The sequence below is a fragment of the Paraburkholderia tagetis genome (genome assembly GCF_022213065.1).
Taxonomy (GTDB): Bacteria; Pseudomonadota; Gammaproteobacteria; order Burkholderiales; family Burkholderiaceae; genus Paraburkholderia; species Paraburkholderia tagetis.
Window position 1 is genome coordinate 288,358 of record NZ_JAKLJA010000001.1, and the last position, 115,343, is coordinate 403,700.

At 65.1% G+C, this 115,343-nt stretch carries 97 protein-coding genes (2 of these 97 only partly in view); 52 read left to right on the forward strand and 45 right to left on the reverse strand.

Annotated elements, in window-relative coordinates; translation table 11 throughout:
- Positions 1 to 354, forward strand: partial view of a LysR family transcriptional regulator gene (locus tag L5014_RS01225; protein ID WP_274389178.1) — the 3' end only. It extends 576 nt beyond the left edge of the window; only the last 354 of its 930 coding nucleotides appear in the window; its start codon lies beyond the left edge, outside the window; its stop codon occupies positions 352 to 354.
- Between the two features lie 63 nt (positions 355 to 417).
- On the opposite strand, the gene L5014_RS01230 is transcribed toward L5014_RS01225, so the two are convergent.
- Positions 418 to 1,815, reverse strand: a complete 1,398-nt coding sequence (locus L5014_RS01230; protein WP_238461763.1) for an FAD-binding oxidoreductase — start codon at positions 1,813 to 1,815, stop codon at positions 418 to 420.
- A 133-nt stretch (positions 1,816 to 1,948) separates the two neighbouring features.
- On the opposite strand from L5014_RS01230, the gene L5014_RS01235 reads away from it, so the two are divergent.
- The 3 genes from L5014_RS01235 to L5014_RS01245 all read left to right on the forward strand — a co-directional run bounded on the left by L5014_RS01235 (position 1,949) and on the right by L5014_RS01245 (position 4,164).
- A complete protein-coding gene (locus tag L5014_RS01235; protein WP_238461764.1) occupies positions 1,949 to 2,857 on the forward strand; it encodes a LysR substrate-binding domain-containing protein in 909 nt (302 codons plus the stop codon).
- A gap of 114 nt (positions 2,858 to 2,971) precedes the next feature.
- Positions 2,972 to 3,310, forward strand: a complete 339-nt coding sequence (locus tag L5014_RS01240; protein WP_238461765.1) for a cupredoxin domain-containing protein — start codon at positions 2,972 to 2,974, stop codon at positions 3,308 to 3,310.
- Positions 3,311 to 3,324: 14 nt separating this feature from the next.
- A complete protein-coding gene (locus L5014_RS01245; protein ID WP_238461766.1) occupies positions 3,325 to 4,164 on the forward strand; it encodes an FTR1 family iron permease in 840 nt (279 codons plus the stop codon).
- Between the two features lie 32 nt (positions 4,165 to 4,196).
- Here the strand turns inward: L5014_RS01245 and L5014_RS01250 are convergent, their stop codons facing one another.
- Positions 4,197 to 4,559, reverse strand: coding sequence for a COG4315 family predicted lipoprotein (locus L5014_RS01250; RefSeq protein WP_238461767.1), 363 nt, complete (start codon positions 4,557 to 4,559; stop codon positions 4,197 to 4,199).
- Positions 4,560 to 4,887: 328 nt separating this feature from the next.
- Between L5014_RS01250 and L5014_RS01255 the strand changes: the two genes are divergently transcribed.
- A complete protein-coding gene (locus tag L5014_RS01255) occupies positions 4,888 to 6,345 on the forward strand; it encodes an NCS1 family nucleobase:cation symporter-1 (RefSeq protein ID WP_238461768.1) in 1,458 nt (485 codons plus the stop codon).
- A gap of 43 nt (positions 6,346 to 6,388) precedes the next feature.
- On the opposite strand, the gene L5014_RS01260 is transcribed toward L5014_RS01255, so the two are convergent.
- The 4 genes from L5014_RS01260 to L5014_RS01275 all read right to left on the reverse strand — a co-directional run bounded on the left by L5014_RS01260 (position 6,389) and on the right by L5014_RS01275 (position 9,227).
- Positions 6,389 to 6,895 (reverse strand): GAF domain-containing protein, encoded by a 507-nt coding sequence (locus L5014_RS01260; RefSeq protein ID WP_238461769.1) that lies wholly within the window; start codon positions 6,893 to 6,895, stop codon positions 6,389 to 6,391.
- A gap of 112 nt (positions 6,896 to 7,007) precedes the next feature.
- A complete protein-coding gene (qhpG, locus tag L5014_RS01265) occupies positions 7,008 to 8,372 on the reverse strand; it encodes a flavin-dependent monooxygenase QhpG (protein WP_238461770.1) in 1,365 nt (454 codons plus the stop codon).
- Positions 8,369 to 8,596 (reverse strand): hypothetical protein, encoded by a 228-nt coding sequence (locus tag L5014_RS01270; RefSeq protein ID WP_238461771.1) that lies wholly within the window; start codon positions 8,594 to 8,596, stop codon positions 8,369 to 8,371. Before L5014_RS01270 ends, qhpG begins: the two co-directional genes overlap by 4 nt.
- Positions 8,597 to 8,948: 352 nt before the next feature.
- A complete protein-coding gene (locus L5014_RS01275) occupies positions 8,949 to 9,227 on the reverse strand; it encodes a hypothetical protein (protein ID WP_238462116.1) in 279 nt (92 codons plus the stop codon).
- Positions 9,228 to 9,439: 212 nt separating this feature from the next.
- Here L5014_RS01275 and L5014_RS01280 point away from each other — a divergent pair, with 212 nt between their 5' ends.
- The gene (locus L5014_RS01280; RefSeq protein ID WP_238461772.1) at positions 9,440 to 10,075 is read left to right on the forward strand and encodes an HAD family hydrolase; all 636 of its coding nucleotides are present in this window, start codon (positions 9,440 to 9,442) and stop codon (positions 10,073 to 10,075) included.
- A gap of 30 nt (positions 10,076 to 10,105) precedes the next feature.
- Here L5014_RS01280 and L5014_RS01285 read toward each other — a convergent pair whose 3' ends face one another.
- The 3 genes from L5014_RS01285 to L5014_RS01295 all read right to left on the reverse strand — a co-directional run bounded on the left by L5014_RS01285 (position 10,106) and on the right by L5014_RS01295 (position 12,291).
- Positions 10,106 to 10,810 carry a glutathione S-transferase N-terminal domain-containing protein gene (locus tag L5014_RS01285; RefSeq protein WP_238461773.1) on the reverse strand — a complete coding sequence of 235 codons (705 nt, stop codon included), beginning with the start codon at positions 10,808 to 10,810 and terminating at the stop codon, positions 10,106 to 10,108.
- A gap of 51 nt (positions 10,811 to 10,861) precedes the next feature.
- Entirely contained in the window at positions 10,862 to 11,575 is a 714-nt protein-coding gene (locus L5014_RS01290) for a dienelactone hydrolase family protein (RefSeq protein ID WP_238461774.1), read from the reverse strand.
- Positions 11,576 to 11,871: 296 nt separating this feature from the next.
- Positions 11,872 to 12,291: a secondary thiamine-phosphate synthase enzyme YjbQ gene (locus tag L5014_RS01295; RefSeq protein ID WP_238461775.1), complete on the reverse strand. Its 420-nt coding sequence runs from the start codon at positions 12,289 to 12,291 to the stop codon at positions 11,872 to 11,874.
- Positions 12,292 to 12,425: 134 nt separating this feature from the next.
- On the opposite strand from L5014_RS01295, the gene nfsB reads away from it, so the two are divergent.
- The gene (gene nfsB / locus L5014_RS01300) at positions 12,426 to 13,079 is read left to right on the forward strand and encodes an oxygen-insensitive NAD(P)H nitroreductase (RefSeq protein ID WP_238461776.1); all 654 of its coding nucleotides are present in this window, start codon (positions 12,426 to 12,428) and stop codon (positions 13,077 to 13,079) included.
- A gap of 31 nt (positions 13,080 to 13,110) precedes the next feature.
- Here the strand turns inward: nfsB and L5014_RS01305 are convergent, their stop codons facing one another.
- The 5 genes from L5014_RS01305 to L5014_RS01325 form a co-directional block, all read right to left on the reverse strand.
- Positions 13,111 to 14,754, reverse strand: coding sequence for an efflux transporter outer membrane subunit (locus tag L5014_RS01305; RefSeq protein ID WP_274389179.1), 1,644 nt, complete (start codon positions 14,752 to 14,754; stop codon positions 13,111 to 13,113).
- Positions 14,751 to 18,065, reverse strand: coding sequence for an efflux RND transporter permease subunit (locus tag L5014_RS01310; protein ID WP_238461777.1), 3,315 nt, complete (start codon positions 18,063 to 18,065; stop codon positions 14,751 to 14,753). The genes L5014_RS01305 and L5014_RS01310 overlap by 4 nt, the downstream gene beginning before the upstream one ends.
- Positions 18,062 to 21,250, reverse strand: coding sequence for an efflux RND transporter permease subunit (locus L5014_RS01315; protein ID WP_238461778.1), 3,189 nt, complete (start codon positions 21,248 to 21,250; stop codon positions 18,062 to 18,064). Before L5014_RS01315 ends, L5014_RS01310 begins: the two co-directional genes overlap by 4 nt.
- A gap of 18 nt (positions 21,251 to 21,268) precedes the next feature.
- Positions 21,269 to 22,642: an efflux RND transporter periplasmic adaptor subunit gene (locus L5014_RS01320; RefSeq protein ID WP_238461779.1), complete on the reverse strand. Its 1,374-nt coding sequence runs from the start codon at positions 22,640 to 22,642 to the stop codon at positions 21,269 to 21,271.
- A gap of 362 nt (positions 22,643 to 23,004) precedes the next feature.
- Positions 23,005 to 23,478 carry a VOC family protein gene (locus L5014_RS01325; protein ID WP_238461780.1) on the reverse strand — a complete coding sequence of 158 codons (474 nt, stop codon included), beginning with the start codon at positions 23,476 to 23,478 and terminating at the stop codon, positions 23,005 to 23,007.
- Between the two features lie 308 nt (positions 23,479 to 23,786).
- On the opposite strand from L5014_RS01325, the gene L5014_RS01330 reads away from it, so the two are divergent.
- Positions 23,787 to 24,257 carry a polymorphic toxin type 4 domain-containing protein gene (locus L5014_RS01330; RefSeq protein ID WP_238461781.1) on the forward strand — a complete coding sequence of 157 codons (471 nt, stop codon included), beginning with the start codon at positions 23,787 to 23,789 and terminating at the stop codon, positions 24,255 to 24,257.
- Between the two features lie 36 nt (positions 24,258 to 24,293).
- On the opposite strand, the gene ilvD is transcribed toward L5014_RS01330, so the two are convergent.
- Together ilvD and L5014_RS01340 are read right to left on the reverse strand one after the other, a co-directional pair.
- Entirely contained in the window at positions 24,294 to 26,153 is a 1,860-nt protein-coding gene (gene ilvD / locus L5014_RS01335) for a dihydroxy-acid dehydratase (RefSeq protein WP_238461782.1), read from the reverse strand.
- A gap of 319 nt (positions 26,154 to 26,472) precedes the next feature.
- Positions 26,473 to 27,570, reverse strand: a complete 1,098-nt coding sequence (locus L5014_RS01340) for a porin (RefSeq protein WP_238461783.1) — start codon at positions 27,568 to 27,570, stop codon at positions 26,473 to 26,475.
- Positions 27,571 to 27,904: 334 nt separating this feature from the next.
- Between L5014_RS01340 and L5014_RS01345 the strand changes: the two genes are divergently transcribed.
- Positions 27,905 to 29,101 carry a J domain-containing protein gene (locus L5014_RS01345; RefSeq protein WP_238461784.1) on the forward strand — a complete coding sequence of 399 codons (1,197 nt, stop codon included), beginning with the start codon at positions 27,905 to 27,907 and terminating at the stop codon, positions 29,099 to 29,101.
- 658 nt (positions 29,102 to 29,759) lie between these two features.
- Here L5014_RS01345 and L5014_RS01350 read toward each other — a convergent pair.
- Positions 29,760 to 30,938, reverse strand: a complete 1,179-nt coding sequence (locus L5014_RS01350) for a porin (RefSeq protein ID WP_238461785.1) — start codon at positions 30,936 to 30,938, stop codon at positions 29,760 to 29,762.
- 187 nt (positions 30,939 to 31,125) lie between these two features.
- Positions 31,126 to 33,042 (reverse strand): bifunctional sugar phosphate isomerase/epimerase/4-hydroxyphenylpyruvate dioxygenase family protein, encoded by a 1,917-nt coding sequence (locus L5014_RS01355; RefSeq protein ID WP_238462118.1) that lies wholly within the window; start codon positions 33,040 to 33,042, stop codon positions 31,126 to 31,128.
- Between the two features lie 425 nt (positions 33,043 to 33,467).
- Here L5014_RS01355 and aroQ point away from each other — a divergent pair, with 425 nt between their 5' ends.
- From aroQ to L5014_RS01410, 11 genes are all read left to right on the forward strand, one after another.
- Positions 33,468 to 33,923 carry a type II 3-dehydroquinate dehydratase gene (gene aroQ / locus L5014_RS01360; RefSeq protein ID WP_238461786.1) on the forward strand — a complete coding sequence of 152 codons (456 nt, stop codon included), beginning with the start codon at positions 33,468 to 33,470 and terminating at the stop codon, positions 33,921 to 33,923.
- Positions 33,920 to 34,831: a shikimate dehydrogenase gene (locus L5014_RS01365; protein ID WP_238461787.1), complete on the forward strand. Its 912-nt coding sequence runs from the start codon at positions 33,920 to 33,922 to the stop codon at positions 34,829 to 34,831. The genes aroQ and L5014_RS01365 overlap by 4 nt, the downstream gene beginning before the upstream one ends.
- Positions 34,832 to 34,904: 73 nt before the next feature.
- Entirely contained in the window at positions 34,905 to 36,281 is a 1,377-nt protein-coding gene (locus tag L5014_RS01370) for an MFS transporter (protein ID WP_238461788.1), read from the forward strand.
- A gap of 132 nt (positions 36,282 to 36,413) precedes the next feature.
- A complete protein-coding gene (locus L5014_RS01375; RefSeq protein ID WP_238461789.1) occupies positions 36,414 to 37,088 on the forward strand; it encodes a TetR/AcrR family transcriptional regulator in 675 nt (224 codons plus the stop codon).
- A 271-nt stretch (positions 37,089 to 37,359) separates the two neighbouring features.
- Entirely contained in the window at positions 37,360 to 39,033 is a 1,674-nt protein-coding gene (locus L5014_RS01380) for a methyl-accepting chemotaxis protein (protein WP_238461790.1), read from the forward strand.
- A gap of 139 nt (positions 39,034 to 39,172) precedes the next feature.
- A complete protein-coding gene (locus tag L5014_RS01385; protein ID WP_238461791.1) occupies positions 39,173 to 39,781 on the forward strand; it encodes a chemotaxis protein CheW in 609 nt (202 codons plus the stop codon).
- The gene (locus L5014_RS01390; protein ID WP_238461792.1) at positions 39,778 to 41,343 is read left to right on the forward strand and encodes a CheR family methyltransferase; all 1,566 of its coding nucleotides are present in this window, start codon (positions 39,778 to 39,780) and stop codon (positions 41,341 to 41,343) included. The genes L5014_RS01385 and L5014_RS01390 overlap by 4 nt, the downstream gene beginning before the upstream one ends.
- A complete protein-coding gene (locus tag L5014_RS01395; protein WP_420799993.1) occupies positions 41,336 to 42,151 on the forward strand; it encodes a chemotaxis protein CheW in 816 nt (271 codons plus the stop codon). Before L5014_RS01390 ends, L5014_RS01395 begins: the two co-directional genes overlap by 8 nt.
- On the forward strand, positions 42,148 to 44,478 hold the full coding sequence (locus L5014_RS01400) for a hybrid sensor histidine kinase/response regulator (RefSeq protein WP_238461793.1): 2,331 nt from the start codon (positions 42,148 to 42,150) through the stop codon (positions 44,476 to 44,478). The genes L5014_RS01395 and L5014_RS01400 overlap by 4 nt, the downstream gene beginning before the upstream one ends.
- Entirely contained in the window at positions 44,478 to 45,512 is a 1,035-nt protein-coding gene (gene cheB / locus L5014_RS01405; protein WP_238461794.1) for a chemotaxis response regulator protein-glutamate methylesterase, read from the forward strand. Before L5014_RS01400 ends, cheB begins: the two co-directional genes overlap by 1 nt.
- Before the next feature lie 127 nt (positions 45,513 to 45,639).
- Positions 45,640 to 46,755: a diguanylate cyclase gene (locus L5014_RS01410; protein WP_420799994.1), complete on the forward strand. Its 1,116-nt coding sequence runs from the start codon at positions 45,640 to 45,642 to the stop codon at positions 46,753 to 46,755.
- A gap of 93 nt (positions 46,756 to 46,848) precedes the next feature.
- Here the strand turns inward: L5014_RS01410 and pdxR are convergent, their stop codons facing one another.
- Entirely contained in the window at positions 46,849 to 48,369 is a 1,521-nt protein-coding gene (pdxR, locus tag L5014_RS01415; protein WP_238461795.1) for a MocR-like pyridoxine biosynthesis transcription factor PdxR, read from the reverse strand.
- Between the two features lie 192 nt (positions 48,370 to 48,561).
- Between pdxR and L5014_RS01420 the strand changes: the two genes are divergently transcribed.
- From L5014_RS01420 to L5014_RS01435, 4 genes are all read left to right on the forward strand, one after another.
- On the forward strand, positions 48,562 to 49,299 hold the full coding sequence (locus tag L5014_RS01420) for an SDR family oxidoreductase (RefSeq protein WP_238461796.1): 738 nt from the start codon (positions 48,562 to 48,564) through the stop codon (positions 49,297 to 49,299).
- A gap of 98 nt (positions 49,300 to 49,397) precedes the next feature.
- Positions 49,398 to 50,294, forward strand: coding sequence for an anti-sigma factor (locus tag L5014_RS01425; protein WP_238461797.1), 897 nt, complete (start codon positions 49,398 to 49,400; stop codon positions 50,292 to 50,294).
- A gap of 134 nt (positions 50,295 to 50,428) precedes the next feature.
- Positions 50,429 to 50,947, forward strand: coding sequence for a sigma-70 family RNA polymerase sigma factor (locus L5014_RS01430; RefSeq protein WP_238461798.1), 519 nt, complete (start codon positions 50,429 to 50,431; stop codon positions 50,945 to 50,947).
- The gene (locus L5014_RS01435; protein ID WP_238461799.1) at positions 50,944 to 51,855 is read left to right on the forward strand and encodes an anti-sigma factor family protein; all 912 of its coding nucleotides are present in this window, start codon (positions 50,944 to 50,946) and stop codon (positions 51,853 to 51,855) included. The genes L5014_RS01430 and L5014_RS01435 overlap by 4 nt, the downstream gene beginning before the upstream one ends.
- 211 nt (positions 51,856 to 52,066) lie before the next feature.
- Here L5014_RS01435 and L5014_RS01440 read toward each other — a convergent pair whose 3' ends face one another.
- Positions 52,067 to 54,094, reverse strand: a complete 2,028-nt coding sequence (locus L5014_RS01440) for a trypsin-like peptidase domain-containing protein (protein WP_238461800.1) — start codon at positions 54,092 to 54,094, stop codon at positions 52,067 to 52,069.
- Between the two features lie 22 nt (positions 54,095 to 54,116).
- On the opposite strand from L5014_RS01440, the gene L5014_RS01445 reads away from it, so the two are divergent.
- Positions 54,117 to 54,431, forward strand: coding sequence for a diguanylate cyclase domain-containing protein (locus L5014_RS01445; protein ID WP_238461801.1), 315 nt, complete (start codon positions 54,117 to 54,119; stop codon positions 54,429 to 54,431).
- A 142-nt stretch (positions 54,432 to 54,573) separates the two neighbouring features.
- Positions 54,574 to 55,548: a sulfonate ABC transporter substrate-binding protein gene (locus tag L5014_RS01450; protein ID WP_238461802.1), complete on the forward strand. Its 975-nt coding sequence runs from the start codon at positions 54,574 to 54,576 to the stop codon at positions 55,546 to 55,548.
- 99 nt (positions 55,549 to 55,647) lie between these two features.
- On the opposite strand, the gene L5014_RS01455 is transcribed toward L5014_RS01450, so the two are convergent.
- From L5014_RS01455 to L5014_RS01470, 4 genes are all read right to left on the reverse strand, one after another.
- Positions 55,648 to 56,601: an ABC transporter substrate-binding protein gene (locus tag L5014_RS01455; protein ID WP_238461803.1), complete on the reverse strand. Its 954-nt coding sequence runs from the start codon at positions 56,599 to 56,601 to the stop codon at positions 55,648 to 55,650.
- Positions 56,602 to 56,722: 121 nt separating this feature from the next.
- Entirely contained in the window at positions 56,723 to 57,682 is a 960-nt protein-coding gene (locus tag L5014_RS01460) for an ABC transporter permease subunit (RefSeq protein ID WP_238462121.1), read from the reverse strand.
- Between the two features lie 165 nt (positions 57,683 to 57,847).
- The gene (locus L5014_RS01465; protein ID WP_238461804.1) at positions 57,848 to 59,401 is read right to left on the reverse strand and encodes a sugar ABC transporter ATP-binding protein; all 1,554 of its coding nucleotides are present in this window, start codon (positions 59,399 to 59,401) and stop codon (positions 57,848 to 57,850) included.
- The gene (locus tag L5014_RS01470) at positions 59,388 to 60,650 is read right to left on the reverse strand and encodes an ROK family transcriptional regulator (protein ID WP_238461805.1); all 1,263 of its coding nucleotides are present in this window, start codon (positions 60,648 to 60,650) and stop codon (positions 59,388 to 59,390) included. Before L5014_RS01470 ends, L5014_RS01465 begins: the two co-directional genes overlap by 14 nt.
- Positions 60,651 to 60,953: 303 nt before the next feature.
- Between L5014_RS01470 and L5014_RS01475 the strand changes: the two genes are divergently transcribed.
- The 4 genes from L5014_RS01475 to L5014_RS01490 all read left to right on the forward strand — a co-directional run bounded on the left by L5014_RS01475 (position 60,954) and on the right by L5014_RS01490 (position 63,727).
- The gene (locus tag L5014_RS01475; RefSeq protein WP_238461806.1) at positions 60,954 to 61,307 is read left to right on the forward strand and encodes a YciI family protein; all 354 of its coding nucleotides are present in this window, start codon (positions 60,954 to 60,956) and stop codon (positions 61,305 to 61,307) included.
- Between the two features lie 165 nt (positions 61,308 to 61,472).
- Entirely contained in the window at positions 61,473 to 61,895 is a 423-nt protein-coding gene (locus tag L5014_RS01480) for a YciI family protein (protein ID WP_238461807.1), read from the forward strand.
- Positions 61,896 to 61,952: 57 nt separating this feature from the next.
- Positions 61,953 to 62,375, forward strand: a complete 423-nt coding sequence (locus L5014_RS01485) for a VOC family protein (RefSeq protein WP_238461808.1) — start codon at positions 61,953 to 61,955, stop codon at positions 62,373 to 62,375.
- Positions 62,375 to 63,727 carry an RNA polymerase sigma factor gene (locus L5014_RS01490; RefSeq protein WP_238461809.1) on the forward strand — a complete coding sequence of 451 codons (1,353 nt, stop codon included), beginning with the start codon at positions 62,375 to 62,377 and terminating at the stop codon, positions 63,725 to 63,727. The genes L5014_RS01485 and L5014_RS01490 overlap by 1 nt, the downstream gene beginning before the upstream one ends.
- On the opposite strand, the gene L5014_RS01495 is transcribed toward L5014_RS01490, so the two are convergent.
- Both L5014_RS01495 and L5014_RS01500 read right to left on the reverse strand, forming a co-directional pair.
- Positions 63,724 to 64,377, reverse strand: coding sequence for a glutathione S-transferase family protein (locus L5014_RS01495; RefSeq protein ID WP_238461810.1), 654 nt, complete (start codon positions 64,375 to 64,377; stop codon positions 63,724 to 63,726). The genes L5014_RS01490 and L5014_RS01495 overlap by 4 nt on opposite strands.
- A 193-nt stretch (positions 64,378 to 64,570) precedes the next feature.
- Positions 64,571 to 65,932: an MFS transporter gene (locus L5014_RS01500; protein ID WP_238461811.1), complete on the reverse strand. Its 1,362-nt coding sequence runs from the start codon at positions 65,930 to 65,932 to the stop codon at positions 64,571 to 64,573.
- Positions 65,933 to 66,182: 250 nt separating this feature from the next.
- Here L5014_RS01500 and L5014_RS01505 point away from each other — a divergent pair, with 250 nt between their 5' ends.
- The gene (locus L5014_RS01505) at positions 66,183 to 67,256 is read left to right on the forward strand and encodes a lactonase family protein (protein WP_238461812.1); all 1,074 of its coding nucleotides are present in this window, start codon (positions 66,183 to 66,185) and stop codon (positions 67,254 to 67,256) included.
- Positions 67,257 to 67,299: 43 nt separating this feature from the next.
- Here L5014_RS01505 and L5014_RS01510 read toward each other — a convergent pair whose 3' ends face one another.
- Complete coding sequence (locus L5014_RS01510) at positions 67,300 to 67,452, reverse strand: hypothetical protein (protein ID WP_238461813.1); 153 nt, start codon at positions 67,450 to 67,452, stop codon at positions 67,300 to 67,302.
- Between the two features lie 124 nt (positions 67,453 to 67,576).
- Between L5014_RS01510 and denD the strand changes: the two genes are divergently transcribed.
- From denD to L5014_RS01550, 8 genes are all read left to right on the forward strand, one after another.
- The gene (denD, locus tag L5014_RS01515; protein ID WP_238461814.1) at positions 67,577 to 68,578 is read left to right on the forward strand and encodes a D-erythronate dehydrogenase; all 1,002 of its coding nucleotides are present in this window, start codon (positions 67,577 to 67,579) and stop codon (positions 68,576 to 68,578) included.
- A gap of 235 nt (positions 68,579 to 68,813) precedes the next feature.
- Entirely contained in the window at positions 68,814 to 69,818 is a 1,005-nt protein-coding gene (locus tag L5014_RS01520; RefSeq protein WP_238461815.1) for an AraC family transcriptional regulator, read from the forward strand.
- Between the two features lie 249 nt (positions 69,819 to 70,067).
- Positions 70,068 to 71,858, forward strand: coding sequence for an acyl-CoA dehydrogenase (locus L5014_RS01525; RefSeq protein WP_238461816.1), 1,791 nt, complete (start codon positions 70,068 to 70,070; stop codon positions 71,856 to 71,858).
- A 46-nt stretch (positions 71,859 to 71,904) separates the two neighbouring features.
- Entirely contained in the window at positions 71,905 to 73,578 is a 1,674-nt protein-coding gene (locus L5014_RS01530) for an electron transfer flavoprotein-ubiquinone oxidoreductase (RefSeq protein WP_238461817.1), read from the forward strand.
- A 46-nt stretch (positions 73,579 to 73,624) separates the two neighbouring features.
- On the forward strand, positions 73,625 to 74,812 hold the full coding sequence (gene bktB / locus L5014_RS01535) for a beta-ketothiolase BktB (protein ID WP_238461818.1): 1,188 nt from the start codon (positions 73,625 to 73,627) through the stop codon (positions 74,810 to 74,812).
- Positions 74,813 to 75,016: 204 nt separating this feature from the next.
- Entirely contained in the window at positions 75,017 to 76,666 is a 1,650-nt protein-coding gene (locus L5014_RS01540; RefSeq protein ID WP_238461819.1) for a fatty acid--CoA ligase, read from the forward strand.
- 178 nt (positions 76,667 to 76,844) lie between these two features.
- Complete coding sequence (locus L5014_RS01545) at positions 76,845 to 77,189, forward strand: hypothetical protein (protein WP_338019256.1); 345 nt, start codon at positions 76,845 to 76,847, stop codon at positions 77,187 to 77,189.
- A 135-nt stretch (positions 77,190 to 77,324) separates the two neighbouring features.
- On the forward strand, positions 77,325 to 78,365 hold the full coding sequence (locus L5014_RS01550) for a DNA-binding protein (RefSeq protein ID WP_238461821.1): 1,041 nt from the start codon (positions 77,325 to 77,327) through the stop codon (positions 78,363 to 78,365).
- A gap of 105 nt (positions 78,366 to 78,470) precedes the next feature.
- Here the strand turns inward: L5014_RS01550 and L5014_RS01555 are convergent, their stop codons facing one another.
- From L5014_RS01555 to L5014_RS01620, 14 genes are all read right to left on the reverse strand, one after another.
- Positions 78,471 to 79,607, reverse strand: coding sequence for a hypothetical protein (locus L5014_RS01555; protein WP_238461822.1), 1,137 nt, complete (start codon positions 79,605 to 79,607; stop codon positions 78,471 to 78,473).
- Positions 79,608 to 79,616: 9 nt separating this feature from the next.
- The gene (locus L5014_RS01560) at positions 79,617 to 81,983 is read right to left on the reverse strand and encodes a hypothetical protein (RefSeq protein WP_238461823.1); all 2,367 of its coding nucleotides are present in this window, start codon (positions 81,981 to 81,983) and stop codon (positions 79,617 to 79,619) included.
- Positions 81,984 to 82,013: 30 nt separating this feature from the next.
- On the reverse strand, positions 82,014 to 83,462 hold the full coding sequence (locus tag L5014_RS01565; protein WP_238461824.1) for a baseplate J/gp47 family protein: 1,449 nt from the start codon (positions 83,460 to 83,462) through the stop codon (positions 82,014 to 82,016).
- Positions 83,455 to 83,949: a GPW/gp25 family protein gene (locus L5014_RS01570; protein ID WP_238461825.1), complete on the reverse strand. Its 495-nt coding sequence runs from the start codon at positions 83,947 to 83,949 to the stop codon at positions 83,455 to 83,457. Before L5014_RS01570 ends, L5014_RS01565 begins: the two co-directional genes overlap by 8 nt.
- Positions 83,950 to 84,018: 69 nt before the next feature.
- The gene (locus L5014_RS01575) at positions 84,019 to 84,378 is read right to left on the reverse strand and encodes a superantigen-like protein SSL4 (protein ID WP_238461826.1); all 360 of its coding nucleotides are present in this window, start codon (positions 84,376 to 84,378) and stop codon (positions 84,019 to 84,021) included.
- An 11-nt stretch (positions 84,379 to 84,389) separates the two neighbouring features.
- Positions 84,390 to 86,546 (reverse strand): hypothetical protein, encoded by a 2,157-nt coding sequence (locus L5014_RS01580; RefSeq protein WP_238461827.1) that lies wholly within the window; start codon positions 86,544 to 86,546, stop codon positions 84,390 to 84,392.
- The gene (locus L5014_RS01585) at positions 86,543 to 87,202 is read right to left on the reverse strand and encodes a hypothetical protein (protein ID WP_238461828.1); all 660 of its coding nucleotides are present in this window, start codon (positions 87,200 to 87,202) and stop codon (positions 86,543 to 86,545) included. Before L5014_RS01585 ends, L5014_RS01580 begins: the two co-directional genes overlap by 4 nt.
- 2 nt (positions 87,203 to 87,204) lie before the next feature.
- Positions 87,205 to 87,699, reverse strand: a complete 495-nt coding sequence (locus L5014_RS01590; RefSeq protein ID WP_238461829.1) for a hypothetical protein — start codon at positions 87,697 to 87,699, stop codon at positions 87,205 to 87,207.
- Positions 87,700 to 88,434, reverse strand: coding sequence for a hypothetical protein (locus L5014_RS01595; RefSeq protein ID WP_238461830.1), 735 nt, complete (start codon positions 88,432 to 88,434; stop codon positions 87,700 to 87,702).
- Positions 88,435 to 88,445: 11 nt separating this feature from the next.
- Positions 88,446 to 93,206: a hypothetical protein gene (locus L5014_RS01600; protein WP_238461831.1), complete on the reverse strand. Its 4,761-nt coding sequence runs from the start codon at positions 93,204 to 93,206 to the stop codon at positions 88,446 to 88,448.
- A gap of 19 nt (positions 93,207 to 93,225) precedes the next feature.
- Positions 93,226 to 93,468, reverse strand: a complete 243-nt coding sequence (locus L5014_RS01605; protein ID WP_238461832.1) for a hypothetical protein — start codon at positions 93,466 to 93,468, stop codon at positions 93,226 to 93,228.
- 22 nt (positions 93,469 to 93,490) lie between these two features.
- Entirely contained in the window at positions 93,491 to 93,925 is a 435-nt protein-coding gene (locus L5014_RS01610) for a hypothetical protein (RefSeq protein WP_238461833.1), read from the reverse strand.
- Between the two features lie 75 nt (positions 93,926 to 94,000).
- Positions 94,001 to 95,185, reverse strand: coding sequence for a hypothetical protein (locus L5014_RS01615; protein WP_238461834.1), 1,185 nt, complete (start codon positions 95,183 to 95,185; stop codon positions 94,001 to 94,003).
- A gap of 142 nt (positions 95,186 to 95,327) precedes the next feature.
- The gene (locus L5014_RS01620) at positions 95,328 to 96,269 is read right to left on the reverse strand and encodes a hypothetical protein (RefSeq protein ID WP_238461835.1); all 942 of its coding nucleotides are present in this window, start codon (positions 96,267 to 96,269) and stop codon (positions 95,328 to 95,330) included.
- 249 nt (positions 96,270 to 96,518) lie between these two features.
- Here L5014_RS01620 and L5014_RS01625 point away from each other — a divergent pair, with 249 nt between their 5' ends.
- The gene (locus L5014_RS01625; protein ID WP_238461836.1) at positions 96,519 to 97,574 is read left to right on the forward strand and encodes a hypothetical protein; all 1,056 of its coding nucleotides are present in this window, start codon (positions 96,519 to 96,521) and stop codon (positions 97,572 to 97,574) included.
- 188 nt (positions 97,575 to 97,762) lie between these two features.
- Here the strand turns inward: L5014_RS01625 and L5014_RS01630 are convergent, their stop codons facing one another.
- A complete protein-coding gene (locus tag L5014_RS01630) occupies positions 97,763 to 98,674 on the reverse strand; it encodes a LysR family transcriptional regulator (RefSeq protein ID WP_238461837.1) in 912 nt (303 codons plus the stop codon).
- 131 nt (positions 98,675 to 98,805) lie between these two features.
- Positions 98,806 to 99,999: a CaiB/BaiF CoA transferase family protein gene (locus tag L5014_RS01635; protein WP_238461838.1), complete on the reverse strand. Its 1,194-nt coding sequence runs from the start codon at positions 99,997 to 99,999 to the stop codon at positions 98,806 to 98,808.
- A 247-nt stretch (positions 100,000 to 100,246) separates the two neighbouring features.
- Between L5014_RS01635 and L5014_RS01640 the strand changes: the two genes are divergently transcribed.
- Positions 100,247 to 101,026 (forward strand): enoyl-CoA hydratase-related protein, encoded by a 780-nt coding sequence (locus tag L5014_RS01640; RefSeq protein WP_238461839.1) that lies wholly within the window; start codon positions 100,247 to 100,249, stop codon positions 101,024 to 101,026.
- On the opposite strand, the gene gcvA is transcribed toward L5014_RS01640, so the two are convergent.
- Positions 101,013 to 102,119, reverse strand: coding sequence for a transcriptional regulator GcvA (gcvA, locus tag L5014_RS01645; RefSeq protein ID WP_238461840.1), 1,107 nt, complete (start codon positions 102,117 to 102,119; stop codon positions 101,013 to 101,015). The genes L5014_RS01640 and gcvA overlap by 14 nt on opposite strands.
- Here gcvA and L5014_RS01650 point away from each other — a divergent pair.
- From L5014_RS01650 to L5014_RS01665, 4 genes are all read left to right on the forward strand, one after another.
- Complete coding sequence (locus L5014_RS01650) at positions 102,109 to 103,350, forward strand: alpha-hydroxy acid oxidase (protein WP_274389180.1); 1,242 nt, start codon at positions 102,109 to 102,111, stop codon at positions 103,348 to 103,350. The genes gcvA and L5014_RS01650 overlap by 11 nt on opposite strands.
- Positions 103,351 to 103,402: 52 nt before the next feature.
- Positions 103,403 to 104,326 (forward strand): NAD(P)-dependent oxidoreductase, encoded by a 924-nt coding sequence (locus tag L5014_RS01655; RefSeq protein WP_238461841.1) that lies wholly within the window; start codon positions 103,403 to 103,405, stop codon positions 104,324 to 104,326.
- Positions 104,327 to 104,409: 83 nt separating this feature from the next.
- On the forward strand, positions 104,410 to 105,456 hold the full coding sequence (locus L5014_RS01660; RefSeq protein WP_238461842.1) for a TRAP transporter substrate-binding protein: 1,047 nt from the start codon (positions 104,410 to 104,412) through the stop codon (positions 105,454 to 105,456).
- A 35-nt stretch (positions 105,457 to 105,491) separates the two neighbouring features.
- Positions 105,492 to 107,381, forward strand: coding sequence for a TRAP transporter large permease (locus L5014_RS01665; RefSeq protein WP_420799995.1), 1,890 nt, complete (start codon positions 105,492 to 105,494; stop codon positions 107,379 to 107,381).
- Between the two features lie 115 nt (positions 107,382 to 107,496).
- On the opposite strand, the gene L5014_RS01675 is transcribed toward L5014_RS01665, so the two are convergent.
- Positions 107,497 to 108,075: a PPC domain-containing DNA-binding protein gene (locus L5014_RS01675; RefSeq protein WP_238461843.1), complete on the reverse strand. Its 579-nt coding sequence runs from the start codon at positions 108,073 to 108,075 to the stop codon at positions 107,497 to 107,499.
- A gap of 454 nt (positions 108,076 to 108,529) precedes the next feature.
- On the opposite strand from L5014_RS01675, the gene L5014_RS01680 reads away from it, so the two are divergent.
- From L5014_RS01680 to L5014_RS01710, 7 genes are all read left to right on the forward strand, one after another.
- The gene (locus L5014_RS01680) at positions 108,530 to 109,309 is read left to right on the forward strand and encodes an enoyl-CoA hydratase-related protein (RefSeq protein ID WP_238461844.1); all 780 of its coding nucleotides are present in this window, start codon (positions 108,530 to 108,532) and stop codon (positions 109,307 to 109,309) included.
- A gap of 1 nt (position 109,310) precedes the next feature.
- A complete protein-coding gene (locus L5014_RS01685) occupies positions 109,311 to 110,510 on the forward strand; it encodes a CaiB/BaiF CoA transferase family protein (RefSeq protein ID WP_238461845.1) in 1,200 nt (399 codons plus the stop codon).
- Positions 110,511 to 110,588: 78 nt separating this feature from the next.
- Complete coding sequence (locus tag L5014_RS01690) at positions 110,589 to 111,620, forward strand: TRAP transporter substrate-binding protein (protein ID WP_238461846.1); 1,032 nt, start codon at positions 110,589 to 110,591, stop codon at positions 111,618 to 111,620.
- Positions 111,621 to 111,633: 13 nt separating this feature from the next.
- Positions 111,634 to 113,526: a TRAP transporter large permease gene (locus L5014_RS01695; RefSeq protein WP_238461847.1), complete on the forward strand. Its 1,893-nt coding sequence runs from the start codon at positions 111,634 to 111,636 to the stop codon at positions 113,524 to 113,526.
- 72 nt (positions 113,527 to 113,598) lie between these two features.
- The gene (locus tag L5014_RS01700) at positions 113,599 to 114,012 is read left to right on the forward strand and encodes a thioesterase family protein (protein ID WP_238461848.1); all 414 of its coding nucleotides are present in this window, start codon (positions 113,599 to 113,601) and stop codon (positions 114,010 to 114,012) included.
- Between the two features lie 32 nt (positions 114,013 to 114,044).
- Positions 114,045 to 114,989, forward strand: a complete 945-nt coding sequence (locus L5014_RS01705) for an amidohydrolase family protein (RefSeq protein ID WP_238462123.1) — start codon at positions 114,045 to 114,047, stop codon at positions 114,987 to 114,989.
- Between the two features lie 40 nt (positions 114,990 to 115,029).
- Positions 115,030 to 115,343 carry the start of an amidohydrolase family protein gene (locus L5014_RS01710; protein ID WP_238461849.1) on the forward strand. Its footprint extends 667 nt past the window's final position, so only the first 314 of its 981 coding nucleotides appear in the window; the start codon lies at positions 115,030 to 115,032; the stop codon falls past the right edge of the window.

Consider the following 115,343-nt stretch of genomic DNA (forward strand, 5'->3'; position numbering starts at 1 on the left):
GCCTGTCTCGCGATCAAGGAGCGCGACCATCCATTCGGCGTCTGGCGTCTCGACGCGGGCGGCGAGACGGTTGGCGTGAAGGTCACGGGGCCGCTCTCGACGAATCATGGCGAGGCGGCGGTGCAGTGGGCGCTGGCGGGGCGCGGCATCGTGCTGCGTTCGATCTGGGACGCGCAGCCGCTGCTCGACGAAGGGAAGCTGCAACGCGTGCTGCCCGACGTGACGCAACCGGCCAATGTGTGGGCGGTGTTTCCGGAGCGCCTCGCGCAGTCGGCGAAGGTCAAGGTGTGCGTGGATTTTCTGGCCGAAGCGTTTGCTCAGGCCGGGATCGGCGGCGCACAGGCCTTCGAATAAAACAAAGCGAAAGTGCCTGCACACAGCGCATCAAGCACGCTACAGCGCGCCAGGTGAATAGACTCAGGCTGGCGCAATGTTCTGATTCATGCGGAAGAAATTGTCGGGATCGTACTGGCGTTTGACGCAAGCCAGTCGCGAATAATTGTCGCCATAGGCTTCTTTCACGCGTTCGTCGCCTTCGTCACCGAGGTTGTTTGGATAGACGCCTCCGCATGAATATGGCCTTAGCGCTTCCCATAGGCTGCGCGCCCATTGGATATTCACGGCATCTTCGGCTGCATCGTCCCAGATGGCGACGGGAAAGCAGTCAAAGCTGGCGTCGCGATGCTGGTACGCGGTCGCAGACCCGCTGATGCGGGCAATGGCTCCGCCCACATGTTGAAAGACCAGCAGCGATGACAGCGAAGGCGAGCATTCATAGGCGCCCAATAGCGCGTCGATTGCGCCATCGTCGATCTCTTTGAGGAACTGCGCTTTCCAGTAGTATCTCCGGCCGCGCGGAAACGCACCGTCACCGTTTGATTGAATCTGAAGGTAGGGCACGCGCTCGAGCCGGCAGTCGGCGGGAGAGCCGGACTCCATCAGCGTCTCGAGAAGTTGTCGACCGGACTCGGGGGCGCCGGCATAGCATGCCGATATGCTGAAGCATCGCTCGCCGGAAGGCTGGGTGACGAATGCAGCGTCTGCGCTCACCTCATCCGGCGCATTGCGCGCGAACCGATCATAAAAACGCAATGCGGCGCGCGCCTGCTCGAACGGGTACAGCAAAGAGCAGACGAGCAACTCGGGTTCCAGCGGGTGAAGCCGCAAGTGAAAAGCTGTCGCGATGCCGAAGTTGCCTCCACCGCCCCGCACGGCCCAGAACAGGTCGGCATGTTGGCTGTCGCTCGCCAATAGTTTTTGCCCGTCCGCAGTGACCATTTCGACGGCGACGAGATTATCGCAAGTCAGCCCGTATTTGCGGCCGAGCTTGCCGAACCCGCCGCCCAACGTCAGGCCGGCAATACCCGTATCGCTGATTACACCCGTTGTCGTTGCGAGACCGTGTGCCATGGTGGCCCGATCGAACTCGCCAAGATTGAGGCCCGCCTCTGCGCGCACAACGCGCCGCTCGACGTCGACGTCAATCTGCTTCATCCGGGAGAGGTCGATGACAATGCCGCCATCGCAGACCGAAAGACCCGCCACGTTGTGACCGCCGCTGCGCACCGCAACCCGCGAATCCATCGATCTGGCAAAGCGCACGGCTGCGACTACGTCGTCGGCGTCGGCACAATAGATGATCATTGCCGGCCGCTTGTCGACTGTCCCGTTCCACACCCGGCGCGCCTCGTCGTATTCCGGATCGCCAGGCACGACCAGCGTGCCGCGAAGCATGTCGCGCAATCGCTCGAACTGACGCGAGGCAGCGTGAATTTCGTCCTTCAAGACCTGTGACGACGCTGTTTCCGTGCTCATCTTGCCTCCTCGCGTCCGCTAGCGCCGAAGCCAAAATTCAAGGTTGGCTCGGTGATGGTTGCACTTCCCATGCGTCGCGGCAAAGTCAAAGAATTCAGCCTTCAGATGAGAAAAACTCACCTACACTGAACAGATGCGAAGATTGCCTCCTCTGCGTTCGCTGCAGGCGTTCGAGGCGGTTGCGCGGCATCGCAGTTTCAAGGACGCCGCGCAAGAGCTCAACGTGACGCCGACGGCATTGAGCCATCAGATCCGCACGTTGGAAGAAGCGTGTGGGAAGCCACTCTTTGCACGACAGCCACGACCCATTCGGCTCACTGCAGCCGGACAACTTCTGTATCCGGCCCTGCGCAGGGGATTCGATTCATTCGCGGATGCGCTTTCCACGGTTGCCGCAATGGGCGGCAGCGTCGCGCTACGGATCACCAGCCCGAACGCCTTCGCGAGTCACTGGCTGGTTCCGCGGCTGTCGCCATGGCACGAGTCTCACCCCGAGATTGCGCTGCAGATTATCGGCACCGATGCCGTCCTCGATCTGGACGCGGGCGAAGCCGACGTCGCGATACGCTACGCACACGCGGCGCCAAAAGGTCTGGTATGTGAAGAGATCGCGCGAGATGCGTTCTACCCCGTGGCCAGCCCCGGCCTTCTTGGGACAGACAATGCACGCCCGATTGCGGCGATGGATCTGCTTCGATTTCCTCTGATCCATTACGAGTGGACGAACGGAGATCCCGAGGCGCCTTGCTGGTCGCGCTGGTTTTCTGCTTCGGGTGCATTGGCATCCGCGTCCACGCCGCTTCGCAGCAAGCGTGATTTGAGCTTTCGGGAAGAACTTCACGCGATTGACGCTGTGCTCGCCGGCCAGGGAATCGCGCTGTGCAGCGACATCGTACTGGAGCGGGCACTGCTGAGCGGAGCGCTCGTGAAAGTGCATCCCTTTGCATTGCCTGGCTATGGCTTCTACGTCGCCCATCTTGCGGAGCATGCGAGGTCCGCCGCAGTGCGCAGCTTTGTAGAGTGGGTGGTCTGCGCCGGCTAGCTCCTGTGCAAGTCAAACAGGATATCCATATTCCTGGCGTGGTTACTACCCGGAAGATGCGAATCGATCTTATTATCCCCTTTATTACTATCTGTTACTGAACAGCCGATACTTATGAAAACAACCCGCATGTTCATCGCGCTTGCCCTGGCCTCGGTGGCCGGTCATGCACCCAACGTGTTCGCCGCGGACGAGGCATACAGCCTGACGCTGAAAGACCACAAGTTCTCGCCAGCCGAACTGACCCTCCCTGCGGACAAGAAGGTGAAGGTTACGGTGAAGAATCTCGATGCGACGCCGGCTGAATTTGAAAGCGATGATTTCAAGGCAGAGAAGGTGATTCCCGCGGGCAAGCAAGTCGATGTCTTCATCGGACCGTTGAAGGCCGGCAAGTACGAGTTTCACGACGAGTACCACGAAGCAGAATCGAAGACCCATCTGATCGTCAAATAAGCGCGCGCAACATCATGCTCTCCACCGCTCTCATCGTCTTTCGCGAAGTCCTCGAAGCCGCCCTGGTCGTGTCGATCGTATTGGCGGCCACCAAAGGGGTCCTCAATCGTGGATGGTGGGTGAGCGGCGGCTTGCTCGGCGGTGTCATCGGCGCTGGGCTCATTGCCATGTTTGCGGACGTCATTTCGTCGTGGGCGTCGGGCATGGGCCAGGAAGTGTTCAACGCGGGCGTGATGTTTATCGCGGTCGCCATGCTTGCGTGGCACTGCATCTGGATGGGCAAGCACAGCCGCGAAATGGCCCAGCAGATTTCCGCAGTGGGCAAGGCGGTGGCGGCGGGAAGCAGGCCGCTGACCGGGCTCGCGATTGTCGTTGGCGTGGCGGTGCTGCGCGAGGGTTCGGAGGCGGTTCTGTTCCTGTATGGCATCGCAGCGGGAGACGCGGGGCAGACGTCGCAGATGATCATCGGCGGACTGCTGGGTGTCTTTGGCGGTGTCGGTCTTGGCGCCGCGATGTACGCAGGTCTTCTGCAGATTCCACTCAAGCGCCTCTTTGCGGTGACCAACGCACTTGTCGTCCTGCTTGCCGCGGGTATGGCGAGCCAGGGCGTGGGCTACCTGGCGTCGGTGGGCATCTTGCCGTCGTGGGGCGATACGGTCTGGGACACGTCCTGGCTGCTCAGGGAGTCCAGCGTCGTCGGCAAGATGCTTCATACACTCATTGGCTATACCGCGCGTCCGGCCGGCATCCAGATCGCGGCCTACATCGCGACCCTGGTCATCATCGTGTTTCTCTCGCGCGCAGTGGGCCGTCCACAGCGCGCTACAGGGCAGCAGTCACGACAATCAGCGTAAGCCAGCCCGGCGAGACGGTGTCCGCATGGGTTTCAAGGCTTCACAACATGCCAAATGCCCTTGACTCCGTCGCCGTTCATCTGACCGGGTTGTTTGTCGTTTGCGAAGCGATACAGGGGGCGCCCCTTGTACGTCCACTGATGCTTGCCCTCACGGGCGGCGATGAGCCCCCAGTCGCCACTCGTCTTGTCGTATGAGTCGGCGACGGCAGCGGGCCACAGCGCCGCGCAGGCGTCAACGCAGGCGCTTTTGCCTGGCACCGTATCCTTGTCGAACGCGTAGAGCGTCATCCCGTTGTCGTCAACCACCATCCCGTTTGAAATCTTCGGCGTCTCGGCAAATGACGACGCAACCGGAAGAGCACAAGCCACGATGCACCACAGCGTTTTGTTCATGTTTTTAGTCCCGTTATAGGCGCGGCGACAGCATCACCGCACGACCACGCAATATGAAAGCCGCAAATGGAATACTGCGTCTTGCCAGAGGCGATTCCTCCCTGACTGCGGCAAGGGGTAAACGACTGCAGGCGCGTAATATTCCATGTGTCGTGCAACTGCGTCGCGGCCGGCTCGCGCTTCGGTGCACTCAAAAAAGCCGAAGGCGCCCTTGTTAAGGGCTGCAAAATGGACAAGCATATACAAGGAGAACACGACGAAGTGGAGGCTGGCCAGGGTTTCGGGCAATCGCTCGCACTCTCCTCCACGAACCCAGAGGAGACGACAGATGGACATCCATACCCCTTCCCCCGGCCTCCACAACGAAGATCTCGCGCCCGCCAGGGAGTGCAACTGGGGGGCCTTCAGCATCTTCAACGTCTGGACCTCGGACGTGCACAGCCTCTGGGGCTACTATCTCGCTGCCAGCCTGTTCCTGCTGTGCGGCAGCTTTATCAACTTCATACTGGCGATGGGGCTCAGCTCGCTGGTGATCTTCGCGCTGATGAACCTGATTGGCTTCGCAGGCGAAAAGACCGGCGTGCCTTACCCGGTGCTGGCGCGCGCCTCCTTCGGCGTGTGGGGCGCCAATCTGGCCGCTCTGGTGCGCGCCGTGGTGGCCTGTTTCTGGTACGGCGCGCAGACTGCGGCGGCTTCGGGCGCGATAGTCTCGCTGCTGATCCGAAACGATAGCCTGATGCAGTTCTACAAAGGCACGCACTTCCTCGGCCATTCGGGGTTGGAGGTGATCTGCTACGTGATCATCTGGGCCTTGCAACTGCTCATTATCCAGAAGGGCATGGAGACGGTGCGTAAATTCCAGGACTGGGCCGGTCCGGCGGTGTGGGTCGCGATGCTGATCCTGGCGGTCGGCCTGTGCATCAAGGCGGGTGGCTTCTCCTTCAGCCACGGCATTCCAATGAATGCGCTACTCGATAAGACCAAGGACGCCGGCGTCAGCGGCGAGCCCGGTTCATTCTGGGCGCTCATGGCCGTGGGGGCGACCTGGATCACCTACTTCGCGGCGCTGTACCTGAACTTCTGCGACTTCTCGCGCTACGCGAAGAACCGCAATGCAGTGAAGAAAGGCAATCTGTGGGGCTTGCCGGTCAACCTGATTGCGTTCTCGCTGGTCGCTGGCATCACCACCATCGCCGCCTTCAAGGTGTATGGCGAAGTGCTGTTGCACCCCGAACAGATCTCCGCCAAGTTCGATAGCTGGGTGTTGGCGCTCATCGCGGCGCTGACCTTCGCGGTCGCCACGCTAGGCATCAACGTGGTAGCCAATTTCGTTTCGGCGTCGTTTGATATCTCTAACGTGTTCCCCAGGCAGATCAGCTTCAAGCTGGGCGGCTACATTGCCGCGGCGATCGCGCTGGTGCTTTACCCGTTCGCGCCGTGGGAAGGCAACGCCGCGCATTTCGTGAATGCCGTCGGCGCCACGATGGGCCCGCTGCTAGGGATCATCCTGGCGGACTACTATCTGGTGGCCAAGGGCAACATCAATGTCGCGGCGCTCTACCAGGAACACGGCGAGTACCGCTACGAAGGCGGCTGGAACGTCAATGCGGTAGCTGCCGCGGCGATCGGCAGCGTGTTTTCGACTTTCCTGCCCAACTTCACCACCTTGCTGCCAGCCTGGTGGAATACCTATGGCTGGTTCTTCGGCGTATTGATCGGCGGGGGCCTGTATATGATCATGATGACCCTGCGGCCGCGTACCGTGACCGCGGTGACTCAGCCTTAAGGGCTTTGTTGGGTTCGGAGCGGCTAGCGAGGGCGAGTAATCGTCAGCGCTGCGCCGCTTTTTTCCAGCCGGATTCCACGAACACGCGGCACAGTTCAGCCATGCCTTTCGCGTCTTCTGCGTCGAAGCGCGCGAGGTGCGGGCTGTCCACGTCCCACACGCCGATGAGCGAGCCGTCCGCTGCCACGAGCGGCACGACGATCTCCGATTGCGAAGCCGAATCGCAGGCGATATGGCCCGCGAACGCGTGCACGTCGGCGACGAGCTGGATGTCGCGCGTCTGGGCGGCGGTGCCGCATACGCCCTTGCCGAGCGGGATGCGCACGCAGGCGGGCTTGCCCTGGAACGGGCCGACCACGAGTTCAGTGCCGTCGAAGAAGTAGAAGCCGGCCCAGTTCAGCCCTTCGAGCGAGTTGAACACGAGCGACGAAAAGTTCGCCGCGTTGGCGATGACATCGGCCTCGCCTTCGATCAGCGCGCGCGCCTGAGCGGCGAGCGTTTCATAGAGAGCGGGTTTGTCGGCGGGCAGGGCGTCGGAAAGCGAAAACATGGGGAAAGTACCGGGTTGGGCGAAAAGCGCGCAAGCGCCATCGCGTCGAACGAGGGCGCCAGTTTAGGCCACTTCGCGCATTCTTGCCGGGCGCGAGACGCTAAAAACAGGATCAAACGAAGGCGTGCGGATAGCCCTGCGCAACCAGCCACTGGCGAATCATGCGCGCGGTGTCGGCGTCGAGCGACTTGAGCGTTTCATGTGCGCTCTCGTGCGTTTTTTTGTGCGCGCTTTCATGCGCGCTATCGTGGGCATCCTCGCGCATTAGCGCCTGAACGATGGGCGCGAGCGGCACGCCTTGCAGATGCCAGACGCCGAGCGGTTGATCGGGGCTCACGACGACATCGGCCTCGCCGACGATGTCGCCGTCGATCACGGGCGCGCGTGCGATTGCAAGCTGGCCGAAGTCGGGGACCTGATGGGTGGGCGCGTCGTCCGGCCAGTGGCTGCGCGCCTGCCAGAACGGCGAACCGCCAAAGCGCTGCTCGAGCGCGTAGAAGTCGCGACCCATACGCGCGAAGCGCATGAAGAGATGCTCGATGCGCTGCTGATGGAAGCGCAGCGCAAGCTCGGCGCGCTCGGGCCGGCTGATAAGCGTGTGAATCACGGCAGGTGCCTCCAGGGCCGACGAGAGCGACTGGAAGATGCCGTTGCCCGCGAGCGGATCCACGGCCATTGCCGCGTCGCCCACGCGCAGCCAGTTGGGTGCACCGGTGCTCCCGCACAGCGTGGCCGTGCTGCTGCGCGCATGGAGCCGCACCTGCTCGCAGGTCTCGCCGGCGAAGAACGCGCCCGCGAGCGGCGAGCGCCGCATGCGCGTGCAGAACGCCAGCAGCTCGTCGCGTTGCGGCAGCTCCGTGCTTGCGACGTCGAGCGCCATCTGCCAGTAGCGGCGACCGTCCGGCAGGCGCGCCATCCAGGCCCAGCCGTCTTGCAGGCTTTCCATGGCCGAGGCAGCGGTGCCCGGTGCGCCTTGCCAGACGTTGATGAGGCTTAGCGTTTGTGGACCGCGCGTGGCGTCGCGCATGAGCGGCGCGAGCCTGCCCCGTGCTTCGACGAGAAAGTCGGCGTTCAGCGAGAGCGGCCCGTCGGCGGTCTCGATCATCAGGTCGTGCGTGCTGGGCGTCGATTGCACCGAGCGCACCATCGCCTCGACGACCTCGACGCCCGCTCCGCGCAGATCGTCGCGCAATGCCGCGTCGAAGGCGTGCCGGTCGACCAGAAACTCCGTGTTGACCGTTTGCGTGATGCCATTCCAGAACGTGGTGCGTGCGCATGGTCCTTCTGCACACACGGCGGCGCGAAAGAGGCCGGCGCGGCGCAGGCTCTCGAGCACACGCATCGACAGGCCTTCCACGGCCTCGAAGCGGCGCTTGTCGCTCACCACGGTCACCGCGTAGCCGAGCGTCGCCAGTGCGCGCGCCACGGCAGCGCCTGCGGGGCCGGCGCCGAGCACGACGATCCGTGGGGCCGTCATGATGCGAGTAAGCGCCGTTCGGCGCCGGTGAAGGCCGCGTGCGTGAGCAGTGCTTTGCGGTTCGTTCCGGGATTGAGCGTTAGCCGGGCCGCGACGTAGTCGTTGAGCGCGGCGGTGACGCTGCTCACGCCCTCGGGGACGCCATATTCATTAGACATGCAAAGCATATATGCGGCTTGCAACTGGTGTGGGACCACCGCTCCTGAAGGAAAGAAGTCTTGCATGCCGTCCCCCTTAAGCGTGTATTGGTTCGCCACCTGCATCGGTGCCGTGCGTGAACAAGTCCGTTTAATTTTGCACAGATGTCGAGGCGAATCCATCCGGTGAACAACGCATATCGCCGGGTTGCAGGGGTGTGTTCTTCCTGGTGTTTTGCCCTGGGGGATGCACGCTGGATAGGGCGCGAAGCAAGCAGGAATCGAGCCGAATTGCATGCGTTGTGCATGATCGTTCGTTCACGTTTAATGCATGAGCGGCACGATCATTCGTACTGCTGCTTGATTACGCAAAAGCGCACGCAAAAACGCAAACAAGAACGCAAGCAAGAATGGCGCGGCGGCTGGGTGCGCGATCGACTCAGCCGTTGTTTGCGCCGCCCGTTTGGTCTGCGTTATCGAGCGCCTTGCGCTCGCGCCGTTCCTCGTTGCCGCGGCGTGCGCGCATGCGCTGGCGCGAGAGGACATGGATGACCTCGCCGGTGCTGGCGTTCTCGGGAATTTCGTTGCGGATCACGTTGGCCACCATCGGCAGCCCCTGGCGCTGGCGGTGCAAAGCGCGTGCGATTGCGCCACGGCAGACCGGCCCATGGCAATCCCACTCGTCGCGCATTTTTCCGCAGTAACGACATTTTTCCATAAAGTTCAGTTTAACCGGAATCGTATGGGGTTTTAGGGGCGCGATCCCGTGCACATGCGCAGTGCCGCTGTAAGCAAGCCGAATGCTAGGTGCGCGCGCCAATGAGAACAAGCAGAGGACAAGCAGAGGGAAGCAGGCGCGCAGACGATGTGCCCGAGCGGGTTGCGCGGCGGTATCATCGGCTGCGGAGTTCGCGAGGCGGGAGCGGCACAATGACAGCGGCGACAGCGGCGGCAGCGGCAATCCACCTGGTCCTGTTCGACATGGAGGGCGTGCTCTCTCACTACGATCGCGAGGCGCGCGCCGTGCGGCTCGCGGCCCTGACCGGCACGACGCCCGCAGCGGTGCGCGAGGCGATCTGGGGCTCGGGGCTCGAAGCGCGCGCCGACGCGGGCGAACTCGCCCCCGATGTCTACCTGCGCGCGCTAGGCGAATTGCTCGGCTGCGACATGGACCGCGAGACCTGGCTGGCGGCCCGGCGCGCATCCATCACGCCCAACGATGCGGCCATCGCACTGGCAGGGCGTGCCGCGCAGCACTGCCGGATCGCGGTGCTGACCAACAACTGCGGCCTCGTCACCGATTACCTCGATTATCTGAATCCGCCCGTCGCGCAGTTGTTCGGCGAGTGCGTTTACGCGTGCGCGTCGTTTGGGGCGACGAAGCCCGCCGCGCAGGCTTATCTCGGCTGCCTTGCGCAACTGGGCATTGCGCCGGACGAAACGCTCTTTATCGACGATGGCGAGGCGAACGTGCAAGGCGCGCTCGCCGCCGGGCTGCATGCGTGCCGCTTCGTCGATGTCGAAACGCTCGCGCGGGATCTTCAGCGCTTTGGCGTGATCGGCTGATGAGATTGTGAACAGGCCCTGGCCTGCGCATCAGTCGCGCGCCGGAATCTCCAGGCCGCGCTTGACGGCCGGGCGCGCGAGGAAGGCGTCGAGCACGCGCGCAACGTGACGGAAGTCCTTGAAGCCCACCAGATCGCCGGCCTCGTAGAAACCGATGAGATTGCGCACCCACGGGAACGTCGCCATGTCGGCGATCGTGTAGTGCTCGCCCATGAGCCACTTGCGGCCCGCGAGATGCTGGTCGAGCACGTTGAGCAGACGCCGCGATTCGGCCACGTAGCGCTCGCGCGGGCGCTTGTCCTCATAGTCCTTGCCGGCGAACTTGTTGAAGAAACCCACCTGGCCGAACATCGGCCCGATGCCGCCCATCTGGAACATGAGCCACTGAAGGGTTTCGTAGCGCTCGCGGCCTTCGCGTGCGAGGAACTGACCGCTCTTGTCGGCGAGATAGATCAGAATCGCGCCCGATTCGAAGAGCGGAAGCGGCGCGCCATCGGGTCCGTTGGGATCGATGATCGCGGGAATCTTGTTGTTCGGATTGAGCGACAGGAATTCCGGCGACATCTGATCGTTGGTGTCGAAGCGAACCAGATGCGGCTCGTAGGGCAACCCCGTTTCTTCCAGCATGATCGACACCTTGACGCCATTGGGCGTGGGCAGCGAATAGAGCTGGATGCGCTCGGGATGTTGCGCGGGCCATTTGGCATTGATGGGGAAGGCGGAGAGATCGTTCATGCGATGTCCTGTGCAGATTAGTGGGTGTTGCCCGTCGCGCGCGCTTGGCGATTAGCGTTGCGCCCACAACGTTTTGCCCCAGAACGTGAGCGTGCGGTCCCACGCGAGCTGCGACCAGACCGGATCGAACTGCGTGTGCGCGATGCGGCCCGGGCCCACGGCGGTCTCGTTTGCGAAGCTGTGGTGAGCCATGTAACGGTGAAACTCGACGTTCACGCCGCCGTCACGCAGCTTCTTTTCGAGCTCGTCTACCGTTTCCACTTTGAAGAAGGCGTCCTGCGTGCCCCAGTGGCCGAGCACCGGTGCGGTGATCTTGCTCGCGTCGAGATATTCGAGCGGCGGAAAGCCATACCACACCACGGCGCCCGCAAGGCCGGGGATCATGTTCGCGGCGAGCAGCGTGAGCGCGCCGCCCATGCAATAGCCGCTCACGCCGATGCGGTCGGTCAGCGTTTTCAGGTGGTCGACCGCGCCGCGAATGTCTTGCGAGGCGGCATCGGCGAAATCGAGGCCCGTCATCAAGTGATGCGCTTCTTCCTCTTCGACGGTGCTCTTGCCACGGTAGAGATCGGGCACGAGCGCGTAGTAGCCCGATTGCGCGAGGCGATCGGCCACGCCGCGGATCTGGTCGTTCAAGCCCCACCACTCCTGGATCACGACGATGGCGGGCGCGCCTTCGGTCTTCGCGGGCGTGGCGAGATAGCCCTGGAGCGTTTTGCCGTCGGGGCGGCTGAAGCTGATCATGGAGCCGGCGGGGTGTTTCATGGGCATTCCTCGGTGTGTCGGTGGATCGATTGAAGCGGGTCGATGTGCGTTCAAGCGGATTGAAGACAATCGGGCAGCCCGTAGCATAGCGCCTGCGCGAGCGCTTTGCTCGCATGCGCGCGATGCGCTTGCGTTGCGCCGTGCCGAGTGCGTTGCGCCGCGCGGCCCGCAACCCGCAACCCGCAACCCGCAACCCGCAACCCGCAACCCGCAACCCGCAACCCGCAACCCGCAACCCGCAACCCGCAACCCGCAACCCGCAACCCGCAACCCGCAACCCGCAAGCCCGGCCTGGCTCACTCGCCGATAAGATGCAGAACGATGTCGCGTGCCTGCGCATGCCGGCGATGCTCGAACAAATAGATGCCCTGCCAGGTGCCGAGCACGGGCTCGCCGCGCTCGATGGGAATCGAAAGCTGCGTGTGCGTGAGTGCGGTGCGCAAATGCGCGGGCATGTCGTCGGGGCCTTCGGTGTTGTGCTTGTAGCGCTGCGGGTCCTCGGGCGCGAGCTCGTCGAAATAGCGCTCGAGGTCGCGGCGCACCGAGGGATCGGCGTTCTCCTGGATCAGGAGCGACGCCGAGGTGTGACGGCAGAACAGCGTCAGCAACCCGGTGGAGATGCCGGTTTCGCGCACGAACGCGCGCACTTGCGTGGTGAACTCGACCAGTTCGCGCGAGCGCGCCTGGACGTGCAGATGATGAATGGCCTGGCGCATGATGGGTCCTCCTGTATCGACGCGGCTGCGCGAATCACGGGAAAACTCGCGGTCGCACGTTGTGCCGCACATGCTGGTAGCATACCGGCCTTCCCGCCGCTGCGGCGGCCGACGACAGATTCTGGAGAATGCAGTTGAACCTCACCCGCTTCGCGAAGGCGCGCCACGCCACCAAGGCCTTCGATCCCGCCCGCAAGATTCCCGCTGCGGTTATCGACGAACTGAAAGAGCTGATTCGCTTCAGCCCCTCTTCGGTGAACTCGCAGCCGTGGCACTTCGTGGTGGCCGAGAGCGATGCCGCCCGGGCGCGCGTTGCGAAGTCCATGCAGCCGGACTACGCCTATAACGAACCGAAGGTGATGCGCGCCTCGCACGTCGTCGTTCTGTGCGTACACACTGATATGGACGAAGCGCACCTGAACGCCGTGCTCGCGCAGGAAGAAGCCGATGGCCGTTTCGCGAATGCCGAGGCGAAGGTGGGTCAGCAGAACACGCGCGCCTTCTACGTGAACCTGCATCGCGAGCGCGCGGATCTGCCCGCGTGGATGGAGAAGCAGGCCTACCTTGCGCTCGGCACGCTGTTGATTGGCGCATCGACGCTCGAGATCGATGCCTGCCCGATGGAGGGTTTTGACGCGAAGGTGCTCGATGAAGAGCTGGGCCTTGCCGCTAAGGGGCTGACTTCGCTCGTCGTGATCGGTCTCGGCTACCGCAGCGCCGACGACTTCAACGCGAAGCTGCCGAAGTCGCGCCTGTCCACGGCGGCGGTATTCACCGAGTTGGCGTAAATGCCAGCGCCGCGCGCCGCGCCGCTCGCGGTCAGGGGGGCGGCGCGGCGCCTGGCGCCCGGCTCGGCGCGTTGCCAGCGGCGTTTGCGGTGGCGTTTGCAGCGGCGTTTGCAGCGGCGGCGGAATCCGCGCTCACACCCGTCCAGCCACCGCCAAGGTTGCCGATCAGCGCCGCCGAATCGAGCAGCCGCTGCTGCTGCACATTGAGCGAGTTTTGTTGCGTGCTCAACTGTGTCGCTTGCGCCGTTACCACGGTGGTGTAGTCGACCGTGCCAGCCTCGTACTCGTTTTGCGCGATCTGCGCGCCGCGGATCGAATCGCGCACCGCCGCGTCCAGACGCTCGCTCTGCTGCGCGAGGATGCGCAGGCCCGAGAGATCGTTCTCGACGTTCTGGAACGCTGTGAGCACGGTGCCGCGATAGTTCGCCACCGCTGCGTCGTAGCTCGCGCGGGCCGCCGCCACCTCGGCGCTGCGCGCGCCGCCATCGAAGATCGTCTGCGTTGCGCTCGCGCCGAGCGACCACACGTAGTTGCTGATGTGCAGCAGCCCGGAAAGCGGCGCCTGCGTGAACCCGTCGAGCGCCGAAAGCGAAATGTCCGGGTAATACGCCGCTACGGCCACGCCGATGGACGCATTCGCCGAGGCCATCTGGCGCTCCGCGGCGGCGATGTCGGGGCGCCGCTGCAGCAGCGTGGAGGGCACGCCCGCCGGAATCGTTGGCAGCACCGGGAGCCTCGCGCTATGCGGGATCGTCATGTCCTCGGGATTGCGGCCCACCAGCACCGCGATTGCATGCTCGTATTGCGCGCGCGAGACGCCCAGCGCGATCAGGCTGGCTTGGGCGTTTTCCAGTTGCGTGCGCGCCGTGATGAGGTCGGAAGGCGGCACCGTGCCCGCGCTGTCCTGGTCGCTCACCACGCGCAGCGAAGCCTTGTAGGCTTCCACCGTCTGCGTGAACAGGTCGATGTCGGCGTCGGTCACGCGCAGGCCGATCACGGCGTTGGCGAGTGCAATTTGTTCGGATAGCTGAGCGTTTGCGAGCGTTGCTTCGCTGGCCTGCGCGGTGGCCGACTGTTCCTCGATCTGGCGGCGCACCTTGCCCCAGAGGTCGGGTTCCCAGCTTACGTTGGCTTCGGCCGAGCCCGAGTTGACGATGCGCGCGCCACGGCCGCTGAAGTTGCTCAGCGTGGCGGACGATGAGCGCTGGCGCGTGGCGGAGCCGGTCACGCCCAAGGTGGGAAAGAGATTCGCGCGCGCGACACGCACTTCAGCCAGCGCTTGCTGGTAGTTCGCATAGCTCTGCCGCACGGTCTGGTTCGAGACCGCCACGAGCGGTTCGAGCTCGTCCAGCAGCGGGTCCTGGAAAGCCGTCCACCAGTCGCCTTTCGGTGCTTCGGCGGCAGCGGGCTCGGCCTGGATCCAGCCTGGCAACTCCTTCCATTGTGCGGGCACCGCCACCTGCGGGCGATGGTAATCGGGGCCTACCATGCAGCCGCTCGCAAGGAAAGCAAACGCCGCAGCTAGCGCGAGCGGCAGCAATCTGCCCGCCGCGCGCACGCATGGCGCCAATGCAGGCGGCCGTTCAAGCGATTGTTCAAGCGATTGTTCAAGCGATTGTTCAAGCGATTGTTCAAGCGAGGCTTTGCGCCGCCTCGGGCGGTGAATCGTCGTCATGGTGCGCTCTCATCGGCCTGGCGGTTCCAGGGCAGGCGTGCAGCCCAGCGTGCGAGGCGTGCGCGCAGGCGGTCGAGGAACAGATAGATCACGGGCGTCGTATAGAGGGTGAACAACTGGGAGAGGAGCAGGCCGCCCATCACGGTCACGCCGAGCGGCTGACGCAGCGAGGCGCCCTGGCCGATGCCCACGGCAAGCGGCACGGCGCCCAGCACAGCGGCGAAGGTCGTCATCATGATCGGCCGCAGACGCACCACGGCGGCTTCGTGAATCGCGTCGCGCGCGTTCTTGCCTTCGTTGCGTTGCAACTGGATCGCGACGTCCACCATCATGATGCCGTTCTTCTTCACGATGCCGATCAGCAGGATGATGCCGATCATCGCGATGACCGAGAACGGCGTGCCGAAGATCAGCATGGCCAGAATGGCGCCGATGCCGGCCGACGGCAGCGTCGAAAGGATCGTGAGCGGGTGAACGGTATTTTCGTAAAGCACGCCCAGCACGATATAGACCACGGCGAGCGCCGCGAGAATGAGCAGCGGCACCGTGCCCATCGACTGCGCGTAGGCCTGCGCCGCGCCCGCGAACGCGCCGTGGATAGAGGCGGGCATGCCGATGTTGCGCTGCGCCTGCTCGATAATCTTGCCCGCCTCGGAGAGCGAGCCGCCCTTGGGCAGGTTGAACGAGATCGTGCCGGCCACTTCGCCGCTCTGGTGATTGACCTGGGTGGCCGTGTGGCTCGTGGTCCAGTTCATGAGGGCGGTGAGGGGCACCATGGTTTCGGCTGCGGTGCTGTCCGCGCTGCCGCTCGAACTGCCACCCTTGCTGTTGGCGATCGAGTTGTTCTGCTGGTTGGCCACGGCATTCGCATTGCGCGTGTTGGTGTTGCTGGCCGTCGTGCCGCCGGAGGTGACCGCGCTAAAGGACTTGACGCCCGAAACGGTGCTGCCCGGCATTTGCGTGGACGCGGTGCCGTTCGCGTTGCCCGCCGCCGTGCTCAGATAGATGTGGTGGAACGACTGCGGATACTGCCAGTATTGCGGCGCCACCTCCATCACCACGAAGTACTGGTTGATGGGGTTGTAGATGGTGGAAACGGTGCGCTGGCCGAAGGCGTCGTAGAGCACGCTGTCGATCTGGTTCGGCACGAACCCGTAGCGCTTTGCCGTTGCGCGATTCACGGTGACATAGGCCTGCAGGCCGTTTTGCTGCAAGTCCGAGTTCACGTCCGTGAGCGTGCCGTGGGACTTGTTCAGCTCGGTGATGAGTCTCGGCGCCCATTTGAAGAGCGCATCGGCGTCGTCGCTCGTGAGCGTGTACTGATATTCTGCCGCCGCCTGTCGCCCGCCGATCTGCAGATCCTGCTGCGCCTGCAGGAACAGGCGCGCGCCCGAGACCTCGTTGAGCTTGGGCCGCAAGCGGTTCACGACTTCGGTGGCGGAAAGCTTGCGCTGCGCGAGCGGCTTCAGTTCGATGAAGACCGTGGCCGAGTTGAGCGAGCGCCCGCCCGTGAAGCCCGCGACCGAGGCCACGGCGGGGTCTTTCTGCACGATGTCCTGCAACTGCGCGAGCTTCTTCTCCATCGCCGAGAACGAAATGCTCTGGTCGGCAATGATCTGGCCGATCAGGATGCCCGTGTCCTGCTCCGGAAAGAAGGTGCCGGAGAGCAGGCGCGCGAGAAACACATTGCCGACCAGCAAGGCGAACAAGATGAAGATCGTGAGCCGCGCGTGATTGAGCGCGACGTCGAGTGTGCGCGAATAGAACTGCTTGAAGTGCTCGAACTGCGCGTTGATCCATTGCGCTGCACGCGAGGGCTTGCGTTCCTGGCGCTCGCGCGTGAGCACATAGGCGCACATGGCGGGCGTGACCGTGAGCGAGACCACGAGCGAGATGACGATCGCGATGGAGAGCGTCATCGCGAACTCGTGAAAGAGCAGGCCGACGATGCCGGGCATCAGCAGGATCGGCAGGAACACGGCTATCAGCGAAAGACTCATCGAGAGCACCGTGAAGCCCACTTCGCCCGCGCCTTGCAGCGCAGCCTCTTTCGGGTCGAGCCCGGCCTCGATATGGCGCACGATGTTTTCGAGCACCACCACGGCGTCGTCCACCACGAAGCCGGTGCCGATGGTGAGGGCCATCAGCGAGAGCGAGTCGATGCTGTAGCCGAGCAGGTACATCGGCCCGAACGAGCCCACGATGGACAGCGGCAGCGCCACGGCCGGAATGAGCGTGGCGCGCGGCGAGAGCAGAAACACGAACACCACGCCGATCACGAGCAGCACCGCGATAAAGAGCGTGCGCTCGGTGTCGGCCACCGAGGCGCGCACGGCTTCCGAGCGGTCGATGGCCACGTGCACCTTGATCGTGCCGGGCAGCGCCGCCTCGATATAGGGCAGGCGCGCCTGAATCTGCTGCACGGTCTTCACGACGTTGCTGCCCGGCATTGGATAGACGATCACGAGCACCGCCGACTTGCCGTTGAAGAGGCCGGCGTTGCGGATATTTTCGTTGGAGTCGTTCACCGTGCCCACGTCGCGCAGATACACGGGCGCGCCGTCGCGGTAGGCGACGATCACGTCGCGGAACGGCGCGGCGCTGCTGATCTGGTCGTTCGAGGTCACCACGAAGCGCTGGTCGCCCTGGTCGAGATGGCCTTTCGCGCTGTTCGCATTGGCCGCGCCGATGGCGGCGCGCACGTCTTCGAGGCCGATCCCGTAGCTATTGAGCTTGCCGGGTTCCAGCTCCACGCGCACCGAAGGCAGCGCGCCGCCGCCCAGCGTGATCTGGCCCACGCCGTCCACCTGCGAGAGCTGCTGCATGATGACCGAATCGGCGGAGTCGTAGAGCTGCGCCTTCGTGAGCGTCTCGGAGGTGAGCGCGAGCACCATGATCGGCGCGCTCGCGGGGTTGTACTGCCGGTAGGTGGGATTGCTGCGCAGCGTGGTGGGCAGGTCGGCGCGGGCGGCCTGGATGGCCGCTTCCACGTCGCGCGCCGCGCCGTTGATGTCGCGGTTCAGGCCGAACACCACCACAATCAATGAGGATCCCACATTATTGATCGAGGTGAGCTGGCTCACGTCGGCGATGGTGCCCAGGCGCCGCTCGAGCGGCTCGGCCACGGTGGAGGCCATGGTCTCGGGGCTCGCGCCCGCCATGTTCGCCTGCACCACAATCACGGGAAAGGCGATATTGGGCAGCGGCGCCACCGGCAGCCGGAAAAAGGCGAGCGTGCCGGCGAGCAGGATCGCGATCGCGAGAAGCGAGGTCGCGACCGGCCGCCGGATGAAGAGCGCCGAGAGGTTCACGGCGTGCCCTCGGGCGCCGGCGGTGCGCCGGGGCCAGGACCGGAACCAGGACCGGAACCGGGACCGGGGCCTGCGTCGCCATCGGCGCCCGTGGCCTGATCACGATTGCGCTTGCGGCCGAAGCGCTCGGCGAGGCGGTCGAAGAACAGATAGATCACGGGCGTCGTGAAGAGCGTGAGCAATTGCGACACCGTGAGCCCGCCGATGATCGCGAGGCCGAGCGGACGGCGCAGCTCGGACCCCGTGCCGCTGCCGAGCAGCATGGGCAGCGCGCCGAGCATGGCGGCGAGCGTGGTCATGAGGATCGGCCTGAAGCGCAAGAGCGAGGCTTCGAAGATCGCCTCGCGTGGCGGCTTGCCATGCACGCGTTCGGCTTCGAGCGCGAAGTCCACCATCATGATGGCGTTCTTCTTGACGATGCCGATCAGGAGCACGATGCCGATAATGCCGATCACGTCGAGGTCCTTGCCCGCGATCATCAGCGCGAGCAACGCACCGATGCCGGCCGAAGGCAGCGTCGAAAGAATCGTCACCGGGTGGACATAGCTCTCGTAGAGCACGCCCAGCACGATATACACGGCCACGATGGCCGCGATCAACAAATAGACCTCGCTCGAAAGCGAATCTTCGAACGCCTGCGCCGCGCCCTGGAACGACGAGGTAATCGAAGGCGGCAGCTTCACGGCGGCCTCGGCCTGGCGAATGTCGCGCACGGCGGCGGAGAGCGATGCGCCATCGGCGAGATTGAACGAGATCGTGACCGAGGGGAACTGCGCGAGGTGGCTGATCATCAGCGGCGAGCGCGTGATATTGATGGTCGCGATGCCCTTGAGCGGCACCTGGCCCGAGGAAGCGGTCTGGCTCGGCAAATAGATGTCGCCGATCGATTCCACCGTGGGCAGCGCCTCGGGCTTGGCCACGAGAATCACGCGGTACTGGTCCGACTGCTGGAAGATGGTCGAGACGATGCGCTGGCCGAGCGCGTCGTAGAGTGCGTTGTCGATGGTCGCAGCCGTGATGCCGTAGCGCGCCGCGAGTTGGCGGTTCACCTGCACGTTCACGGAGAGGCCGTCGGTGTTCAGGTTGCTCGTGACATCGGCAATCGAGGGAATCTGTTTCATGCGCCCGACCAGCGCCGGCACGTATTGCTCGAAGGCCTGCTGGTTGGGTCCGCGCAGCACGAAGTTGTACTGGTTGCGCGAGACCGTGGTGTCGAGCGTGAGATCCTGCTCGGGCTGCAAATAGAGGCGGATGCCCGGCACTTTCGTGACCGACTGCTGGATGCGCCGCGCGATCTCCTCGGCGGTTTCGGAGCGGTCGTCGTGCGACTTCAGGTTGATGAGAAAACGCCCGTTGTTGAGCGTGTTGTTGATGCCGTCGATGCCCACATACGAGGTGAGCGAAACGACATCGGGGTCCTTGAGAATTTCCTCGGCGAGCGCGGACTGGCGGCGCACCATCGCCTGATACGAGACCGAGTTGTCGGCCACGCTGATGCCCTGGATCACGCCCACGTCCTGTACGGGGAAGAGGCCCTTGGGAATCACCACGTAGAGCAGGCCCGTGAGCACGACCGTGATCACGGCCACGACGAGCGTGAGCGTCTGGTGATCGAGCACCCAGCGCAGGCCGCGCTCGTAGGCGTCGAGCGTCTTGTTGAAGAGGCCTTCGCTGACGCGCTCGAAGCGGCTCGGATGGCGCTCGGCCTGGGCGCGCAGGATGCGCGCGCACATCATGGGCACGACGGTGAGCGAGACCACGGCGGAGAGCACGATGGTGACCGCGAGCGTGACCGCGAATTCGCTGAAGAGCCGCCCGATCACGCCGCCCATGAAGAGCAGCGGAATCAGCACCGCGATCAGCGAGATCGTGAGAGAAAGAATGGTGAAGCCGATCTGTCCCGCGCCCTTGAGCGCGGCCTGCAAGGGTTTGTCGCCTTCTTCCAGATAGCGCACGATGTTCTCGATCATCACGATCGAGTCGTCCACCACGAAGCCCGTCGCGATGATGAGCGCCATCAGCGAGAGATTGTCGATCGAGTAGCCTAGCTCGTACATGAGCGCGAGCGTGCCGATCAACGAGACCGGCACCGAAATGCTCGGAATGATGGTGGCGGGCAGGTTGCGCAGGAAGACGAAGATCACGGCCACCACCAGCGCCACGGCGAGCACGAGTTCGAACGCCGCGTCGTTCACCGAGGACTGGATCACGCCCACGCTGTTGGAGACCACCGTGACTTTCATGCCGGCGGGCAGCGTGGCTTCGAGCTGCGGCAGCTGGCGCGTGATCTGGTTGACCGTGGCGATCACGTTCGCGCCGGGCTGGCGCTGCACGTTCAGCACGATGGCGGGCGCTTTGTTGTACCACGCGCCGCGCTCGACATCCTGGGCCGCCGTGGACACGCGCGCGACGTCGCGCATGAACACGGGCGAGCCGTTCTGATAGGCGATAACGGTGTCTTCGTAATCCTTCGGGTCCGAAATCTGGTCGTTCGAGTTGATCGTGTAGTCGAGTTCGGGGCCGTCGAAATTGCCCTTCGGCGCGCTGATGTTCACGTTGGCGAGCAGCGTGCGCAGGTCGTCGAGATTCAGGCCGTAGGCCGCGAGCTTTTGCGGGTCCGCTTCCACGCGCACGGCGGGCACGTTGCCGCCCGCCGTGCTCACGAGACCCACGCCCGGCACCTGGGAGATCTTCGTGGCGAGGCGGTTGTTGGCGGCGTCCTGCAACTGCGTGAGCGACATCGACTTCGAGGTCACCGCGAGCGTGAGAATGGGCTGGTCGGCCGGATTGACCTTCGCGTAAGTGGGTGGCGCGGGCAGGCCGCTCGGCAGATAGCTGTTGGCCGCGTTGATGGCCTGCTGCACGTTCTGCTCGGCCACGTCGAGATTGAGCGAGAGATCGAACTGCAGCGTGATGACCGAGGCGCCCTCGGAACTGTACGAGACCATCTGCTGGAGGCCCGGAATCTCGCCTAGCTGCACTTCGAGCGGCGCCGTGACCGTGGTGGCCATGACGTTCGGGCTCGCCCCGGGGTAGAAGGTCTGCACCTGGATGGTCGGGTAGTCGACCGAAGGCAGCGACGACACCGGCAGGAACTTCATCGCCAGGAGGCCGACCAGCACCAGCGCGATCATCAGCAATGACGTCGCGACGGGCCGCAGAATGAAGAGACGCGAAATATTCATCGGCGCAGGCGTGGCGGATCAGGACGCCGCGGAGGCCGATGACGCCGGTTGCGCATCGGTGCCGACCGCGCTTGCGCCGGATGCGGGCGGCAGCGGCTTCGATAGCGCGCGCGAGGCGTTGCCCAGGCCCGCTGCTTTCTCGCCTTGCGCGCCGCCGGTTGTTCCGGTTGCGCCTGGCTTTGCTTCGGCGGGCTGGATTTTCGCGCCGTCGTTGAGACGGTCAAGCCCGTCGGTTACCACGCGCTGCCCCGCCGCGAGGCCCGCGACGATCACCGTATGCTGGCCGTCGCTCGGGCCCAGCGTGACCTTATGGACCGACACGGTATTGTTGGCGTTCACGAGATACACATAGTCGCCGGGCGCGCCGGACTGCACGGCGGGCGTGGGCACGAGCACCGCGTTCGCCATCGTGTCCACGAGCAGGCGCACGTTTACGAACTCGTTGGGGAAGAGCGTCTCGTCGTCGTTGGGCACGCTCGCGCGCAGCGTGACCGTGCCGGTGGCCGTGGCCATCTGATTGCTGATCGCGTAGAGCATGCCGGCGGCGAGCGGTTTGGTGTTGTCGCTGCTATAGATCGTGACCGGCAGTTTCGCACCGGCATTGACGCGTTGCAGCACACTGGAGAGCGAATTCTGCGGCACCGTGAATTGCACGGTGGTGGGCTTCATCTGCGTGATGACGGCGATGCCGGTGGAACTCGACGCCGTCACATAGTTGCCCGGATCGACGAGACGCAGGCCCACGCGTCCGGACACCGGCGCCGTGATATGGCAGTAGATGAGATCGAGCTCGAACTGCTTGATATTGGCGAGATCGGCTTTCACCGCAGCCTCGTCCTGGGCGACGAGGAACTTCTGGTCGGTGTAGGTCTGCTCGGCAACCGACTGCTTTTCGTGGAGCAGCGTGTAGCGCGCGAGGTCGGCGCGCGCCTGCGCGAGCAAGGCGCGGTCCTTGGCGAGTTGCGCCTCGGCCTGCTCCTTGCTGATCTCGTACTGGCGCGGATCGATTTGCGCGAGGAACTGGCCTTTCACGACCTCCTGGCCCTCGCGATAGCCGACTTCGGTCAGGTAGCCGCTCAGTTGCGGCAGCACCGTGACGGTGGCGACCGGCGTGACCGTGCCGAGCGCGTCGAGCGTCACCGGCATCGCGCCGAGCGTGGCGGGCGCAACGGTCACGACCTGCGCGACCGCGCCGTGCTCGGGCTGCTTGCGGCGCAGCACGTGCACGATGACAAGCGCGATCAGTACCAGCACCACCAGCGCGAGGATCCAGCGGCCACGACGCTTGCGTGGCGGTGGCGGTGGTGGCGGCGTCTCGGGCGCCTTGGGCGCGGGAGTGGAGGGCGGCGGCGGGGATTGTGGAGCAGCGGGGTGGTCAGGCGTGTCGCTCATGCCAGTCTCCCGGAGGTGCCGACGAGATAGGCATCGCGCGCGCTCGCGCGGTTGCCGGGGCCATGTGCGGAACAGCGCGGTTGGGCTGCGATGGCGCCGTGCCGGTTGTCGTCGGTACGCATACGTGTGCTCGTGGTTGTTGTTTGTCGCCGGAGCTGGGCGCCGCGCCTTCGCCATCCCGCTGCGAGGGCCGGACCGCAAAGCCTCGAAGGTTGCAGTCTAACTAACTCGCGCGCTAATTTTTGAATGTCAGGTAGTTGAAAGATTTATCCGCATTACAAGGGGCGGATTTGGTTGTCCGGCATGACGCGACCGGCCGCGGGCGACCGGCAGCGGGCGACCGGCGGGCTAGTGCGGAGGCGTTATTCCGCTGTGCCCGCATAAGCCGCTCTCAGCGCGGCAACATCGAACTTCACCATCGACATCATGGCGTTGGCCACGCGAGCAGCCTTGACCGGGTCGGAGTCGGCCATCATGCGCAAGAGGTCGTCCGGAACGATCTGCCACGCAACGCCGAAGCGGTCTTTCAACCAGCCGCACTGGAGCGGCGCGCCGCCGCCTTCGAGCAACGCGTTCCAGTAACGGTCGAGCTCGGCTTGATCGGCGCAGCTAACCAGGAGCGAGACCGCGAGGTTGAACGCATCGGGCTGCCCGGAGCTCATGGCAAAGAACGGCTGCCCAAAGAGTTCGAAATCGACGACCTTGGTGTCGCCGGCGCTCGGCACCGGCGTGATTCGAACGATGCGCGAATCAGGGAAGATTTTCGTGTAAAACGTGGCGGCTTCTTCAGCCTCGGTGGAATACCAGAGAAACGGCGTGATCTTTTGAATCGTCATTGCACATCTCCTGTTAGTGTCGGCACAGCGCACGTTGCGCACGTCGCGCACGTCGCCATCGATGCGACAAATGCAGACTACCAAAATAGACATGCTGCGCGAAAAAGTCTCTCCTTTTTGCGTAATCCGGTCATGTGGTACGACCCCGACGCGTGGCTCAATCGTTCTCGCCCGGCGTGCAGCATTCGCGTTTCACGAGATTCACGAGCCAGTCGGCGAATACCTGAAAGCGGCGGTCGCCATCGACCCTTGAAACAAGGCAGAACGTTTACCTAAATTACCAATCACCGGACTGCGAAGAGGTCAACATGCATTTCAGTGAGCGAACCTTTAAGGACGCCCTTGGGGCAACGGTTATACAGAGCCGCCTGGGATTTTCGCAAGGTAGGCAAGGATACGAAAAGCGCTTGTTCCCGGGCATCGAAGTGGGGTTAGCTGGCTGGCAGAGATCGCATAGTCAAGGTGGCGGCACAGGCTTTGAAAGCCCCCATGCTATTCGCTACGCCCCGGAGGAAGTAAATCAGCAGTTTCAGCGATCGGGTATAGAGCGATATCTCAGGGAGCTTGTTGCGTTAAAACCGTTGGACACGGAGCTTTGGCTCACGACGGTGACAGCGACGCATCCTCGAACCCTTCGGCTCAAGGAAATTCAATACCGTGTGGACAGCGTCAAGAATGGTTTGTCTCGTAGGGTGTTTGAGGCAAACATCGAGATTTCGGATCAACGGAATAACCCGAAAGTGATCATCCACGCTACCCCATTCGTAAAGACATTTTAAGGCACCCGAGTTAAAAACCCGGGTGCCAACCCAACCTCAATCCTCAAGCAACGACAGATCCCGCACCGCGCCCTTATCCGCCGACATCACGAGCTTCGCATAAGCCTTGAGCGCAGCCGACACCTTGCGCGGACGCGCCTTCGCCGGCTTCCACCCCTTGGCGTTCTGCTCGTCGCGACGGCGCGCGAGTTCCTCATCGGACACGAGCACGTTAATCGTGCGATTCGGAATATCGATGCGAATCTTGTCGCCATCGCGCACGAGGCCGATCGCGCCGCCCGCCGCCGCTTCAGGCGAGCAGTGGCCGATGGAAAGCCCCGACGTCCCGCCCGAGAACCGCCCATCGGTCAGCAGCGCACAAGCCTTGCCCAGGCCCTTCGACTTGATATAGCTCGTGGGGTAAAGCATCTCCTGCATACCCGGGCCGCCCTTGGGGCCTTCGTAACGCACGATCACCACGTCGCCGGCCTTGACCTTGTCGGCGAGGATGTTTTCCACCGCTTCGTCCTGTGACTCGGTCACGTGCGCCGTACCCTCGAACACGAGGATGCTGTCGTCCACGCCGGCGGTCTTCACCACGCAGCCGTCGAGCGCGATATTGCCCTTGAGCACCGCCAGACCGCCTTCCTTGGAGAACGCGTGCTCGTTCGAGCGGATGCAGCCTTCAGCGCGATCGAGATCGAGGCTCGGCCAGCGCGTGTTCTGGCTGAACGCCACCTGCGTCGGGACGCCGGCGGGGCCTGCCATGTAGAACGTCTTGACCGCATCGTCCTGGGTGCGAACGATATCCCACTGGTCCAGCGCATGCTTGAGCGAGGGCGCGTGCACGGTCGGCACGTCGGTGTGCAGCTTGCCGGCGCGATCGAGTTCGCCGAGGATCGCCATGATGCCGCCCGCGCGGTGCACGTCTTCGATGTGGTACTTGTTGGTGTTGGGCGCCACCTTGCACAGTTGCGGCACGGCGCGCGAGAGGCGGTCGATGTCGTCCATGCCGAACTCGATGCCCGCTTCCTGCGCGATAGCCAGCAGGTGCAGGATCGTGTTGGTCGAGCCGCCCATGGCGATATCGAGCGTCATGGCGTTTTCAAATGCCTTGAAGCCCATCGAGCGCGGTAGCACGCTTTGGTCTTCCTGCTCGTAGTACTGGCGCGCGAGTTCGACGATGCGGTGGCCGGCGCGCTTGAAAAGCTGCTCGCGGTCCGCGTGCGTGGCCACCACCGTGCCGTTGCCGGGCAGCGAGAGGCCCAGCGCTTCGGTCAGGCAGTTCATCGAATTGGCGGTGAACATGCCCGAGCACGAACCGCAGGTCGGGCAGGCGGAGCGTTCTACTTCGGCCACTTCGGCGTCCGAGTACTTGCTGTCCGCTGCGATCACCATGGCGTCGATCAGGTCGAGCTTCTTGACTTCGATGGCCTTGGTGACGGGATTGGCGAGGCGCGTCTTGCCGGCTTCCATCGGGCCGCCGGAGACGAAGATCACGGGGATGTTCAGGCGCATGGCGGCCATCAGCATGCCCGGGGTGATCTTGTCGCAGTTGGAGATGCACACCATGGCGTCGGCGCAGTGCGCGTTGACCATGTATTCCACGGAGTCCGCGATGATGTCGCGGCTCGGCAGCGAATACAGCATGCCGTCGTGGCCCATGGCGATGCCGTCGTCCACGGCGATGGTGTTGAATTCCTTGGCCACGCCGCCCGCGGCTTCGATTTCGCGCGCAACGAGTTGGCCGAGGTCCTTCAGGTGGACGTGGCCGGGCACGAACTGGGTGAACGAGTTGACCACCGCGATGATCGGCTTGGAAAAGTCGTCGTCTTTCATGCCGGTGGCGCGCCACAGGGAGCGCGCACCTGCCATGTTGCGGCCGGCGGTGGAGGTTTTGGAACGGTATGCGGGCATTGTGGTTGCTTGAGAGTGATGGCGAAAAGGTAGCGGGCCGCGGGATTGAAGGCCCCCTGAGCCCGTGCGAACAACCTCTTGAGCTGCACTCTGGGCAAACGCGGATTATCCCACACCGCCAGGACCGGCGCGCCGCCGCCGGGGTTTGCGGCGTTTCCGGCGCTTGGGCTATTTCACGCGAGCCGATCCGGGTTCTTTCGCAATCGTCGATGAATAAAAAAACCGCACGCGGATGGCGTGCGGTTCGTGCCGGTCTTGCCGATCGCGCCGAGCAATCAAAGCGCAATCAAAGCGCAATCGGAGCGCAGGCAGCGCGCAATCAGAAGATATTGCGCAGGCCGACGGCAACGCCGGTCTGGTTGTTGCGGCCCGGGAAGTCGGCGCGTGCCGCTCCCGTGCCACGCGTGAAGTCGACCGTGCTATAGACTTCGGTGCGCTTGGAGAGCGCATATTCGGCCAGCAGGACCGCCGTGTAGCGCACGCTGGTGCTCAGCGTTGCGCCATCCGCGTTCAATGCGTTGCGGGCGTGGTCGTAGTAGTAGGCGGCCGTCAGCGTCAGCGGCGAGGTGACCTGCCACACGGCGCCGGCGTAGAAGCCGTTGTCGATGCGGTTGGTCTTCGTCACGGGCGCCGCGAAGTTGGCAGCCGGCGAGCCCGTCGCGGCCATGTACATGTCGACGATGCCGGTGTTGTCCTGGCCCCACAGCCAGCCGGCCATCGCCTTGACGGGGCCGATCTGGTAGACGCCGCTCACGTTCACGACGCGGTACTTGTTGTTGTGCAGGTCGCTGTTCTGCTGGTAGCCGGCGTCGAGCGAGGCCGGGCCGAAGGTGTACGACGCCGTGAAGCCGTACATGTTGTTCGCGCCGGTGCTGCCCGGCACACCGCCGAAGCTGTACATGCCTTCGACTTCCAGGCCGCCGAACGTGCCGTCGTACTTGACCGAGTTGTTCTGGCGCAGGCCATAGCCGAGCGCGCCCGGCAGCCAGCCATCCTGGTCGAAGTTGCCGACCGTCAGCGGGTCATAGACGTTGCCGAGCTGGTCGAACAGCGGCGTGTTCTGGCGGCCGAACGTCAGCGTGCCATATTGCTTGCTCTGCAGGCCGACATAGGCCATCCGGTTGAACAGCGTATTCGTGCTGGCCATCTGGCCGTTCCAGAGGTTGAAGCCGCTTTCGAGGCGGAACACGGTCGAGAGGCCGCCGCCCAGGTCTTCGGAGCCCTTCAGGCCCCAGCGGCTGCCGGTGATCGGGCCGACGCCCATTTGCACTTCGCTGTCGTTCTTGGCGTTGGCGTTCGTCAGGTAGCGCACGCTGGTGTCGACGATGCCGTACAGCGTGACCGAGCTTTGCGCGAATGCCGATTGCGCCGAAATGGCGAGCAGGGCGGCGCCGAGCGTCGCGGTGGTCTTTTTCATGTGATCCCCATTTTTAGTCGTTTGGCCGGCGTCGCGAGGGTGCGGACGCGGGCATCATTTCCGGATATGTCCCGATGCGTGGACGGAGTCCCGCACGAAAGTGGCGATAATATTTCTGATCGTTAATTGTTCTGCAACAAATTTATCGTGGTGTCGCACGGGTGCAACATTGGTTGACGTCGCCGGAAATGCGCGCTTAATTCGAATACGGCATCGGGGTTGAGCGCGGCCCGCACGATTCTTGCCGCGGGCGCTTACGTGTTATACCTTTTTAATAACACCGCCACGAACGCGGCTATCGACTAAAACTATCTACGGAATCGACACTTCGGTCATGCCAGCCCCCGACCCGAGGACCCGAGAAGACTACGACCGCCTCTATTACCGGCTCGATCTCGAGCCCGGCGCCAGTGCGGCCGACATCAAGCACAACTACCGACAGCTCGCGCAGATTTTCCATCCCGACAAGTGGCGGCATCCGAGCCCCGCGTCGCTGCATTGGGCCTCCGAGCAGTTCAAGAAAATCAAGGAAGCGCGCGAGGTGCTGGAGGCGTACTGGTCCGTGCACGACGCGCCGCCCGCGAGCCGCGTGGCGCAGAGCGATGCGCAACTCGCCCGCGTGCGTGAGCAGATGCGCGAACTGCAATTGCGTCGCGAGCGCTTGAGCGTCGAGCTCGACGCGCTGCAAAACGCGAAGCTGCGCGGCCTTGCCGAGTTCGCGCGCATGCAGACCGAGCGCGAACGCGTGATTGGCGAACTCGTGCGACTGCGCGAGGAAGCCGCGCGCGAACGCGCAAGTGCCGCAGCGCGGCGCGAGCAGGAGCAGGCATGCGCCGGACAGGCTCAGGCAGCCGCCTCCGTCAATCGTGCAAACGGGAATGGAAACGCGCACGATGCGGATCTCGCGCTGCGCGAACGGCACCCCACGCGCGATTTCTTTTTCTCGCGTTTCGACGACCCCGCACGCGGCTGGCTGATGACGTTGAGCGGTATCGTCGTGATGTGCATTGTCGTCTTTGTGGTGGCGCACAAGATCGTCTTCAGCGTGTTCGACGCGGCGGGCTCGTGGCGCGGGCTCGGCGACGCCTTGCAGGCGCTTTTGATTGCGGCGGGCGTGGTGCTGATGGGCGGTTTTGCCTGGGCGCAGCGGACCTTCTATCGAGCCGACCGCGCGGGGCGCGAGCATGGCATGCCGCTGCCCGTGCATGAAACGTGGGAGCGCGTGGGCGCCGCGCTGCGCGGCACGGGCCGACATGGCGCCGAATGGCGCATCGAGACCGCCGAGCACTTGCCGGGAGACGCGGGCTTCGAACTACGCGCGGTCCTGCGCTACTCGGCGGCGCGCCCGGGCGCGGGCGAAGCGCATCAAGCCGTGACGTTCCGCTGCCGCGCGTATGCCGTGAGCGCGGGTGAGACGCGCATCGCCTGGGGATTCGGTGTGCAGGCGCCTACGTGGTGGCTCTTGCCGGCGGCGAAGGTCGTGCGCGATTTGCGTAGACGGATCGAGACGGATCTCGGGGTGCGCTTTTGAGTGAGTTTTTGAAGAGTTAGCGCAAATCGGGGGCCTTGGTTTTGTCGCGTTTCCTTGTTTTCGTGTCGGTCTATTAGCGTTGCCCCTGTGCGGGGCGGCACCTACTTTTCTTTGCAGCCGCAAAGAAAAGTAGGCAAAAGAAAGCGGCTCAAACCGCTAGTATGACGCCGTCCACCACTCGCCTGTGATCGAAGTGGTTCCGGGGCATCCGTCACCTCGCACATTCAACGTTAGTGACAAAGGAGTCATTCATCCCGCTGCTCGCTACGCGCGCAGCGGTCGGGTATGCATGGGAAACCAGGCGTGCTGCCTGGGTACTCGAATGCGCATGCACTGCATCGATTCGTATGCATTCCTCTGGTTTTGGGTTATGCCCCACGGCGCGCGTAGCGCCGCCGGAGGAATGAGTCCTTAGTCACTCTGTTGTACGGCGCGTGGTGGCAGACGCTCCGGAACCGCTCCGATTACGGGCAAGTGGTGGACGGCGTCACACTGGCGGTGTGAGCGGCTTTCTTTTGCCTACTTTTCTTTGCCGCTGCAAAGAAAAGTAGGTGCCGCCCCGCACAGGGGCAACGCTAATAGACCGACATGAAAACAAGGAAACGCGACAACCCGTTCCCCACGAACAGACCTAAGCGGCCCTGCCTACGCGGCCCGCTCAAAACAGCACAGCAATCCCCGCCATACCAACAAACTGCGAGCGCGTGCTCGAAGGCGTACTGTTCTGCGAATCACCAACGGAAGGTCTCGCATCGACGATATCGCCCGCGCCATTCGCACCCAGCGTCTGGCCGCTAGCGTGCTGATACCCTTCCAGCGCATAGAGCGAGGTGCGCTTGGAGAGGTGATAAGTCTCCTTGAGCGAGACCTGCTGATAGCGCGCGGCGTTCGTGACGCCGTTGGCCTTCGAGGCCAGCGTATACGCATAACCGCCGCCCACGTCGAACGAGGGCGTGAAGCGATAGGTGGCGAGCGCGGCCCAGGTGTTGAACACAGCCGTGCTGCCGAAGAGCGACTTGCCGCCAGCGAGATATTCGACGTTGGAATACGACGCGCCCAACGTCAGATTGCCGATTGCGTAGTTGCCCGCCACCGCCACGTGTTGAACGGCGCGCGCCGAAACATACCCCGTATTCAGCGACGACTTGCCGAAGCTCGCCGTCGATGCGGTATCGAAGCCGCTCGTGATCGCTGCGTTGTCCATGCGCAGGTAGCCCGCCGCGAGTGAGACGGGACCGTTCGCATAGCGCAGCGCGGCGCTCCATGTCTGGCCCTTGCCCGTGCTGCCCGCAATGCCGCCGAACGCATACATGGCGCTCGCCTGCACGCCGTACCAGTTGGGCGAGGTGTAGATCGCCGAGTTGTTGATGCGCACGGTAGTGTCGAGTCCGTCGATATCGCCGGGGTGCGCGCCGGTTGCGCCCGTGAGCCAGTTGCTGCCCGTGAGCGGCCCCACGAACTGGTAGTAGGGCGTGTACTGGCGGCCGAGCGTGAGCTGGCCCACGCTGCGGTTCTGCAATCCCACATAGGCCTGGCGATTGAAAATCAGGCCGTTCGTCTGGAGCGCGCCGCTATTCAAATCGAAGCCGTTTTGCAGATCGAAGATGGCAAACGTGCCGCCGCCCAGATCTTCCTTGCCTTGCAGGCCGAACTTCGAGGCATAGACGTTGCCCTGGCGCAGGTACACGTTCGAGTGACCGTTCTGGTTGTTGACGTAAGTAATCGCGTCGTCGACTGCGCCGTAGAGCGTGACGCTGGACTGCGCGAACGCCGGGCTCGCAATCAGTGCGACGCCCGCAGCTACGAAAATACCCGGACCGAAGCCAGTCTTTTTCATCGTCGTAAATCTCCTTTAATAATAGGATTGCTTATTTATTTTCAATGCGCTCGCCGATCGGTATTGCAGGCACCGGCAGATTGAGCGCGTGCATCCTGCCTGCGGCGCGGATGGCGCCGCGCCGCATGATCGGGTGGTTGGTGAAGCTTTTGGGGCTCTGCTTGGGAGGCCTTTTTCGGCTCCGGTCTTATTCGTCGTCTCGATGTCCGGCGCGTGAACGCTGGCGCGCCTGCGCGGCGAGGCGCACCGCGGCGTTCGGCGCGCCGTAGCCGTCATAGCCGCCGCGCCGCTCCACCAGTTCCAGGAAGAAGCGCTGGTCGAGCGTTTCGGTGTAGGCGTGCAGGAACTCGCCGCCTTGCTCGTCGCGGTCGTAAAGCAGGTTGTGCTGGCGCAGTGCGTCGAGCAACTCTGCGGGCAGCGCGTGGCGCGCGTCGAGATCGTCGTAATAGTTGGCCGGCACGCGCAGCAGCGGCACGCCCGCCGCTTCGAATTCCGTCACGGCGCGGAAGATGTCGCCAGTGCTGAATGCCACGTGGTTCAGGCCGGTGCCGTGATAGGCACGCACGGCCTCGGCGGTGGCGGTGTGCGGGTCGACCGAGGCGTTGAGCACCATGCGCAGACCGCGGTCCGCGCTGAAGAGCGCGCGGCTGCGCACGAGGCCGTAGGGATCGGGCAGCAGGACGGCGGCGCTCGCCTGCAAACCGAACACCGATTTCAGGAACAGCACCCACGCGTCGAACGAGCCGGCCGGCAGCGAAAGGCTCACGTGATCGATGCCCGTGATGGGGCCGACCTCCGTGGGACCGTCTACATCGGTGAGGACGAAATCGGCTTCGAAAAGGGTCGGCTCGCCCGGACGTTCGTTAACGAAATAGTTAAGACTGCCGTCCGGCGCCTGCACGGCCGGCACCACGCGCTCGTTGGGACCGACGCGTCCCGAGAACGGCTGATAGCCGAAGCCCGCCGCGCGTTCGAGTGCGAGGCGCGCGTCGTCCACGCGCAATGCGGAAGCGCACAGCGAAAGCCCGTGGCGCTGGAAAAAGGCATCGGCGAACGAATCGTGCTCGGCATTCAGCACGATGGCCGCCGAACCATGTCGATAGAGCGTCACGTCCTTCGAGCGATGCTGCCCCGCGCGGCGGAAATGGAGTTTTTCGAGCCAGTTGGCCACGCGCTGGCGCGCGGCGTCGTCCACCGCGAACTCGAGGAATTGCCATCCCGCATGTGCAGGCGGCGCGGGCGGGTGGTAGAGCGGCGCGGGTTCGACGATGCCGGGATTGGCGCTGCCCAGTGCTTCGCGCGTGAGCGCTTCGAGCAGCAGCAGCGAACGATTGCCGTCCGCCGCCGTGGCCGCCGGCGGTGCGCCGCGAAAGCCGTCGTTGAAGATTTCCAGCGAGAGCGGGCCCGTATAGCCGCTCTTCACCACCTGCGCCGTGAAGTCCGCGAGCGCGAAATCGCCCTGGCCCGGAAAGCAGCGGTAATGGCGGCTCCATTCGAGCACGTCCATGTTCATCTTCGGCGCGTCGGCGATCTGCACGAAGCCGATGCGCTCGCCGGGAATCGTTGCGATCGCATCGGGCGTGTCGTCGAGCGAAAGCGTGTGGAAGCTGTCCAGTGCCAGTGTGAGGTTCGGATGATTCACGGCATTCACGAGCTTCCATGCGTGGCGATACGTGCGCACGTGGCGGCCCCAGGCGAGCGCTTCGTAGCACGTCACCACACCTGCCTGCGCGGCGGCCTGGGCGAGCTGGCCGAGTTGCTCGATGGCGAGCGCGTCGTCGCCGATCGCGTCGGGCGAGACGCTGCTGCACACCAGCAGGCGGTCCGTGCCCAACTCGTGCATCAAATCGAATTTGCGCTTCACGCGCTCCAGATTGCGGGCGAGCCGCTCGGCGCTCACGCCCTCGAAATCGCGAAACGGCTGATACAGCACGATCGCGAGCCCGAGGTCGGCGGCCATGCGGCGCACGTCGGCGGGCGAGCCCTCGAAATAGAGCAGATCGTTTTCGAAGATCTCCACGCCCGCGAAGCCCGCAGCGCTGATCGCGGCGAGCTTTTCCGCGAGTGTGCCGCTGATCGAGACGGTCGCGATCGAGCGGGACAACGGGGCGAGGGCTGAAGCAAGTAGCGGCTTGGACATGGCGTGACGCGGCAGCGGAATGAACGATAAGCAGTGGGCCGGCGGCGCTGGCGTGGGCGTCCTGAGAGGCGCATGCCGCGCATCGGGAAGCGAGCGAGCAAACAACCAGACAGAAACACGCAAGCGCCGCCGGAGTGTTGCTAGAATAATAAAACTAACTAGTTAGTACAAATTCTCGGAAACCCCAGGGTGACCTGAGCGTCCGTGCGGGGCACACTGGCGGCCATGCGTGGGATGAGCGCATTGGCCTGCGGTGCAGGTGCGCCGCGCAAACGCCGCGCCTGTCGCGTAGTGCAAGCGTGGTGTCGCGTAGTGGTTGCGCTGTTATTGCGCTGTTATTGCGCAGTTATCGAGTTGTTGTCGTGTCGTTGTGTAATTTGGAGCGCCTGATGCAATTGCCGTCGGTACTGGTCCTGAACGGGCCGAATCTCAATCTTCTGGGAACGCGGGAACCAGCGATATATGGGTCCGAAACGCTGGACGACGTGGTGCGCCTGTGCCGCGAAGCGGCGCAACGTCTGCATATCGAAGTCGACTTTCGCCAGTCGAACGCGGAGCATCAGTTGATCGACTGGCTGCACGAAGCGCGTACGCGCGTCGACGGTATCGTCATCAATCCTGCTGCCTATACGCACACGTCGGTCGCGATTGCCGATGCGCTTTCGGCCATCGCCAAGCCTGTGATCGAGGTCCATATTTCGAACGTCCACAAGCGCGAGGCGTTCCGGCACCATTCGTTCGTTTCACCGATTGCCGAGGCCATCATCATCGGCTGCGGCACCCAGGGCTATGTGCTCGCGCTCGAACGCATGGCGACGCTGCTGGCAGGGAAGGTGTCGAAATGAGCCAGCAAAACAGCACGAACCAGCAGACGAACCAGCAGACGAACCCGCCGCGCTCGTTCCTTTGCGGGCTGATCGGCAAGGGCATCGGCGGCTCGCTCACGCCCGCGATGCACGAGAAGGAAGGGCGCGAGCTCGGCTTCAACTATGTATACCGGCGCATCGATCTCGACGCGCTCGGGCTCACCGTCGACGCGCTGCCCGAGCTGCTGCTCGCGGCGCAGCGCACGGGTTTCGACGGCCTGAACATCACCTATCCGTGCAAGCAGGCCGTGATTGCGTTGCTCGACGAACTCTCGGACGATGCGCGCGCGCTGGGCGCCGTGAACACGGTGCTGTTCCGCGACGGCAAGCGCATCGGCCACAACACCGACTGGTCGGGCTTCGCCAGCGCGTTCAAGCGCGGGCTGTCCGATGTTTCGCTCGAATCGGTCGTGCAACTGGGCGCGGGCGGGGCGGGCGCGGCGGTCGCGCATGCTGCACTGCAGATGGGCGCGCACGCACTCACGCTGTTCGACGTGGACCCGGCACGCGCCCAGGCGCTCGCCGATGAATTGCAGGCGCGCTTTGCGGCGGCGCGCGTGAGCGCGGGCGGCGATTTGCAGGCGACGCTGGCCGCCGCCACGGGCCTCATCCACGCCACGCCCACCGGCATGGCGAAGCTGCCCGGCCTGCCGCTGCCCGCCGACTATCTGCATGCACGCCTGTGGGTGGCCGACATCGTCTATTTCCCGATTCGCACGGCGCTGCTCGAAGCGGCCGAGGCGCGCGGCTGCCGCGTTTTGAGCGGCGGCGGGATGGCGGTCTATCAGGCCGTGGATGCGTTCCGGCTCTTCACCGGCCTCGAGCCGGACGCCGAGCGCATGTACGCCCATTTGCAATCGATGCTGGCGCAGGACGCTGGCGAATAACCCCGGCGAATAACCCATCACCCGCCGCTTGAGCATCACTTCGGCCACACATATAGAGAGTCAGGAGAGAGACATGGCACCACCCGTATCGACGGGGCGCGACGCGCCTACCCTTGCCGCAACGCCCGCAGAGGGCGCGCTGCGGCGCTCGAAGGCGCGCTACAAGATCCTTGGCCTGCTGGCAGTGGGCACCATGATCAACTATCTGGACCGCACGGTGCTCGGCATCGCGGCGCCGCAGCTCACCAAGGAGCTGGGCATCAACGCGGCGCTCATGGGGCTGATCTTTTCGGCGTTCTCATGGAGCTACGTGGTCGCGCAGATCCCGGGCGGCGTGTTTCTCGATCGTTTCGGCAGCAAGTTCACGTACTACCTCGCCATGACGCTGTGGTCGGCGTGCACGCTCGTGCAGGGTTTGGTCGGCAGCGTGGGGGCGCTCTTCGCGTGCCGGCTGGGCCTGGGCGTGGCCGAGTCGCCGTGCTTCCCCACCAATAGCCGCGTGGTCGCGACGTGGTTCCCGCAACAGGAACGCGCGTTCGCCACCGGAACGTATACGGTGGGCGAGTACATCGGCCTCGCGTTCTTCAGCCCGTTCCTGTTCGCGCTGATGGGCGCTTATGGCTGGCGCTCGCTGTTCTACGTGGTGGGCGGCGTGGGCATCCTGTTCGGCTTCGTCTGGTGGTGCTTTTACCGCGAGCCGCAAGATCATCCGGGCGCCAACCGCGCGGAGCTCGACTATATCGAAGCGGGCGGCGGCCTCGTGAAGCACGACCCGAAGGCCGTCTCCGACAAGGCGCAAGCCGCCGTGGGCAAGAGCGAAAGCAAGAAGGGCTTCGACTGGCGCATGGCGGGCAAGCTGTTGCGCAAGCGCCAGCTCGCGGGCATCTGCCTCGGCCAGTTCGCGGGCAACTCCACGCTCGTGTTCTTCCTCACGTGGTTCCCGACCTACCTCGCCACCGAGCGCCACATGGGCTGGCTCAAGATCGGCTTCTTCGCGATCATGCCGTTCATCGCCGCTTCGATTGGCGTGATGTTCGGCGGCACCTTCTCCGACTGGATGCTGCGCCGCGGCTTCCCGGCCAACGTGGCGCGCAAGCTGCCGATCATCGCCGGCCTGCTGCTCGCCTCGTGCATCATTCTCGCGAACTTCGTGCAGAGCAACGTGGCGGTGATCGCGATCCTCTCGGTGGCGTTCTTCGCCCAGGGCATGGCCGCGCTCGGCTGGACGCTCGTTTCCGATATCGCGCCGGCTGGCATGCTCGGCCTCACGGGCGGCATCTTCAACCTGGCGGCGAACCTCGCCGGCATCGTCACCCCGCTCGTGGTCGGGCTGATCGTGGGCGCGACGGGCTCGTTCGTCTGGGCGCTTGCGTTTATCGGCGCGATCGCGCTGGTGGGCGCCGCCTCGTACATCTTCGTGGTGGGCGACATCAAGCGCATCGAGCTGTAAAGCGAACGCGCGGGCCCGGCGGACCAGCGGGCCCGCGCCGGACGGCCGTCCGGCGCGGCCAGGCCGGTCGGGGCGCGGCGGGGCCCATGCTAGAATCGCCCGCATTCCTTCCTACTCGCGCTCCCCAGAAAAATGGCAAGACCGGCGGCTTCGGCCGAACGCAACGACGCTCAATCCGAAAGCCGGCGCAAGTACGACCCGGAGCAGACCAGGCGCAACATTCTCGAAGTGGCGACCGCCGAGTTTTCGGCGATGGGGCTGGCGGGTGCGCGTGTCGATCAGATCGCCGAGCGCACCCATACCACCAAGCGCATGCTCTATTACTACTTCGGCAGCAAGGAAGGGCTGTACGAAGCGGTGCTCGACAAGGTGTACGCCGACATCCGGGCGCTGGAGCAGGACCTGCATATCGACGAGCTCGATCCCGAAGAGGGCTTGAAGCGCCTCGTCGAATTCACCTTCGACTATCACGACCGTCATCGCGACTTCGTGCGCCTCGTGACGATCGAGAACATCCACGGCGCGAAGTATATCGAGCGGCTCAAGACGTTCCGCAGCCGCAACGCCAGCGTGATCCGCACCATCGAGGACCTGCTCGCGCGCGGCGTGAGCGCCGGCGTGTTCCGCGACGACATCGATCCCATCGACCTGCACTTGCTCATCAGCTCGATGTGCTTTCACCGCGTGAGCAATCGCCATACCTTCGGCGCGGCGTTCGGGCGCGATCCCTCGCATCCGCGGCTGCGCGCGCGTCACCGTGAGATGGTGGTGGACGCCGTGGTGCGGTTCGCGCGCAAGGCCGGCTGAGGCTCGCCGTCGCCGGCAACCCACGCCGCCGACGCACGCCGGCAACCACGCTGCCAACCCACGCTCCCCGCCAGAAGCAATCCCGATATTCACGTTGCATCGCGTGGCGGCGGCCCATCCTGTTCTTCCCTCATCCCATAAAAGTACCGGGACGCATTACACTACGCCCCCGAAGCCCGACTGACGGGCTTGTACTGCGTCGTCTGTACGCTCGCGCACATTGCGCGAGCGCTGGGCGTCGTCCCTCGCTAACCGGATAAGGCCACGCGTAATGAGCACAGCCATGCCCCGTTCCGGCTCCGCCGGACTGCCGCGCCAGACCCAAGGTCGCTACACACTCGGAACGCGCATCGTCTTGAGCTTCGGCTTGCTGTTCGTGCTCATGCTCGTGATGGCCGCGATCTCCTACAACCGCCTGCGCAACATCGACGACGAAGCCTTGAGCCTCACGCGCGATTCCGTGCCGGGACTGTTCTATTCGACCGCGTTGCGCACCACGGCCAGCGAGGTGCACAACCTCGTCGAGCGCGCCACCTTCGTCGAGCCCGATGCGGCGGGCATCGCACGCGTGCTCGGGGCTTTGCCCGCCGCCGTCAAGCAGGCCGATCAGGCCTCCGCGAGCTACGAGGCTACGGTGTTTCGCAGCGACGACCGCGAGCACTATCAACGCTTTCACGACGCCTACGCGCGCTTCTTGCCGCAACTGATGGCCATCGCGCGGCAGTTGCCGGGGCAACGCGCCGCCGCGCAGGCGGCGTTCCTCCAGCTCGATGCGTCGTGGCAGGACGTGCTCGCCGACGCCAATACGCTCGTCGACGAAAACCGGGCCCAGGCCGCCGAGTCCGCGCAGACCATCCGCGGCTCGGTCGCGGGCACCGAGATCACGCTCGCGGCGGCGCTCGCCGTGGTGCTGCTCGCGTCGCTCGTGACCGGCTACGTGCTGCTCCGGGCGATCACGCGGCCGATGGCGCGCCTCGTCGAAGTGCACGATTCGATGCGCATGGGCAATCTCTCGCAGCGCCTGCACCTGAACCGGAGCGACGAGTTCGGCGTGCTCGAAGACGGCTTTAACCGTATGAGCGACGAACTCGCGAGCCTCGTGGCCCAGGCGCAGAAGTCGTCGCTGCAGGTGAGCACCTCGGTGGCCGAGGTCGCGGCCACGTCGAAGGAGCAGCAGGCCACCGCGAGCGAGACGGCGGCCACCACGACCGAGATCGGCGCGACCTCGCGCGAGATCTTCGCGACCGCGCGCGACCTCGTGCGCACGATGGGCGAGGTGTCGACCGTGGCCGAGCAGTCGGCGGCGCTCGCGAGCACGAGCCAGAGCGGCCTCACGCACATGGAGGACACCATGCGCAGCGTGATGGACGCGGCGGGCTCGGTGAACGCCAAGCTCGCGATCCTCAACGAGAAGGCCGTGAGCATCAACCAGGTGGTGGCGACCATCACCAAGGTCGCCGATCAGACCAACCTGCTGTCGCTGAACGCCGCCATCGAGGCGGAAAAGGCCGGCGAGTCCGGGCGCGGCTTCGCCGTGGTGGCGACCGAGATCCGGCGCCTCGCCGACCAGACGGCGGTGGCGACCTACGACATCGAGCAGACCGTCAAGGAGATCCAGTCGGCGGTCTCGGCGGGCGTGATGGGCATGGACAAGTTCGCCGAGGAAGTGCGCCGCGGCATGCACGACGTGCACGAAGTGGGCGCGCAGCTTTCGCAGATCATCGGCGCGGTGCAGACGCTCGCGCCGCGCTTCCAGGTGGTCAACGACGGCATGCAGGCCCAGGCCACCAGCGCCGAGCAGATCACCCAGGCGCTCACGCAGCTCTCCGAAGCCGCGCAGCAGACGGCGGAGTCGCTGCGCCAGTCCTCGCAGGCCATCGACAATCTCACGCTCGTGGCCAACGAGCTGCGCACCGGCGTGTCGCGCTTCAGGATCGAGGCGTGAGTGGCATGAGCGCCCTGAGCGGCGTGCCTGGCATGAGCGGCGTGACGCGGATGTGTGCGCATGCGCGCTCCGGCGGCGGCGGCTTTGCGGGCTGCCGCGTTTCGGTTTGCCGATTTTCGGTTCATTGAACGGAGCCGCGATGCTGTTTCTCGTGTTCGAGCTGGACGGCGAACGCTACGCGCTCGATGCGCGCGAGATCGTGCGCGTGCTGCCGCTGCAGCCGGTGCGCGCGTTTGCGGGCACGCCGCCGTATATTGCGGGCGTGATCGACCACGAGGGCGCGCCGGTGCCGGTCGTCGACATGGCGATGCTTGCGCTTGGCCGGCCGGCGCGCACGCTGATGTCGACGCGGCTCGTGCTCGTGGACGACAAGGCGCCGGCGGCTTGTGGCACCGACGCGGTTACGCGTTCAGCGACAAACCCGGCCACGACTGCGGCGATGCCCGCGCCCACGGCCAGCGATAACGCGCCGCCGCGCCGCATCGCGCTGCTGCTCGAATGCGCGACGCGCACCCAGACACTCGCGCCCGACGCGTTCGCCGAAGCTGGCATCGCGACGCCCGAGGCGCGCTGGCTCGGCCCCGTGGCGAGCGATGCGCACGGTTTCGTGCAATGGGTGAAGGTCGAGCAACTGCTCGACGAGCGGGTGCGCGCGCTGCTCTTTCCCGATCCGCCGAGCTGGCGCGACGCGGACAGCGCCGGCGACGCCTCGCCCGGCGAATTCGCGTCTGGAAGGCGCACGCCATGATGTTCGCCCACAGGCACGTGGACCCGCGCTTCGTGGCGTGGCTCGCGCAGGAGACCGGCATCGACGCCGAGTCGCTGGGCGCCCACGCGCTCGCGCGCGCGGTGGCCGCGCGCGCGGCCCTGATCGTCGAGCCGGGGGGGGACGGCAGCGCGCCCGGTGCGAACGGTGCGAACGGTGCGAACGGTGCGAACGGTGCGAACGGTGCGAGCAGTGCGAACGGTGCGAACGGTGCGCGCGCCCCGGCGCTGCCGGTTCAGTGGGAGGGCGGCGCGGCCGTGCCCGAAGCGGTGCGCGACGCCTACTGGACCCGTCTCACGACCGACACCGCTGAGCGTCAGGCGCTCATCGACGCGCTCGTGGTGCCCGAAACCTGGTTCTTCCGCGAGCGCGAGGCGTTCGCGGCGCTCGCGCGCGGTGGCGCGCAACGTCTTGCGGCGCAGCCCGGCGAGGTCGTGCGGGTGCTCAGCGTGCCGTGCTCGACCGGCGAGGAACCCTATTCGGCGGCGATGGCGCTCATCGACGCGGGGCTCGGGCACGAGCAGTTCGGCATCGACGCCATCGATATCAGCGCCGCTTCGATCGCGGCCGCGACACGCGGCGTCTATGGCCGCAATGCATTTCGTGGCGACGCGCCGGCGTTGGGTGGGTTTCGCGAGCGCTACTTTCACGCGACGCCGGATGGCTGGCAACTCGCCGACGCCGTGCGGCGCGCCGTGTCGTTCGAGTGCGCGAATCTGTTCGACTGGCTTGCGGCGCATCCCGTGCGCTACGACTTCATCTTCTGCCGCAACGTGCTGATCTATTTCGATCGCGAGGCGCAGGACCGCGCGATCGGGCTGCTGCGCGCACGTCTTGCCGATGGCGGCATGATCTTTGTCGGGCCAGCGGAGACGGGGCTCATGATGCGTCATGACTGGATGTCGGCGCAGATTCCGCTCGCGTTCGGTTTCACCGCGCCGGGCGAGAGCGCCGCGCGTGGTGCACATGTTTCGGATACCTTGCGATCTGCCTGGGCGACGGCGTTGCCGGTTGTGTCGCCGGTTGCGTTGCCTGCTGTGTCACCTGCTGTGTTGCCTGCTGTGTTACCTGGTCAGGCGGCGCACTCCGTCGTGCAAGCGACACCGCTCGCGCGGCGTCCGCTGCCTGCTGTTGCGCCGCTGGCGCGGGCGGGTGGCGTCGCTGGCGCGGTGGCTCGCGAAGCGTTTTCCGTTGCGCGCGCTGCTGGAGCGCCGCCCGCCACGCTGTCTTCCGCGCGCCGCCTCGCCGACGCCGGCGCGCTCGACGAAGCCGCGCGCATTGCCACGCAAGTCGCGCAGGCGTCGCCGCAAGACGCCGAGGCGTGGTATCTGCTCGGCCTGATCGCCGACGCTCAGGGCCGCGCCGCGCTTGCGCTGGAGCACTATCGCAAGGCGCTGTATCTCGAGCCCGGCCATTACGAAGCGCTCACGCATCTGGCGGCGCTGCTCGAAGTGCAGGGCGACGCGGAGAGCGCGCGCCGCCTGATGCGTCGCGCCGAACGTGCAGCAGAGCGCAGCCCGGGCCACGGAGGCATGGATGCGTGATTCGACCTTCCCGCATCAGGACGACATGCACGCGAACCAGCAAGGGCACGACGCCATGCACGAACCGACCGCGCGCGCCGCACCGCTCCACGATTGCTGGAACCGCATCGGCACGCGCGGCGACGCCTCGTGCGAGCGGCTCGTGCAATGCGTGCGCTGCCTGAATTGCCCCGTCTTCGAGGAGGCGGCCGCGCGCATGCTCGATCGCCCCGTGCAACACGCGGCGCGCGCGCCCGAGGCTGGAGGCGGCCAGGCCGCGCAATCGGCTCAATCGGCTCAATCGGGCGCGGCGCGGCGGGAAGGCTCGTTGGTGTTCCGCGTGGGCGCCGAATGGCTCGCGCTCACGGCACAGGCGCTGCGCTACGTGGGCGAGGCGCGCGCGATTCACTCGCTGCCGCACCGGCGCAGCCCTGCGGTGCTCGGCGTCGTGAACGTGCGTGGCGTGCTCACGCTCGCGGCCTCGCTTGCCGAGTTGCTGCGCATCGATACGACTGCCGCTGCAACGGCGCATTCCACGACGACGGCCGCAAGTGGCGCAATGGGTGCAGGTGGCGCAGGTAGCACGGGCGCGCGAGCCGCCACGCCGCGTCTGCTCGTGACCGAGTGGGCTGGCGAGACGACGGCGTTTCCCGTCGACGAGATCGAAGGCGTGGCCTATTTCGGCACGGACGAGTTGCTGCCCGCGCCGGCCACGCTCGCACACGCGGCGGGCCGCCACGTGCGCGGCGTGTTCGCCTGGCGCGGGCGCTCGGTGGGCGTGCTCGAACCCGATGCGCTGTTCGGCGCGCTGACCCGGAGCCTGCGATGAGCGACGACGAACTGAGCCGCCGCTCGCTTCTCGACCTCTTTCGCGAGGAAGCGCAGACGCAGACGCGCACGCTCTCGGCGGGCCTGCTCGCGCTGGAGTCCACGCCCACCGACGCGCCCACGCTCGAAGCCTGCATGCGCGCGACGCATTCGCTCAAGGGCGCGGCGCGCATCGTCGGCTTGCCCGAGGCCGTGGACGTGGCGAGCGCAATGGAGGATTGCTTCGTCGCCGCGCAGCACGGCGACGTGACGATCGACGCCGCGCACATCGACGCGCTGCTGGTGGGCATCGACTTGCTGCTGGCGGCGGGTGATGCGTCGGCGCCATCAGCGCGCGAGGCTATCGACGATTTTGTCGCGCGGCTGGCGGGGGCGGGCGCTGCTGCTGCGGGTTCTGCTGCGGTTTCTGCTGCGGTTTCGTCCGCGTACCCGGGGCAGGAAACGGCAGACGCTGACGACGAATTCGCCCGCAGCCCTGACGACGACGCAGACACCGCGGCTGCCGCTGAAACTGCGTCCGCGTCGGCGCTCGCCGTTACGGATCCATCGGCCGCCCGCGCCAGCCAGGATCGCGACCGCATGCTGCGCGTGCGCGCCGGCACGCTCGACCGCCTGCTGGGTTTCGCAGGCCAGTCGCTGGTGGAGTCACGCCGCATGCGCCCGTTTGCGAACAACCTGCTGCGGGTGCGCCGCGCCCAGGGTGAGGTGCTCGCCGCGCTCGGCCAGTTCCACGAGCGCCACGCGCCGACGCTCGGCGCCGAGGCGCGCGCCTCGCTCGCGGGCATCCGCGAACAGCTTGCCGCGCTCGAACGTCAGCTCTCCGAACGCTTCGACGACCTCGACCGCATCGACCGGCGCGGCACCCAACTCGCGCAGCGTCTCTACGACGAAGCCCTGCAATGCCGCATGCGCCCGTTCGGCGACGCCGTGCACGCGTACCCGCGCATCGTGCGCGATCTCGCGCGTTCGCTCGGCAAGCGCGTGCGCTTGTCCATCGAGGGCGAGACGACCCAGGTGGACCGCGACATCCTCGAAATGCTCGATGCGCCGCTCGGGCACCTGCTGCGCAACGCGCTGGATCACGGCATCGAAGATCCCGACACGCGACGCCTTGCCGGCAAGCCCGAGGAGGCGCGTCTCACGATCGAAGCGCGCCACAGCGCGGGCAAACTGCTGATTTCCGTGGCCGACGATGGCGCGGGCGTCGATCTGGCCGCGCTTCGGCGCGCGATCGTTGCGCGCGGTCTCGCGCAACCCGATGCCGTGGCCGCCATGTCCGAGCCGGAGCTGCTCGAGTTCCTCTTGCTGCCCGGCTTCACGATGCGCGAGCACGTGACCGACGTCTCGGGGCGCGGCGTGGGGCTCGACGCGGTGCTGAATTTCGCCAAGGCCGTGCACGGCATCGTGCGCATCGAAAGCGCGGCGGGGCGCGGCATGCGCGTCGTGCTGCAATTGCCGCTCACGCTTTCGGTGGTGCGCAGCCTGATCGTCGAGGTGGCGGGCGAGGCCTATGCGTTCCCGCTCGCGCACGTGCGGCGCGCGCTGCGCGTGCCGCGCGAAGCCATCGAGATGCTCGAAGGCCAGCAGCACATCGTCCATGAAGGGCGGCCCGTGGGGCTCGTCACCGCGAGACAGTTGCTCGGCGCGAGCGGGGCGGCCGCGCATTCGGACGATGTATGCGTCGTGCTCATCGGCGCGGGCCACGGCGCCGACCAGGAAGCGGCGCTCTATGGCATCGCGGTGGACCGCTTCGCGGGCGAGCACACGCTGGCCGTGCAGCCGCTCGACACGCGCCTCGGCAAGGTGCGCAACGTGGCCGCCGCCGCGCTGCTCGAAGACGGCGCCGTGGCGCTGATCGTCGACGTGGAGGATATGGTGACCTCGGTCGCGCGCCTCGTGCGCGAAGGACAGCTCGCGGGCGTGGCGCGCGGTGCCCAGGCCGCCGCGCGCGAACGCAAGCGCATTCTCGTGGTCGAGGATTCCTTGACCGTGCGGGAGCTGGAGCGCAAGCTCCTCGAAAAACGCGGCTACGCGGTGAGCGTGGCGGTGGACGGCATGGACGGCTGGAACACGCTGCGCAACGGGCACTTCGATCTCGTCATTACCGACGTGGACATGCCGCGCATGGACGGCATCGAACTCGTCGCGATGATCCGCAACGATCCGCAGCAGCGCGGCGTGCCGGTCATGATCGTCTCGTACAAGGACCGCGAGGACGACCGGCGCCGCGGCCTCGACGCAGGCGCCGATTACTACCTGACCAAGGGCAGCTTCCACGACGAAGCGTTGCTCGATGCCGTGAACGACCTGATCGGAGAGGCGACCTGATGAACATCGGTATCGCGAACGACATGCCGCTCGCCGTGGAGGCGCTGCGCCACGCCATTGCGGCGCGGCCCGGGCATCGCGTGCTGTGGGTGGCCGCCGACGGCGAGCAGGCCGAGGACTTCTGCGCCGCGCAGCCGCCCGACGTGATCCTGATGGATCTCGTGATGCCCCGGCTCGACGGCGTGGAGGCCACGCGGCGCATCATGGCGCGCTCGCCGTGCCCGATCCTGATCGTCACGAGCAGCGTGGGCGCGAACGCCTGGCGCGTGTACGAGGCGATGGGCGCGGGCGCGCTCGACGCGGTCGATACCCCCACCCTGGCGGGACCCGACGCGCGTAGCACGATGGATCTCCTGCTCGCGAAGATCGACCAGATCGGCCGCGTGAACGGCACGATCGAGGCGGCCCGCGCGCCCGAGGCGTTCGCGGTTGGCGCCGACGCGCGCACGCCGCTGCTGGCGATCGGGGCCTCGGCGGGCGGACCCACGGCGCTCGCGGCGGTGCTGGGCGCGCTGCCGGCGAGCTTGAACGCGGGCATCGTAATCGTGCAGCACGTGGACCAGTCGTTCGCGCTCGGCATGGCCGACTGGCTCGACGGACAAACCGCGCTCAAGGTGCGCATCGCGCGCGAAGGCGACCGGGCAGGGGCGGGCGAGGCCCTGCTCGCGGCAACCAACGACCATCTGCGCATGACGGCCTCCGGACGCCTCGCCTACACGCTCGAGCCCGCCGAGACGCCGTATCGCCCGTCCGTGGACACCTTTTTTCATAGCGTCGTCGAGCATTGGCCGGGCGAGGCCATCGGCGTGCTGCTCACGGGCATGGGACGCGACGGCGCCATCGGCCTGAAGGCGATGCGCGCGAAGGGTTATTACACGATCGCTCAGGACGAGGCGACGAGCGCCGTCTACGGCATGCCGAAGGCCGCCGCCGCGCTGGACGCCGCGCGCGCGATCCTGCCGCTGGGCGCGATTGCCGGCGAACTGGAGAGCCGCGTGGGCGTGCCGGGGATGACGAGCCCACTGGCGCCTTAAAGACTGCCTGCAAAAAGACCGTAATAGCGCCTGATAGACATCAAGCCGACATCAAGCAATTGAAACAGCGACTGTAAAAGCGACTGTAAAAGCGACTGTAAAAGCGACTGTAAAAGCGACAGAAACCATGACCGAGAAGCCGAACCCATCCACCGCAGCCGAATCCGCTCTGGCCGAAGGCGGGCCCGACGAGGCCTCGCTCGAAGCTGCGCTTGCCGCCGTGCGCACGGCGCTCGCGCAGCCGCTGCCCGGCGCCGACGTGCCGATGATGGTGCTGCTGGTGGACGATCAGGCGATTGTTGCGGAGGCTGTGCGGCGGGCGCTGGCGAGCGAGCGCGAGATCGACTTCCATTACTGCGCACACCCCGAACAGGCCGTGAGCATAGCGGAGCAGGTGCGCCCGACCGTGATCCTGCAAGACCTCGTGATGCCGGGCACCGACGGCCTCACGCTGGTGCGCGCTTATCGCGCCAACGACGCCACGCGCGACGTGCCCATCATCGTGCTTTCCACCAAAGAGGACCCGGCGATCAAGAGCGCAGCTTTTGCCTCGGGCGCAAACGATTACCTCGTGAAGCTGCCGGACAGTATCGAGCTTATCGCGCGGGTCAAATATCATTCGCGCTCCTATGTGAACATGCTCCAGCGCGACGAAGCGTACCGCGCGCTGCGCCGCTCACAGCAGGAACTGCTCAAGGTGAACCTGGAACTGCGCCGCCTCACGCAATCGGACGGCCTCACGGGGCTCTCGAACCGGCGTTATTTCGACGAATTCCTCAGCGCGGAATGGCGGCGCGCGCAGCGCGAGAACAGTGAAGTTTCGCTGCTGATGATCGACGTGGATTATTTCAAGCCCTATAACGACACCTATGGCCACGTGGCCGGCGACAACGTGCTGCGCTCCGTGGCGACCACGATCTGCCGCGAGGTGAGCCAGCCGCGCGACCTCGTGGCGCGCTTTGGCGGCGAGGAGTTCGCCGTCGTGCTGCCGGGCGTGGGCAGTGCGCTTGCGCGCCTGCTGGCCGAGAAGATGCGCCGCGACGTGGCGGGGCTGGAACTGCCGCATGTGGGCTCGGCGGTGAGCGAGCATCTCACGATCAGCGTGGGCGTGGCCACGCTCACGCCCACCGAGGCACTCGCGGAAACCGCGTTGATCGAGGCGGCCGACGTGGCGCTTTATCGAGCCAAGCGCGAAGGACGCAACCGGGTGGCGTATTCGACGGCGGTGACGGGCCGGGGGTGAGGGGTGTTGCAGCCATAGAACCACAAATACGCACTTGAACAGCACGCGCAGCGGCAACGTAGTCCGTCATTGACTTCGAACATTCGTCGCGCGTCAGCGATCCAGACACGCGCGCAACGTTCGGGCGAGCCGGTCTGCTTCACCGGCATCGAAGATGTTCGCGAAGCCCATGACGATGCCGCGAGGCGTGCGCTGCGTGCGGCTATTCGCGTACCAGATCGAGAGCGGCAGCGCGGCGAGCCCCGCGTCGTGGGCGCGCGCGGCGAAGGCGACATCGTCGACCGGCCCATCGGAGCCCTCGGCGAATCGGGCCGCGAACTGGATTCCGCCTGGCGGCAACTCGACCATCAGCCGTTCGCCAAGCACCTCTTTCAGCGCGTGCACGATCAGCATGCGCCGCTCGCCATACAGCGCACGCATGCGCTTCAGATGTCGCGCAAAATGCCCCTGCTCGATGAAATCCGCAACGGCCGCCTGAAATAGCGTCGGCGATCCGGCGTTCATGCTGCACGCCACGCGGCCGACGCGCTCGACGGCCCGCTCCGGCACCACCACATAGGCGAGCCGCAAACCGGGAAACATCACCTTGCTGAACGTGCCGCAATAGATCACACGATCGCGCCGGTCGAGGCTTTTCAGCGCCGGCAAGGGCCGGCCCAGATAGCGGAACTCGCTGTCGTAATCGTCTTCGACGATCCAGCCCGACGCTTGCTCCGCCCAGTCGAGCAGCGCCATGCGCCTTGCGAGCGACAACGTGTACCCGAGCGGGCTCTGATGCGATGGCGTGACCAGCGCGAAGCGCGCTTGTGCATCGAGCCGTGTGCCGTGTTCGACGTCGATTCCATCGCTATCCACCGGCACCGGCACGAGCTGCACGCCGGTCTCGGCCAGAAAGCCGCGTGCCAGCAGATAGCCGGGGTCCTCGTACCACACGCGGTCGTTCGGCCGGGCGAGACTGCGCAACACGAGTTCGAGCGTCGCGCGGTAGCCGCCCGTCACGAATACCTGTTCGGGCAGGCAGGTCACTCCGCGCGAGAGCCCGAGATAAGTGGCGATATGCTCGCGCAGCGGCCGGTAGCCGGTCGGGTCCGGGTACGCGAGCATCGCGCGTTCGCCACTGCGCGCGCGATGCGAAACGAGCCGGTTCCATACCTTGCGCGGAAACGCGTCCAGCGCGGGCAGTCCGGGCTGCAAAGGCCTGGGCTCGCCGCTCATGGCGGCGGCAATGGCCGGTTGGCGCGGTGCAGGCCGCGAGCCGCCCGGCGTCTGCGGTATGCCGGTTGCTGTGGCGCTTGGCGTGGCGCCCGCAACCTGAACGCTTTGCGCACGAGCCGCGCGCACCACCGAGGCCGGCAGCGATGGAGACACGAACGTGCCGGCCGCACCGCGCATCTGCAGGTAGCCCTCGTCGACGAGGATCGTGTAGGCCAGCTCGACCGTGCCGCGCGCCGTGCTCAGTTGCGTGGCGAGGCTGCGCAGCGCCGGTACGCGCTCGCCTGGACGCAAATGCCCCGCGGCGATCGCGGTTCTGAAGCGTTCGCAAATCTGCAGATAGATCGGCAACGATGTCTGTCGATCGATTTCGATGCTTAAGGCGGCAGTCGGCACGGTCATGGCGGTTTTGCTGGCAAGGACGGCGCAAGCGGCTTGGACTAGTCGAAAGCGCCATTCTTGGCACTTTTCGCTGGTGCATGATTTTTCCACAATAGAGTCTCACGCGATGCGGCGGCGGCGAATCCTTGCCGGCAATAGCCCCTCCGCCAGGCGCCTGCGCGTGTTCTTGTGCTTTCATCTGGAGAATCTGTCATGAAGATCGTCGTAATCGGTGGTTCGGGTCTGATCGGGTCGCGTCTTGTCGCGCTGCTTGGCGAGGCGGGTCATGAAGCACGCGCCGCGTCGCCGCGTAGTGGCGTGAACGCCGTGACGGGCGAAGGCCTGAGCCATGCGCTCGAGGGCGCCGATGTTGTGGTGGATGTGGCGAACGCGCCGTCATGGGAGCCTCAGGCGGTGCTCGACTTCTTTCGCACGTCGGCGCGCAATCTCGGCAAGGCCGAGGTGGCCGCGGGGGTACGCCATCACGTCGCGCTATCCATCGTCGGCTGCGACCGCATGCCGGAAAATGCGTATTTCGTTGCCAAGGTCGCGCAGGAAGAGGTGATCGAAGCGGCGGGTGTGCCGTACACGATCGTGCGCGCGACGCAGTTCATGGAGTTCATCGGCGGAATCGCGGATTACGGCACGCAAGACGGTACCGTGCGCATCGGCGATGGCCTGTTTCAGCCGATCGCCGCAGACGATGTCGCGGCGATCCTCGCGCAGGTCGCGCTGGCCGCGCCGCTGAACGGCACCATCGATATTGCCGGCCCGGACCGCGCGCCCTTCTCGGAGATCGTCGCACGCTATCTGCAATCGGTCGGGGACCCGCGCCCCGTAGTGATGGATCGCGATGCGCGGTACTACGGCGGACCTCTCGAGGAAAAGTCGCTCGTGCCGCTCGGTGACGCAAGGATCGGCCGCGTCGGTCTCGACCAGTGGCTCGCGTAGCCAGCGCGCTTCGCAAACCATGAAATTGCATCGCCGCGTGGAATAAGCGCCGAAGCGCGCGTGTTAGTTCATCGTCTCCAACCAACGCGGCGGCAATCATGGCTTTGCAGCGGCCGCACGACGAGCGGCCAGTGTCCGAGGGCGATATCCATGCCTACACAGACGGCTCGCTGGCGGGCGAGCGGGTCGCGCGCGTGCGCCGCTATCTGGCGGCGCGCCCCGGCGAATGGCATCGGATTTTGTTCTATCGTCGGCTCAATGCCCAGCTTCGCCATTCGTTCAACGGGATCGAGGGCGATGAAGCAGCGGTGTCCACATCGCGGCGGCCCACGCCGGCGCGCGGCCACGTGGCCGGGTCTCGCAGCGCCGCGCTCGCGTGTATGCTGGCCGGCGCGGTGCTGGCCTGGCTTGCCGCTTTTACCGCTTTAGCCGCTTTAGCCATTTCCGAGCCCAGTGCCCAGATCCTGAACGACGCGGCGGTCATGGCGTTCATGGAGGCCGGCAACGGCGCTTCGGCTGACCCATCCGCGCCAGGACAGGCGTCCGCGCTCGGCGCGTCGCCCGCGCCGGATCCGTCCGCGCTCGGCGCGTCGTCCACGGCGGATTCGTCCGGCGTGCCGCTCGCCGATGGGTTCGTGCCGGTGACACTGTCCAGCGCGCCCGCGCCCTTCGATTTCGCGCCTGCGGGCTTGCGGCTCGTGGCTTCCGGCCCGGTCGAACTCGGGCTGCTTGTGCGGGCCCAGCGCTGGGTCTACGAAAACAGCGAAGGCAGGCTGGTCGTGCTGCTCGCCTCGCGCGCGTGGTTCGCGCGTGCCGAGCCGCAATGGAGCGCGCGCCGCGTCGGCAATCTGCGCCTGCTCGGGTGGACCCGGCATGGCGAGCGCTGGGTGCTGGCGGGCGATGCGCAAACGCGCGGCCTGATGCGCGCGGCGGATCTCGCCACCCAGGAGCGGGCGGCCCGCGAGGGCGCGGCCGGGAATGTGGAGCAACGATAACGCCACTAATGACGCTACCGATGACGGCACCAATGACGAGCACCAATGACGGGCACCTGCGATGAGCACCAATGACGAGCACCTGCAATGAGCACCTGCAATGAGCGGGCAGATGAGGACGGCGAGGATGGGACATGGACATCCGTGACGAGCTGATCGAACACGTACCGCGTCTGAGGCGTTATGCCCGCGCGCTGATTCACAACCGGGAGCTCGCCGACGACCTCGTGCAGGACACGCTCGAGCGGGCGCTCGCGCGCACAGCGTTGTTTCGCGCGGGCACGGACCTGCGCGCCTGGCTCTTCACGATCATGCACAACGTCTTCGTGAATCAGGTGCGCAAGTCGGCGGCGCGCGGCACGCATGTGAGCGTGGACGATGAGAGCGTGCCCGAGAACGACTACGCGGTGCCCGCGCCCCAGACCGGCACGCTCGAGGTTCGCGATCTCGACTTCGCGCTGCAGCGGCTGCCGGTCGAGCAGCGCGAAGTGGTGCTGCTGGTCGGGCTGGAGGAAATGAGTTACGCCGACGTGGCGCTGGCGCTCGACATTCCCATCGGTACGGTGATGTCGAGGCTTTCGAGGGGACGTGAGCGCCTGCGCGCGCTCATGGCCGGTTCCGTCCCGCGTGCGAATCTGAAGGTGGTGCGATGAGCGAGCAACATAATCCCGTGACCGAAGACGAGATCCACGCTTATGTGGACGGCACGCTTGCGCAGGCACGCCGCGCCGACGTCGAGCGCGAGCTCGAACGCAATCCGGAGCTTGCGGCGCGCGCGAGCGACTTCTTCGCGCTGAACAACCTGCTGCACGAGCGTTACGACCGCGTGATGAGCGAGCCCGTGCCCGCGCGTCTGCGCGTCGAGGCCGTCGGGGGCAGCGGCTCTGGCGGCTCTGGCGGCTCTGGCGGCTCAAGCGATTCCAGCGGCGAGCCGGGCAGGCGTCGCGTGCGCGAAGCCGCAAACTGGCCGAAGTTCGCGGGCCTTGCGGCTGCACTGGTGCTGGGCGTGGGCATCGGCTGGGGCACGCATTATGGCGCGGCCATGATCGACGGCACAGCGGGGCGCGGCGACCAGCACGCGGATCTGCATACGGTGAGCGCGGATTCGACCATGAACTTTGTGCACGAGGCCGCGCTCGCCCACGTGGTTTACATGCCCGAGGTGGAGCGGCCGGACACGATGGGCGCGCGCCGTGAGCAGGATTTCGTGCAGTGGCTCGCGAGCCGGCTCGGCACCAATGTGCAAGCGCCGATGCTGGAGAAGAGCGGCTTCGAACTCTCGGGCGGGCGTTTGCTGCCGGGCGCGGATGGTGATGTCGCGCAGTTCATGTATCACAACGCGCAGGGCGAGCGTGTGACGTTGTGCATCTCGCACCGCAAGACGAGTAGCAACACGACTGCGTTCAAGCTCTACCAGGACGGCTCCGTGAACGTGTTCTACTGGATCGACGGCGACTTTGGCTATGCGCTGTCGGGTGGCATCGACCGCAAGGTGTTGCTGCAACTCGCCCACGATGTTTATGCGCAATTGACGCCGACGCCAACGCCGACGCCGCGCTAGTCGCGCGTGCGCACGCGGCTTCCCGATACAACGCACGACGCTCAGACCGCTCGCGATATCCACATGCATGCCAACGCCGACACCCGCTCGTCACGAGCGGGGTGTCGGCGTTGCACGCAATGGTTGCTTGCGCATCGACTTTTCTCGGATCAACTTCCCTCGTAGATATTGCAGAAGCTCATCGGCCCCACGCAGGCCCTGTGCGATGCGCTCACCTGAGCTTCACCGCAACGAAGCTGCGCGCATGGTTTCGCTGGATCAGCACCTCCATGCTTTTGGTCGCCTTTGCTTCGAGGTCGGCGGCCTGGTCCTCGGTTTCGACCAGCATTTCGTCGAGCGTCAGCACGACGTCGCCGCGCCGCACGCCTGCTTTCGCGGCGGCGCCGGTCGAGTCTTCCACCATCAGCCCGAGCGGCAACCCGGTCGAGCGTTTTTCCTCGTCGGTCAGCGCGTGCGTGAGGAGGCCGAGGCGATCCACCATGTGGCGCGGCGCCGGGGCCGCCGCCTGGGTGTCGGTTTGGATGGCGGCTTGGGGCGTGGGTTGGATGGCGGCTTGGATGGTGGGTTGGGCGGCGTCCGTCATTGTCGTCTTCACGGCCTTGACGTCATTGACTTGCGCGGCGTTGGCCACCGCCGGCGTGGCCGCTACGGCGGTGGCCGCTGCTACGGCAGGTAGCGCAGCCGCATCGGCCGTTCCGGCTGGCGGCGCCGGAACCGGAACGGGAACCGGCACCTGAACCGCATGCACGTCATTTGCCGCATTAGCCACTTTCGCCGTCGTATTTGCTGTGTTTGCCACTTTCTCCGCATTCGCAGTGTCCGCCACATTCGCCACATTCGCAGTGTTTGCCGCTTTCGTGGCCTTGGTCTCGACGGCGGCGTTCGTGAACCCAGCCCGCTTCGGCTGCCGGTTGCGGATCACCTCCAGCGGGATTTTTGTCGCGGGCGGCACGGCGGCGAGTTGCTCGGCGAGCGTAGCGGCCCGGTCGACCGGCGTGTCGCCCACCTGCACGATGACGTCGCCGGCAGTCACGCCTGCGGCGGCGGCGGGCGAGCCCGGCGCGACGGTGTCGACGAGCGCGCCGCTCGCGCGCGGCAAGCCGAGGGCCGCCGCCATCCCCGGGCTCACGTCTTCGACCTGCATGCCGAAGGTGCTGGCCGTGTGCGGATTGCCGGCGCCGCTTCCAGTGGCGTCGACGAGGTTGGCTGCGGCATCGGCGGGGGCAGCATCGGCGGCGGCGGCAGCAGCAGCAGCGGCAGCGTGCGCCGCCTTGCGCGCGGCCTGCAATTGCGCGCGGAACCGGGTCGCCGCTTCGATCGGAATCGCGAAGGTCAAGCCCTCGTAGTGGCCGCTATCGGCGTAAAGCTGCACGTCGATGCCGATCACTTCGCCCGCGCGATTGAACAGCGGCCCGCCGGAGTTGTCGGGATTGACCGCCACATCGGTCTGGAGGAATGGGAATGCGTTGCCGTCGGGCAGCGTGCGCGAGGTTGCGCTGACGATGCCCGTCGTCACGGTGTTCTGGAAGCTGTCCGGCGAGCCGATCGAGAGCACCGGTTCGCCTGCGTGCATCTTCGACGAATCGCCGAGCTTCACGAACGGCAAGTTGCGCGCGTTGGCGATCTGCAGCACGGCCACATCGCTCTGCGGGTCGACGGCAACCACTTGCGCCTTGAATTCGCGCTTGTCGGTCAGGCGCACGGTCACTTCTTCGGCCTTGTCGACGATGTGCGCCGTGGTGAGCACGAGGCCCCGCGAACTGACGATGAAGCCGGAGCCCGCACCCATCATTGCGCGCGGCGCGCCGGGCTGGCCGTCGGACGGCGGCCGTGGCGCGCGCCTGAAGAACGCGAAGAACGGGTCGTCGGCGTCGATGGCCTCTTGCTCCGGCGGCTCGGACTGATCGCCGGCGCCGCGTGCGATCACGTGCACGACGGCGGGACCGTAGCGCTCGGCGAGCGAGAAGAAGTCCGGGGTGGCCATGGCGGCGGGCGTGACCGCCACGTGCTCGGCAGCGGCGCGCTCGGCGGCGTTGACGGTGGCGGGCTTGCTGGCCGGCTTGCTCGCGGAGGGTTTGCTTGCCGCGGGTTTGGCGGCGCTGGGGCCGCTGGCCCCGCTGGCCCCGCTGGCCGCCGGTACGGGCGTGGCCGCGTTCGCCCGAAGGCAGAAAGCACTGGCGAGCGCCAGCGTGAGCGCCGCCGCGGGGCGCGAGGTGCGGGCGAGAAACAGGCGGAGCACAGCACACCTCCCAGTGGCATTCATGCTGGCGGACGTGGACCGGGATGCAATTGTGATGCAAGCGGACGCCGACAAAAATAGTGTAGTCACGTGGTGGGGCGAGTGGGGGGGAGGGTTTGTCCGGTGGCGAAAGGAAGGCTTTTTGTCAGGGGCGGGCTCGCTTTTTGAGCGCCTTTTTCGACTGCTTTCCTGCGATCTCCTGCGCTCGCATCTGCGCGCGGGCGACGTGGCCGGGCGCATCGGCGGCGGGAAGTTCGCGGTCTTGCTGGGCGGCGCCGATCTCGACGGCGCATGCACGGTCGCGCGCCGCATTCAGGACCAGGTGCGCTATCCATGAGGCGTGATTTACTTAGCGCGATTCGTTACTTCTGTGCGCGCAGCGTGACCGGTAGGATTTTTTGCACGCTATCGACACGACCAATATGTTGGCGCAACGCCTTTCACCATCGCGCGCCAACGCTTCATGCCACGCATCCATCATGACCCGCGAAAAAACGACTCCATCGAACCACCGCGAGCGCCGCCGCGCCGTGCTTGCCGCGCTGGGCGCCACGCTGGCCGGTGCGGCGCTGCCCGCCTGGGCAAAATTCCAGCCCGACCAGTTCCGCATCGGCTACCAGAAGGCCGCGAGCACGCTCGTCCTGCTCAAAGCCAACGGTGCGCTCGAAAAGCGCCTCGCGCCGCAAGGCATCAAGGTGACGTGGAACGAGTTTCCCGCCGGACCGCAACTGCTCGAAGGCCTGAATGTGGGCGCGATCGACTTCGGCTATGTGGGCGAGGCGCCGCCGGTGTTCGCGCAGGCAGCGGGCGCGGATTTCGTCTATACCGCCTATGAATTGCCTACGCCGCGCGCGGAGGGCCTGGTCGTTGCGAAGCAGTCGCCCATTCGCTCGGTGAGCGATTTGAAGGGCAAGAAAATTGGCCTGAACCGGGGCTCGGACGTGCACTGGTTCCTCGTCGCGCTGTTGGGCAAGCATGGTCTTGGCGTGCGCGACGTGCAGACCGTGTGGCTCGCGCCCGCCGACGCGCGCGCGGCGCTGCAAAGCGGCGCCATCGACGCATGGGCGATCTGGGATCCGTTTCTTGCCGCTGTGGAGGCGCAGGACGGTGCGCGCCTGATCGCCGATGCCAGCGGCGTGGCGAGCCATCACCAGTTCTTTCTGAGCCAGCGCGAGTTCGCGCAAAAGCGCCGCGACGTGATTGCGATTGCGCTCGACGAACTTGGCAAGACGGGGCAGTGGGTGCGCCAGAACACGGCGGCCGCAGCCGCACGGCTCGCGCCGATTCAAGGCCTGGACGCCGCGACCATCGAGACCGGGCTCAAGCACTACGCGCAGGAATACCGGCCCATCGACGCGGCCGTGCTTGCCGATCAGCAAAAGATTGCCGATACGTTCTACGACCTCAAGATCATTCCGCGGCGCGTGACCACGAAAGACGCGGTGCTGGCGTAAAAAAGCGGGCGACTACTTTCGACAGCAGCCGCCCGCCCGAAACTGATAAGCCGGTACGGGAGTTGAGGCGCGCTCAGTGGACGCGCTCAGTGGGCGCGCTCAGTGCGGCGACGACCAGCCCTTGTAGCTGCCGACGTTGTCGCGCGTGATGAGCTGCGGCGCCATCTCGATCATCGGATTCGCGGGCTTCTTGCCGTTCATGATGTCGTAGCCCACCTGCACGGCCGTCTGCGCCATCTTCCACGGGTCCTGGCTTGCCGAGGCCTGCACCAGCGTATCGCTCTTGAGCGCCGTTTCGATATCGGGTGCGCCGTCCACCGAGGTGATCACGATGCCGTTGCGATGCAACTGCTTCGCGGCCAGATCGCTGCCCACGGCCTGCGGGTCGTTGATCGCGAACACGCCGGCCACTTGCGGGAAGCGCGTGAGATAGCCCTGCATCGCGTTCATGCCGCCTTCGCGCGAGCCCTTTGCGTCCTGGTCGTCGGAGAGAATCTTGATGCCCGGCGACTTCGCGAGCACCTGCTTGCAGCCGTTCACGCGATCGATCACGGCCGAGACCTGCGGACCGTTTTCGATAATCACGTTGCCCTTGCCGTTGATCTTCTTCGACAGGTACTCGCACGAGATCTGGCCGGCCTTCAGGTTGTCGGTTTGCACGGTGGCGTCGGCGCCCGCCGCGGCCACGTCCACGGCCACCACCACGATGCCCGCGGCGCGGGCCTTGCGCACGGCCGGCTCGATCGCCTTCGGGTCGGAGGCGTTCAGCAGGATCATGTCGACGTGGGCCGAGATGAAGTTGTCGATCTGCGTGAACTGCTTGTTCAGGTCGTAATCGGCGGACACGGCCGTGACTTTCGCGTTCGGGTTGAGCTGCCGGGCTTTCGCCTCTGCACCGTGCACGATGGTCACGAAGTAAGGATTGCCAAGCGAGCCCACGGTGATGCCGATCGACTTCAGTTGCTTGTCGGCGGCGTGTGCGCCTTGCAGGGCAAAACCGAGCGTCAGTGCCGCAGCGGCGCGAACAGCGAAAGCAGCCTTTTTCTTGAACATGAGTCTGTCTCCAGAGGGGTCCGGTTGGTGTGTGTCATGCAGCGCGGGAGCAGGAGGACCACCTGCGCCCGCTTTGAAAGAGATGAACTATCTAGTCCGGAACGTTATCCAGCGCGCCGCATCAGGTACGCGCCGAGCCGCGCTGGCGATAGCGGTCGAGCGCCACGGCGCCCACGATCACGAGGCCCTTGATGATGTATTGCCAGATGTCCGAGACGCCCAGCAGCACGAGGCCGTTCGAGAGCACCGCGATGATGAGCGCGCCGATCAGCGTGCCGACGATCGAGCCCACGCCGCCCACGAAGCTCGTGCCGCCCAGGATCACCGCCGCGATCGCGTCGAGTTCGTATGACTGGCCGAGTTGCAGGCCGTTCGCGGCGTAAAGGCGTGCAGCCGACATCACCGCGCCGAGGCCGGCGAGCAGGCCCGAGGCGGCATAGACGAACATCTCGATGCCCCAGACCTTGATGCCCGAGAGGCGCGCCGCTTCGGGGTTGCCGCCCACCGAGTAGATATGCAGGCCGAGCACCGTGCGGCGCAGCACGAACCACGAGATGCCCACCACCACGAGCGCGATGATCACGAGCCAGGGCACACCGAACAGCGTGCCGTTGCCGATGAAGGCGAACGAGAGTTGCGGGTTGAAGAGGGTGGTGTCGTGGCCCATCAGACGCGCGATGCCGCGTACCGCCGTGAGCGAGCCGAGCGTGACGATGAAAGGCGGCAGGCGCAGGATCGAGATCAGCGCGCCGTTGATGACGCCAAAGCCCAGGCCCACGCCCAGCGCGGCGGGAATGCCGAGCCAGCCCCAGCCCGTGATGGTCGAGCAGAGCATGGCCGCGACCGCCGATGCGGCGAGGATCGAGCCCACCGAGAGATCGATCCCGCCCGTGAGGATCACGAAGGTCATGCCGGCGGCGAGCACGATATTGATCGAGGCCTGCTGCGTGACGATCGAGAGATTCTGGAACGTGGCGAAGCCGTCGGTCAGGAAGCCGAAGCCGATGCACAGCAGCACGAGCACGGGCAGCATGCCCGCCGTGCGCATGATGGACTTCATGCGTGCGCGATGGCCGTCGATTGCCGTGCTGCCGGAAGTGGGCTGCGTGGATTGCGTGGGCTGGGCGGGCGACGCTGCAACGCCATGGCGGGGAAGACTGCTTTTCATGATGTCGTGCTCCTCAATATCTCTTCGACTGGTGCGTCAACAGGTACGTCAACGGGTGCATCAGCGGGTGTGTCAAATTCAGGCGGCCTCGTCCAGCGCGCCTTGCGAGCCGGTGGCGAGTTCGATGATGGCTTCCTGCGTGATGGGCTTGCCCGTATAACCACCCAGTGCTCCGGCGAATACGCCCTCGCGCATCACGAGCACGCGGTCGGCCACGCCGATGATCTCGGGCAGTTCGCTCGAAATCACAATGATGCCCACGCCGGTTTTGGCAAGCTCGTTGATGATGCGGTAGATCTCCGACTTCGCGCCGATGTCCACACCGCGCGTCGGCTCGTCGAGGATCAGCACGCGCGGCTTCGTTTCCAGCAGGCGCGAGAGCAGCACCTTCTGCTGGTTGCCGCCCGAAAGCGCGCCCACGTTCACGCGGGAATTCGGCACGCGAATGGAAAGGGCGCGGATCGAGTCCTTCGCGCGCGACGAGCCGCGCGCGAGGTCGAGCACGCCGAAGCGCGCGTCGCGTCCGGCCACGGCCACGTTGATGTTGTCGCGCACGCTCATGTCGAGAAAGAGGCCCTGATGCTTGCGGTCCTCGGTCAGATAGACGAGGCCCGCTTCGATGGCGTCGCGCGGCCCGTGCACGGTGAGCGTGCGCCCGTCGATGGCGATATCGCCGCGCGCACGCGGCTCCGCGCCGAAGATCAGACGCGCGAGCTCGGTGCGGCCCGCGCCCACGAGGCCCGCGATGCCGAGCACTTCGCCCGCATGCAGATCGAGGCTGCAACCGCGCACGCGGTTGTGATCGGCCACATCGCGCACGGTGAGCACCACCTTGCCCGGATCGTAAGGGGCGTGCTCTTTTTTGTAGAACCCCGAAATATCGCGGCCCACCATCATGCTCACGAGGCTTTCTGCGTTGAGCGCGTCGCGCATCAGCGTGCCCACGTAGCTGCCGTCGCGCAGCACGGAAACGCGGTCGGATAGCTCGTAGATCTCGGCCATGCGGTGGCTGATATAGATGATCGCGAGACCTTCCTCGCGCAACTGGCGGATGAGCTTGAAGAGGCGCTCGGTCTCGCGCGAGGAGAGCGGCGTGGTGGGCTCGTCCATCACGATGATGCGCGCGTCGCTATGCACGGCGCGGGCGATCTCCACCAACTGGCGCTCGGCGATGGAGAGCGAGCCCACCAGCGTCGTGGGCCCGAAGGTGGCGCCCAGGCGCTTGAGCACGTCTTCGCAGCCGCGCTCCATGGCGGCGCGGTCGACCATGCCGAAGCGGCGGCCGCCACGGCGCAACTCGCGGCCCGCGTGAATGTTCTCGGCAACGGAAAGATTCGGCGCGAGGCTCAGTTCCTGGTAGATCACGGCCACGCCCAGTTCACGCGCGGCGAGCGGGCCGTCGATCACGACCGTCTTGCCGTCGATCACGATCTCGCCACCAGGATCGGCCTGATAGGCGCCCGAGAGAATCTTCATGAGGGTGGATTTGCCCGCACCGTTCTCGCCCATCAGCGAATGCACTTCGCCGGGCCAGACCGAGAGGCGCACCTTGTCGAGCGCGCGCACGCCGGGAAACGTCTTGCTGATGCCCCGCATTTCCAGCAGCGGGGGCGTCGATTCAGAGCGCGACATGGCTCTCCTCCTGCGCTTGAGCGTAAGTTTGCGCGCCGGCGCCCATCAGGATGCCCGCACGCGGCGAAAAGTTGAAGAACATAGGCAGCGTCGCGGCGCCCAGCGCACCGGCATCGGGGCCGAAGGTGCCGCGCACCAGCGCGGGTGTGCCGCGCGCCTCGGGCGCGGTGGCCGCTACGGCCACGCGCAGGCGCTGCATGAGGGTGTCGATGAGGCCCGCGTCCACGTCGGCGTCGAGCACCACGGCCGGCACGTCGAGCACGCACAGCGCGGAGCGCAGCGCGGGCGCGAGCGCGTCGATGCAGTCGTCGAGCCATTCCCCAACGGCCGGATGGCCGCGCGCGATGCACGCTTCGATATCGGCGCGGTTATCCACCTTCTCGCCGTGATACTGCAGATGGCGGCGCAGCGCGATGAGCGAGGCGCGCGAAAGCAGGATGTCCCATTTGCCGGCCGGCTGGTACGCCGAAGGCAGGGCGCTCGGCGGCACGGGCATCACGGCGAAATCGCCCGCATTGCCCGTGAGACCGCGCACGCAGTCGCCGCCGATGGCGATGCCGCCGCCAATGGCCGCGCCCAGAAACAGGTAAAGGAAGTCGTCGCGCTGGCGCCCGCAGCCGTAGAAGATTTCGGCGATGGCGGCGGCGTTGCCGTCGTTCTCGCTGAACACCGGCAACCCGAGCGCGCGGCCCAGCTCGCCCGCGAAATCGACGTCGCTCCACACACGGAACGCTTGCGCGGGCAGGCCCAGCTCGCGCAGCCAGCTACCGAGGTTGTACGGCTGTGCCACGCCAATGCCGGCGAGACGGCTGCGCTCTGATTTATCAAGCAATCCTGAGAGTTCGCGGATGTCCTGCTGGACGATTTCCTGCACGACGGCGGGTTGCGGCAGCAGCATGTCGTGCGAGCGGCGGCCGATCATCTGGCCCGCGAAGTCCACGAGCACGGTTTCGATGTTGGTCCGGTCGAGGCGCACGCCGATGGCGAACGCGCCGCGCGGCGCGAGGCGCAGCAGCGAAGCGGGCTGGCCGCGTCCGCCGTCCAGGCGCCGCCCGCTCACCTCGATCAGGCCGTTTTCCGTGAGCGAGGTGATGATGCTGCCCACGGCCGTGCTGGTGAGATTCGCCAGGCGAGCGAGATCGGCCTTCGAGGCTTCGCCGGCACGCCGCAGCGCCTGCAACAGCAGGCGTTCGTTGAAGCGGCGGACATTGGCCGAGTTGCTGCCCTGGCCGACATGCGGACTTCTCACGCGTCTCCTCCGGTTACGTCAGCGAACGGGTTGGGCTCGCTGCTGACTAAATAAATCAAGTTGATTTATTTAATATCGGAAAGCGTTCCGCGTCAGCCTGGGGAAATCCCGGTCATCGTGCGGGCATGCGTCTGGCTGGGGCCTGGGCCGCATCCGGCGGGCCATCCGGCGGGTCATGCTTCGCGGCCGTGTTTTCGGCATTATTCCTGCGATATTCTTTCGTTGGCTTTCATCCGTGCGTGGCGATGTGCTGCGGACGCTGGAATGAACTCGTTGGCTCACTGACACAGGACCAGGCACTTCATGGCATACATGCTGCTCATTGCCGAGCCGCGCGGCCAGCGCGAGACGCGCTCACAGGCCGAAGGCGAGGCGCTCTACGCGCGCATGCTGCGCTTCGCCGACGACCTCGCCGCGCGCGGCGTGCTGCTCGATGCGCAATCGCTCGTTTCCGACAAAGAGGCCGCCCGCGTACAGGTGCGCGACGGGCGCGCGAACGTGCTCGACGGTCCGTTCGCGGAGGCCAAAGAAATGATAGGCGGCTTTTTTCTAATTGATTGCGCAACGCGCGAAGAGGCGCTCGCCATTGCGCAGGAATGCCCGGCAGCGGAATGGGCGAACGTGGAGGTGCGCGAGACTGGCCCGTGCTTTCGCTAGTCGGGCGCGGTCGATCGTCGGGGTTGATCCAGGTAGTTTCCCTGGGGCGGTAAAAAAATTGTCGGGCGATGTCGATTTGCGTGGGCGTCGCGCGTCGTGTGAATGAGCGTATCGAAACGATGGCGCTTCCTTCACCCCGCACAGGAACCGAGACAGGAGAAAGCAATGCGATTCATGATCATGGTGCGCGCCAACGCGATGAGCGAATCCGGCGACACACCCGACGACCCGGAGATGTTCGCCGAGATGGCCGCCTACCACGAGGAACTGGCCAAGGCGGGCGTGCTGCTCGACGCCTCGGGCCTGCAACCGAGCGCGCGCGGCTTTCGCGTGCGTTACACCGACGGCAAGCCCGCCATCGTCGATGGTCCATTTACCGAAACGAAGGAATTGATTGCCGGCTATACGCTGATCCAGGTACGCTCGCGCGACGAGGCGCTCGAATGGGCGCGGCGCTTCCCAGCGCCGTTCGGCAAGCACGCCGACGGCGAGATCGAAGTGCGCCAGCTCTTTGAACTCGACGATTTCGCGCAGTGCGAGGGCATCGAACGCTTTCGCAAGCTCGAAGTCGGGCGCAACGCCAGGTGAGCAAGCCATCCAGTCATTTATCCAGCAATCCGAATCATTTTTCGAAAGGACACGAATATGCACAAGCACATTTTCGTCAATCTGGGCGTGCGCGACCTGAAGCGTTCGATGGACTTCTTCGGCAAAGTCGGTTTCACGTTCGAACCGAAATTCACCAATGACCAGGCCGCCTGCATGGTGATCGGCGAGAACATCTTCGCGATGCTGCTCACCACCGATTTCATGCGCAGCTTCACCGACAAGGCGCTCGTCGATGCGCGCGAGCAGACCGAAGTGCTCGTGTGCCTTTCGTGCGAGTCGCGCGATGAAGTCAACGCGCTCGTGGATAAGGCGCTGGCGGCGGGCGGCAGCTCGAAGCGCCCGCCGATGGACTGTGGCGATGCCATGTATGGCCGCAGCTTCGAAGACCCCGACGGCCACATCTGGGAATTGATGTACATGTCGCCGGAGATGGTCGAGAAGGGCGTGCACGGCTCGTGATGCACGAGGACGGTCGCGCGGGTCACTCAGGTCAGGAGGGCCCGGCAGACAGCGACGAAGCGGGCCGGGCCGCGACACATCGCGCGATTGCCGCGGTCTGGCGCATCGAATCCGCCAAGGTGATCGCCCACGCCGCGCGCCTGCTGGGCGACGTGGGACTCGCCGAGGATGCCGCACAGGACGCACTGGTTGCCGCGCTCGAAAGCTGGCCCGCGAGCGGCATCCCCGCCAACCCGGGAGCATGGCTCATGACCGCCGCGAAGCACCGCGCGCTCGACCGCATGCGGCGGGCCGCCTCGCATGCGCGCGCGCACGAAGCGCTGGGCGCCGACCTCGAAGCGCTCGAAGCGCACTTCGCGCCCGATTTCGTCGAGGCGCTGGACGCCGCGCGTGAAGACGATATCGGCGACGACCTGCTGCGGCTGCTCTTCGTGGCCAGTCATCCGGTGCTGCCGCGCGAGGGCCGCGTGGCGCTCACGTTGCGATTGCTGGGCGGGCTGACCACGGCGGAGATCGCGCGTGCATTTCTGGTTGCCGAGGCCACCGTTGCGCAGCGCATCGTGCGCGCGAAGCGCACGCTGGCGGAAGCGAAAGTGCCGTTCGAGGTGCCGGACAAGGCCGCGCGCGCGGCGCGGCTTGCTTCGGTGTTCGAAGTGATTTATCTGATCTTCAACGAGGGCTATGCGGCGACGGCCGGTGCGGACTGGATGCGGCCGGCGCTCTGTGAAGAAGCGCTGCGTCTCGCCCGCATGCTGGCCGAACTGGCGCCCGAGGAATCCGAAGCGCATGGGCTCGCCGCGCTGCTGGAGTTGCAGGCGTCGCGGTTGCCCGCGCGGGTGGACCGGCAAGGTCGCGCGGTGTTGCTCGCCGACCAGGATCGCGCGCGCTGGGACGCACTGCTGATTCGCCGTGGCCTGGCTGCGCTCGCGCGCGCTGAGCAGTGTGCGGGGCTGGCGGTGGGGGAATCCGCCGCGCTCGGGTCCTATGCGTTGCAAGCCGCGCTTGCCGCGTGCCACGCGCGCGCACCAAGCACGCAGGAAACCGACTGGGCGCGCATCGTCGCGCTCTACGACGCGCTCCTGCGCATCGCCCCGTCACCCGTGGTGCAACTCAATCGCGCCGTGGCGGTGAGCATGGCTGATGGACCGCAAGCGGCGCTCGCTATCGTCGACGTGCTGTGCGAGGAGCCCAGCTTGCGCCACTATCCCTGGCTGCCGGCCACGCGCGGCGATCTGCTCGAGAAGCTGGGTCGCGCGAACGAGGCGCGTGTCGAATTCGAGCGCGCCGCCGCGCTCACGCAGAACGCGCGCGACCGCGAAGTGCTGCTCGAGCGGGCCGCAGCTTCACATTAAACATTACGCGGCGCGATACGCTCACCCGGCATCAACGCATACGGGTCTTTCCAGCCCGGCAGATTCGCGATCCGCTCCGCCCAGCGGGCGATATTCGGGTAAGTCGTCGGCAGATCGAAGCCGGTTTCCTCGGCCGGATAGAACGCATACCCCGCAAGCGAAAGATCCGCGATAGTAGGCCGTTTCCCGACGATATATGCGTTCTGCGCGAGATGTTTATCGACAATCGAATACGCCGCTTCAGTCCGACCCATCAGGTATTTCTGGACTTCGGGATGTGGCGCCGGCGTGGCGAAGCAGCGGAAATAGCGGTAGGTGGCGAGATAGCTGGTGAACTTGTGGTTATCGAACAGGATCCAGCGCAGGATCTCGCGCTTCTCGTCCTCGCTTTGCGCGCCGAACGTGCCGAGCCGGTCCGCGAGATAGTCGAGGATGACGCCGGATTGCGTCAGCCGGTTGCCCTCATGTTCGAGAACCGGCACCTCGCCCATTTCGTTGACGTCGCCGCGCCATTCCTGCCCGCGCGTTTGTCCGTGGAAGAAGTCGACGAACACCGGTTCCCAGTCCACGCCGGAGCAGGCGAGCATCAGCGCCGCTTTGTAAGCGTTGCCGGATTGCGCGAAGCAGTGCAGTTTGTATTCCTTGCTCATGATTGTCCTTTGGGTTGTTCCGTGAGATCTCGATGAACCCGCCGGGGACGCTGCCCCGGGGCTGCCGGTGTGGCAGCGTAGCACCAAACTGTGAGCAAACTTGTGAGCAAACTGCGCGCCGCGCCGGCAGCGACATTCGATGAGCGAGGCGCGGTGCGCACGGCGTGCGTCCGCGTTCGCTTCGCGCGCGGCGTCAGGCCAGCTCGACGCGCTTGATCTCCTTGACGATCACGAGATAGCTCAGCACGGTGATCACCGCGTTGACGCCCACGAAGGCGAGCGCGCCGTCGAACGAGCCCGTCTTCGCCACGAGGTAGCCGATCACGATGGGCGTGACGATGCCCGCCGCGTTGCCGAACATGTTGAAGATCGAGCCCGAAAGGCCGATGGCTTCCTTCGGCGCGGTGTCGGCGACCACGGCCCAGCCGAGTGCGCCCACGCCCTTGCCGAAGAACGCGAGCGACATCAGCGCCACCACGAGCCAGTCGCTGTGCACATAGTTGCAGCCGACGATGCAGGCCGAAAGCGCCATGCCGCCCACGATCGGCACCTTGCGCGCCACGGTAAGCGAAAGGCCGCTGCGAATGAGGGCATCGGAGATCACACCGCCCAGCACGCCGCCGAGAAAGCCGCAGATCGCGGGCAGCGAGGCCACCAGGCCCGCATGCAGGATCGTCATGCCGCGCGCCTGCACGAGGTAGATGGGAAACCACGTGAGAAAGAAGTACGTGAGCACGTTGATGCAGAACTGCGCGAGATAGACGCCCACCAGCATGCGGTTCGTGAGCAACTGGCGCACGCGATGCCAGCCCTCGCTGGCGGGGCGCTCGCCGCGCCCGTGGGCCACGCGGGCCGCGTGGGTCTGATGGCCGTTCACGAGGCCGCCGCCTTGCTCGATGTATTCGAGTTCCTGACGGTTCACATGCGGATGGCTGGCGGGATGCTTCATGACCTTGAGCCACACGAGTGCGAGCACGAGGCCGCCCAGGCCCATCATGAGATACACGTGATGCCAGCCCCAGGCGTGCGTGACCCACGCCATGAGCGGCGTGAAGACCACGGCCGCGAAGTACTGTGCCGAATTGAAGATGGCCGACGCGGTGCCGCGCTCGTGGGTCGGGAACCAGCTCGCGACCACTTTCGCGTTGGCTGGAAAGGCGGGCGATTCCGCGGCGCCCATCGCGAAGCGCAGCACGAACAGCGCGGTGACGGCGGCGGCTGTGCTGCCGAGCACGCCAATCGCGCTTTGCAGCAGCGTGAAGAGCGACCAGAAGAAGATGCTGGTGGCGTAGACGCGGCGTGCGCCGAAGCGGTCGAGAATCCAGCCCGCGGGCACCTGCGAGAGCACATAGGCCCAACTGAATGCCGAGAAGATGTAGCCCATGCGGATGGCGTCGAAGCCGAACTCCGCGCGCATCGCGGAGCCCGTGACCGAGAGCGTCGCGCGGTCCGCGTAGTTGAGCGTCGTGATGACGAAGATCAGTGCGAGGATGACGTAACGGACCTTCGTGCGCGTCGCGACATCGGCCGGGGTTGCGGTGCGGCTCAACGGCATGGGAATTGACCTTGGTAGCTGAAGGGAAGTGAGCGGAAGCGGATGAATGGCCGGGTTGTTCGCCTTATGTTGTAAGACGTCTTGTCGGCTTGTTGAGGCGATCCTACAATGGCGATCGGCCGATAATCAACCCGGTTACGCCCGATATCGCGGAAATTCAGGGTAAACGTGGAATTGCTGCGGCGCGGTGGTTATCAAATTGTTTGACAAATTTAGGGCGCGGCCGAGGCAACAGGAGACGAAGGACAACATGGGCAGCAACGGTGAGCAACGCAGTGAACAGCGCAGTGAACAGCGCTTTGCGGGCACGACGTATGTGTACGTGTCGAATGCGGATAGCGGGGACATCTCGGTGTTCCGCATGAACGATATGAACGACGAGGATGGCGGGCTCGTCGCCGTACAGACGGTGCTGGTGGGCGGCACGATCATGCCGATGACGCTCTCGCCCGATCGGCGCCGGCTCTACGCGGCGTTGCGCTCGCAACCGTATTGCGTGGTGAGTTTCGCGCTCGATCCGCTCGACGGACGCCTCACCGAGCTTGGGCGCGCGCCGCTTGCCGGGAGCATGGCGTATCTCGCCACCGATGCGGCAGGCCGCTATCTGCTGGGCGCGTCGTATGGCGGCAACCTGCTCGCGGTGAACCGCATCGGCAGCGACGGGGTGGCCGGCGACGTGCAGCAGATCGTCGGCACGGGGCCGCACGCGCATGCGGTCCGCACCTCGGCCGACAATCGCTTTGCGTTCGCGGCGGTGCTGGGCGCGAATCAATTATTGCGGCTGGATTTCGATGCATCGGCGGGGCGGCTCGCCGAAGATGCCACGCCTGCCTGGACGCTGCCGGCCGGCTCGGGCCCGCGCCATTTCGTGTTTTCCGCCGACGAGCGCTTCGTCTATCTGCTCGACGAACTGGACGGCATGCTGCACGCGCTGGCGTTCGACCGCACGCACGGCACGCTCGATGCCGTTCAGTCCGTTTCGACGCTGCCGCCCGACTTTCAGGGCGAGCAGCCTTGGGGCGCCGATCTGCATCTCACGCCGGACGGGCGCTTCCTCTATGCGTCCGAGCGCACCTCCAGCACGCTCGCGGCGTTTCGTGTGGATGCGGCCACGGGCAAGCTCGCGCGCATCGGCACGTATGGCACGCAAAAGCAGCCACGCGGCTTCAGGATCGATCCAACCGGGCGCTTTCTGTTCGCGGTGGGGCAGTTGTCGCCGCTCATGAGTGTCTACCGCATCGACGCCGAAACCGGCGCGCTGCGCGAATGCGGCCAATATCCCGTTGGCAAGGGCGCGAACTGGGTGGAAGTGGTGCGCGTCTGAATGTCGAGCCGTGGATGAATCGGGCGGGCGTTAGCGCAGCGAGTCAGTGAGCCAGTGAGCCAGTGAGCCAGTGAGCGATGCGCTCGCCGTCGAGGCGCGAGCCTTCGGCGCTCGTGCTGATGCGGGCACGCGCTTCGGTGCGCGCGAAGCCTCCATGGTGCAGACACGTGATCGTGCGGCACAGTTTTCTCGTCACTTCTTTTATCATGGGGTCGCTCGCAGTTCGCGGTTATCGAGTTATCGAGTGTTTCGCCACGGCTGCGCGCGTTGCGGGGAATATCCCTTGTGAGTTCCATCATGCATGAACGGAGCGTTCGAACATGAAAGTGTTGATCACCGGCGGTGCGGGGTTTCTGGGCCAGCGTCTCGCACGCGAACTGCTCGCGCGCGGCGCGTTGCACCTGGCGCCGCATGGCGCAAGTGCGGAGCCCGAGCCGATCACCGAGCTCGTGCTGCTCGACGTGACGCGGGCGAGCGGACCGGACGATGTGCGCGTGCGCATCGAAGTCGGCGACATCGCGCAGCGCGACGTGCTGGAGCGCGCGATCGATGCGCAGACGGCCGTGGTCTTTCATCTGGCCGCGATCGTCAGCGCTCAGGCGGAGGCCGATTTCGATCTCGGCATGCGCATCAATCTCGACGCCACGCGCATCTTGCTCGATGTGTGCCGCGCGCGCGGACACAAGCCGCGCGTGGTGTTCACGAGTTCCGTGGCCGTGTATGGCGGCGAGCTGCCCGAAGAGGTGCAGGAAGATACCGCGTTGAATCCGCAGTCGTCGTATGGCACGCAGAAGGCGATGGTCGAGTTGCTGCTGTGCGACTACTCGCGACGCGGCTTCATCGATGGCCGCGCGCTGCGCCTGCCCACCGTCAGCGTGCGGCCCGGCAAGCCCAATGCGGCAGCGTCGTCGTTTGCGAGCGCCATCGTGCGCGAGCCGCTGAACGGCGAGACCACCGCGTGCCCCGTGAGCGGCGCGACGCGCGTGTGGCTGCTCTCGCCGCGCAAGGCGGTCCAGTGTCTCGTGGCGGGCAGCGAAATCGACGCGGCCGCGCTGGGCGAGCGGCGTACCGTGAATCTGCCGGGCGTCAGCGCAAGCGTCGACGAGATGGTGGAGACGCTGAGCAAAGTGGGCGGCGAGGCGGCGGTGGCGCGCATCGAATGGGTGCCGGACGAGCGCGTGGAGAAGATCGTCGAGAGCTGGCCGGCAAGCTGGGACACGGCGCGCGCGCGAGCGCTCGGCTTCGCGGGCGACGGCTCGTTTCGCGCCATCGTACAGGCCTATATGGAAGACGAGTTGCATGTGCCGCACAAGCGGCATTGAGCGTGGGTAGCGGCGGCGGGGCACGCAACCCAGGCACGGCGGGGCGCATGGGGCATCGTGCCGGGGGGCGCTGGCCTGGGCGGGGTTCGGACGTATCATGCTGCCTTGCGCTGCGGCGCACCCCGCCGTTCACCGCGCAAGTCGTCCCGCAGTTCGCCCTGTATGACGATTCTGCTCTGGCTACACGGCCGCTTATTCGGGCCTTATTCAGGCATTACCCAAGTACTAACCAGGCATGCAACTCACGGGCTCGACGGTTCCCATCTCTCTGGTACGCGGCTTTCTTGCCGCTGCCCACGCGCGTCCGGAAGTCGTTGGCCGCTATCTGGAGCAGGCGGGCATTCCCGAGGAACTGCTCGACGAACTTGGCGCGCGCGTGACGGAGGAGCAGTTCTCCACGCTCTACCGTTTGCTCGCGATCGAACTCGACGACGAGATGCCCGGCATCTTCAGCCGCCCGTTTCGCAGCGGCACGCTGAAATTCCTTAGCCTGAGCCTGCTGGATGCGCGCAATCTCGAGACGGCGCTGCATCGCTTCGGGCAGTTCTTTCATATCGTGCTCGACGACTTCCGGCTCGAATCGCGCCGCAGCGAACTCGTGGCCCAGGTCGAATTGCGCCCGCATGCCGCGTTCGGGTCCATCGGTCCGCTCGGTCAGGAGCTGATGCTCAAGCTCGCGCACGGCGTTTCCTCGTGGTTGATCGGCCAGAAAATTCCGCTACTGGAAGTCGAGCTGGCCTGCGAGCGGCAGCCTCACGCGCTCGATCACCGCTACTTCTTCTCCTGCCCGGTGCGTTTTGGCTGCGAGACCGCCTTGTTCCGTTTCAGCGCCGCCTACCTCGACATGCCGATCCGGCAAAGCAAGCGCAACCTGAGGCAGTTTCTCGCGCGCTCGCCCGGGGAGTGGATCTTCGAATCGTTCAGCGAGCAGCTCGTGAGCCATCAGGTGCGCCAGTATCTGGCCAGCACGCTGCCCGATTTGCCGACCATCGAGGCGGCGTCCGCGCATTTGCATTGTTCGGTGCGCACGCTGTGCCGGCGGCTTGCGTCCGAAGACACCTCGTTTCAGGTGCTCAAGGACGACCTGCGCCGCGACGTGGCGATCCAGCGCCTCACCGATACGCAGGACACCATCGCCGCCATTGGCGCCGATATCGGTTTCGACGACCCCAGCGCGTTTCATCGCGCCTTCCGCCACTGGACCGGCAGCACGCCCGGCACTTATCGCGGGCGTCCCTGAGCGGCGCGTAGCAGCGCCCCCTGCCCTCAGGGGGCGCGCGCCGAAGGCACCAGGTTCAACCCTGGGAGACGCTCCTTTACGCCGAGATTCGACACAGCGTGGCCAGATTTGTCACTAGATGGGCCAGTTTGGACAGTTTCGCAGCCGGTTTTTACGGCTACGATCAACCCCACATCGCCTCTGGCGCACCGGTTTCACAAATCGGCTCGCGCTGCGGCTCCCGAGATCCACGCGTGAAAAAGGTTCGCCATGAGCTTTACTGCCCCCGTCAAAGACATGCTGTTCGTGCTCAAGGAGCTGGCCGGCATCGACGAAGTTGCCGCATTGCCCGGCTTCGAGGATGCCGGCTTCGAGACCGCCCAGGCGGTGCTGGAAGAAGCCGCGAAGCTGTGCGGGGAAGTGCTCGCGCCGCTGAATGTCGAGGGCGACCGCGCGCCGAGTAGCTGGCGTGACGGCGAAGTCACGGCAACGCCGGGCTTCAAGGCCGCGTTCGACCAGTTCGCCGAAGGCGGCTGGCAAGGTTTGCAACATCCCGCCGAGTTCGGCGGTCAGGAACTGCCGAAGCTGATCGGCACGCCCTGCAACGAGATGGTCAACGCCGCGAATCTTTCGTTCGCGCTGTGCCCGCTCTTGACCGATGGCGCGATCGAGGCACTGCTGACCGCGGGCACCGAAGAGCAAAAGGCCCGCTACGTGCCGAAGCTCATCTCGGGCGAGTGGACCGGCACGATGAACCTGACCGAGCCGCAGGCCGGCTCCGATCTCGCGCTGGTGCGCTCGCGCGCCGAGCCGCAAGCGGACGGTTCGTACCGCGTCTTCGGCACCAAGATCTTTATCACGTGGGGCGAGCATGACATGGCGAAGAACATCGTCCATCTCGTGCTGGCGCGCGTGCCGAACGCACCCGAAGGCGTGAAGGGCATTTCGCTTTTCATCGTGCCGAAGTTCCTCGTCAACGAGGACGGCAGCCTCGGCGCGCGCAACGACGTGCATTGCGTGTCGATCGAGCACAAGCTCGGCATCAAGGCGAGCCCGACGGCCGTGCTGCAATACGGCGATAACGGCGGCGCGATCGGCTATCTCGTGGGCGAAGAGAACCGCGGCCTCGAATACATGTTCGTGATGATGAACGCGGCGCGCTTCGGCGTGGGTACGCAGGGCGTGGCGATTGCCGAGCGCGCGTACCAGCAGGCGGCGGCGTTCGCGAAGGAGCGCGTGCAGAGCCGTCCCGTGGATGGCTCGGCGAAGCAGCCGGTCACCATCGTGCATCACCCCGACGTGCGCCGCATGCTCGCCACCATGCGCTCGATGACCGAAGGCGCGCGTGCGCTCGCCTATGTGGCGGCGAGCCACTGCGATATCGCGCATCGTCATCCGGACGAAGGCGTGCGCGCACAGCATCAGGCGATCTACGAGTTCCTCGTGCCGATCGTAAAGGGCTGGAGCACCGAGATGGCCAACGAGGTCACGAGCCTCGGCGTGCAGGTGCACGGCGGCATGGGCTTTATCGAGGAAACGGGCGCGGCACAGCACTATCGCGACGCACGCATTCTCGCGATCTATGAAGGCACGACGGCGATCCAGGCGAACGACCTGATTGGCCGCAAGACGGCGCGCGACGGCGGCGCGATAGCGAAGGCGCTGCTCGACGAAGTGGCGAAGACGGCCGAGTCGCTCGCAGAGGTCGGCGGCGCGGCGGCGGCTTCGATGCGCTTGCAGCTCGAGCAAGGCGCGCAGGCACTTTCGCGCGTCGTCGATTTCATGATCGAGAACGTCAAGCGCGATCCGAACGGCACCTTCATGGGTAGCGTTCCTTATCTGAAACTCGCGGGCATCGTGCTGTGCGGCTGGCAACTCGGGCGTGCGTTGCTCGTGGCGCAGCGCAAGCTCGCCGACGATCCGTCGTTCTACGGCGCGAAGATCGCGATGGCGCAGTTCTATGCCGAACACGTGCTCTCGCAGGCCAACGGCCTCGCGACGGCAGCGCTGGGCGCGCGGGGCGCGGAAGGCGTACTGGCACTCACGGAAGATCAGTTCTGATACCGGCTGACGCCGGCCCGATGCGGGCAGAAAAGGGAAACGCAGCATGAATACGAACGATTTGATCGCACAATACGGCCCACGCGAGTCGATGGAATACGACGTGGTGATCGTGGGCGGCGGCCCTGCGGGCCTCGCTGCGGCGATCCGCCTGAAGCAGCTGGCGCAGGAAAAAGGCGTCGAGATCGGCGTGTGCGTGCTGGAGAAAGGCTCGGAAATCGGGGCGCATATTCTCTCGGGCGCGGTCATGGATCCGCGCGCCATCGGCGAACTGATTCCCGACTGGAAGGAGCAAGGCGCGCCGCTGAACGTGCCCGTTACCGAAGATCAATTTCTTTTCCTTTCGGAAACCGGCGCGAAGACGGTGCCCAACTGGGCGCTGCCGGATAACTTCAAGAACCACGGCAACTATGTGATCAGCCTCGCGAACGTCACGCGCTGGCTGGGTCAGCAGGCCGAGGCGCTGGGCGTGGAAATCTTCCCGGGCTTTCCGGCCGCTGAAGTGCTTTATAACGACGATGGCTCGGTCAAGGGCGTGGCTACGGGCAACATGGGCGTCGGCAAGGATGGCGAGCCGACCGAGAATTTCCAGCTCGGCATGGAGTTGCACGCCAAATACACGCTGTTCTGCGAAGGCTGCCGCGGGCATCTGGGCCGGCAACTGAACGAGAAGTTCAAGCTCGGCAAGGACGCGGACCCGCAGGTGTACGGCATCGGCATCAAGGAGCTGTGGGAGATCGATCCGGCGAAGCATAAGCCGGGCCTCGTGATTCACACGGCGGGCTGGCCGCTCGAAAAGGACACTTATGGCGGCTCGTTCCTCTACCACATCGACAACAACCAGGTGATGGTGGGCTTTGTCGTTGGTCTCGCGTACACGAATCCGTATCTTTCGCCGTTCGAGGAATTCCAGCGCTACAAGACGCATCCGGCGATCCGCAAATATCTGGAAGGCGGCAAGCGCGTTTCCTATGGCGCGCGTGCGATGACGGCAGGCGGACTGATGTCGCTGCCGAAGCTGGTGTTCCCAGGTGGCGCTTTGGTGGGCGACGATGCGGGCTTCCTGAACGCCGCGCGCATCAAGGGTAGTCACGCGGCGATCAAGACCGGCATGCTCGCGGCGGACGCGGCGTTCGAAGCGGTGCAGGCAGGCCGTCAAAGCGATGAACTCACGACGTACCCGGAAGCGTTCAAGAACTCGTGGCTGCACGAAGAACTCTACAAGGCGCGCAACTTCAAGCAGTGGATGAGCAAAGGCCTGTATCTGGGCACGCTGATGGTGGGTGTCGAGCAGAAGCTGCTGGGCGGCAACGTGCCGTGGACGCTGCATCACCAACATCGCGATCACGAGATGCTCAAGCCTGCATCGCAGTGCAAGCCCATCGACTATCCGAAGCCCGATGGCAAGCTCACGTTCGACCGTCTCTCTTCCGTGTTCATTTCTAATACGAATCACGAAGAGAACCAGCCCGCGCATTTGACGCTGAAGGACATCAGCGTGCCGGTCGGCATCAACCTCAAAACTTATGCGGGTCCTGAGGCGCGCTTCTGTCCGGCAGGCGTTTACGAGTTTGTCAAAGCCGATTCGGACGAAGATCGCTTGCAGATCAACGCGCAGAATTGCGTACACTGCAAGACGTGCGACATCAAGGACCCGACGCAGAACATCGTGTGGGTCACGCCCGAAGGCGGCGGCGGCCCCAACTATCCGAACATGTAATGCCCATCACGCGTTTCGCGTGAGAGCCATTGAAGGAGACAGGCAAATGAGCAAGGAAGTCGTGGTGGTAGGCGGTGTGCGAACCGCAATCGGCAAATTCGGCGGCAGCCTGAAAGACATCGCGCCCACCGAGCTGGGCGCAATCGTGCTGCGCGAGCTGCTCGCGCGCACCGAGGTCAAGCCCGAGGACGTGGGCCATGTCGTGTTCGGCAATGTGATTACCACCGAGCCGAAGGATCTCTATCTCTCGCGTGTCGCGGCCATCAACGCGGGCATTCCCGATTCGACGCCCGCATTCAACGTCAATCGCCTTTGCGGCTCGGGCCTGCAGGCCATCGTCTCGGCCGCGCAGACCATTTTGCTGGGCGACGCCGATGTCGCGATCGGCGCGGGTGCGGAGAACATGAGCCGCGCGCCGTATATCGCCCCCGATATGCGCTTTGGCGCGCGCATGGGCGACTCGCGCTTCGTCGACATGATGCTCGGCGCGCTCAACGACCCCTTCAATACGGTGCACATGGGCGTGACCGCTGAAAACGTCGCGCGCAAGTTCGACATTTCGCGCGAGCGTCAGGATGCGCTTGCACTCGAGTCGCATCAGCGCGCCGCGCGCGCCATTGCCGAGGGCCGGTTCAAGAGCCAGATCGTGCCGGTCACGCAAAAGGTGAGGGGCCGCGAAGTCGTGTTCGACACCGACGAGCATCTGCGCACCGACGCAACGATCGAAGACTTCTCGAAGCTCAAGCCCGTCTTCGCGAAAGAGAACGGCACGGTGACGGCCGGCAATGCCTCGGGCATCAACGACGCGGCCTCGGCCGTGCTGCTGATGTCGCGCGAAGCTGCCGAGCAGCGTGGCATCAAGCCGATGGCGCGGCTCGTTGCCTATGGGCACGCAGGCGTCGATCCGCTGCACATGGGCATCGGCCCGGTGCCGGCTACGCGCCTCGCGTTGCAGCGCGCAGGCCTGCGCGTCGAAGACCTCGACGTGATCGAATCGAACGAAGCCTTCGCGGCCCAGGCGTGCGCGGTCACGCAGGAACTCGGCCTCGATCCGGCCAAGGTGAACCCGAACGGCTCGGGCATCTCGCTCGGCCACCCGATTGGCGCGACCGGTGCGCTCATCACCGTGAAGGCACTGTACGAACTGCGGCGCACGGGCGGCCGTTATGCGCTGGTGACGATGTGCATCGGCGGCGGCCAGGGTATTGCGGCGATCTTCGAGAACCTGGCTTAAGGTTCGAATTAAGGTTCGAATAAGGTTCGATTGAGACTCGATCAGGGCTTGATCGAGTCTCGCTGCGGATTCGCTCAGGATTCGCTCAGGATTCGAACAGGGCCCGAAAAAAACGCGTCAATCATGCTGGCGCGCCTCGTTTCCGAACGGGGCGTGCCCTGCAATTGCGCCTTGTAATTGATACACCGAATATTAGAGACCGCCATGTACGACCCGGCTAGCGAAGCAATGTCATCGGCTTATGCCTATCCCCTCTTGATCAAGCGCCTGCTGCATACGCCGATGGCGCACGCGCCCAATCAGGAGATTGTCTACCGGGGCAAGGTTCGCATGACCTACACCCAGCTCCAGGAGCGTATTGCGCGTCTCGCGAATGGCCTGCAACGGCTCGGCGTGGAGCACGGCACCACGGTGGCGGTGATGGACTGGGACAGCCATCGCTATCTGGAATGCTATTTCGCAGTGCCGATGATGGGCGCCGTGCTGCAGACGGTGAATATCCGTCTCTCGCAGGCGGAGATCGCTTACACGATCAATCATGCCGGTGCGCAAGTGCTGCTCGTCAACGCGGAGTTTCTGCCTGTGCTGGCGGCGATTCGCGACAAGCTCGAACACGTGCGCACCGTCGTGCTCATCGACGACGAAGGCAACGCGGCGGCGACCTCCGACATGACATTCGCCGACGAGTACGAGCACCTGCTCGCGACCAGCGACACGCATTTCGATTTCCCCGATTTCGACGAGAACACGCGCGCCACGACGTTCTACACGACGGGCACCACCGGGCTGCCGAAAGGCGTGTATTTTTCGCATCGGCAACTGGTGCTGCACACCATCACGGGCATGGCGGCGCTCGGGAGCCCCGAGTCCGGCCAGCGCTTCCATCGCGGCGACGTCTATATGCCGCTCACGCCGATGTTCCATGTGCACGCGTGGGGCATGCCGTACATCGCGACCGTGATGGGCGTGAAGCAGGTGTATCCGGGACGCTATGTGCCGGACCGGGTCGTCGAGTTGATGCGCGACGAAGGCGTGACCTTCTCTCACTGCGTGGGCACGATCCTGCACATGCTGCTGAGCTGCCCGCAGGCGAAGAGCGCCGACTTCAGCAAGTGGAAGGTCGTGATCGGCGGCGGGGCGCTGCCGCATGGTCTCGCGCGCACCGCGCTGGAGCGCGGCATCGATGTTTTCACGGGCTACGGCATGTCCGAGACGTGTCCCTTGCTCACGCTTGCGCAGTTGAAGCCGACTGCGCAAGCACGCGATATCGACGAGGAGGTGAGTTTGCGGTGCCGCACGGGCCTGCCGGTGCCGCTCGTCGACTTGCGCATCGTCGACGATGAGATGCGGGATCTGCCGCACGACGGCATCGCGAGCGGCGAGGTGGTCGTGCGCGCGCCTTGGCTCACGCAGGGCTATTTGCATAATCCGGAAGCCTCCGGTCAGTTGTGGCAGGGCGGCTATCTCCACACGCAGGATGTGGCGCGCATCGGCGCGGATGGCTATTTGCAGATCACGGATCGCATCAAGGACGTGATCAAGTCGGGCGGCGAATGGGTCTCGTCGCTGGAGATCGAGAGCCTGATCTCGCAGCATCCCGCCGTGGCCGAAGTCGCCGTCATCGGCATCAAGAGCGAGAAGTGGGGCGAGCGGCCGGCGGCCGTGGTCGTGTTGCGCCCGGACCATGGCGCGCCTGTGAGCGCCGATGAAATCAAGCAGCACGTTCTGCGCTTCAGCGAGACCGGGCAGATCTCGAAGTACGCGGTGCCGGAGGTCGTCAAGTTCGTCGACGCGCTGGAGAAGACCAGCGTGGGCAAAATGAACAAGAAGTGGCTGCGCGAGAACTTCGAATGAGGTGATGACCTCGCCGGGCGTGGCTTCGTCCGGCGTGGCTTCGCCGGGCGCTGGAACTCGCACGCGAACACGACGCGCCTGGCTCGCAAAAGCTGATTCCCAAACTCAGCCGGTGGTAACCGACGCCGATCTCGGGACGAATACAATCGTCGCTCGCAACGAGATCACCTGGCGCTTCATGACACCGATTAAATTCATTCTCCGTTACACCGCCATTCCGTTCACAGCAATTGTGGCAGTCGTCATCTGGACTGCGGTGCCCTCCTCGAAGGAAATCGATGCAAGGCAGTATGCGGCGTTGTCGCGCGCATACGCGAGCTTTCCATCGGCATTCCGGCATGAAATCTCGGATGCGATGGAGCACGGCCATATCAGCGACTGGCAGTATCAAACGCTGGTGCGCGATTCGCTCTCCAATGGCGTCGCGCTGGACTGGCCGGCATCAGGCGTGAGCGACGTTTCGGTCGAGCGGCAGAAGCTGGCGGCACTGATTCAGGCAGATACCGATCCAGCAAAGCCGTGAAAGCGAAAGCGTTGCACCGATCGTCGCAATAAATCGCGACATTATAAAAGTAATGTCTAAATCTGAATTCATGAGAGTAGAAAATCAACGTTTTACGTTGTATTATTGATCAATCTGATCCTGCCCTCTCATGCCATGTCCGACATTCCTCTCGACGAAGTTCGCCTTACCGCCGAAATCGAGCGGCTCAAGAGCGCATTCCCCAAGACGCGCGAGCTTTATCGGGAGGTGTGCGCGCTGTTGTTCTTCCGCTTCGGCGTGACGCCCACGGCCAACCGGCTCTATCAACTGGTGCGGCGGGGCAGCATGGGCACGCCCACAGCGGTGCTCTCCGAATTCTGGGCGGAATTGCGCGAGAAAAGCCGCGTGCGCATCGAGCATGCAGATCTGCCCGAAGAATTGCAGGGCGCGGCGGGCGAACTCGTGGCCGCACTCTGGACGCGCGCCACGGCCGCCGCGCAGGCCTCGCTCGAGGCGTTGCGCGTCGAGGTCGAACAGGCGCGGCAGGAGGCGCAGGCGGCCGTCACCGGCATGGAAGGCGATCTCGCACGCACCGAGACGGCGCTCGAACAACGCACGACCGCATTGCTCGCGGCGCAGGTGCGCATTCAGGAACTGGAGCAGGCGCAGGCCGCTGCCGCGGCCACGCGCAGCGCGCTGGAGGGCGAGGTCGCGCGGCTGCAACAGGATGGCCGCGAGCGCGACCATGCCCTCGCGCAGGCACGCACGGACTTCGCCGCCGAGCTAGACAAGCTTCGTGCAGGAACGGAGCTCGCGGAAACCCGCTTGCAGGCGGCGGAAAAGCGCGCATTGCTCGAAATCGAACGCGAGCGCACGGCCAACACACGCTTGCAGCGCGATCTTGAGGCGGCTACCAAACGCGCCGCGCACGCCGAGGAAAGTGCGCGGGCGGAGATCCAATCGTTGCAGACGCAACTTGGCGATTTGCGGCACCAGGCCGGCATGCAGGAAGGGCGCCTGGAGACGCTGCGCGCGGCGCACGCGGTGCAGGCGCAGGAGCTCGATGCGTTGCGCAAGCACGCGGGCGCGGACGGCAGTACGGGCGACGAGGGCGGCGCTGCGCCGGTGCGGCGTATGCAGCGGCGCACGGGGCGTTCCGCCGACACCCCGGCGAAGCCGCTGCGTCCCGCGCGCAAGACGGTCGCGAGAAAGTAACGCGGAAAGAGCGGCGGAAAGAGCGCGGAAAGTAACGCGCACGGCTGGCCACGTATGGCCGGCACGCTCGGCGCACCGTGGCTCCAGACAGTTGCGCCGCGCCCCCTAGAGATGCGTCAACGTCTTGGCCAGCGCCGAGGTCGCGGCCACGTCGCCCAAATTCATCGCAACGCCCCCTGTCGAGAGGGCCTTGTTGATGTCGGTGGAGTTGGCGGCCGCGAGTTGCCCGACCGTGGTGATGCCGCTCTTGCTCAGCGCGGCGGCGGCACTCGATGACAAGCCGGGCAGGCTGGCGATGGCCGCGCCCGACGCCGCGCCGGGCGCACCCTGGACGCCCAGCGCCGCGTGGACCACCTCGCTCCCGCCCGCCGAGCGAATCGCGCCGGCCTGGCGCTCCGCGAGGTCGGAGACGAGCGCGTCCGGAGTCCCATACGAGGCCGCATCCGGAAGAATGCTGACCGCGTCGGCGACGCTCATGCCGTTGTCGAGCGTCTGTGTGCCGTAGTTCTTGATCAGGTCGGCCTTGGTGAGCGTCTTGCCGCCGAACTGCTGGAGGAATTGCGGGTTCGACGTCATGAACTTCGCCAGGCTCGCGGTGCCCGATACGCGCGGATCGCTGGCCGGGTTCGACGGCGTCGGCGTCACGTTGGGCAGCATGATCGTCCCCTGGCTGGTCTGCCAGACCGCGACGTCCTTGTCGAAATACTTCGTCGAGCCAATGAAGTGGGCGTTCGTGGCGTCGAAGGGCGGAATGAAGGACACCGGGGGGAAGCTCGGCGGCTCGTAGGTCCTGTGCCCTTGCGCCAGATTGAACAGGTCGGCGTTGATCAGATTGATCTGGGTCCGCAGTTCGTCGAGCAGGCTGCGAATCTCGGCGCGCATGTGCGCGAGGCACGCGAACACCTGGCCGAGGTCCGTGCGCACTGCGGCGAAGTCCTGCTCGATCTTGTGCAGGCGCGAGTTGAACCCTTCCTCGCCCGCCGATTGCTGGGCCTGCACCACGCTCTCGCCATCCACCCAGTCCGTGTGGTGGAAGCTCGGCGTGAAGGTTTCAGCGCAGTCCGGCTCGGTGGCCGGGAAGTCGGTCTGATAGTTGAAGACCCGCTGCTGGCGCGCGCCCTGCTGGATCAGCCAGTTGCCGAGGATGATCGACGCTTCCGAATCGCCGACCCCCGTGTCCCGAATGGACTTCATCACATCGGAGATCGCCATTCCATCGAGTTGCAGTGTATCGACAGCCATTTCGGTCTCCTATGCGCCGGCGTCGGCGGCGGGCAGTGGCGGAACGACGAGACCGCGGTGGCGGTCTTGCCGGAATGGACGGAAGGTGCGCGCGGCGCCCGGCGGGAGCGGATCGGCGTGGCCGTCGCCGTTCAGGTCGACACCGCTCTGGCGCAGCGCGAAGGTGTTGACCAGCACGCCGATCGGCAAGATTTCCCCGAGCGTGTTCATCAGGTACTCGTACTGGGGGATCGTGAGCAGCGTGCCGTCCGGCAAGTCGGCCCGGAATTCGTAGGGATCGTTCAGGCCCGGCCGGCGCGCGTAGCCGAGCACGACGACCGCCGTGAGCCCGGCCGACGCGGACGTAAAGACGGTCCGGCTGCCGATCGGCTTGATCTCGCCGCCGCTGCCCGCGAGCGCGACGGTGTACCAGCGGAAGCCGACCGAGCGGCGATCGGACAGATTCACGCCCGCGCCGGGCAGGCCGATCGCGCCGATCGTCAGGATCACGCGGTGGTCGGTAGTGGTGAGCGGCAGCGCCGACGCAAGCCCGTTCGCCGCGAAGAGACCGACGAGCCGCTTCAGGTCGTCGGCCGCCGACGGCGTGCCGGCCAGCACCGCCGCGGCCAGCGCAGCGGGCAGTGCGATTGCAGTGACCAGCTCCGCTGGCAGCGCCTCCAGTTGCGCAGCGATGGGCGCCGGCGCGGTGAGATCGGCGAGGCCTGCGGCCCGGAACACGGCGAGCGGCGGGTCGGCCGCCGCGTGAGGCGCGGCGGCGTTCCATGCGGTGGTGGCGTCGGCGGCCGAAAGCGCGGTCCACGCGGCGCCGCCGGACGCGGTCCACTGAGCGAGCGTGGCCGCCAGCCCGTCGTGGATCACGACGTTCGCCGCTGGGTCGCCCGGCGCCTGGTAAGCCGCCTGCAGATTGGCCGCCGCGTTTACAGCGGCATTGACCGGTCCGGCGATCACGAGCCCGAACGCGGGCAGATGCGAAACGTAGAGCGTCGCGGCATCGACCGTATAGACGGTTTGCAGGCCGCACGCATTCAGGAACCACGCGCCGGTGGGATCGGTCGCCGAGGACACCGGCGCCATTGCGCTCACGAGCGCCGCCAGTTCCGGGTCGGCGATGGCAGGCGGGTGGGCGACGGCCGCCGCGAGTGCGTCGAGGTCCGCCGCGGCCGGTGGTTTGAGGTCGACGCCGAGCCCCAACTCGTAGCGGCTGCCCGCGCCGCCGTCCTGCGCGCGCGTGACGCTCCAGTGCGCGGCCTGGCCGAGCGCACGCCGGCAGCGGCCGACGCGCTCCAGCGCGGACGCGAGCAGCGGCGCCAGCGCGGCCTGGGCCGGAAAATCGAAGCTCTGGCGCAGACTCGCGCGCAACGTTTCCATGCTGGCGCGGCGCTCGGCGGACAGCGCCCGTGCCAGGTGGATGCCGTTCGCCGTCGCCTCGTCCTGCGGCCAGATCAGATGGACCGCGCGAATGTGGCCGAGAAAGTGGGTGCGCACGGCGTCGCTGCCGGCGCTGATCAGATGGACCGCGACCGCGAACGGATTGACCTGTTCGACGATCCGCAGGCGCGCCTGCACGCCCAGGCCGGCGAGGAGCCCGGCATTGGGCGCGTTGCTGGCGCCGGGGCCGTTGAGCGCGTCGTCGAGCCGCGCCCGCGTCGCGCGCAGGAACGGCCGGAAGAGGGCGAGCCGGCGACGGTAGCTGTCGTCGGGTTCCGGAATCGGCGCGCCGCCCGCGTCGGTCCACGGCTGGAGGACGATGTGGCCGGCATCGGCATCGGCGGCGAGCCGGTCCGCGAGGCGCGGCACGCCCACTTCGGCGCCCACCCGGTCGAGCGCGTTGCCTGCCGCGCCGGCCAGTTGACGCATCGCGGCCAGCTCGCGCGCCTGACGCCGGATTGTGTGCTTCTCGGCAGCAAGCGCGTAGAGGAGGCGGCCGAAGATCCCCTCGATCAGTTGAAGCTGGATAAGGCCCGCGATGCGGTTGGCCGCGATGGCGCTCGCCGTGCCGTCGGCGGCGACGGAGGCCAGCGTCAGCGCGAGCGTGAACGGCGCGGCGGTGCGGACGTTCGGGTCGACCGTCGGCAGATGGAGCGGCAGATACGCGCCCGCTTCGCTCCAGGGGGCGAACACGACGGTCCCGAAGCTGGCCGGCGCGTTACCCGGAAGCAGCACGGCGGTGACTTGCAGACCGGTTGCGCCGAGTGCGGCGGCCGGCGCCACGACGAGCAGCGGGTCGCGGGTCGCCTCGGGCATGGCCGCCTGGCCTGTGGCGTCGCACGCGAGGTCTCGCGCCCGCGCGCCGCCCGCGAACGGCGCCGTGAGATTCGCGAACATATTGCCCTGCGACGAAGCCGCCCAGCGGTCGGGCTTCAGGATGTCAGGCATGGCGCCTCCTTGCAGCGTCGCGTGCGCGGCTCATATGATCGTCAGCGCCGTGGCGGTGTCCACGAAGTCGGCCACCTGGTTGATCGCCAGATCGATGTTCAGGCCGCAGCCTGGCCCGGCGGGGCCGTCCGTGGGCGGCTGATTGAAATCGATGCTGTCCATCGCCGGCGGATAGCGGAGCAGCTCGACATTCTGGACGTCGGTGATGCCCGGCTCGCTCATCATCGCCCAGATCACTTCCGAGACCCGCACCGGCTCGCCGAACGACAGGCTGTCGACGTAGCGGCGCAACCGTTCCATGAGCCGCGCCTTCAGCGCCTGGGCCGGCGCCGACGCGTTGACGGACGCCTTCGAGCCGAACGGCATGGGGATGCCGCGCACGACCAGGTCCGCGTTCACGCAAATGCCGATCTGCTCGGCCTGCTGCACCTGCGGAAAAATGCCGAGTGGACGCAGATCCTCGATGGCTGAGAGCACCGATGCTTCGAGCCCGTCCGGCCCGTCCCAGATCGCCGAATCCGTGGCCGAGACGAGCACGGTGAAATAGTAAGGATTCCCGAGATCTCGCTCGCTGCCGAACACGCGCTCGATGAAGTTGAAGTTGCCGAAGATCGACTGGTTGATGTCGAGTCCGCCCCATGCGTCGCGGATCAGCGCCTGGCGCACGCCCGGCACGAGCGACACGGCGATCTGGATCGCGTCGACGGTCCAGATCGAGCGCGGCGCGCGCAGCAGCATCGAGCGGTAGCGCGCGTCGGGCCACTGCAGCTCGCCGCCGGTCAGCTTTGCGCTGTGCGTGATGGTGATCAGCGTCTTGTTCGCGGCCTCTTCGGCCGCGCGCAGGTCGGCGAGCTTCGTATCGTAGGGGTTCCAGCGGTCGATCTGCTCGGGATGGCTGCCGTCCGCGGCCGTGACGGCCGGATCGAGATTGTGCGAGGGCCCCGGGTAGAACGCGACGACGGCGATGTCGGCCTGCGGGCTCGCGGCGGTGATCGTCGCCGATTCGTCGGTCGCGACGTGATGCCCGCCCGGCGTGAGCAGCCGCGCGCCCCGGGGAATCGTGATCTGCGCGACGCCGGCCGGCAGCGTGCCCGTGAGCTTCAGCGTGATCTTGCCCGTCGCCTCCAGGTCGGGGCGCGGCAGGCCGAGCTCCGCGCCGAGGCTGCTCAGCGCCTGGCCTTGCGCCGACACCACGAACATGTTGTCGTAGATCGCGCCGAGCGCCGTCCAGGTGCGGGCGTCCTCGAGCGCCGCGACCTCGAAGAGCTTGCGCACGACGGAGCCCGAGGTCAGGTCGAGGTCGGAGCCGAACAGCGCGCGGCCGAGCGCAAGTTTTTCGGCGAGCAGTCGCGCGAACGGCTTCGCATAGAACCCTTGCGGCGTGACGCCGAACGGGGCCGCACTGGTCGTCCGGATCACGGACGCATCCACCGCCAGCACGTCGGCGGTGTCGATACTGGTCGGATTCTGGTCAGCCATTCGTGGTCACCTGGCCCGCGCCCAGCGCGATTTGATCGATGTTGATGGAGTACGCGTCGCCCGAGAGCGTCTCGAACGCGACGCGCACGTCGAGAATGCGGCTGCCGGCCGTCACGGGGTCGAGGCGGCCGTCTTCCAGCTTGACGTCGACGATGCGCCGGATGCGCGGGTCGGCGCGCAGCACCTTGATGATCGCGATGCGAATGCGCTCGCGCATCAGGACCGGGTTGGTCTCCTCGGCGATGGCGTTGATGCCGTCGAAGCCGTAGACGACGTTGAACAGGTCGCTGCCGAGCGCCGTCGTCAGCGCGATGGACAGCGACTGGCCGAGGTTGTCGAGCAGTTCGACGCGCGCGAGATCGAGCAGGCCGTTCGTCGTGACGAAGCGGATATCGCGGCCGATATCGGCGTCCGCCTCGGCGGGGTCGCACGCGACGCCCCAGCCCAGCACCCTGCGCCGCAGCGGGTCTTTCTGTTGGTCGATCATCGATCCTCCCTTGGGATGCCCTCGCGTGTGCCGTTGCGTTGTCCTGGCGCTGTTCTGGTTCGCGCTGCCCTAGCTCGCGGTGAGTTTCGTTTGCCCGGCGATGCCCGCGAGCAGCGTTTGCGGGGTCACCTTGCCCACCATGCCATCGGTGGTGCCCGCCAGCGTGTCGAGCATGACCGGCTGGCCGCCGGCCTGGAGTTTGGCCGCGGGGCCGCCCGTGACCGACGCGACCGTCGTGCACGGCTTCGCGGTCGGGCCCGATGAATCCGAAGCCGGCGGCGTCGAGCAGCCCGCGACCGACTGGCTTGCGATGCCGCTTTGAAGCAAGACGGCGGCGCCGTTCACCTGCAGCTTCGTGGCGCTCGAAGTCGATACGTTTCCCGCGTGGCCGCACGTCACGTTGCTCGCGGTGGTCAGCACGCCTGGCATGGCGGTGCTCCTCAATGAACGTTCATGTTGGACTGCACCTGGACGTCGACGCTGTCCGCCTTCATCGTGATGGTCCCGGTCCCGGCGTCGAGCGTGATGTTCTTCGCGGTGATGGTCACGCTGCCGTCCTGCTTCATGACGATCGACGATTGCCCGCTGGCGTGTTCGATCGTCACCGATCCCTGGTCCGCAGGCCGCGCGGGCCGCTCGCCCGCATTCTTGAGATGGTCGCTGCCGACGCGCAGCGTGAGCTCGCCAACCTCGATGACGCGGTTGCCGTCGGCGTCGATCAGGTCGTTCGTGGCTTTGCCGGCGTACTCGGCGGGCGTCGCCGTATCGGCCACCTGGCTGCGGCTGGCCGGGTCGACAGCGGCGGGCAGGATCAGCCAGTAGTCGCCGGCCTGCGACGTCGGCCCATGCCCCGAGGTCCACAATGCGCCGACTTCCACCGGGTCCTCGGCGCGGCCGTTGCGATGGGCGAGCACCACGCGCATGCCGGGGTAGCGCGGCAGCACGAGCCCGCACTTGCCCCACGCGAACGGCGACGCGTAGCTCACGCCTTCGAGCGGCGCGGGGCTGTCGCGCCGGATATCGAGGCGCCGGGCCTGGTTCGCGCGCCCGTCCGGCTCGACCAGCCCGCGAAAGACGCGCTCCGTCTGGCCCGGCGGCTCGGTCGTGCCGTCGCCGGACGGATGAAAGCCGCGCACCTCGCCGATGTCGACGCTGCGTGGTGTTTCCGCGCCTTCGCGCACCGCCTGGCGGATTGCCGAGACCGCCGACGCGGCGCCGTCCGAGCGGGTGCCCGTGGTGCCGGTCGCGCGGCCCGGCGCATGCGCGCCCGTGCCGGAGGCCGTATCCCAGGGCCGCGACAGGTCCGCGATCTCGACGCCCGTCACGGTCGTCACGAACCCGGTCGCGCGGCCGAGCGCGTGCGTCACCGAGGTCACGTAAAGATTGACCGGATGCGTGATCGTGTCGGCGCCCATGCCCGGAAGAATCGAGCCGGCGAATGCGCCGCCGAGCAGCGAATCCAGAAAGCCCGGCTGCGTCGCCATTTCCTCGGCGGGGCTGTCGAAGCTCGCCATGTCGCCGGGCTTGAGGTCGGGCCGGCCCTTGAGCGTGAGCTTGAACTGGCGGCGTGTTGCGGCTGATGTTACGGCTGATGTCGCGGCTGATGTCGTTGCCTGGGTTGCGGCGGACGTCGCGGCCGATCCCGCTGCCGGCGTTGCCGAATCGGGCGACGCGTCCGGATCGGCCGACACGCGATCGAGCGTCTCGACGCGGAGCAGTCCGCTGCCGAGCGTCAGCGGCTTCGAATCGCCGGTGAGCGGAAATTGACGGACTCCGAAATAAAGCGAGCCGTCGCGGATCAACATCAGCCCGCGCCCGTACTTGCCGCTCGCGTGCTCCATCCGGGTTGCGAGGCCCGCGAGCGCGGCGGCATAGGGGGTGCCCGAATCGATCGACACCTGTTCGTCGCCGGGACTGGCGGCGGGACTCGCGCTGGAACTCGCGCCCGAGCTGCCGCTCGGGTTGCTGCTGGGGTTGCCACCGGGGTTGCCGCTGCTCGTCGGCATCGAGCCGTCCGCGCCGAAGCCCTGCAACTTGATGTCAATGCCCGTGCGCTGCCCGATCGTCGTGACCGCTTCGCTGAGTTTGGTCGCGCTCACCGGCTGCGCGACCCGCATCGTCGAGAGGTTTTGATAGACGCGCTCCTTGCACTCGATGGTCGCCTCGTAGCGGCGCACGCCCACCGCGCGCGTCACCTTGACGATGCGCAGCACCGCGACCAGCGACGATGCCATCGACGCCGGATCGAAGCGCCCGAGGGTGTCGGTCAAGCCGCCGAGGTTGGCGAGATAGCCGAGCGGGCTCGCGTTCGCGTCGACCCAGTACAGATAGAGCTGCACGACAGTCGGCTGCGATGCCGCGCCGCTCTGGGCGATCTGCGCATAATGCGCGTCGGTCATGCCCTCGATCGTGATCGAGCAGGAACCGGGTTCGAGCCCGGCCGGCAGCGTTGCGTTCAGCCGCGCCTCGTAGTCGGCGGAGCAGACAGTCAGCAGCGCGGGCTGGATCGTTCCGGCTGTCTCCGTGTGGAAAGTGAGCGCCCAGCCGGACGCGTTGCCGATCATCACCTGGTTCGGGGACAGCGTCGGGAGGCTCATCGCAGAATCCTCGGGATCGTGATGCGCAGCCGGTCGTAGATTGTCTGCGCGACGCTCAGTTCGACCACCGAGCGCATCGTGATATGCGGCGGCAGACGCAGGCGCAGGAACGGATTGAGCGGCACCGGCCCGAAGGTCTGCACGCCCGTATCGTTGCGGCGCCACGCGAGCGTGAGCGTCGAGCCGTAGTCGCCCGGGCCGATCATGGAGCCCGCGCGCAGATCCCATGACACCACCGACACTTCGAGACGGCCCGCCGCGTCGCCGCCGTCCGCGGGCACGCTGAACGTGAGTCCGGCCGTGAGCGGGACCGACGCGACATTCGTGCCATTGCGCTGGATCAGCAGCCGCGCCGTCGAGCGCTCCACGTTGCCGACCGGCGCGCTTGCCGCAGGATTCGTTGCCGGGTTTGCCGCCGGATCGCACGCGTCCGTCTGCACGGTGCTGGCCGACACCACGGCGGCCGGGTCCGCCTGTTGCCACTCGCCGGCGAGACCGGTGGGCACCGCGAGCACCGCGCTGAAGTCGGCGTCGAGCGTGATGGGCTGCGGAATGCCGGTCATGATCTTTTGCGCGATCGTCGCGAAGCCGTCGGGGGCGGCGGGCGGGTCTGCGGGCGTCAGGTAGCGGTCGACGGGGATGGGGGGCGCGGGCATCGTCAGTTCCCTCCTGCGTCCATCAGCGCGCCCACGCCCACGCTCGCGAGATCGAGCAGCTTGCCTAGCGCGCCGGGCAGCGGCATGTAGGCGAGCTGGATCGTCACGTCGAGCGCTTCGCGTTTGGTCGTGCTGGCCGTGAAGGTCAGCGACTGGATCTGCATGTCGGTGCGGATCGTCATCGCGGTGATCAGGATCAGGCCCGACACCTTGCCGCCGGTGAACGAGCCGAGCGCGGTGCCGCGCTTGCTCGATTCGGCCAGCGTTTCGAGTGCGAGCTTCCACGCGAAACGCTCCATGCCCACCAGCACGCCGGTCAGATCGATCGTGTCGTCGTGCACGCCCACGATCGCCTTCGCACCGGTCGAGCCGATGGGCGGCAGGTGGTAGGTCTCCGTGAGCTTCATCGTCGTGACGGCCCAGATCGGAATCGGCAGGATGCCGTCCGAGATGATTGCCGACGGGATGTTCGCGTAGTTCTGGTAGCTGGAGGCCATCTATATCCTCCCGGTTGCTTCTTGCAGTAACGCGGCGATTGCTTCGTGCACGGCCGCAGGGGTGCCTTCTTCGGTCTCCACCGACCACGACACTTGCGCCGGGTCGAAACCGAGGGCGCTCGCGCAGTGCGCGAACGCGCCGATCACGCTGCGCCGGTTGCGCTCCACGATGTCTGCGGGCTGTTGCCCGAATGGCCGGCCTTCGTCGTCGAAGCGCGGGAGCTGGCCGCTGAGCGGGTAGCCGAGCATCGGGAAGCGCAGACGGATCTCGCGCCAGTTGGGCTGCCAATGGAAGCTGACGTAGGCAAGCGTGAGAAGAATCGGCGGCTGGCCGGCCGTGTCGGCGGCGGTGACCCGGCCGTACCAGGCCGGCTCGGCGCACAGGTCCGGCTCGACAAAGCGCAGACCGCCGATCAACTGCACCGCATAGCGATCTCCGGCGGGAAGGTGATCGAAAACGTCCGGCTTTATTGCAGCGTGTCCGTCGAGTTTCGTGACGGGCCACTGCGCGACCGTCTCGCCGGGCCAGGGGGCAGCGTCGCGATCTGGCGAGGCGGAGGGCGGCCAGCAGAACGGCTCCCCAGAGACGGCCGCGCGGCACTCCATCGGCAGAAAGACTTCCGGCGACCAGCGCTCCACCAGGCGGCGCAGGATCACGGTCGGGTTGCCGGCCGGATCGCCTGTCGGTGGAAGCGCCAATATCAGATCTATTGCGTGCATCGTCTCGTCCCGCAAGGTCTCGTCGGTCAGGGTGTCCAGGCGTGGATCATGGCGCCCTGCGAATTGTAGAAGCGAATCTGGCTGATATTCGTCCAGCCCGCGTTATCGCGGATCACGCGGTCCAGAAATGGCGCGAGCGAACCGTCGGCCTGCATCTGCGCGAGCAGCGCGTCATAAGAGAAGCCGTCCACGGATGGATCGATGCGCACGTCGATCTCCCTGCGCAACCAGCGAATCCCCCCGCGCCTGGCATAGATGCCGCCAGCGGCGTATTCGTCGATCTTGTGGCTGAGGCTGGCGCTGTTCAAATTGCGCTGGAGCGAGCCGAGCGGATCGGCACGGTCGACGGTGGGAATGCGCGTGGCCACCGACTCGCGGCCGATGGTTTGCCCCGTGTCGGTCGTGAGCAGGACGTCCGGACCTCTCTCGCCTTCACCCGCGACTTCGACTTTAGCCACATTGACATCGGCAGGCAGCGTGAGCATCGTTTGCGCCTGGGCCGGCGTGACGTTGTCGCCCAGCAGCCGGACATACGCGCGCGCTTCCTCCGCCGCGGCCGGGAAGGTCGTGGCCCTCGGCCCGCTGCCGACCGTGCGGGTCGGGAATCCCGCCTGGCCGATGTCGGCGGCGATCTGGTCGATTTCGGCGATGGGTGTCGGCCCGCGCGCCGTCGCGGACTGGAGCGCCTGGATCAGCTCGCTCATCTCGAAGCGTTGCAGGTTGCCGCCGCTCAGCGCGTGCACGCGTGCGAGGAGCCGGCCGAGCGCGTCGATCGCCGCGCTTTCGTGGCCCGGATAGCGGCCCACGAAGGTTCGGAACGGCGTGCGATTGGCGCGCTGGCGCAGCATCTCCATCACGTCGTCATGGCGAATGATGGCCTCGGCGTGTCCCAGCTCGCTCCAGAACGGCAGGTCGTCGCGATACAACCCGCGTAGCGCCGCGTCGAAGCGCGCGCCCGTGAGCCGCTGGAATTCCTGCACGGTCATGCCCGAGCGTTCGACATAGACGTTGTCCAGCGCGCGCTGGAGTTCCGCGTCGAGCGTCAGATGCTGCTGCAACACGTACAGCAGCGCGTCCGGCGGAACGCGGTTGCCGGCGCGCAGCAGCGTGGCGACGGCGAGATCCTGCTGGTCCTGCGAGAACGCGCGCAGCGCCCCGGCAAAGGCGTCGAACCCGGCCACCGCCTCGGCAATCGTGGTGCCGAACGGGCCGTGCGCGCCCGTGAGCGCGCGGAACGAATCGAACCCGTTGCGGCCGATGAAGTCGAGCGCATGCGGCGCACTCGCGAGCGGTTCGAGGTAGCCGTCCTGCGCGAGCTGATTGACGATCTCCTGCCGCTGCGCACCGAGCCAGCGCAAGTACCCGGGCGCGTCGGCGCTCGGGATCGCGCGCATCAGCGTATCCGCTGCCGCCGACTCCAGCGCCCCGTACAGACGGTCGAGTCCCTCGCCGACGCCAACGTCCAGACCGCCTTTTTCGAGCGCCTGCGCAATGCCTTCGGGCGTCACGAGTTGCTCCGGACGACGAAGCATTTCCAGCGCCGAGATCTGCTGCGCATCGTTAAAGTGCGCGAGCCGGCCGAGGAAGGCGTCGCAATCGGCCGCCGAAAGCCGGAACGACGGCCCGGCGAGCACGTCCCAGATGCGGTTGACGTCCCCGGTCGTCAGGTGGTGCAGCAGATTGGACGACGACGCCAGTCCGTCGAGCTGCCCGCCGCCGATCAGCGCGCTTGCGCGTTCGTCGGTAAGCCGCCCGAGCGCGTTCAGCAGTTGCCTCGCGCGGCCTTTGTCGAGCACCACGCGGTTCAGGAACGCCAGCAGTTCCTCTTGCGACATGCGCGCCGCCCCGGCCTCGGTCGTCGACAACAGCCGTTCGAGCCCGTCGGTCTCGACCGATCCCATGCCGATGTCGGCGAGTTCGAAGACCCGCCGGAACATCGCGAACTCGAAGCGCCGCCCGATGGCGCCGGCGCTCAGCCCCTCGCCGAGCGTCGCCATGCGCTCGCGCAGGCCGTCGATGATGGTCTGGACGCTCGATTCTTCGAGGAAGGTCGCGAGACGCTGCCGGATCGCGGAAAGCGCCTCCGAGATCTCGGCCGCATAGCGGGCCGGCGACACGCCCGATTCGCGGATCATCCGGATGGCGTCCTCGGCGGTGTTCAGCACGGTTTGCCCGCCGACCCGGAACGCGCCCTGCAGCGCCGGGCCGATCACGAATTCGCCGAACAGCCCGAACACGGCGCCCATCGTCATGCCGTGCACGTACTGGCCGAGGCTCGGCCCCGGTCCGTTGCGCAGCAGGGTGTCGGCGAGCCCATGTGAGAAGACCACCGCGCCGCCGCCGAGCGAGCCGCCCACGACGCCCACGAACAGCCGCTCCGCGACCCAGCCGCCGACGATTTGCGGCATCGTCGCGCGCCCGATGCGCAGCGCGATGGCGCGCCCGCCGATGCCCGCGAAGCGGAAGGTCAGCGCGAACAGGTAGCCGTCGATCGCCGCCATCACGAAGCCTTCGAGGCTGTAGTGCTTCGCGGTCGCGAGATAGAGGATCTCCGAGATGACGATTGAGGTCAGCACGGTCCCCGCGCCGCCGGCCGCCTCGACCAGCACGCCGATGATGCCGGCTTCCCACGCAACGGCGATCACCGCGATGCCGCCGATCACGAGCCCCACCTTCTCGAAGCGCTCGCCCATGCGGCCCAGTTGCCAGCCGAACAGGAGCCACTCGAAATCGAGTTCCGAGGTCGTGCGGCTCGTGCCGGGAATGTCGGTCCAGCTCGCTTCGCCTTCGATCTTCTGGACCACGTTGAAGGTCACGTTGTAGCGCTCGATGCCGCGGTCGACCGCGAGTTCGATCGCGGTGACGCGCAGCGACGTGATCTGGTTGACGGTGTCGAAGTCGTCGTTCGTCAGGTGGATCGCTGCCGCCGCGCGGTTGATCGCTTCATTGGCGAACTGATCGTTGCTGAAGTCCTGGGCGACGCGGCCGGCCATGATGTCCGCGAGAAGCTGATTGGCCGCGGTCTCCAGCGCCGCGTCGAATTGCGCGCGCCGCGCTTCGACGAGGTGCCGCACACGCGCGTGCGTCGCGTAGTCGGCGTAGGCGTCCGCGACGACGCCGTTGCGCGCGACGCGCTGATCGGCATCCTGGTGCAGCCACATGGCGCCGCTGTCAGGAAAGTAGCGGTTCGCGAGCGCCGTGCGCGTCGCCGCGTTGTAGTCGGCCCGCATCTGGCTGATGCGCGCATGGGCGTTGTAACGCAGCGACGCCGTGGCCGCCTGGATGAAGTGCAGCGCGGCGTCGCCACGCGTGGCCGCCATCTTGTCCAGCAGCGCGTTGAACCACCGGCCGCCCTCGCGCGCCTCGAGCGTCCCCATCACCAGGTCGAACATCGTGCGGACCCCGCCCGCGCCGGCGTAGGCGCCGAAGTTGCCGGTGTAGAGGGCGTCGAGGCGGCTCCACCAGGTGATCTGGTCCAGCGAGTCGTCGGGGTAGTGGCCCAGCAGGTCGACGATCGCATTCGCGACCGTCTCGGCATGCGTGCGATGGTTGATCGCGAACTGCTGATCCTCGCTCAGCGCGAAGGTCGCGGACAGCAGCGCGCCACGCCAGCCGGCCTGCCAGCGGCCCCAGCGGCTGTCCGGGACGAGCGCCAGCGTGGCCGGATTCGTTAGCGGGGCGACAGCCGTGCGCACGGCTTCCGGCAGCGTGTCCAGGGTGTCCTGTTTGAGCAGGAAGAGGTCGCGCTTGCGGTAGGCGAGCGGACCGGCAGGCGGCAGCAGGTCGCGATTCCCGGCGAGTAGCTCCAGCGTCGGCGGGAGCACTGGCGCCGTGACCTCGAGCGGCGAGATGTGCAGCGTCGTGGTCTCGTCGCCCATCGCGGCGATGAAATCCGGCCACGAGACGCGCAGCGCTTCGCGAAACCCGTCCTGGTAGACGAGGAACTCGAGGTCGCGGTTACGGACTTCGACGTCGACCGGCGTGCCTTGCCGCGCATAGGTCTCCAGGGTGATGGTTGGCAGGACCATCAGCGTGAAGATCACCTGCGCGCCGGGCATCAGATAGACCTCGCCGCCGTAGGCCCTGAGGTAGCGGCTGTTGCCCGACAGGTCGGGCGTGGCGCCTGCCACGAGGTTGTCGCTATCGAACTGGATCACGCGCTGCCGGTCACGCTCCGATGCGCTCAACACCCAGAACGCGTCTTCGCGTCCGGTGCGCAGACGGCTCAGCTCCGTCCCGCGTGCGGACAGTTCCGCCGAAAGATCCGAGAGCCGGTACGGACGGTCGACCCGCACGACCCACAGCGAAACCCATTTCGACTGCTCCTCGTAGTCTGCGTAGAGGGTGGCGTAGTCGGCGCGGTGGCTGTGAATGGAGTCGTCGACGTAAGCGAGGTAGTCGCCGACCTTCGCGTGAAAGTTAATGCTCGTCAGCGTTTGCCAGCCGCGCCATGGCCGCCGGCGCAGGCTCGTGCTTGTCGCCGTCGTGCCCGTGGGCGGGGTTGTCGTCTGCGTGCGCGCCGAGCGTTGGATCACGCGCGCGAGGCGCGCCTCGGTGTTCTGGCGCGTGTCGGCCGAAACGCTGCGCAGATTCGCGCCGCGCCACGCGAAGGTCGGATCGTGCACGACGATGGCCGAAGGATCGCCGGCGCGCGCCGTCGCCGCCGACGAGCGCCGCAGCGCGCGCGCCATTGCCGCCGCGAGCGCGGCGTCGAGGTCGGCCGGACGATGCTCGATGGCGTCGAGATCCACCGACAACCGCACCGGAATGTTGACGTTGATCCGCATACGCGCAGAGAAGCGGGTATCAGCCGGTCAGCTCGCGGGCGAGCCGTTCCAGCGTGGCGTGAATCAGGCGGTCCTCGTCGATGGCCGCCACCGTGTTGCGAACCTCGATCTCCACCGGGAAGTGGTAATGAACCTCCGGCGGGCCGCTGCCGCTCGTCTCGTCCGCTTCGGAACCGAGCGACCAGCCGACCGAATGGCCGTCGTGCACGAGGGTTCCCGAGGTCGGATCCTGCGTGTCGTGTCCGTTGTGTCCACCAGACATCGTCGGTTACTCCGGAGAGGGGCTAGGGCAGCGTGGCGCTGGCGTTGCTCTTGTCGGTCTCGGTCGCGCCGAGACAGAAGCCGGAGAACGTCGCCGTGGGCGCGCCCGTGACGGTCGCGGTGGACGGTATCGCCGTCGTGATGACGCAGTTGCTCATCACCAGCGACGCATACGACCAGTCATTGCCGTTCGCCGATTCCTGCAGCGTGACGTCGAACAGCGTGCGCTTGATCGCCAGCGCGGTCAGCTCGGCGGCGATCGTGCCGATGGCCTTCACGGTCATCGTGAACGTGATCACCTGCGGCGAGTAGATCACGCCGATGTGCGTGTGCTCGATCGAGTGCAGCGGCTCCGCGGTGAGCGCGAAGGTGGGCGTGAACGAATCGATCGGCGTGATCGTCCGGGTCTGGTTGTTCGCCGTATAGGACACGGCCAGCCGGGTGTTCCAGTCGGGCATGTTGGGCTCCATTCGGATGCGAAGCGCGCGAGGAAGCGCGGTAGCGCGGGTCGCGCGGGTAGTCGAAGCGGTCGGTCAGAAACTCGGCGCCAGCGTGACGCGAAGCTGATGCACTGCCGGGCCATAGGTGATCGACACGAACACGTCGACGGTCCGGTTCGCGCGCGCCGTCACGACCAGCGCGCTGTCCGTCGCGCTCCAGGCCGACTCGGGCGTCATCAGGATGTTCAGCACGGGGATCGTGGTCGCGTAGTCGTCGATCACGGCGGCATTGAGCAGCGGCCCGAGGATCGAATCGATGCGCACCTTGACCTGCGTGAGGCCCGCCTTGGTGATGCGCGAATCGCCGATCAGGCCAATCAGCCCGGCCTTGAGCCGGAAGTCGATGTCGTCGAGCACGCGCACGATGTCGATATAGAGCTGGCTGGCGTCGGTGGTGTAGCAGCGGCCCTCGCCGAAGTAGAAGCCGCCGCCGACGATCAGCGCGGGCTCGATGATCGGCACGATGCCGGCTTCCGAGAGCCCCTTGATCTCGCTCGGCCCATACTGGCTGGCGGTCGGCACGCTGACGCCGCGCACCCGCTTGAGCACCATCGAGACCTGCGGCGCATAGCCGGCGATTGCGCCAGTGGCGGCCGCGGCGACGTCGACCGTTGCGCCGCGCGCGGCCACGAGCACCATGCGGCTGGAGTCGCTCTTTAACGGCGTGGCCGTGGTGTCGACGTCGTGGACGTAAGTCGGCGACTTGACGGTTGCCGGGTTGACCATCGCCACGCCGAGCCGCTTCTGGCCTTGCGCCGACATGGTCTCGACGTGCGCCTTGAGCGCCAGCAGGTTGGTCGGCGGATTGCCGCCGCCGGCCGCCGCGCCGACGTCGGTCTCGTTGGCGAGGCAAACGAAGTCGACGTCGTCGGCGGCTTCGAGCGACGCCAGCGCACCGGCATAGTCGGTGCCGTTCACCTTGACGCCGTAAATCTTGGAGGGCGTCGGGCTTTGCAGCATCGCGAGCTTGAGCGACGTCGAGAGCGTGGTGTCGGCCACGCTGCCGTCGGCGTTGATCTTCGCGAAGTGCTGCGACACATCGGACGCTGTGTCGACAACGGTCGGCATGTCGAATGCCGCATCGCCGCCGTCTGCTCCGGCGGGGGTCTTGCCGACGATGGCGATCACGCCCGGCGAACGCTGCGCGATGGGCATCAGCGCGGACGTATCGATGTTGACCAGGATGAAGGGAAACGCCGCAGGGACGGTTGCTGACATAAGTTGCTCCTTTGATGCCAGTTCTGAACACGAAACGGGCGATCCGTGCAGGCCCGGGAAAAAGTTCGTAATGCCAGGTTTAGCCAGGTTTATCCAGGTTTAGATCGCTAGTGGCCAATCAATCAATCGATGAACCCCGTCCTCAGACGACGGCGAGGCCGATGCCCTGGAGCACCAGCCAGCCCGCGGCCGCCGTGCGCCGCGCGGCTCGCGCGGCATCGGCCGCCATGCCCGCAGCGGCGCCCGGCCAGCCGGTGTCGTCGAACGCCGCAGCCGGCACGATCCATGTGATCGGCAGCGGCTCGCGGACCGGCAGCTTCGCGTCCACCGCGCGCGCGAGACCCATTGGTCCGAGCTGCTGGCGAACGATTTTTGATTCCGTGAGCAGGTCGCCAACCGAAAAGCCCGCGTCCCGGATCAGCAGCGCGCTGCCGATCGGCAGCGGCGCGGGCAGCGATGGCACGTCGTTCGGCGGCGAAAAAGTGATCTGCAAGGGATGGGCGTAGACCACGCCGCGCAGCTTCGTGATCAGGTCGCTGACCGACGACGCGCCGTTTTCGTGCAGCCACTGATCGAGCAGATCGCCCGTCATCAGATCGGGCTGGGCAAACGCCGCGCGCAGATGCGTCAGCAGGCGCGTGCGCCGCTCGTTCTCGAGCGCGGCCGGATCGGCAGGCAGCGCGCCGAGCGCGGCCACGATCTCCGCATCGATCTGTCCTGCATCGACGACGTTGCCGCGCGCGGCGCTCACGTGTCCGGTAGGCGGTGTCGAGCGAGCGATGATCGCGCCGCGCCAGAATGCGTCCACGCGGATCGAGCTTTCTCCGAACCCGGACAGCATGAATTGCGAGTCGGTGCGCTCGCCCGTTGTCGCGCGTCCCCAGTAGCCTTCGAGGGTGGCGATACGCGGGACCGCGAGGCCGAGCTGGATATCGTCGAACACCGCGCTGTATGGTCCTTGAATCGGCATCGCACTGGTGTCGTAAGCCGTCGACGCAATTTGCGCGAGGCTGTCGTTGTCGAAAACACCATCGCGCGCTGCCGGATCAGCGAGCCTGATGAGGATCGTATCGACGAAGTTCACGCTGGCATCCTTTCTTCGCTAGCCTGCAGACAATCGTGGCACTACGATGAAAACAGACAGCACTGTTTTGAATTGAAATTCAAAAGGCTTTGCCGTGCGTTGAGCGTAGACGATGGTTCAATCTTGTCAAGAAATGGCGGGAATGCGAATTGCCCATTCCCCAGACATGACGCACCACGCGCGAGAATCGTTCATTGGAGATTATTTAAGCATCTCAGTATCGAATGTTTATTCACGTGTACACGCATCATGTTTTCTGGCGCTGATGGCGCGCTTGACTACACTGATTACGTCGAGGTCGAAAACGAGCAGGAGAAGGCCATGCCAGCCGTAGATCAGCTATGGGGGACTTTTGCGGTCGACGACCATTTGCGAAAAAGAGCGTTTGTGGCGGAAACGCTTCTATTCGATCATTTGATCGTACCGGTTCCCGCTTTAGAGGAGAAACAAGCTTTAACGAATTGGGATAACAAACTTTGGAATCCAAAACGTGCACTGGAAACTGTTGAAGTGTTAGGCAACCTCGTGACTCCGGTTTCGTGGGATAAGGCGCTAAGAGACCGTTATCGCGAGCGTTATGGGCGTTCGTTGCTCAACGAACACGCGGCTTTTGACATCGGAAATGCCAGGCAGATGTCCAAGGACGCCTTCGCAAAGCATGCGACGCGGATACTGCTGGCGGATCGTGCAAGCGATGAGGCGGATGAAGCGTACTTCCGCCGGATCCAATCCATCGACGTCGACCCTGCCGCGACCGTTGAAATTGTCGCCGGCTATGGATCGTATGGACAGCTTCAGGTCGACGCTCCGCTGGAAATGACTGGCGATTTCTCCGCTGGCGCGGAGGGTGCAACGCTGTTGTTCGGCTGGGAGTTCGTCGTTCCCGAGGAATCCGGGCTCAGTTGTCGCGTTCTTCTTGAGCGTGCCGTCAAGCTCGCTGAAAGAAAGGATTTTATCGAGAGCCGTCGGGAGTTCCACGAATGGCGGCGCAAGCTGATTGCGAATCACATTGGCCCGGAGAAGGCGCGATCGGAGATGCTTCGATGTCTGACCGAATTCAACGCCATTGTCGATAAGAAACGTCAACGCTCTCGTGTGCTCACCGCGTTGCAGGTCGGCGCGGCTGCCGCTCCGCTGGCCGATTTCGCCATTCCGGGGCTCGGAGCAGGAAGCGCAGTGATGCTGGCACTAGGCGCGTTTGTGTTCGACAAGGCCGTTCCCGAACCGCGTCCCGGCAGCCGCGAAAGAATTGCGGCTTTGGTGCATGACAGCCGGGAGGCGTTCGGATGGCCGCGCACGGGCTAGCCACGGATTGCCTCGGCCGGTGGCTGCCGCGCTCGCGATCTGGAATGCTGTCCATTTCAATCGATCAGGTATCCATACTTATACGAAGTGCCGCGAACCAACCCGTGCACCAGAGCCATCCCGTGCGGCATGTCCGGCGACGTTCGGCGACGTTCGGGCGCGGGCCGATGCGCCGGCGCCCGACGACGTCACTTGCCCGAGAACTCGACGCTGTTCGCGCTGACCAGGATTTCCCGGAAGATGCCCACCAGCGGCCGCAAGTTGACCTTGTGCCACGCGGCCCACAGGGGCGTGCGGTAGCTGAACCACGGCAGTTCGCGCACCACGACGCCTTCCGGCACTTGCTGGCGAAGACTCTGCTGGATCATCGTCACGCCGAATCCGGCCGCGACGAGCCCCAGGGCCGCAAGGGGTTCGGTCGCCTCGACGGTAATGTTCGGCGAAAAGCCAGCCTTCGCGCAGGCCGCCACGAACGCGCCGTGACGCGGCGCGCTGTCCTCTTGCGTGACGCCGATCCACGATTGCGTTGCGAGGTCGTCCGCAGACAGTGTCTTCTTGCTGGCAAGCGGGTGCTCTTCGGGCATCGCCAGCAGCATCGGATCGTTCAGCACCAGCGACGATTCCAGCTCCGCGTCGCCGGCGAGAGGGGGCTCGCTGACGAGCGCGATATCGAGGCTGCGTTCGCGCAAGCCCTCGAGCTGCGCGGTCGAATGATAGTTGTATAGCGAGATATGCACGGCGGGACGATCCTCGCGCAGCGCTTTGAGCGCGCGGGGCAGCACGCCCGAGTGCATCGACGTTTCCAGGTAGCCGATGCACAAGCCGCCTTCGTCGCCTTTGCCCAGCCGCCGCGCGAGCGATTCCAGCCGGTTCGCGTGCCGCAGGAAGGCGCGCGCCTCGCTCAGAAACGTGCGGCCGTCGCGCGTCAACCGGATGCGTTGCTGGGTGCGTTCGAACAGCGTCAGGCCGAGCTTGTCCTCGAACTGCGCAATCTGGCGGCTGAGCGGCGATTGCGAAATGTGCAGGCGTTCGGCGGCGCGGCCGACGTGTTCTTCCTCCGCCACCACGATGAAGTACTGCAGTTGGCGCATGTCTAGCATTTAAGACCTCTTGTGACTCATGTTTGTCGAATTATGTCTTGGACGGGCATAACTATGCAACCTGGACTGGGCTCACTGTCCCTGACATGTGGAGCAATTCATGAGTCTCAAGGAGCTCGCGCGACACCGCACTATCGGCCGAATGCGCCCTGTTGCCCGAGCTTGCCGATATCGCAGCCAATCTCGCGCATGATTTCCTCGGTGTGCTCTCCGAGCAGCGGCGGCGGGCGCCTCAATTGCTGTGGCGTACCCCGCAATTTCACCGGAAACCCGAGCTGCGGAATCTTGCCTTCAACGGGATGCTCCATATCGAGAATCATGTCACGCGCGGCCGCCTGCTCGCTCGCGAGTGCCTCCTGATAGGTGAGGATGGGTCCGGCAGGAACGCCCGCTTCGAGCAGCGCGGCAATCCACGCGTCGGCTTTCCGCGTTCGCAACGTTGTCGATAGTGCGGACTCCAGTTCGTCGCGATGGCGCATACGCTCTGCATTGGTGGCAAAGCGGGGGTCGGCCAGCAGGTCGGGCCGGTCGAGCACCTCGCAAAGCAGGGCCCAGAGCTTCTGGTTGGCGGCGCCAAAAACGAAATGCCGGTCGGATGCCATGAACGCCTGATAAGGGGCGCTCATACGGTTGGCACTGCCGAGCGGTTGGGGCACCTTGCCGGTTCCCCAATACTCGGCAACTTCCCAGATGGACAATCCCAGTGCCGCTTCGAAGAGCGACACGTCGATATATTGCCCGGGCCCGTCGTCACCGCGCCCAATGACGGCGCTGAGGACTGCATAGGCCGTAAAGAGCCCCGCGCCGAGATCCCCAACCGGGACGCTGTTCTTCGCAGGCGCGGCCCCCGCCTGGCCGGTGACGCTCAGGATGCCGCTCATGGCTTGTGCGATGAGATCGAACCCCGGGCGCATGGCCCACGGCCCGGTCTGCCCGAAACCCGAGATGCTTGCATAGATCAGTCGCGGATGGATCTCCTTGAGCGTTTCATAGTCGATTCCGAGGCGTTTCGCTACGCCAGGACGGTAGTTTTCGACCAGCACGTCAGCCGTTTTCACGAGTTCGTAGAAGGCGCGCAGGCCGGCTTCATTCTTCAGGTCGAGTTCGACACTGCGCTTGTTGCGGTTGAGCGCAAGAAATCCGGCGCTGTCGTCACCCTGCAGGCGAAAGCCCATTGCCCTGCGCGTCTGGTCTCCCACCTTGGGGGGCTCGACCTTGATGACGTCCGCCCCCATGTCGGCGAGGAGCATGCAGGAGAAAGGGCCTGCCATGACCTGACTGACATCGAGGACACGCAGATTGGAAAGCGGCAAGGGTCGCGACATGGAAAAGGGTCTCCCCAATGGGCTGGATGAAAGTGAAGCCAGTTTAGGTAGTCCGCATTTACACGGTCAAACGAGATTTTTTCTCGCCATCGCCTAAAAAAATTCGACCCCGTCTGGTTCACGATCGCGCAATTTTTATATCGACATGCACAAATTAAATTCGCTTTTCCGCACGCCGCCGAGCTTGTAGATTTCCACGACGCAAGCCGTTTTGTCTCCATTCATATCCTTCAGGAAGGACGCTAATATGCGAGGGGAAATCTCTCTGGAACGCAGCGCGGCGGTCGCGACCGTGACTGTTTCGCAGCCCGAAAAGCTCAATGCAATGAGCGTCGAAATGTGGAAGTCGTTAAAAACGATCATGGACGATCTTTCGGCCGATTCGACGGTACGCTGCGTGGTCATCCGTGGGGCGGGGCATCGGGCGTTCTCGGCGGGCGCCGATATTTCGGAATTCGACGAGGTGCGAGCAGGCGCGGTGCAGGCTCGTGCTTATGCTGAAATCACCCAGGCCGCGCTTCACGCCGTAGCCGCATGTCCGCATCCCACCGTAGCCGCCATCCGGGGAAATTGCGTGGGCGGCGGCCTCGAACTGGCTTCCGTGTGCGACATGAGAATCTCCGCCGAGGATGGCCGCTTTGGCGTGCCGATCAACCGGCTGGGGCTTGTCGTGTCCTATCTGGAACTCAAGGGCCTGATGACGTTGATCGGCAAGTCGCGCACGCTGGAACTCCTGCTGGAGGGCAGGGTATTCGGCGCCCAGGAGGCGTTTCAGAAGGGGCTCGTGAACCGCGTGGTCTCGTGCGACGCCTGGGAAGGCGAAATAGCCGATACGGCAACGCGCATTGCCGCAGGCGCGCCGTTAGTGGCGCGGTGGCACAAGAAGTTCGTTTCCCGGCTGGAAATGCCCGAGCCGCTTCGCGAGGACGAACTGGACGAGGTCTACCACTGCTTCGACACCGAAGATTTCCGTATCGGGTCAACGGCATTCAAAAGCAAGACCCAACCCGTGTTTACAGGCCACTAGATGCTGCCTCGCGTTGGTCGGGAGGCGAGGCGATGCCCGCCTCCGATTTAAGCCAGTCGCAGAATGCGCGTATGCGCTCATCGTTCGCGCGGTTTCGCGCATAGATGACGTAGTACGCGAGCTCCACTGGCAACGACAGATCGAACGGTTTAATCAGGCGTCCTGCCTTGATATCGGCATCGACCCACACGTCTTTTGCCAGCGCGACGCCCAGCCCGTCCAGCGCCGCGTTGATCGCAAGATGCGTGGGACGAAACGACAAGCCCCGCGAGGCATCGATGTCGCGCACACCGGCGAACGCGAGCCAGTCGGACCAATGCGGATTTTTCCCGTCGCTATACGTGCTGTCGTCGTGCAGCAGCATATGGTGTTTGAGATCGGCGGGCTCGTCGAGCGGTTTGTCCGGCGTCACGGCCGATGGGCTGCAAACCGGGAATACGCGCACGTCGAGGCAACGCTCCGAATCGGCATCGGGATGTTGCCCGCGCCCGAAGCGGATCGCGAGGTCGTATTCGTCGCGCGAGAAGTCCACGGGCTCGCCGGAGCCACTGACCTTGACGTCGATGTTCAGATTCGAGCGCACAAAGCGCTCAAGACGCGGTATCAGCCATTTCGCCGCAAACGTGGGAGGAATGTCGATGCGAAGCATCTGTTTTTTCGACACCCGGATTCGTCGCGTTCCTTCCACCAGAATGTCCATCGCCTGTTGTATGGAGGGGAGATAGGCGCGGCCTTCGGCGGTGAGCGCGAGCGATTTCGCCTCGCGCACGAACAGTGTGACGCCCAGGTGTTCTTCGAGCGTCTTGACCTGGTGGCCGACAGCCGACGATGTCACGCAAAGCTCTTCGGCCGCGCGGGTAAAGCTCGAATGTCGAGCGGCGGCTTCGAATGCGCGAAGCGGATTTAAAGGCGGTAAAGGGCGGACCATGCGGCATGATATGGCGCGCCTCAACATGGCGTCAATACGCCCGAATTTTTCTTGGCTATGCCTCGAATAAATGTCGTTTGCGATCGCGGATGGGTCGTTCATAGAATCCACAAGAACGATGACGGCGCAACCCTTTTCAGATGGTATCGAAACGATGAAGAGCATGACGTGCATGGAAGACTTGCGGGTACTGGCGAAACGGCGGGTGCCCCGGATGTTCTACGAGTACGCGGATTCGGGATCGTGGACGGAAGGCACGTATCGATCGAATCAGGAGGACTTCGAGAAGATCAAACTGCGCCAGCGCGTTGGCGTGAGTATCGAGTCGCGCTCCACGGCGGCCACGATGCTGGGCCGTGGCGTGGCATTGCCCGTCGCGATCGCGCCCACGGGGCTCACGGGGATGCAGCATGCCGACGGCGAAATGCTCGCGGCGCGCGCCGCCCGGGACTTTGGCGTGCCATTTACCTTGTCCACGATGAGCATATGCTCGATCGAGGATGTTGCGCAGGCGTTGAACGGCGACCCGTTCTGGTTCCAGGTTTATGTGATGCGCGATCGCCGGTTCGTCGAGCGGTTGATTGCACGGGCGAAAGCTGCGAACGTCGGCGCACTGGTGCTGACGCTCGATCTTCCTGTGAGCGGGCAACGGCACAAGGATCTCAAGAATGGGCTTTCCGCGCCGCCGAAGCTGACGCTTTCCAATTTCGCCAATATTCTCGGCAAGCCGCGCTGGTGGTGGAACATGCTGCGCACCCGGCGCCGGACACTGGGCAATATCGTCGGTCACATCGAGGGAATCGGCAGCACGACCTTGCTCTCCGAGTGGTGCGCACAGCAGTTCGATCCGACGTTGAGTTGGGAGGACGTGCGCTGGATCCGGCGGCTCTGGCACGGCAAGCTCATTGTGAAAGGCATTCAGGATGTGCAGGATGCCCATCACGCCATCGCGGCCGGTGCCGATGCGATTGTGGTGTCGAACCACGGCGGCCGGCAGCTCGACGGTGCGATCTCTTCGATTCGGGCGCTGCCGCTCATCGCGGAGCAGGTCGGCACGCAGATCGAAGTCCACATGGACGGCGGAATCCGCAGCGGCCAGGACGTGCTCAAGGCCCTCGCGCTCGGCGCAAAGGGAACGTATATCGGCCGCTCCATGCTTTATGGTCTTGGCGCACTGGGACAGCGCGGCGTGACGCGCGCGCTGGAGATCATCCAGAAGGAGCTCGATCTCACGATGGCATTCTGCGGCTACCTGCGTCCAGGCGATGTGGACAGATCGATTCTGCTCGACGAATTCGGCTTGCCGTATCTTCCGCAGCAGTCTGCGCGGCTTCTTGCGTCCCGGTTCGTCGCAGCGCAAACGTCGCAAACATCGCCCGAATTGCGCGTCGGCTAGTCGCCTGGCACGTTCGCCGTGTCGATTTTCATCGTTGCTCCCGAGCTTATTCATGAACAGTTCATCGCCAGATTTCGGCTCCATCGATTCCAGCAGCACCATCGGATTCATCGGGCTAGGCCTGATGGGCCAGTCGATTGCATTGCGTCTCGCCGCAAGCGGATACCGCCTGTGCGTCTGGAATCGCGAGAGTGATCGCTATGGTCCCTTGAAGACAGCGGGCGCGGTCATTGCGGATTCGCCTCGCGAGGTCGCGCTGGCGTGCGACGTCGTTTGCCTGTGCGTGCTGGACGCAGCGGCGGTCGAGGAGGTGGCGTTCGGGGAGCATGGCCTGTTGCCCGAAACGAACCGCCTGCGGCTGATCATCGACTTCTCCACGGTTCAGCCGGACGACACCCGTTCGTTCGCACGGCGTGCGGCCAGGGCTTCGTGCGCCTGGATCGATTCGCCCGTCTCCGGTGGCCCGGACGCGGCACAACGAGGTGAGTTGACGCTGATGCTGGGCGGTCCCCAGGACGCGGTGCGTCGCGCGATGCCCCTGCTTGCGCATCTGGGAAGCCGGATCAGTCATGTCGGCGACACGGGCAAGGGGCAGGAAATGAAAGTGCTCAATCAAGCGCTGGTCGGCACGACGTTCGTCATGCTGGCCGAGGCATTGGCGCTCGCCCGTCGGCTCGGGTTGCCGCTCGAAGCCGTTCCCCGCTGTCTCGAGGGCGGGTTCGCCGATTCAGCCGGCTTGCAGCGCGTGTGGCCGCGCATGGCGGCGGAGGGTTTCGATCCGCCAACCGGACGCGCGGGGCAGATGCTCAAGGATCTCAAGAATGTCGACGCGGTCCGGTCGTCGACAGGCGTGGCGCTGCCGTTGCTGGAGGCCGCGCTGGAACAGTATCGACGCTATGTCGATTCGGCCGGCCCCGAGGTCGAAACGGTTTCAATTTCACGCCTTTATTCAGCGTTCCCGGACGCAATGCCCTGAGTTCGGGGCGTGCATCCGGCACGGCTTGACAGGCAACTTCGTCGAGAACATCGACTTCACACCAAAAATATATGGAGCGAGACATGAACAACGCATTCAGGCTGTCGCGGCGGCAGTTCGTACAGCATCTCGGCATGACCTCGGCTGCCTGCGCAGTGGGCGCGGTGGGCGCACTGGCGCCGCTGCGGGCCCAGGCACGATCCGCTGAATTCACGCTGAAATACGCGCACAACCAGCAGATCGACCATCCGATGAACATTCGCGCCAAAGAGGCGGCCGACGCAATCCGGCAAGAAACCCATGGACGGGTCGACATCCAGATCTTTCCCAGCGGGCAATTGGGCAGCGACACCGACATGTTCACGCAAGTGCGGACCGGCGCGATCGACTTTTTCACGCTCTCGGGACTCGTGCTGGCCACGCTTGTTCCGGTGGCGTCGATCAACGGACTGGGTTATGCATTCAAGGACTACGACCAGGTATGGGCCGCAATGGACGGAGACCTCGGCAAGCTGGTGCGGGACCAGCTCGCCAAGGTTGGGCTCGTTGCCATGGAAAAGATCTGGGACGATGGATTCAGGCAGGTGACGAGTTCCGTCAAGCTCGTTGCAACCCCGGACGATTTGCACAACTTCAAGATTCGCGTGCCCGTGAGCCCCATGTGGACCTCGATGTTCCAGGCGTTGGGCGCGACGCCAACCAGCATCAACGTGAACGAAGTCTATTCCGCCTTGCAGACGAAGGTGGTCGATGGCCAGGAAAACGCGCTGGCCATTATCGACACGATGCGCTTTTACGAAGTGCAGAAATATTGTTCGTTGACTAATCATATGTGGGACGGCTGGTGGTTCCTTGCTAACGCGAGATCGTTGAATCGTCTGCCCAAAGACTTGCAGGAAATCGTGGCAAGGCATATCAACGCCGCGGCAATGCGCGAGCGCCAGGATATCGCTGCGCTCAATGCGAGGCTCGAAACGGGGCTGACGGCCAAAGGGCTGAAATTTGGCCGGCCAGACACGAAGGCATTTCGCGAGGTTTTGCAAAAGAACGGCTTCTATGCGCAATGGCGGAAAAAATACGGTGAGCAAACGTGGGCCGTATTGGAGAAGTACACCGGAAAACTCGCCTGATCTGCGTGAGTCATGCAAAACCCGAGGGAGAAAACATGAACACGGGACTGGAAGCATCGCTTGGGGGCGATGGCGGAGCATCGTCGATCCGGCGTCGCATCTCGCGATTCGGAGCCCATCTCGAACGCGTCATCATGTGGGTGACCGAGGTCCCAGCGGCCGTGCTGGTGGTCGCGGAAATCGCCTTGCAGTTGAGCAACGTGATATTCCGTTACGTGCTCAAGGAGCCGCTTATCTGGGGCAACGAGCTCTCCGCGCTGTTGTTCGTCTGGCTCGCGATGCTGGGTGCGGTCATCGCCCTGCGTCGTGGGCAGCATATGCGGCTCGGCATCTTCATTGCCCGCTTGTCGCCGCCCCGGCGGGCATTCATGGACACGCTGGGCAATGTCGTTGTGGTGGCTTTCATGCTCGGGTTGGTGGCGCCCGCATGGGAGTACATGCAGGACCAGATACCCATCTTGAGCCCCGCGCTCGAATTCCCGGACGCATGGCGCGTCAGCAGCATCGTTGTCGGGGTGGGGCTGATGCTCGCGTTGACGCTCACGAGGCTGATCGCTCGGGCGAAGGCTCGCGACCTCATCGTGTCGGTCGCGATGGTCGGCGCCATCGCATTCGTGCTGTTCGGCAGCGCGGCGTTCTTTGTGGAACTCGGCAATGCTAGCCTGCTGGTGTTCTTTTTATTCGGCGTTGCATCGATGATTGCAGCGGGCGTGCCCATCTTCGTTGCGTTTGGAACGGCTACGCTGGCTTATCTTTCATGCACGACTTCGGCGCCGCTCAGTATCGTCGTAGGTCGCATGGACGAGGGCATGTCGGGGCTGATACTGCTCGCCGTGCCGCTATTCGTGCTGCTTGGCGCTCTGATGGAGTCCACCGGCATGGCCGAAGCCATGATCCGTTTCCTGATGACGCTGGTCGGGCATCGCCGGGGCGGGCTGTCCTATGTGCTGATTGGCGCCATGTACCTGGTTTCGGGTATTTCGGGCTCCAAGGTTGCGGACATGGCTGCCGTGGCGCCGGCGCTGTTTCCCGAGATGAAAAAGCGTGGTGCCGAGGATGGCGAACTGGTCGCCATGCTGGGCGCTTCCGGCGCGATGTCCGAGACGATTCCGCCGAGTCTTGTGTTGATCACGGCGGGCTCCGTCACGGGCGTGTCGATTTCCGCGTTGTTCACCGGCGGGTTCATGCCGGCCATCGTGGGCGCCATGGCGATGGGCGTGGTGGTCTGGTACCGCAGCCGCAGGGAAGACACTTCTTCCGTGCGCAAGGCCTCGGCGGCGCAGTGTGGAAGGGCCTTGCTTTTCGCGGCGCCGGCTCTCGTGCTGCCGTTCTTGATCCGCGCGGCCGTTTCGGAGGGCGTCGCCACGGCCACCGAGGTTTCGACCATCGGCATCGCCTATACGTTTGTCGTCGGACTGGCGTTATACCGGCGTTTCAAGTGGTCGCGGCTCTATCCGATTCTCGTTGAAACGGCTTCGCTCTCCGGCGCCATTCTCCTCATTATCGGTTGCGCAACGGCCATGGCCTGGGCGCTGACGCAATCGGGATTCGCTCATCAACTGAGCGCGGCAATGATGCGCATGCCTTGTGGAGCGGGCGGGTTTTTGGCCGCTTCCGCATTGATCTTCGTGGTATTGGGCAGTTTTCTGGAAGGGATTCCCGCCATTGTGCTGTTTGCGCCGCTGCTGTTTCCCATCGCGCGTGCCTTTGGCATCAACGAGGTGCATTACACCATGGTCGTCATCTTTGCGATGGGATTGGGGCTATTCGCCCCGCCCTTTGGTGTCGGGTTCTTCGCGGCCTGTGCGATCGGCAAGGTGAACCCCGATGGCGCAATGAAGTCGATGTGGATCTATCTTGGCGCGCTGCTGGTTTCGCTCGTTATGATCGCGGCCGTGCCGTGGTTCTCGACGGGTTTTCTCTAACGGCAACGAGATCCGCCAAAATCCTTCCTTTTCTCGTCGCACGACCGACATGGCTCGGGCATCCAGTCGTCGCCGCGAAAGCGGTTGAATCCGGGCGAGTCGTATCAGATGTGTTTTAGATCCCGAGAACGTTCGCGCCAATGCAGGCATCGATCGCACGTTCCAGCCGTTTCTGGTGCACGTTCAGCGTGATTTCCATCGAACCCGTTCCTACCTCGAGGTCCAGAAGGTGGCCGCCGTATGCGTTGAAATTGCTGTCGCCGGCCACGCCATGCAGGTGAATGGAGGGCTTGCCTTCGTGCCACGCCACGGATCCGACGATGCTGCCCATCTCGACGTTGTGGAATGTTTTGGCGTCGAATGCCTTTTTGCTGGCGTGCCAGTAGCCGAAAGTCGCGTGCCCGAAGCCGATTGCGCTCACGCTGGCGGCCGGGATGTTTTCGGCATTCGCGAATTTCGTCAATTGCTCGAAGACGTTGTCGCCCATGCGCAGCACCATGAAATAGCCAGTGGGCGTTTTGATGTAGCGGCGTTGAACGTCGGTGCCGGCGGCGGCGATGGCGCCCGCCTCGCATTCGGCCGGCGACGACGGCTGGGCCGACGCGTTGTTCGGAACAATCGAGGTTGCGACGGCGCCGGCAGACAACCAGGCGATGTTCTTGAAGAAGTGTCGGCGCAGGTAAGTTTTGTCCATTGTAAATCTCCGTTGGATTCGCTTGATGTGTTCGATCTATTGAGTGACACAGACCAGTTGGGCCGCAGTGTAGCCAACGCGCAATGAGATGGATATTGAGCGTTTGGACTAGCGCTATAACTAACGCTCATTTAATGGCGGCGAGGAAAAATATTCCCGCTTTTAATTCGGTTTTTATCCGGGAAAACACCTGCTCATGACTGTTCGATAAACAATCGGGAATCGCATTTTTAAGTGTCTGCTGGTTGAGAGGAAGTTATAGTTGTATCAAAACTTCTCAATTTCGCGCGGCCGGCGCGCTACGTATACTGCCTCACAAAATGCCCCACAGAAAACAGAAACGCCACGATCCGGGCAAGCCGGGTTCAGGGTTAACGCCACCGGGTTGTTCCTACTATAACTTTGGTTCAATTCAGCGTCACTCGTTAGAGCGTTCGACTTATTAGAGGAAAGAATGGGAAACAGCATTCTCGTTACACGCGAAGTCGATATCGCGACTATTTCACTGAACAATCCAGGGAAATTGAATGCGTTGTCATTGGCAATGTGGCGTGAACTCGGCACCGCAATCGACGCGCTTTCCGAAGACAGCAGCGTGCGGTGCGTGATCTTGCGCGGCGCTGGAACGCAGGCTTTCGCTGCCGGTGCCGACATTAGCGAATTCGCGGCCAGTCGATCGAATCGTGAGCAAGCTCGTGCATATGCACAGGTCACGACGGCCGCGATGGAGGCCATCGAGCATTGCCGGCATCCGGTGGTCGCGATGATTCATGGTGTGTGCGTGGGCGGCGGTCTCGAGATTGCCTCGCTTTGCGACATCCGCATTTGCGGCGAATCGAGCCGCTTCGGCGCGCCGGTCGGGCAGCTTGGCCTGACGATGTCCTATGCCGAGCTTGGCGCGTTGATCCGGCTCGCGGGCCGCCCGGCCGCCATGGAGATCGTGCTCGAAGGACGCATCCTGAACGCCCAGGAGGCGCTCGCCAAGGGGCTGGTCTCGCGCGTCGTGGCCGACGACGCCGTTGAGGAAGAGGCGCTCGCCAGCGCGCGGCGCATCGCGCGCGGCGCGCCGCTCGTCGCCAGGTGGCACAAGCAGGCGGCGGACAAGCTCACGCGTTCGCCCGAGCTGTCCGCCGCCGAAATCGAATCGGCCTTTGACTGCTTCGATACGGAAGACTTCCGCATCGGCGCGCAAGCCTTCAACGCAAAACAGAAACCGGTCTTCAAGGGAAAGTGAAATGGGTCCGCTGAGTGGAATGAAAGTGGTCGAACTGGCGCACATCATGTCTGGCCCCGTGTGCGGCATGATGCTCGCCGACATGGGAGCAGACGTCGTCAAGGTCGAGAAGGTGCCGGATGGCGACGATTCGCGGCGCTTTTCGCCGATTCTGCCGAGTGGCGAGTCAGCCTCGTTCATGATCGTCAATCGCAACAAGCGTGGCATCGGGCTCAATCTGAAGAGCGAAAGCGGCCGCGAGGTGCTCAAGCGGCTGCTTGCGGACGCCGACGTGGTCACGGAGAACTATCGCGCCGGCACGATGGAGAAGTTCGGTCTTGGCTACGAGACGCTCAAGCAGATCAATCCCGGACTGATCTATTGCGCGATTTCCGGCTTCGGGCGCACGGGTCCGTTCGGCGAGAAGGGCGGGTTCGATCTGATCGCGCAAGGCATGAGCGGCATGATGAGCATGACCGGCGAGGAAGGGCGCGAGCCCGTCAAGGCAGGCTCGCCCGTGGCCGATATCAATTCCGGCATTCTCGCGGCGCTCGGCATTGCGGCGGCCTACGCGCAAAAGCTGCGCACGGGGCTTGGGCAGATGGTCGACACGTCGCTCTTCGAAGCGGGCCTGCAGCAGATGTACTGGCCGGCGGCCAGCTATCTCGCGGACGGCACCATTTTGCCGAAGATGGGTTCCGCGAACTCGACGAGCGCGCCCTATCAGGTCTTCAAGACCCGCGATGGCTGGATCAATATCGGCGCAGCCAATCAGAGCAACTACGAGCGGCTCATCGAGGTGCTCGACGCGCCGGAACTCGCGTGCGACCCGCGCTTTGCGACCAACGCGCTGCGGCTCGGGCACCGCGAGGAACTCGTGGCAATCCTGAACGATGTGCTCATGCGGCGCACCACCGACGACTGGATGGCCCAGTTCGACCGCATCGGCTTGCCTGCGGGTCCGGTGCTGGATATTGCCGCCGCGCTTGCGCATCCGCAGACGATCGCGCGCGAGATGGTGGTCGAAACCGATCATCCCGTGGCCGGAAAGGTTCGGGGCCTGGGGCTGCCGATTCACTTCTCCGAAGCGACGCGATCGGCAAGCCGGCCGGCTCCGCTGCTGGGCCAGCACACACGCGAAGTGCTGATGGAAGCGGGTTATTCGGCCAGCGAGGTCGACCGGCTCATCGAAGAAAAGGCGGTTGTCGCGCTGGCGCGGTAAAGGCGAAACGGATGCTTCGCATCCACCGACGGACACAGACGCGATCAATCGCGCAGGACAAAAGAACAGGAGACAGACATGAGTGGAACGATTTCGCGTCGGGGCTTCCTGACGACGGCGGGAATGGCCATGGCTGCCACGGCGACGAGCCTGGCCTTGCCGGGCCGCGCCTTCGCACAGGGCTCGCCCATTGCCCTCAAATACGCGAGCAGTCTGCCCGACAGCCATCCGCTGAACGCGTACATGCGGCAGGCGTCCGCGGCGATCAAGAAGGAAACCAACGGCCGCGTCGATTTGCAGATCTATGCCAACGCGCAGATGGGCGGCGACACCGACATGCTCTCGCAGGTGCGCGCGGGCGGTGTCGATTTCATCCCGCTGCCCGGCGCGATTCTTTCCACGCTCGTGCCGGTGGCGTCGATCGAAAGCGTGCCGTTCGCCTTCAAGAATTACGACGAGGTCTGGGGCGCCATGGACGGCGACCTCGGCAAGCACGTGCGCGCCGAAGCCGCCAAGGTCGGCCTGATTGCGATGGACAAGATCTGGAACAACGGCTTCAGACAGATTACGAGTTCCACGCACCCCATCAGGACGCCTGCCGATCTCAAGGGCCTCAAGCTTCGCGTGCTGGTGAGCCCGCTCTGGACATCGATGTTTCAGGCGCTAGGCGCCGCGCCTACCGGCATCAATATCAACGAGACTTACTCTGCACTCCAGACCAAGGTGGTCGAGGGGCAGGAGAACCCGCTCGTGGTCGTCCAGTCCGCTCGCTTCTACGAAGTGCAGAAGTATTGCTCGTTGACGGGACATATCTGGAACGGTTTCTGGCTGCTCGCGAGCGGCAGGACGTGGCCGAACCTGCCCAAGGACATTCAGGAGATCGTCGCACGCAACCTCAATGCCGCGGCCATGAAGCAGCGCGATGAAGTCATCCGCCTGAACCAGAGTCTCGAGCCCACGCTGACGGCCAAGGGCCTGATCTTCAACAAGGTCGATCAGCAGGCATTCCGCGCCGCGCTGCAGCAAAAGAGCTTCTACGCCGACTGGAAAAAGAAGTACGGCGACGGAGCGTGGGCACTACTCGAGAAGTACTCCGGAAAGCTTTCCTGAGGAAGGGCAGATCATGAGCACGGACGTTCCCATGATGAATATTCCAGCTGCGGCAGAGAGCAAACCCCTCGGCCCCGTGGCGAAGGTCGGGCACTTTCTCGATGCGTGTATCCGATGGTCGACTGAACTCTGCGCCGCCGTGCTGGTGGTGGCCGAGGTGGCGTTGTTGTTCGCCAACGTGTTTTACCGCTACGCGTTACACGATCCGCTGATCTGGGGCGACGAACTGGCGACGCTGCTGTTCATCTGGCTCGCCATGCTGGGCGCGGTCATCGCGCTGCGCCGCAACGAGCACATGCGGCTCACGACGTTCATCGCCCACCTGAGCCCTTCCCGGCGCGCACTGGTCGATACCTTCGGCGCGGTGGTGGTGATCGCGTTCATGCTCGCGCTGCTCTCGCCCGCATGGGACTATGTCTCGGAGCAGTGGCCCATCACGAGCGCGGCGCTGTCGATCTCCGACGGCTATCGGGTGGCGGCGCTCGCCGTCGGCTTGACGCTGATGCTCGCCATCTCGGTTGCGCGCCTCATGGAGCAGGCTCGGCCGTTGCACTTTCTCGCGTCGTTCGTGGTCGTGGGCGGCATTGCGGCGGCGTTGATGGCCTTCAAGGTGCAGATCACCGCACTCGGCAACTGGAACCTGCTGATCTTCTTCGTGGGCGCCGTCGTCTTCATGATCGTGATCGGCATCCCCATCATGGTGGCATTCGGTCTGTCCACCGTCGCCTATCTGGGCACCGTGACGTTTACGCCGATGCTGATCGTCATGGGCCGCATCGACGAAGGCATGTCCAGCCTGATCCTGCTCGCCATTCCGCTGTTCGTTTTTCTAGGCGCGCTGATCGAGGCAATGGGGATGGCGCGCGCGATGATTCGCTTCCTCGCGTCGATGATCGGGCACTTGCGGGGCGGTCTGTCCTACGTGCTGGTTGGCGCGATCTACCTGGTCAGCGGCATATCGGGCTCGAAGGCCGCGGATATGGCAGCGGTCGCGCCCGCGCTCTTTCCGGAAATGAAAAAGCGCGGCGAAGACGAAAACGAACTGGTCGCGATGTTGAGCGCGTCGGGTGCGATGTCGGAAACGATTCCGCCGAGCCTCGTGCTCATCACCATCGGTTCGGTCACGGGGGTATCGATTTCCGCGCTCTTTACAGGCGGCTTCATGCCGGCCGTCGTGGGGGCGATCGCGATGATCGCCGTGATCTGGATGAAGAACCGCAAGCGCGAAGTCAAGGGCGTCGAGCGCGCCAAGCCGCGCGACGTGATCAAGGCGTTTTTCATTGCGCTGCCGGCGCTGGCGTTGCCGGTCGTGATTCGCGCGGCCGTGGTCGAAGGCGTCGCCACCGCAACCGAAGTCGCGTCTGTTGGCGTCATCTACACCTTTGTGGTCGGCCTGCTCTTTTATCGCTCGTTCGACTGGAAGCGCCTTTATCCGATCATTGTCAGCACGGCTTCGCTGTCCGGCGCGATTCTCATCATCATCGGCTGCGCCACGGCGATGGCGTGGGCGCTGACGCAGTCCGGCTTCTCGCAACAGTTGACGACGCTGATGGCCCATGCGCCCGGCGGTGCGACAGGATTCCTGATCATTTCGTCGGCGGCGTTCGTGGTGCTGGGGAGTTTTCTCGAAGGCATCCCCGCTATCGTGCTGTTCGGGCCGTTGCTGTTTCCCGTCGCGCGCTCGCTTGGCGTCAACGACGTGCACTACGCCATGGTCGCGATCTTCGCGATGGGGCTCGGGCTGTTTGCGCCGCCCTTCGGCGTGGGATTCTATGCGGCCTGTGCCGTTGCGAAGGTGAACCCGGATGGCGCGATGAAGCGCGTATGGCCCTACCTGGGCGCGCTCGCGGTTGCCTTGTCGGTACTCGTTGCCGTTCCCTGGGTCTCCACAGGGTTCCTCTCCTGAACCCGATTTCCAGAAACCTCTGTTGTTGAATCCTTTGTTGAATCCTTTTAGCCAGACAGGACGATGGCCCAGATGATCAAAGATACCCTGCATGAGGGCGAACTTTACTCGCGCACGATTCCCGTTGACCGTGACCGTACGATTTCATTTCTCGGCGAGGCGTTGCGGATCTATGCCACGCCGCAACTGATCAACGACATCGAGCAGACCTGTCTGGTCTACCTGCTCGAACATGTCGAGGACGGCGCGAACTCGGTGGGCACGGCGGTCGATATCGCGCACACGGGCGCGACCTTGCTCGGCATGCACGTGCGCATCGACGTGAAGGTCGCGCGAATCGAAGGCCGCGCGGTGAAATTCGACGTGGCGGTATTCGACGACGTGGAACAGGTGTGCTCCGGCAGCCATTCGCGTTTCGTGATCGATGTGGAAAAGCTCAAGACGCGGGTCGCCGCGAAGGCAAGCCGCGTGGGAGTCACCGTATGAGCGAGCGCACGAGCGCCGCTGGCGAGCCCTCGATGAAGCGCATCGACGGCAAGACCGGGATCGGACCGGACGAGATTCCGATTATCGATGCCCATCATCACTTGTGGGATCTCGCGGCGGGACACTACCCGTGGCTTCAGGACGAGTACCACGAAGCGTTCTTTCTGGGCGACTACCGCAGCCTTTGCCGGGACTTCTTGCCGGAGGACTATCTTGCCGTCGCTCGCGGACAGCCCGTGATTGGAACCGTACACGTGGAGGCGGAGCGCGCGCGCGACGAGCAGGTCGCGGAAACGCGATGGCTGCACGATGTTCATGCGAAATATGGCTTTCCCGGCGCCGTCGTGGCGCATGCGTGGTTCGATCGGCCCGATACCGAAGAGATTCTTGCGCAGCATGCGGCGTATCCGCTCGTGCGCGGGATTCGCTCGAAGCCGGTGACTTCGGCGCGGCCCGGCGAATCGGTCCATGGCCTGGCTGGGACGATGCAGGATCCGAAATGGCTGCAAGGGTTTGCGCTGCTCGAAAGGTTCGGCTTGTCGTGGGACTTGCGCGTGCCGCCGTGGCATCTCCCCGATGCGACCGAAGTGGCCCGCCTGTTCCCCAACACGATGATCGCCTTGAATCACACAGGTTTTCCTTGGGACCGCAGCGAGGAAGGGCTCGCGCGATGGCGGGACTGGATGGAGCAGTTGGCGAAACAGCCGAACGTGTATGTGAAGCTTTCCGAGTTCGGGTTGAAGGGCAAAGCATGGAACTACGATGAAAACCGGCGGATCGTGCTCGATGCCGTCTCCATCTTCGGCGTCGACCGGTGCATGTTCGCAAGCAATTTCCCGGTGGCGGGTTTGCGAGTGAGCTATGACGTGCTCGTCGACAGCATGCGAGTCATGCTCGCCCCCCTGGGGCGCGAAGCGCAGAAGAATATCTTCTTTCGCAATGCGCTTCGGTTTTATCGCATGGACATTCAACCCTGAGATCTAGCATCCAAGCGCCGAATTCCGGCGAAGAGTCATCATGTCAAACGCACATTCCGGGCAGGATGCCGTGCCCGACGCGACGCAGCTTCGCAGCCGCTTTCTGGAAACGGGCTCCGACGACGATTTGCCCATCGTGGACCCGCATCAGCATTTTTTCGATCTGGAGAAAAACTACTATCCGTGGCTAACAGACAAGCCCGTCAAGCATTTTCGCTACGGTAATTACGACAAGATCCGGCGCAGTTTCTTGCCTGACGATTATTTTCGCGCGGCGGGCCATCACAGGATCGTGAAGACGGTGCTGATCGAAGGCGAGTGGGACCCCGACGATCCGCTCGGCGAACTGCGCTG

Excerpts from the sequence above, each read along its gene's own strand:
- L5014_RS01230 (WP_238461763.1), bottom strand. The coding sequence starts at position 1,815 with ATGAGCACGGAAACAGCGTCGTCACAGGTCTTGAAGGACGAAATTCAC.
- L5014_RS01235 (WP_238461764.1), top strand. The coding sequence starts at position 1,949 with ATGCGAAGATTGCCTCCTCTGCGTTCGCTGCAGGCGTTCGAGGCGGTT.
- L5014_RS01240 (WP_238461765.1), top strand. The coding sequence starts at position 2,972 with ATGAAAACAACCCGCATGTTCATCGCGCTTGCCCTGGCCTCGGTGGCC.
- L5014_RS01245 (WP_238461766.1), top strand. The coding sequence starts at position 3,325 with ATGCTCTCCACCGCTCTCATCGTCTTTCGCGAAGTCCTCGAAGCCGCC.
- L5014_RS01250 (WP_238461767.1), bottom strand. The coding sequence starts at position 4,559 with ATGAACAAAACGCTGTGGTGCATCGTGGCTTGTGCTCTTCCGGTTGCG.
- L5014_RS01255 (WP_238461768.1), top strand. The coding sequence starts at position 4,888 with ATGGACATCCATACCCCTTCCCCCGGCCTCCACAACGAAGATCTCGCG.
- L5014_RS01260 (WP_238461769.1), bottom strand. The coding sequence starts at position 6,895 with ATGTTTTCGCTTTCCGACGCCCTGCCCGCCGACAAACCCGCTCTCTAT.
- qhpG (WP_238461770.1), bottom strand. The coding sequence starts at position 8,372 with ATGACGGCCCCACGGATCGTCGTGCTCGGCGCCGGCCCCGCAGGCGCT.
- L5014_RS01270 (WP_238461771.1), bottom strand. The coding sequence starts at position 8,596 with ATGCAAGACTTCTTTCCTTCAGGAGCGGTGGTCCCACACCAGTTGCAA.
- L5014_RS01275 (WP_238462116.1), bottom strand. The coding sequence starts at position 9,227 with ATGGAAAAATGTCGTTACTGCGGAAAAATGCGCGACGAGTGGGATTGC.
- L5014_RS01280 (WP_238461772.1), top strand. The coding sequence starts at position 9,440 with ATGACAGCGGCGACAGCGGCGGCAGCGGCAATCCACCTGGTCCTGTTC.
- L5014_RS01285 (WP_238461773.1), bottom strand. The coding sequence starts at position 10,810 with ATGAACGATCTCTCCGCCTTCCCCATCAATGCCAAATGGCCCGCGCAA.
- L5014_RS01290 (WP_238461774.1), bottom strand. The coding sequence starts at position 11,575 with ATGAAACACCCCGCCGGCTCCATGATCAGCTTCAGCCGCCCCGACGGC.
- L5014_RS01295 (WP_238461775.1), bottom strand. The coding sequence starts at position 12,291 with ATGCGCCAGGCCATTCATCATCTGCACGTCCAGGCGCGCTCGCGCGAA.
- L5014_RS01305 (WP_274389179.1), bottom strand. The coding sequence starts at position 14,754 with ATGACGACGATTCACCGCCCGAGGCGGCGCAAAGCCTCGCTTGAACAA.
- L5014_RS01315 (WP_238461778.1), bottom strand. The coding sequence starts at position 21,250 with ATGAATATTTCGCGTCTCTTCATTCTGCGGCCCGTCGCGACGTCATTG.
- L5014_RS01320 (WP_238461779.1), bottom strand. The coding sequence starts at position 22,642 with ATGAGCGACACGCCTGACCACCCCGCTGCTCCACAATCCCCGCCGCCG.
- L5014_RS01325 (WP_238461780.1), bottom strand. The coding sequence starts at position 23,478 with ATGACGATTCAAAAGATCACGCCGTTTCTCTGGTATTCCACCGAGGCT.
- L5014_RS01330 (WP_238461781.1), top strand. The coding sequence starts at position 23,787 with ATGCATTTCAGTGAGCGAACCTTTAAGGACGCCCTTGGGGCAACGGTT.
- ilvD (WP_238461782.1), bottom strand. The coding sequence starts at position 26,153 with ATGCCCGCATACCGTTCCAAAACCTCCACCGCCGGCCGCAACATGGCA.
- L5014_RS01340 (WP_238461783.1), bottom strand. The coding sequence starts at position 27,570 with ATGAAAAAGACCACCGCGACGCTCGGCGCCGCCCTGCTCGCCATTTCG.
- L5014_RS01345 (WP_238461784.1), top strand. The coding sequence starts at position 27,905 with ATGCCAGCCCCCGACCCGAGGACCCGAGAAGACTACGACCGCCTCTAT.
- L5014_RS01350 (WP_238461785.1), bottom strand. The coding sequence starts at position 30,938 with ATGAAAAAGACTGGCTTCGGTCCGGGTATTTTCGTAGCTGCGGGCGTC.
- aroQ (WP_238461786.1), top strand. The coding sequence starts at position 33,468 with ATGCAATTGCCGTCGGTACTGGTCCTGAACGGGCCGAATCTCAATCTT.
- L5014_RS01365 (WP_238461787.1), top strand. The coding sequence starts at position 33,920 with ATGAGCCAGCAAAACAGCACGAACCAGCAGACGAACCAGCAGACGAAC.
- L5014_RS01370 (WP_238461788.1), top strand. The coding sequence starts at position 34,905 with ATGGCACCACCCGTATCGACGGGGCGCGACGCGCCTACCCTTGCCGCA.
- L5014_RS01375 (WP_238461789.1), top strand. The coding sequence starts at position 36,414 with ATGGCAAGACCGGCGGCTTCGGCCGAACGCAACGACGCTCAATCCGAA.
- L5014_RS01380 (WP_238461790.1), top strand. The coding sequence starts at position 37,360 with ATGAGCACAGCCATGCCCCGTTCCGGCTCCGCCGGACTGCCGCGCCAG.
- L5014_RS01385 (WP_238461791.1), top strand. The coding sequence starts at position 39,173 with ATGCTGTTTCTCGTGTTCGAGCTGGACGGCGAACGCTACGCGCTCGAT.
- L5014_RS01390 (WP_238461792.1), top strand. The coding sequence starts at position 39,778 with ATGATGTTCGCCCACAGGCACGTGGACCCGCGCTTCGTGGCGTGGCTC.
- L5014_RS01395 (WP_420799993.1), top strand. The coding sequence starts at position 41,336 with ATGCGTGATTCGACCTTCCCGCATCAGGACGACATGCACGCGAACCAG.
- L5014_RS01400 (WP_238461793.1), top strand. The coding sequence starts at position 42,148 with ATGAGCGACGACGAACTGAGCCGCCGCTCGCTTCTCGACCTCTTTCGC.
- cheB (WP_238461794.1), top strand. The coding sequence starts at position 44,478 with ATGAACATCGGTATCGCGAACGACATGCCGCTCGCCGTGGAGGCGCTG.
- L5014_RS01410 (WP_420799994.1), top strand. The coding sequence starts at position 45,640 with ATGACCGAGAAGCCGAACCCATCCACCGCAGCCGAATCCGCTCTGGCC.
- pdxR (WP_238461795.1), bottom strand. The coding sequence starts at position 48,369 with ATGACCGTGCCGACTGCCGCCTTAAGCATCGAAATCGATCGACAGACA.
- L5014_RS01420 (WP_238461796.1), top strand. The coding sequence starts at position 48,562 with ATGAAGATCGTCGTAATCGGTGGTTCGGGTCTGATCGGGTCGCGTCTT.
- L5014_RS01425 (WP_238461797.1), top strand. The coding sequence starts at position 49,398 with ATGGCTTTGCAGCGGCCGCACGACGAGCGGCCAGTGTCCGAGGGCGAT.
- L5014_RS01430 (WP_238461798.1), top strand. The coding sequence starts at position 50,429 with ATGGACATCCGTGACGAGCTGATCGAACACGTACCGCGTCTGAGGCGT.
- L5014_RS01435 (WP_238461799.1), top strand. The coding sequence starts at position 50,944 with ATGAGCGAGCAACATAATCCCGTGACCGAAGACGAGATCCACGCTTAT.
- L5014_RS01445 (WP_238461801.1), top strand. The coding sequence starts at position 54,117 with ATGCTGGCGGACGTGGACCGGGATGCAATTGTGATGCAAGCGGACGCC.
- L5014_RS01450 (WP_238461802.1), top strand. The coding sequence starts at position 54,574 with ATGACCCGCGAAAAAACGACTCCATCGAACCACCGCGAGCGCCGCCGC.
- L5014_RS01455 (WP_238461803.1), bottom strand. The coding sequence starts at position 56,601 with ATGTTCAAGAAAAAGGCTGCTTTCGCTGTTCGCGCCGCTGCGGCACTG.
- L5014_RS01465 (WP_238461804.1), bottom strand. The coding sequence starts at position 59,401 with ATGTCGCGCTCTGAATCGACGCCCCCGCTGCTGGAAATGCGGGGCATC.
- L5014_RS01475 (WP_238461806.1), top strand. The coding sequence starts at position 60,954 with ATGGCATACATGCTGCTCATTGCCGAGCCGCGCGGCCAGCGCGAGACG.
- L5014_RS01480 (WP_238461807.1), top strand. The coding sequence starts at position 61,473 with ATGCGATTCATGATCATGGTGCGCGCCAACGCGATGAGCGAATCCGGC.
- L5014_RS01485 (WP_238461808.1), top strand. The coding sequence starts at position 61,953 with ATGCACAAGCACATTTTCGTCAATCTGGGCGTGCGCGACCTGAAGCGT.
- L5014_RS01490 (WP_238461809.1), top strand. The coding sequence starts at position 62,375 with ATGCACGAGGACGGTCGCGCGGGTCACTCAGGTCAGGAGGGCCCGGCA.
- L5014_RS01495 (WP_238461810.1), bottom strand. The coding sequence starts at position 64,377 with ATGAGCAAGGAATACAAACTGCACTGCTTCGCGCAATCCGGCAACGCT.
- L5014_RS01500 (WP_238461811.1), bottom strand. The coding sequence starts at position 65,932 with ATGCCGTTGAGCCGCACCGCAACCCCGGCCGATGTCGCGACGCGCACG.
- L5014_RS01505 (WP_238461812.1), top strand. The coding sequence starts at position 66,183 with ATGGGCAGCAACGGTGAGCAACGCAGTGAACAGCGCAGTGAACAGCGC.
- denD (WP_238461814.1), top strand. The coding sequence starts at position 67,577 with ATGAAAGTGTTGATCACCGGCGGTGCGGGGTTTCTGGGCCAGCGTCTC.
- L5014_RS01520 (WP_238461815.1), top strand. The coding sequence starts at position 68,814 with ATGCAACTCACGGGCTCGACGGTTCCCATCTCTCTGGTACGCGGCTTT.
- L5014_RS01525 (WP_238461816.1), top strand. The coding sequence starts at position 70,068 with ATGAGCTTTACTGCCCCCGTCAAAGACATGCTGTTCGTGCTCAAGGAG.
- L5014_RS01530 (WP_238461817.1), top strand. The coding sequence starts at position 71,905 with ATGAATACGAACGATTTGATCGCACAATACGGCCCACGCGAGTCGATG.
- bktB (WP_238461818.1), top strand. The coding sequence starts at position 73,625 with ATGAGCAAGGAAGTCGTGGTGGTAGGCGGTGTGCGAACCGCAATCGGC.
- L5014_RS01540 (WP_238461819.1), top strand. The coding sequence starts at position 75,017 with ATGTACGACCCGGCTAGCGAAGCAATGTCATCGGCTTATGCCTATCCC.
- L5014_RS01545 (WP_338019256.1), top strand. The coding sequence starts at position 76,845 with ATGACACCGATTAAATTCATTCTCCGTTACACCGCCATTCCGTTCACA.
- L5014_RS01550 (WP_238461821.1), top strand. The coding sequence starts at position 77,325 with ATGTCCGACATTCCTCTCGACGAAGTTCGCCTTACCGCCGAAATCGAG.
- L5014_RS01555 (WP_238461822.1), bottom strand. The coding sequence starts at position 79,607 with ATGGCTGTCGATACACTGCAACTCGATGGAATGGCGATCTCCGATGTG.
- L5014_RS01560 (WP_238461823.1), bottom strand. The coding sequence starts at position 81,983 with ATGCCTGACATCCTGAAGCCCGACCGCTGGGCGGCTTCGTCGCAGGGC.
- L5014_RS01565 (WP_238461824.1), bottom strand. The coding sequence starts at position 83,462 with ATGGCTGACCAGAATCCGACCAGTATCGACACCGCCGACGTGCTGGCG.
- L5014_RS01570 (WP_238461825.1), bottom strand. The coding sequence starts at position 83,949 with ATGATCGACCAACAGAAAGACCCGCTGCGGCGCAGGGTGCTGGGCTGG.
- L5014_RS01575 (WP_238461826.1), bottom strand. The coding sequence starts at position 84,378 with ATGCCAGGCGTGCTGACCACCGCGAGCAACGTGACGTGCGGCCACGCG.
- L5014_RS01580 (WP_238461827.1), bottom strand. The coding sequence starts at position 86,546 with ATGAGCCTCCCGACGCTGTCCCCGAACCAGGTGATGATCGGCAACGCG.
- L5014_RS01585 (WP_238461828.1), bottom strand. The coding sequence starts at position 87,202 with ATGCCCGCGCCCCCCATCCCCGTCGACCGCTACCTGACGCCCGCAGAC.
- L5014_RS01590 (WP_238461829.1), bottom strand. The coding sequence starts at position 87,699 with ATGGCCTCCAGCTACCAGAACTACGCGAACATCCCGTCGGCAATCATC.
- L5014_RS01600 (WP_238461831.1), bottom strand. The coding sequence starts at position 93,206 with ATGCGGATCAACGTCAACATTCCGGTGCGGTTGTCGGTGGATCTCGAC.
- L5014_RS01605 (WP_238461832.1), bottom strand. The coding sequence starts at position 93,468 with ATGTCTGGTGGACACAACGGACACGACACGCAGGATCCGACCTCGGGA.
- L5014_RS01610 (WP_238461833.1), bottom strand. The coding sequence starts at position 93,925 with ATGCCCGACTGGAACACCCGGCTGGCCGTGTCCTATACGGCGAACAAC.
- L5014_RS01615 (WP_238461834.1), bottom strand. The coding sequence starts at position 95,185 with ATGTCAGCAACCGTCCCTGCGGCGTTTCCCTTCATCCTGGTCAACATC.
- L5014_RS01625 (WP_238461836.1), top strand. The coding sequence starts at position 96,519 with ATGTTTTCTGGCGCTGATGGCGCGCTTGACTACACTGATTACGTCGAG.
- L5014_RS01630 (WP_238461837.1), bottom strand. The coding sequence starts at position 98,674 with ATGCTAGACATGCGCCAACTGCAGTACTTCATCGTGGTGGCGGAGGAA.
- L5014_RS01635 (WP_238461838.1), bottom strand. The coding sequence starts at position 99,999 with ATGTCGCGACCCTTGCCGCTTTCCAATCTGCGTGTCCTCGATGTCAGT.
- L5014_RS01640 (WP_238461839.1), top strand. The coding sequence starts at position 100,247 with ATGCGAGGGGAAATCTCTCTGGAACGCAGCGCGGCGGTCGCGACCGTG.
- L5014_RS01650 (WP_274389180.1), top strand. The coding sequence starts at position 102,109 with ATGAAGAGCATGACGTGCATGGAAGACTTGCGGGTACTGGCGAAACGG.
- gcvA (WP_238461840.1), bottom strand. The coding sequence starts at position 102,119 with ATGCTCTTCATCGTTTCGATACCATCTGAAAAGGGTTGCGCCGTCATC.
- L5014_RS01655 (WP_238461841.1), top strand. The coding sequence starts at position 103,403 with ATGAACAGTTCATCGCCAGATTTCGGCTCCATCGATTCCAGCAGCACC.
- L5014_RS01660 (WP_238461842.1), top strand. The coding sequence starts at position 104,410 with ATGAACAACGCATTCAGGCTGTCGCGGCGGCAGTTCGTACAGCATCTC.
- L5014_RS01665 (WP_420799995.1), top strand. The coding sequence starts at position 105,492 with ATGAACACGGGACTGGAAGCATCGCTTGGGGGCGATGGCGGAGCATCG.
- L5014_RS01675 (WP_238461843.1), bottom strand. The coding sequence starts at position 108,075 with ATGGACAAAACTTACCTGCGCCGACACTTCTTCAAGAACATCGCCTGG.
- L5014_RS01680 (WP_238461844.1), top strand. The coding sequence starts at position 108,530 with ATGGGAAACAGCATTCTCGTTACACGCGAAGTCGATATCGCGACTATT.
- L5014_RS01685 (WP_238461845.1), top strand. The coding sequence starts at position 109,311 with ATGGGTCCGCTGAGTGGAATGAAAGTGGTCGAACTGGCGCACATCATG.
- L5014_RS01690 (WP_238461846.1), top strand. The coding sequence starts at position 110,589 with ATGAGTGGAACGATTTCGCGTCGGGGCTTCCTGACGACGGCGGGAATG.
- L5014_RS01695 (WP_238461847.1), top strand. The coding sequence starts at position 111,634 with ATGAGCACGGACGTTCCCATGATGAATATTCCAGCTGCGGCAGAGAGC.
- L5014_RS01700 (WP_238461848.1), top strand. The coding sequence starts at position 113,599 with ATGATCAAAGATACCCTGCATGAGGGCGAACTTTACTCGCGCACGATT.
- L5014_RS01705 (WP_238462123.1), top strand. The coding sequence starts at position 114,045 with ATGAAGCGCATCGACGGCAAGACCGGGATCGGACCGGACGAGATTCCG.